This window comes from Paracoccus litorisediminis (genome assembly GCF_009711205.1).
GTDB lineage: Bacteria > Pseudomonadota > Alphaproteobacteria > Rhodobacterales > Rhodobacteraceae > Paracoccus > Paracoccus litorisediminis.
Map to the genome: position 1 here is coordinate 1 of NZ_WMIG01000008.1, position 115343 is coordinate 115343.

Below are 115343 nucleotides of genomic sequence, written 5' to 3' on the forward strand. Positions count from 1 at the left end.
ACCCCACAGCGCCATCGGATACAACGTCCCGAGCGCGCTGCACTTTCCCGGCGGCGTCACCAGCCCGCCGCCATGGCCAAGGCCGGAAACTCCGGCTTTAGATGGTCCAAAATTGGTAGGCAGGGCACAGAAAAGCTACCATCCGGAATCTGCGCTTGAATCATCAGCGGCAGGCGCACAACCCCAAACCAGTATGCTAGAATCCTCGCGTCTTAAATCAGGCCGCCTGTTCCAAATCATCCGACGACGGGCATTCGTGAATGCCTAGTGGGAAACCTGCAGCTCTTGTCGCGACCATAGCTACTCAATGTTCTCCATTTCCACACCCCCGACGGCCTCGTGAGTCAGCACCAGGACAGCGGCACATCCATATACCGGGGTGTGGTTGGGATGCTCTTCGTGCACCTGCTCGGCGCTGCTGTGAGTGCATCAACTAGATGGCATGAGAGGCAAATACCACACGCTAGGCGCCCCACCTAAACAGTTGCCAGAAGCTGCGATCGCGTGTCTCCGCGACCGCCGCGGATCATGGGTCCGTCTTCGAACATTCGCAACCCAGGGTCGATAACGTTTCCTGAACCTTCAGTTCGAAAGATTATAATCCGCAATGTACAAGTTATATGCGGATAAATAAGAATTTACTAGCGAGCATCCGAGTACGCCGGACATAAGTGCCAAAGGGTAACCCACGGGTTACCCTTCATAACCAGCGGCGGTAACCCGTGGGTTACTTGTCGTCCAGGACGGCTTGAAACGCTTCGATAGCGCGCTGCAGCTTACGTCGATCCACCGCCGAAAAATCCGCGTCTGACAAGATACGGCATTCCCCACGACGCGCAGTGACCTTTGCCGCGCCGACATGAAACTCGTACTTCACGCTTTTCGGGCGGGTCTTCTCCTCCGCCTTCTCGCTCGGCCGCTCGGCGGGTTCTTCGAGAAAGCGGCGAAGGATGTCGTTCTGCTCGTCTGCGGTCTCGATCGCGGAAAGCATCTTGATCAATCTCGCAGCAATGCCGGGGCTGGCCTGAAGTTTGCGCGCGACGTCGACACCCAGATTGCGAGACACCGATTTAGGGAAGCGCAGAGCGTCCCCCAATTCAGAAACCAGATGCACAAAACTTCGAATGTAGGATCTCTTCATCTTGTGCAAAGAGGCGTAGAGCCGGCCGACAAGTTCATCCGCGCCCTGCTCATCCAAGCCAATATCTTTCGCGGCCAGGATCGCAACCTGCGCCATCTCGGCAAAGCTCAGGTCCTCACGGATCACGTTTTCTTCGACCATATCGATGTACAGATCGATGCGGCTTTCCGGCCCGTCAGACACGCGCGCCACCACTTTGGCAAAGCGACCGTCTCCGGTTTCCTGGCGAAGTTGCTGAAGCGCGTTCAGCCTCCGCCAACCTTTTTTCAGCTGATACCCGCCTGGCGTCTGATAGACCTCAATGGGTTCTTTCTGGCCGCGCTCACGGATCGACGCCTTGAGCTCCTCCATCTCATCCGACGCCGCCACCGAGGTCAGATCCAGCCGATCACGCGGCAAATCATCCATCCGGACGTCATCCAGCGGGATCGAGACAAGCACCCTGCCCTCATCCTGCGCCTGTCGGAACGCCTTGGCGTCAGCAGCATTCTGGCGGCGCTGCTCGACGAGATTGTCGGTGCTTTCGTTCAAGCTGCTGGCAGCTTCGCGGACGGCTGCGCCCATCGGACCGACATCCCTGCGGCGCGGCGCTACATCAGATGCACTCAGCGGGCCAAAGCCGAACTTGTTCTTGCCACTCATGCCTCAACCTCTTCCTTGACGATGCTGCGCGCCTCCCAAGCGCGAAGCACGGTGTCCTTGAACTCGCCATAGGCCGCGTCGAAGCTTTGGCGCGCGCGCTTCCACGTCTCACGGGTCATCTGCCGATAGTCCTGCTCATAGACCGATTGCTGGAAGCGGCCTGATTGCTCGACAGCCCGGGTCATCTCGATGGCATTGTGGCAGACATCGGCACCAAAAACATTTCGGAACGCGTCCATCATCGCCAGATGCAGTGGGTTCGAAGTCTCGAACCGCGTCATCAACAGCCGGACATCATCGAAACGTTTCGGCAGTCGGATACCTGCATCCTCTGCAACCTTGCCAAACCCGTCCGAGATGTCCTCAAGTGCGTCCCCCAACTGGCCAAGGAAGCTGGTGGTCGAGTCGTACTCCCAATATCCGGGGCCCGAGGGGATGTAGAGGATATCCGCCGCAAAAGCCGCATTGAGCGACTGGTAACCAATAGCCGGCGGGCAGTCGAAGATGATCAGGTCATACTGATCCTCAGGCAGTTCTTCGAGATAGCGAGAGACACAGCCAAAGAAGCTCCAGGCCTTGTGCATGGAACGGTATTGGGCACTGGCGAACTCGACGAAGGCAGCATTGGCGCAGCTGGGAATGATGTCGATCGTCGACCAGGCGGTTTTCTGGATGAAGTCCTGCGCGCGTTGCGAGCCAATCGACTGGACATCGTCCGGCAACTCATCGGCAGCGGGGTAGGGGCAGTCAGCCGGATCGTCATAGGCGGCAACGATCCGGTCGGCCTCGCGGCACAGGTCGCGGCACATGATGCCCCAGACAGTATTCCACTCTTTGACCTCAACCAGACCCATCGAATGGGTCAGAGTTGCCTGTGGGTCGAAATCGATCACCAGCACACGGTAGCCGTCCAGTGCCGCGGCGTTGGCCAGATGCTGGGCCACGACGGTCTTGCCGACGCCACCCTTGAAGTTCGAGACAGCGACGCGCATCGCGCGACCTGCCGGGCGTTTCGGCAGCAGGTTCTTGCCCCGGAAACGCAGACGACGGCGCAGTTCGTTGATCTCGGCCAGTGAGAACCAGCGCTGCCTCCCGTCGTCCTGAACCACGCCCTGCGGGAGCGAGGGATCGTCAGCCAGCTTCTTGCGCAACGTGTCCGCGGGCACGTCGAACATGAACTGGCTAATCTCCCAGATCGAGAACGGACGAAGGATCTTTTTCTCGGCAGGCGAGAAGGTCGCCTTTCTGACCGCAGCCTGCTGGGCAAGGCTGCGTTCGTTCATGGACTGTAGGTCGGAGTGATCGCGCATGACACTGCTCGTCTTTTTTGCTAATTCCACTTCAATAGCGCGAATTTCCAAATGTGCAAAACAGGAGTTCGCGTAATTCGGGATTTTCGCGCCGTTTTCGGAATTACGCGATAATCCTGCCACAAGGCACCGAGTTCTGGTGACAGATCAGCAGGAATTCGGGACTTATGGTGACAAACCCCGGGCAATAAGGTGGCGGACTGGTGTCACCCATAACCAACTAAACCAATTTTTCCTGTATTTCACGGAATTTGGCACTGATCCCGTTCTTACGTTGCCATTGACAAATCACGGGATCAGCGATCACTCTCATGTGAAAGCGGGAATCGGTCGAAGAAGCCGAGAACCAGAGGAAGCAGGACAGATCAGGATGGACCTCAAAAGGTTTACCGGCCCACAGGCAGGGTCGCAGAAATACGACCTTCTGACCGCCATGGCGATTGCCGGGCTGAATGGGACACCCGGATTCCAGACCTCGATGCTGCGACTGATTGCCTTGGTCACGGCTCGCTACAATTGGAAGGCCGATGAGTTCACTGTCGGTCAGCGGGATCTGGGCAAAATGTGGTCCGTCGATGAACGTACCGTCAAGCGCGAGATCAAACGCCTGACCACTGCACAGATCCTGCTGCAGTTACGACCGGGTGTACGGGGCAGGGTGGCGGCCTATCGTCTCAATTATGCCGAGCTCTATAGGTTGAGTGCACCGCATTGGCATGAGGTCGGCCCGGACTTCTCGGCACGGATGGAGAGCAGCCATCCGCAGGCAGAGCCACAGGAACAGAAGATCGTCCGCGTCGATTTCCGCAGCCGGGCCGAACAGCCCGCAGATCTGCCGCAAGAGCCATGGGCCCGCACATTGCTGCGCCTGTCCGAGACCGAACCGGGGCTGCATCGCAACTGGTTCTCGGCCCTGGCATTCGTCAGCTATGACGCGGGCGTTCTTTGCTTGAGGGCCCCGTCATCGTTTGTCGGGCAATATGTCATGGTTCATCATCTGCGGCCCTTGCAGGACATGGCCCAGATCGAATTTCCAGGTCTGCGTCGCCTGATCATTTCGGATTGACCAGTGAACCGCGAAACATGACTGGAATGCGGATAAAAATCCCTGTCTAGATGGAATCCCGCGCATCCTTTGGGCGCATCCCGAACATCTCGCGGAAGGCCAAAGAAAAGCGCCCGGCATGCATGTAGCCATAGTCCAGCGCGATTTCCCCGATCGACTGCTTGTCGGGATTGGTCCTCAAAGTCCGATAGACATCATTCATCCGCCAGGCCGCAAGCAGATCGTCTAATCGGGTCTCGGTCAAAGCTAGGCAGGCTTTCCGCAATTCAGCCCGGCTCCGGTCCAGCCTTGCCGACAGGCCGGAAACGGTCAGATCTTCGGGCATCAGCCGTTCGCAAGCGGCGACGATCTCGTCGAAGATGGCGAAATCCCGCCGCGAGGAACCACGCTCTGAACCGTTAGCGGGCCCGAGCAGCGACAGGTGATCGCGAATCAGGTCGGGTAGAATCCTCATCAGATCGTCGCGGGCATAGCCCTCGCGGGCGATATCCAGAACGGTGCAGAGCCACGACGTAAAGGTTGCGTCCCGATACTCATGACCAATGCTGGCCGAGTGGATTTCGTGCTCGACCGGCAGCGACACGATCAGCAGGTCCATGCCCTCACGCAGATAGGCCCGGTTGTCGCGGCCTGCCGGGGGCATGATCGCACCACCGGGATGCAAGGACCCGAATGACCCCGTCCCATGGCTGTTCGGACCAACGGGCAGGGCCACGCACATGACGTTGTCAGGAAAGCGGAATTCGTTTTCCATCGCGCGGTTTGATCTTTCGCGTGACAGGCACAGGTCCCCGGCTATCAGGCTTTCGATGCGACCCGCAAAGGTTCCCTTGCTGATCTGTCGATAGCGCTGTTCGAACCCTTCCAGCCCGCGCTCCTGCACGGTGAAATCGCTGTAGCTGCGCGCGGTATAAGACCAATATCCGGTCTGGACATTGATCGGCGCATGATCGGCTGTGTCCGCAAGTTGCGGCATGGCTGTGTCTCCTCCCCCGTCCCTTGCGGGCGCTGCCGGGTCTCTTGCCCGATATTGTAGCAGAAAAAAACTGAAAACCTGTATAAAGACTGACCGAGCGGTCAGTTTATGTTTCCTGAAAAATTCCAACAGGAGACGGCTCCGTGAAACTGACCACTGCTTTGACCCTGACCCTGGCAGGGCTTGCCGGCATGGCCCATGCCGCCGACGAGATCCAGCCCGAGACCCTGACCATCGAAAAGACGATCGCCCCAGGGCCGAACGTGTTGGTGATGGATTTCGGTATGGTCGGTTCGTCACCCGTTTACGTCTTCGGCAGCGAAGAGCTGAAGCTCAAGGGTAATATCGGCACCGGCTCGTTCGGCCAGATGGTGCTGAGCAAGGACGGCAAGACGCTGTATACCGTCTCGGCCTATCTTGAGCGCTACGTCTATGGCGACATCGACGCTGTGGTCCACGAATGGGATCTGCAGACCATGACCGCCAAGCGCGAATTTGAGATCAACGATAAGTTCGGCCATGCCGAAAGCCAGCCGGGCCTGCTGACGCTGGCGGATGACGAAAAGTTCCTGCTGGTCCAGAACGCGACTCCCGCGACCTCGGTCACCGTTGTCGACCTTGCCAAGGGCGCGGACATCGCCGAAGTCCCGACGCCGGGCTGCTGGACCGCGATCCCCGCTGTGGAAGGCCGCCGTTTCACCTCGATCTGCGGCGACGGTACGCTGGCCAGCTATGGCTTTGAGGCGGACGGCACCTTCACCAAGCCGGTGAAATCCGCTCAGATATTTGACGCCGACAAGGATGCGCTGTTCGCCAATCCGCTGCGGGTCGGGTCGAAGCTGATCTATCTGTCCTTCGGCGGCAATTTCCTTGTCGTCGATGACAGCGCCGAGACCGCGACGCTTGAAAAGACCGTCTCGATCGAGGGCGGCGAATGGGCTCCGGGTGGCTCCGAGGTGATGACCTATCACGCGCCCTCGAACACCATCTTCGTGATGATGCACAAGGGTGCGTTCGACGGCTCGCACAAGAACCCGGCCGAAGAAATCTGGGCTGTCGATGCCGAGACCTTCAAGGTCAAGGGCCGTTCGGCCGCCAATGGCGAAACCGGCATTCTGGCGACCAAGGGTGACGCGCCCGAACTGTTCGGCGTGACCCATACCGGCACGCTGGTGAAATACAGCGTGGCCCTTGGCGATGAAGTCACCCTGACCAAGTCGGCCGAACGTGAAGGCGCCGCCATCTTCCCGGCACTGATGGTCTCGGACTTCTAAGATGGAGTCGGGTCTGTCGCTTGCCGCAAGCGGGCTCGCCTGGGTGCTGGCCTTGGTGCTGTGTCGGGCAAGCCTGCACAAGCTGACGGACTTCTACCGCACGGTCGGGGCGGCGCTGGACTACGGCGCCGCGCCCGAGGCCTGGGTTCCCCGTCTGGTCCGCCTGCTGGGCATTGTTGAGGCTGGCTGCGTGCTGGCCCTGATCGTGCCTGCCAGCCGTCCTTTCGCCGGAATGGTCGCGGCCATCCTGTTTGCGGTCTACGCGCTTTTGATGGCGCGGGTGCTGCGACAGGGCAGGGTGCAGATCGATTGCGGTTGCGGTGGTGCACCACAACCCATCTCGGGGCTCAGCCTGCTGCGCAATGGCGTGCTGACCGGGGCAGGGGTCGCGGTGGCCTTGCTGCCGGTCGCGGCGACCGGTCCGCTTGGCGCGATCCTCGGCCTGCTGTGCGGGCTGACGCTGTTCGCCAGCTACGCGCTTTTGGAAAAATTCGCCTCGCATTTGCCGCAGATCCGGCAGGTGCGGCACGATCTGTCGAGAGGATCCATGCAATGGAATACATGATCTTTGCGCTGGTCGCGCTTTGGGTGGTCGTCCTGATCCAGTTCGGGGTCATCTACGTGCTGGCCCGCCAGATCGGCGTGCTGTTCGAGCGCGTGGCCCCGGTCGGAGCGATGATCTCTCATGCCGGGCCAGAGATCGGCGCGCGTGCGCCGGACCTGATGCTGCCGAACCTGAATGGCCCCGGCCTTTCGCTGGGCGCGGTTCAGGACAAGGCGCGGCTGGTGTTCTTCCTGTCCACGACCTGCCCGATCTGCAAGGCGCTGCTGCCGGCGCTGAAATCCATCCGCGCCGATGAATCGCGTTGGCTGGATGTCGTGCTGGCCTCGGATGGGCGCGAGACCCTGCATCGCCACCTGATCGAGGCCGAGGATCTGGGCAGCTTCCCCTATACGCTCTCGTCCGAGCTGGGGATGGCCTTCAAGGTCTCGAAACTGCCCTTCGGTGTGCTGATCGGGGCGGATGGCGTGGTGATCGCCAAGGGCCTCGTGAACAACCGCGAACAACTGGAAAGCCTGCTGACGGCTTCCGAAACCGGCGTGGCCTCGCTGCAGGCCGCCCACAGCCTGAACGCTGCATAAACAATATCACAGGGAAGATGGAACAATGACGAAATTCCTGGACCGCCTGCTCTCCGGCCTTGACCGGATGACCGAAGCCAAAGCCCGCGGAGCGGCCCGCCGCCACGGCCGCCGCAGCTTCCTCGCCCGTGCGGGCGGGGCGATTGTCGGCGGTGTCGCGCTGGCCCCGATCCTGCCCTTCGACCGCCGCGCCAATGCGGCCGGCGCTGCCGCCGCCGGGGATGAATGCGGCTACTGGCGCCATTGCGCCATCGACGGCTTCCTGTGTCAGGACGCTGGCGGCACGCTGACTTCCTGCCCGCCCGGCTCCAGCGTCTCGGCAGTGTCCTGGGTCGGCACCTGCACCAATCCGGATGACAACAAGGATTATCTGGTCAGCTATAACGATTGCTGCGGCAAGCCGCTGATCCCGATGACCACCTTCTGCTACAATTCGAAGGGCGAGCGTCCGGGCTACCGCATGGGTCTGTATAACGACGTAAACTGGTGCATGGCCAACGAAGCCAAAGGCTACCATTGCACCGTGTCCGTCGTCGTCGGGCTGGCGGAGTAATCTGGAATGACGTCGTTCAAGATTGCCGCTTGTTTCACGGTTGCGACCCTCGCAGGGCTGGCCCCGTCCTTCGCGGCCGACCCCGAACCGGGCGAGGCGCTGTTTTCCGAAAACTGCGCCGCCTGTCATAACGAGGGCGGGATCGGGACGCCGGGCCTTGCGCCCCCTCTGAACCGTCCGGGCTTCTGGGCGGGTCTGGGCGATCAGGCTCCGGCCTATATCTCGGGCGTGACCCTGCACGGTCTGAATGGCACGATCACCGCGGCGGGCGAGAAGTATATCGGTCTTGCCATGCCGCCGATCGCCGATCTGGCCGATGAGGATCTTGCTGCGATCAACAGCTGGGTTCTGGGCACGCTTGGTGAAACCAAGCTGGCCGTGTCGGTCGAGGACATCGCCAAGGCCAAGGCCGAAAAGGTCAGCGCCGCCGATCTGCGGGCCATGCGCCCGAAGTCCGAGTGACGCCGGTGTCGCGCCGGGCCGCGACCGCGGCAGCACTGGCGCTGGTCCTTGCGACCGGCGCACAGGCGCAGGAGCGTTCGGCCCGCGCGAACTATGTCCTGCTCTGCTCGGGCTGTCACAATGTCTCGGGGCTGGGCAGCGAGGAAGGCGGCATCCCCGCCTTCCCCGGCTCGGTCGGCAAGATCGCGGCTTTCGACCGGGGTCGCACTTACATGATGCATGTGCCGGGCGTTGTCTCGAACTCGATGAGCAATGCCGAGATCGCGGCGGTGATGAACTACATCCTCGACACCTGGGCCCCCGAGGCCGGGGCTGCGCCCTTCACCGCCGAGGAAGTCACCGCGCGCCGCAAGCTGCCGATCCCGGATATCGTGGTCGAACGCCGCGAAGTCACCGAGGAACTGGCCGCCAAGGGCATCGACATCGCCACATACCCTTGGCCCTGAGCACGGCGCCTATGGCGTCATCGCAGAGCGCATCGTAAGGAAACACCGCGCGGGCCGCACTTTGGCCCGCGTCTTTGCATCTGCGGGGGGCAATGGCTGAAGACGGATTGATTGCCGGGATACTGGACGGGCTGTCCTTGCGCTCGGCTGCCTTCATCGTGACCATCTATGGTGATGTCGTCCTGCCGCGCGGCGGCGTCCTGTGGACCGGAACCCTGATCGAGATATGCGAGCGCGTCGGCATCAACGAATCCCTTGTCCGCACCGCCGTCTCGCGTCTGGTCGCCGCACGGCGTCTGAAGGGCGAAAGGGCAGGGCGGCGCAGCTATTACCGTCTGGACGCCTCGGCCCAGAAGGAATTCGCCGAGGCCGCGACCCTGCTCTACGCCCCCGACATTCCCGCACATGGCTGGCAGATCCTGCACGCCCCGGCCCTGTCCGAGGATGACGCCCACCGCCTGCGCATGGGTCATCTGGGCGGGCAAGTCTATATCCGCCCCGACCGTGGCCAGCCTGCGCCTCGTGGTGCTGTGCTGTTTCACGCCACCGACCCCGAAACCCTTCCGGCACTTGCCGGATATTGGGATCTGTCCGCATTGCAGACCCGCTATCTGGATATGCTCAGCCGTTTTGCCGGGCTGCGCAATGCGGGGCGCCTGCACGGGCTATCGGATGCCGATGCCCTGGTCGCGCGGCTGCTGCTGGTGCATGTCTATCGCAACGTCCTTCTGCGTGACCCGCGCCTGCCTGCGACGGTCCTGCCGCCCGATTGGAAAGGCGCCGAGGCACGGGATTTGTTCCGTGCGCTTTACCGCGACCTGACCCCCAAGGCAGAGCGTCATATCGCCGCCCGATTCGAGGGGACCGACGGTTTGCTGACCGAAACCACCCCAGAAAGCACCACCCGGCTGGCCGGGATCGCCTGAAAATACGCGAAAATTCATCCGGTTGTTCGCGCGGTAATAAACATCACAGAAGATTTGCGATTTCCTATTCCTCTGTGATGTTTTGTCGCGTATAAGCTGACCAAGCGGTCGGTGAATTGGAGGTTTGCCGAGCTTTTCCGGAATTCAAGGGAGTGAGGCATGATTGACGCCTTCATCTGCGACGCGGTTCGGACGCCCATCGGGCGTTACGGCGGGGCCTTGGCCTCGGTCCGGGCGGACGATCTGGCGGCGCTGCCGCTGAAAGCGCTGATGGAGCGCAATCCGGGCGTGGATTGGTCCGCCGTCGATGACCTGATCTTCGGCTGCGCCAACCAAGCTGGCGAGGACAACCGCAACGTCGGTCGCATGGCCGTGCTGCTGGCGGGGATGCCGATCGGCGTTCCGGGCACCACGATCAACCGCCTTTGCGGCTCGGGCATGGATGCGGTCGGCATGGCCGCCCGCGCGATCCGCTCCGGAGACTGCGATTTTGTGCTGGCTGGCGGGGTCGAGTCGATGTCGCGCGCCCCCTTCGTCATGCCCAAGGCGGAATCGGCCTTCTCGCGCAGCAACGCGGTCTATGACACCACCATCGGCTGGCGTTTCGTGAACCCGGCGATGAAGGCGCAATTCGGCGTCGACTCGATGCCGCAGACGGCTGACAACGTGGCGGGTGATTTTGGTATCTCGCGCGCCGATCAGGACGCCTTCGCTGCCCGCAGCCAATCCCGTTGGGCCGCAGCGCAAGCTGCAGGCATCTTCGGTGCCGAAATCGTCCCGGTCACCATCCCGCAGAAAAAAGGCGAGGCGCTCATCGTCGCGGCCGATGAGCATCCCCGTCCGGGCACCACGGCCGAGCAGCTGGCGAAGCTCAAGGGCGTGAACGGCCCCGATCTGACTGTGACCGCGGGCAATGCCTCGGGCGTGAACGATGGCGCGGCTGCGCTGGCGATCCTCTCGGGCGCTGCCGCCGAGCGTCAGGGTCTGGTGCCGAAAGCCCGCATCGTCGCCATGGCCGCTGCCGGCGTCGAGCCGCGCATCATGGGCATCGGCCCCGCTCCTGCCGCCCGCAAGGTGCTGGAGCGCGCCGGTCTGACCATCGACCAGATGGATGTGATCGAACTCAACGAGGCTTTCGCCAGCCAGGCACTTGCCACGCTGCGCGACCTTGGACTGCCTGATGACGCTCCCCATGTTAACCCGAACGGAGGGGCCATTGCGCTTGGCCATCCGCTGGGCATGTCGGGCGCCCGGCTTGTGACCACCGCGATGTATCAGCTTCACCGGACCGGGGGGCGCTACGCCCTTTGCACCATGTGCATCGGCGTGGGGCAGGGCATTGCCATGATCATCGAACGCGTCTGACAGGGAGGCCAGCCATGTATGCACAGCTCGTGAAATCCGAAGGGTCCAAGACCCGCGAAGAGATGACGCCGCAAGAAATCGCCTTCCAGGAGCGCATCGACCGCGGCGAGCGGATCGAGCCCAAGGAATGGATGCCGGAAGGCTATCGCAAGACGCTGATCCGCCAGATGGGCCAGCACGCGCATTCCGAAATCGTCGGCCAGCTTCCCGAGGGCAACTGGATCACCCGCGCCCCCACGCTGGACCGCAAGGCGATCCTGCTGGCCAAGGTGCAGGACGAGGCCGGTCACGGGCTGTATCTGTATTCCGCCGCAGAAACGCTGGGCATCTCGCGCGATGAGCTGCTGGAACAGCTTCACAACGGCAAGATGAAGTATTCCTCGATCTTCAACTATCCCACTCTGACCTGGGCCGATATCGGCGCGGTCGGCTGGCTGGTTGATGGCGCAGCGATCATGAACCAGGTGCCGCTGCAGCGCACGTCCTACGGGCCCTATGCCCGGGCGATGGTCCGCATCTGCAAGGAGGAATCCTTCCACCAGCGGCAGGGCTACGACATCATGATGAAGATGGCCTCGGGCACGGCTGAGCAAAAGGCCATGGCGCAGGATGCTCTGAACCGCTTCTGGTATCCGGCACTGATGATGTTTGGCCCCTCGGACAAGGACTCGGTCCATTCGGCCCAGTCGATGGCGTGGAAGATCAAGATCAACACCAATGACGAGCTGCGCCAGAAATTCGTCGACCAGACCGTGCCGCAGGCCAAGTATCTGGGCCTGACCGTCCCCGACGAGAACCTGAAATGGAACGAGGAAAAGGGCGGCCACGATTTCAGCGAGCCGGACTGGAACGAGTTCTTCGCGGTGATCGCCGGCAACGGTCCCTGCAACGAGGAGCGCCTTGGTGCCCGCGTCAAGGCTTGGGACGACGGCGCATGGTTCCGCGACGGGTTGATGGCTCATGCCGAGAAAGCGGCCACGCGCCGCCACGCGGCCGAGTGATCCGGGTCGCAGCATCATGGATGAAGTGAAATCCAACCAAGGCTATTCGACGGGAACCCCCGTCGAAAGCCGCGGCTCGGCAAGCGAATTGCTGGCCGCGATCCGCGAAGGTCAGACCTCTGCCGTCGCGGCGCTCGAGGCGACGCTGTCGCAGATCGCGGGCTGGAAAGACTTGAACGCGGTCGCGCATCTGAATGCCGATGCGGCGCTGCAAGCTGCTCGCGCTGTCGATGCGGGGCAGGTTTCCGGGCCTCTGGCCGGGGTGCCGATTGTGGTCAAGGACAATATCCAGGTGGCGGGCCTTCCCGCTGCTGCCGGAACGCCGGGCCTGCAGGATGCCATCGCGGTCGCCAATGCTCCGGTCCTGCAAAAGCTGGTCGAGGCAGGCGCGGTCGTCGTCGCCACCACCAATATGCACGAGCTGGCCTTTGGCATCTCGGGCTATAACCCGACCTACCAGACCGGCCCGGAAACGGGCGTGCGCAACCCCTATGACCTCAGCCGCTTCGCGGCAGGGTCTTCGAGTGGCACCGGCGCGCTGATCGGTTCCGGCGCGGTTCGCGCGGGGCTGGGCACCGATACCGGCGGCTCGGTTCGCCTTCCGGCGGCGATCAACGGCGTGGCCGGTCTGCGCCCGACGCTGAACCGCTACCCGACGGGCGGGATCGTCCCGATCTCGCGCACCCGGGACACCTCTGGCGTCATCGCCGCGAGCGTCGCGGATATCGAACTGTTGGACCGCGTCATTACTGACGACGCCCCAACTATCGCGCGTGACCTGGGCGGCGTGAAGCTGGGCCTTGCGGCGGATTTTACCGAAGGGCTGGACGCGGATGTCGCCGCTGTCTGGGCCGGGGTCGTCACCCGCCTGCGTGATGCCGGGGTCGAGTTCGTTCAGATCGATGCCAGCGAGATCGTCGCCCTGAACCACGCCGTCAGCTTCCCGGTCGTGATGACCGAGGCGAATGCCCATCTGCGCTATTATCTGGCCGAACACGCGCCACATCTGACGCTTGAGGATGTGGTGGCCCGGATCGCCAGCCCGGATGTGAAAGCCACCTACGAGACCTTCATCCTGCCCGGCAAGCTGCCGACGCCCAGCGGTGAGTTGGTAGATGGTGCCGAGATCTATCGCGCGGCAATCGAGATCCACCGCCCCGCGCTGATCGCAGCCTATGACGCGCTTTTCGCGGCAAGCGGCATCGACGCGCTGATCTTCCCGACCTCGCCTTGCGTTGCGGCGCTGGCAGGACCGGAATCGAGCGCCCCTGAGGTCTTCGGGACCTTTATCCGCAATGCCGATCCCGGCTCCAATGCTGGCATTCCGGGCCTGTCCATTGCCGCCGGGCGCGGCCCCGACACCGGCCTTCCGGTCGGGATCGAACTGGACGGCCCTGCTGGTTCCGACCGCGCGCTGATCGCGCTGGGGCTGGCAATCGAAACCCTTCTCGGGCGCACCCAACCGCCCGTTCGCAACTGAATGAACTCGCCTTATTGGCACTCGAGGGAGGACCCAACCATGTCCAAAAATGAATGGCCCCTGTGGGAGATCTTCATCCGTGGTCAGCATGGCCTGAACCACCGCCATGTCGGCAGCCTGCACGCGCCGGATGCCGAAATGGCGATCTGCAACGCCCGCGACGTCTATACCCGCCGCAATGAGGGTGTCTCGATTTGGGTGGTGCGCTCGAATGACATCACCGCCTCGTCGCCCTCGGAAAAGGGCCCGCTGTTCGAGCCGGCGAATTCCAAGGTCTATCGTCATCCGACCTTCTTCGACATCCCCGAAGAAGTGGGGCATATGTGATGGGTGCCGCGATCGAAGCGGTCGACCGCGCCGCATATGCCGATTGGCTGCAAAGGGTCGGGGACAATGCCCTGATCCTTGGCCACCGGGTCTCGGAATGGTGCGGGCATGGCCCCGCTCTGGAAGAGGACATCGCGCTTTCCAACGTGGCGCTGGACCTGATCGGGCAATGCCAGCTGTGGCTGGGTCTTGCCGCCGAGGTCGAGGGCAAAGGCCGCAGCGCCGATGATCTGGCCTTCCTGCGCGACGCGGGTGCCTTCCGCAATGTGTTGCTGGTCGAGCGTCCGAATGGCGATTTCGCCCAGACGCTGATGCGCCAGTTCCTGTTCGATGCCTTCCATATCGAACTGCTGCGCGCATTGGGCAAATCGACCGACCTGCGCGTTGCCGAGATTGCCGCCAAGGCCGAAAAAGAGGTGGCCTATCACCTTGAACGTTCGGCCGATCTGGTGATCCGGTTGGGTGACGGCAGTGCGGAAAGCCACGCGCGGATGGAAAAGGCGCTGAAGTCGCTTTGGGCCTATACCGGCGAGATGTTCCTTGACGACGCGACCGATCAGGCATTGGCCGAGGCAGGCATCGCACCCTTGCCGTCCAGTCTGAAATCGGCTTGGGACGAGACCGTCACTGCGGTTCTGGCTGAAGCCACGCTGGCCCATCCCGGCCAGAGCTGGCAGCACAAGGGCGGCAAGCAGGGCATCCATTCCGAGCATCTGGGCTTCCTTCTGGCCGAGATGCAGTTCCTGCAACGCGCCTATCCCGGCGCAAGCTGGTAAGCGCCATGGCCGCCGCGATCCAACCCGGCACGGATCAGGTCTGGGACTGGCTGTCACAGGTCCCCGACCCCGAGATCCCGGTGATCAGCCTGACCGATCTGGGCATCATCCGCGATGTCGCTTGGGCTGATGACACGCTGGTCGTCACCGTCACGCCCACCTATTCGGGCTGTCCGGCGACCGGCATCATCAACCTTGATATCGAGACCGCGCTTCGCGGACACGGGATCGACAAGCTGCGCCTTGAGCGCCAATTGTCGCCCGCATGGACGACGGATTGGATCACCGAGGGTGGCCGCGAAAAGCTGCGCGCTTACGGCATTTCACCCCCGATCGACGGCACTGCCGCCGACGGGCGGTTGGCCGGGCGCATCGCGCGGCTGGCGGAGTCATCGAACCTGACCATCGCCTGCCCGCGCTGCAACTCGACCCAGACCGAAAAACTCAGCCAGTTCGGCTCGACGCCTTGCAAGGCCAGCTATCGCTGCAAGGACTGCCTCGAACCATTCGACTATTTCAAATGCATCTGAGGATGCATCCCGCTACTCAGGAAGGGACACCCCTATGGCACGCTTCCACCCGCTGAAGGTCACCGATGTGCGCCGCGAGACCCGCGATGCCGTGGTTCTGACCCTTGCGCCGCGCGACGAGGATCGCGCCCTGTTCGACTTCACCCAAGGCCAGTATCTGACCTTCCGCCGCGATTTCGACGGCGAGGAACTGCGCCGCAGCTATTCGATCTGCGCCGGTCTCGATGAGGGTTGCCTCAAGGTCGGCATCAAGCGCGTCGATGGCGGCACCTTCTCGACCTGGGCGAATGAAAACCTTGCCCCAGGCGATGAAATCGACGCCATGCCGCCGATGGGCAAGTTCTACACCGCGATCGAGGCAGGTTCGGAAAAGCAGTATCTGGGCTTTGCCGGCGGCTCGGGCATCACGCCGGTCCTGTCGATCATCAAGACCGTTCTGGCACGCGAGCCTCATGCGCAATTCACGCTGGTCTATGCCAACCGCCAGATCAACACGATCATGTTCCGAGAGGAACTTGAGGATCTGAAGAACCTGTATCTGGGCCGCTTCTCGGTCATCCATGTGCTGGAGCAGGAAGGTCAGGAAATCGACCTGTTCACCGGCCGGATCGACGCCGCGAAGATGACCGCGTTATTCCAGCACTGGATCGACCCGAAGTCCATCGACACCGCCTTCATCTGCGGTCCCGAGCCGATGATGCTGGCGATTGCCGGTTCGCTCAAGGAACACGGGCTGGAAGACGGGCAGATCAAGTTCGAACTGTTCGCCAGCAGCCAACATGGCCGCGCCAAGGCCCGCGCCGTCTCGCGCGAGGCGATTGCGCCGGGCGCCGGGACCGAGGCCACCGTCACTTTGGACGGCGCCACCCGCAGCTTCACCATGGCGCGGCAGGGCGAGACGATCCTTGAAGCTGCCATCGCCAACAACATGGACGCGCCCTATTCCTGCAAGGCGGGCGTCTGCTCGACCTGCCGCTGCAAGGTGGTCGAGGGCGAGGTCGAGATGGCGGTGAACCACGCTCTTGAGGATTACGAGGTCCGCGCGGGCTATGTCCTAAGCTGCCAAGCCTATCCGCTGAGTGAGCGCGTCGTCGTCACCTACGACGAATGAAACAGGGGGCCGACATGTCCGAGACGATGAATATCGAGGAATATCTGGCGCAAGGCGGCGTGCTGACCGCGCCGGAAAACGTGCCGGCTCGCTATCGCGGTGAACTTCTGCGCCTGATGTCGAGCTTTGTCGACAGCGAACTGGCCGCCTCCGCCGGGTTCGCGGCTTCGATCAACTTCGCGCCCGGCATCAAGGCGCGCATCGCGGCCAGCCGGATCACGCTGGAAAAGGCCGATCATGCCGAGCGTGTGCTGGGTGTAATGGCGGAGTTCGGCACCGATACCGCTCGCTATGAAACCCAGCATGACTGGGCCGCGCGGGTCGGTCGCGATGAGGATCTGGGCGCGACGCGTCTTGGTGGCGACATGCGGCTGTCGGTCCTGCATTACCCGATCAACGGTTGGGTCGATGCGGTGGTGCTGAACGTGCTGCAGGGCCTCGCCACCGGCGTGCAGATGACCGAGTTGACCCGCGTCTCCTATGCGCCCTTGGCCGAGGTCTTTCGCGAGATCGCCCCGCGCGAGGCGCGCCATGCGGAACTGGGCCTTGAGGGTCTGGAACGCATTGTCGCCACCGATGCGGGCCGCGAGGCCGCCCGCGCCTCGATCGCCTATTGGCAGGATCGGGTCGCGGCGGGCTTTGGCAGCCTTGCCTCGTCACGCTACCAGACGCTGGCCAAATTCGGCCTGCGCCACACCCCGAATGAAACGCTGCTTGCCCGCTGGCAGGCGCTTGTGACCCAACGTCTGGCCGCTTTCGGCCTTTGACAGGGGGCGCTGCCCCCGCAGAATTGATCGAGGATAAGACCCATGACCACTCCGCGCCGGCTTGAAAGCTATGTCTGCGGCCGCTGGACCCCCGGCGCGAAGGACGGACAGACGCTTCTGGATGCAGCGACGGGCGATGCCGTCGCGCTGATCGACTCGACCGGGCTCGATTTCGCGGGTTCGCTGACCTATGGCCGCGAGGTTGCGGGGCCGAAGCTGCGCGCCATGTCCTTCCATGACCGCGCCGCCATGCTCAAGGCGCTGGGTCAGGCCCTGATGGGCATGAAGGAAGAATTCTATACCGAAAGCCTGAAAACCGGCGCGACCCGCACCGATGGTTGGATCGATATCGAGGGCGGCATCGGCACGATGCTGACCTTCGCATCGAAGGGCCGCCGCGAGCTTCCCAATACCCGCGTGCTGACCGATGGCGATGTCGAGGTCCTGTCCAAGGATTCGACCTTCAGCGCCCAGCATATCCTGACGCCGCTGCAAGGCGTCGCGGTGCATATCAACGCCTATAACTTCCCGATCTGGGGGATGCTGGAAAAGATCGCGCCGACACTGCTGGCGGGCGTGCCTTGCCTTGTCAAACCCGCCTCGCAGACCGCCTATCTGACCGAGCTGATGGTGCGCCGCATCGTGGAAACCGGCATCCTGCCCGATGGCGCGCTGCAGCTGATCTGCGGCTCGGTCGGGGATCTGCTGGACCATGTGACGGGTCAGGACGCGGTCACCTTCACCGGTTCCGCTTGGACCGGGCGCAAGTTGAAATCGCATCCCGCGATTGTCGCGAATTCGGTGCGCTTCACCATGGAGGCCGACAGCCTGAACGCCTCGATCCTTGGCCCCGATGCCGTCGCGGGCACGCCCGAGTTCGATCTGTTCGTCAAGGAAGTCGCGCGCGAGATGACGGTGAAGGCCGGGCAGAAATGCACCGCGATCCGCCGCGTCATCGCGCCGCGCGATCAGGTGCAGGCGCTGGTCGCGGCCCTTCGCGAGCGTCTGGAAAAGACCCCGCTGGGTCTGCCCGGCGCGGAAGGCACCCGCATGGGTCCGCTCGCCAGCTTCGATCAGCGCGTCGAGGTCCGCGAGCGTATCCGCGAATTGCAAGCTGATGCCGAGATCGTCGCGGGCAATCCCGATGAGGTCCGTCTGGCCTCGGGTGATGCCGAGCGCGGGGCCTTCCTGAACCCGGTCCTGCTTTACGCCGACAAGCCCTTTGCGGCGACGAAGATCCATGAGGTCGAGGCCTTTGGCCCGGTCTCGACCGTCATGCCCTATGACAATCTGGATGAGGCGGTCAGTCTTGCGCAGATGGGCAAGGGGTCGCTGGTCTCGTCGGTCTTCACCAATGACGCCAAGGTTGCCGAGGAAGTCGTGATCGGCGCGGCCCCCTTCCATGGCCGCATCCTGATCGGCAACCGCGCTTCGGCCAAGACCTCGACCGGGCATGGCTCTCCCTTGGCGGCGCTGGTCCATGGCGGTCCGGGCCGTGCTGGTGGCGGCGAGGAAATGGGCGGCATCCGCGGCGTCAAGCATTACATGCAGCGCACCGCGGTCCAAGGCGCGCCGCGTCTGCTGTCGGCAGTCACCGGTCGCTGGATCGAGGGTGCCGAGGCGCAGCAGGGCGTCCATCCCTTCCGCAAGTCGCTGGCCGAACTGAACATCGGCGACCAACTGGTCACCGCGACCCGCACCATCACCCTTGAGGATGTCGAGCATTTCGCCAATTTCACCGGCGACACCTTCTACGCCCATATGGATGCGGTCGCGGCCAAGGCGAACCCGTTCTTCGACGACCGCGTGGCGCATGGCTACCTGATCGCCTCCTTCGCGGCAGGTCTGTTTGTCGAGCCGAACCCCGGCCCGGTTCTGGCCAATTACGGCGTCGACAATATGCGCTTCCTGACGCCGGTCTATTTCGGCGACACCCTGCAGGTCCGCCTGACCTGCAAAGAGATCAATCCCCGCGCCAATGCCGAACATGGCGAGGTCCGCTGGGATTGTCAGGTCAGCAACCAGCATGGGGCGGTTGTCGCGCAATATGACGTGCTGACCATGGTCGCCAAGACTTGGCCCGCCATCGCTCAGGCGGCTGAATGAGCCGTATCTACGCCTGGGACGGCATCGTCCCGGTGATCGATCCCACCGCCTTCGTTCATCCCGAGGCGGTGGTGATCGGTGACGTGATCATCGGCCCGACAGTCTATGTCGGGCCGGGGGCCGTTCTGCGCGGCGATTTCGGGCGGATCATCCTGCAGGCGGGCTGCAATGTGCAGGAAACCTGCGTGATCCATGCCTTTCCCGGCAAGGATGTCGTCGTCGAGGAATTGGGCCATATCGGCCATGGCGCGGTGCTGCACGGCTGCCATGTGGGTCGCAATGCCATGGTCGGCATGAATGCAGTTGTCATGGACGAAGCCGTGATCGGCGAAAACACCATCATCGCTGCCATGGCCTTCGTGAAGGCCGGGGCGCAGGTTCCAAGAAACAGCCTTGCCGTCGGTTCACCCGCCAAGGTGATCCGCGAGTTGTCGGCGGAAGAAATCGAATGGAAGCGTCGCGGCACCGGCGTCTATCAGCAACTTGCGCTGGAAGCGCGTGACAAGCTGGTCCCGGCGACGCCTTTGACCGCGCCCGAGCCGGATCGCCGTCGGGCCGAGGCCCCGCGCTACGATCCCTTGGTGCTCGAACGTCGGGGCTTCAGCGAACGGCCTTGATTCCTTCAAGGATCAGGGTTGTCGCCACATCGGCATAATCCTCGCGCGAGATGCGGCCACCATCGCGGAACCACATATAGACCCAGTTCATCATGCCAAACAGCGACATGGTGACGGGGGTCAGCAGGGGGCGCTCGGGATTGTCCAGATCGGGATTGATCTGGCGCAGAACGACGGCGAAATGCCGCACGATCTGCTTTTCGATCGCGAGGATCTCGGCCTTCTGCTCATCGGTCAGGGCCGAGGTCGCGTTCAACTGCACCTTGTGCTGATTGTCCGCGCCCTTATAGGCGTCCAGCACCGTGCCGACCAGTTTGCGCAGCTGGGCTTGCGGGTCGAGCGGCTCGACCGAGGCTGCCTCGATCGCCTCGAGGACTTCCTCCAGATGGGTGATGATGATCTCGAAGATCAGCTCGCCCTTGCTGGGATAGTAGTGATAAAGCAATGCCTTGGACACTTGCCCATGCGCCGCGATCTGCGCCATCGAGGCCTTTTCCATGCCCTGTTCGGCAAAGACGGCGGCCGCGCTGTCCAGTAGACCGCGCCGCTTTTCATCGAAATCGACTGCCCGTGTCCGAGCCATGAAATCCCTTTCGACCGCCTCATTCAGCGTCCGGAAATTGGACGGGGGTAAAATCCCCCGTCCTTCTAGCTTTATCGTCGCGGCATGTCATGTCCATGCCACGATGCGGCGTCACGCCTTGGGACGGTTGTCCACGAAGCGCTTGGCCTTGCCTTCCGAGCGGGCGACCCCGTTCGGATCGGCGACATTCACCTTGGTCGAGATGCCGACCACGCTTTTGATGTGATGCGCGAGTTCTTTGGCCGAATGGGCGCGGGCACTTTCGTCACACATGTCCGGCGTGCATTCGACATGGACGGTCATATTGTCCATGCGGCCCGCGCGTGAAAGCTCGATCTGGAAATGCGGGGCGAGGCCCTTGCATTTCAGGATCTGCTCTTCGATCTGGGTCGGGAAGACGTTGACGCCACGCAGGATGATCATGTCGTCGCTGCGGCCGGTGATCTTTTCGATCCGGCGCATCGAACGCGCGGTGCCCGGCAGCAGGCGGGTCAGGTCGCGGGTGCGGTAGCGCACCATCGGCAGACCTTCCTTGGTCAGCGTGGTGAAGACGAGTTCACCCAGCTGGCCATCGGGCAGGACTTCACCGGTCACCGGGTCGATGATTTCGGGGTAGAAGTGGTCTTCCCAGACATGCAGCCCGTCCTTGGTCTCGACGCATTCCTGCGCGACGCCGGGGCCCATGATTTCCGACAGGCCGTAGATGTCCACGGCGTGCATGTTGAAGGCTTCCTCGATTTCCTGACGCATCGCGTTGGTCCAGGGCTCGGCCCCGAAGATGCCGATCTCGAGCGAGCTTTCGCGCGGGTCCAGTCCCTGACGGCGGAATTCGTCAAGGATCGACAGCATGTAGCTGGGCGTCACCATGATGATGCGCGGCTTGAAGTCGTTGATCAGCGTGACCTGACGCTCGGTCATGCCGCCCGACATCGGGACCACAGTGCAGCCCAGACGCTCGGCGCCGTAATGCGCGCCAAGACCGCCGGTGAACAGCCCGTAGCCATACGAGTTGTGCAGCATGTCGCCCGGACGCCCACCCGCCGCGCGGATCGAGCGGGCGATCAGGTTTGCCCAGGTGTCGATGTCGCGCTGGGTATAGCCCACCACCGTCGGCTTGCCAGTCGTGCCGGACGAGCCGTGGATGCGCACCAGCTTTTCGCGCGGCGTGGCGAACATCCCAAAGGGATAAGTCTCGCGCAGGTCCTGCTTGTAGGTGAAGGGGAACTTCGCAATATCCGCGAGGGTTTTCAGATCCTCGGGATGGGCGCCATTCTCGTCGAAGCGTTTGCGATAGAAGGGCGAATTGTCATAGGCATGCTTCAGCGACCATTGCATGCGGTGAAACTGAAGCTCGGCGATTTCATCGCGCGAAGCGGTTTCGATCGGCTCAAGGCCGGGTGCCATCGGGGACAGGTCTTGCATGGTTTCCTCCCTGCAAACAAGCGGTCCGGTCAGTGTCAGACCGGAAGGTGGGTTCCCTTGACGGTGCGCGAATGGCCGCGGAATTCGGCCACATGTTCACCGTTCTGGTTGGTGATGCGAATGTCATAGATCCCCGAGCGGCCCCGGCGCGACACTTCGCGCGCGTGGGCCGTCAGCCGGTCTCCGATCCGGCCGGGGACAAGATAGGTGATCGAGCAATGCTGCGCCACGGTCAGCTGATTGTAGCTGTTGCAGGCGAATGCAAAGGCGCTGTCGGCCAGCGTGAACATGTATCCACCATGGCAATTGCCGTGGCCGTTCGACATGTCGGCGGTGATTGTCATGGTCAGGTCGGCCTCGCCGGGGGCGATATGGTCAAGGCTCATGTTCAGGCGCTGGCTGGCGGAATCGTCGTTCCACATCGCCTTGGCCGAGGCTTCGGCCAGTTCCTGCGGGGTCATGTCCGAGACGGGCTTCATTGGCCGGTGAACTCCGGCTTGCGCTTTTCAAGGAAGGCAGTGACGCCCTCGGCAGAATCCTTGCTGCGCCCGGCTTGACGCTGAAGGTCGCGCTCAAGGTCAAGCTGCTGGTCAAGGCTGTTGGTGGCCGCATCCTGAATCAGCCGCTTGGTCAGGCCCAGACCCAGCGTCGGTCCAGCAGCCAGCGAAGTCGCCAGCGCGACGGCTTCGCTCATCAGCGCCTCGTCATCGACGGCCTTCCAGATCATGCCCCATTCGGCGGCCTTTTCGGCCATCAGCGGCTCGGCGGTCAGGGCCAGAGCTTTGGCGCGCGGCTCACCCAAGATGCGGGCAAGGCTCCAGCTGCCGCCGGCATCCGGGATTAGGCCGATTTTCGAAAAGGCCTGAATGAATTTCGCGGATTTCGCCGCCAGCACGATGTCGCAGGCCAGCGCAATATTCGCGCCCGCACCTGCCGCCACGCCGTTCACCGCGCAGATCACCGGCTTTTCCAGCTTGCGGATCAGCCGCAGCGTCGGATTGTAGAACGTGTCCAGCGTCTGGCCCAGATCGGGTGCGGGGCCACCCTTGCGCGGATCGCGGTCGCCCAGATCCTGTCCGGCACAGAAACCGCGTCCCGAGCCGGTCAGCAGCACCGCGCGCACTTCCGGATCGGCATGGGCGCGCTCGATCCCCGCACGCAGGGCCAGATGCATGTCCTCGTTAAAGGAATTGAGCTTTTCCGGACGGTTGAGCGTCAGCGTCAGTACACCGTCGACCAGCGTGGTCAGGACCGTTTCTGTCATTTGGAACTCCCCAGCCCCACTCTCCCCGAGGCTATTGAAGATTTTTGTTGCATAAACCGACCGGTCGGTCAATGATAATGTTCAGTCTTGGGAGGGATGTCATGTCAGAGTTCTTCGACCGCCATCGGCCGATGCTTGACGCTGCGGTGGAAGCACTGCGCGCGCGTGAATTCTGGACGCCATTCCCCGAAGTTCCCAGCGGCAAGATTTATGGCGAAACCGCCAAGGAGGACGGCGCGGCGGCTTTCGCGGCGCTTTGCGGTCAGCCCTTCTCGATCCCCGGCCATCCCGAGGAAAGCCGCTTGGGTCGCGAAGAATCGCCCTTTGGTCTGCAATTGGGAATCACCTACCCGGCAGCATCGGCCCCGGCGCTGATCGCGGCCTCGCAGGGTGCTGCCGATGCCTTGGCCGCTGCCAGAATCGAAGACCGTGTAGGCGTCTGTCTTGAGGCGCTGGTCCGCCTGAACCGCATCAGTTTCCTGATCGGCAATGCGACCATGCACACGACCGGACAGGCTTTCGCCATGGCCTTTCAGGCGGGCGGGCCACATGCGCAGGATCGAGGACTTGAGGCCGTGGCCTTGGCTTACGCCGAGATGACCCGTTTCGCGGGAACCGCGCGCTGGGAAAAGCCGCAGGGTAAGGCCCAGCCGATCGTGCTGGAAAAGCACTGGTCGGTCATTCCGGTGGGAATTTCGCTGGCGATCGGCTGCAACACCTTCCCGACGTGGAATTCCTATTCCGGCCTGTTTGCCAGCCTGGCTGCTGGCAACCCCGTCATCGTCAAACCGCATCCCGCCGCCATCCTGCCCTTGGCGCTGACCGTGCGCGTGCTGCGCGAGGTCCTGGCCGAGGCTGGCCTGCCCGCAAATGCCGTGCTGCTGGCCGTGGACCAGCCGGGTGCCGAGATCACCAAGACCTTGGCAACCGATCCCGCCATTCGGCTGATCGATTATACCGGCTCAGGCGCGTTCGGGGACTGGCTGCGCAGCAATGCCATGGCGTTGCTTTTCAGCGAGGAAGCCGGGGTCAATACCGTCACCCTCGCCGCGACGGATGATTTCGACGGCATGTGCGCCAATCTGGCCTTCTCGCTGGCGCTCTATTCCGGGCAGATGTGCACCGCGCCGCAGAACATCTACATCCCGAAGGGCGGGATTCCGACCGATCAGGGCCACAAGACATTCGATCAGGTGGCACAAGCATTGGCCGGGGCGATTGACGCGCTGCTGTCTGATCCGGCCCGCGCGGCGGGCATTTGCGGTGCCATCGCCAATCCCGCGACGCTGGAGCGGGTGGCTGCCGCCCGCGCCTCGGGACGGATCATCCGCGATTCTGCGCCCTTGGGCGAAGGGCGCACTGCGACGCCGCTGCTTCTGGCGCTTAACGATGGCGATGCCGCCTGCCAGCAGGAATGCTTTGGCCCCATCGCCTATCTGATCGCGGTTGAGGATGCCGATACCGGCATCGCCCGCGCCTCTGATCTGGCCCGCCAGAAGGGCGCAATCACCGCCGCGCTTTACGATACCGACGAAGCCCGCATTTCCCGCGCCGTCGCGGCTTTCGCGCGGGCAGGGGTGAACCTGTCGATCAACCTGACCGGCAATATCTTCGTCAACCAGTCGGCTGCCTTCAGCGATTTCCACGTCACCGGGGCCAACCCGGCGGGAAATGCCAGCATGACCGATACCGCATTCGTCGCCAGCCGCTTCCGGCGGGCGATGTGGCGCCGCCCCGCGGCCGCTTGAACCGATAACTTTGGGAGGAGGAACCCATGATCAAGACCCTGACCACGACCGTTCCCGCCGCGCTGATCGCGCTTGGACTGGCATCGACCGCCCAAGCCGAGATCAAGATCGGTGCCTCGATCTCGGCTACCGGCCCGGCGGCATTTCTGGGCGACCCCGAGGCCAAGACGCTGGAGATGCTGGTCGAGGAACTGAACGCCAAGGGCGGCATCAATGGCGAGCAGGTCGAACTGGTGCTGTATGACGATGGCGGCGACGCCAACAAGGCGCGCACCTTTGCCACCCGCCTGATCGAGGACGATGAGGTGCAGGCGATCATCGGCGGCACCACCACCGGGGCCTCGATGTCGATCCTGGCCGTGGCCGAGGATGCGGAAGTGCCGTTCATCTCGCTGGCGGGTGCCATCGACATCATCCAGCCGGTGAAGCCCAACACCTTCAAGACCCCGCATACCGACCGCATGGCCTGCCAGAAGATCTTCGAGGACATGAAGAAGCAGAACATCACCAAGATCGGCCTGATCTCGGGGACGGATGGTTTCGGTGCGTCGATGCAGGCGCAATGCAAGGACGTGGTCGGTGAATACGGCATCGAGATCGTCGCTGACGAGACCTATGACCCGAAAGACGCCGACATGACGGCGCAGCTGACCAAGATCCGCAATGCGGCGGGCGTGCAGGCGGTGCTGAACCCGGGCTTCGGTCAGGGCCCCTCGATCGTGACGCGCAACTACAAGCAATTGGCGATCGACCTGCCGCTGTACCAGTCGCATGGCGTGGCCTCGGACGGGTTCATCGAACTTGCGGGCAAGGACGCGGCCGAAGGCGTGCGCCTGCCCGGCACGGCGCTGCTGGTCGCGGAACTTCTGGCGGATGGCGATGCGCAAAAGCCGGTCGTCTCGGCCTACAAGGCCGCTTATGAGGCGAAATACAAGACGCCGGTCAGCACCTTCGGCGGCTATGCCCATGACGGTTTCGCGTTGCTGGTCGACGCGATCACTCGTGCAGGCAGCAGCGAGCCCGCGGCGATCCGCGAAGCGCTGGAAGGGGTCAAGGGTTTGGCCGGAACGACGGGCATCTACACCATGACCGCCGAGGACCATCTGGGTCTCGACCTGACGGCCTTCCGAATGCTTGAGATCAAGGACGGCGACTGGACCATCGTCGAGTGAGCCCCGCGGCCCCTTAACGGGGGCCGCTCCGCCCGGAGCCCTTAGCCAAAGGACCCCAGCATGTCCGAATTCCTGCAATTCCTGTTCTCGGGACTGACCGTTGGTGCGGTCTATGCGCTTGTCGCGCTTGGCTTCACCATCATCTACAACGCCTCGGGCGTGGTGAACTTCGCGCAGGGCGAATTCGTCATGCTGGGCGGCATGATCACCGTTTTCGCCCATGCCGCCGGGCTGCCGCTGCCCTTGGCCGCGCTGATCGCGATTGCGGCCACCGCAGCCATCGGCGTAGCGCTGAACAAGCTCGCCATCGAGCCCGCGCGCGGCGCGCCGGTGGTCACGCTGATCATCATCACCATCGGGGCCTCGATCTTTATCCGGGGCGCGGCGCAGCTGATCTTTGGCAAGCAGATCCACACCTTCCCGGCATTCTCGGGCGATGACCCGATCCATGTCATGGGCGCGACGATCCTGACGCAAAGCCTGTGGGCGATCGGCGGCGCTGCGGCGGTTTTCGTGGCGCTGTGGCTGTTCTTCACCCGCACGATCCTTGGCCGCGCGGTGCTGGCCACCTCGAACAATCGCCTCGCGGCGCAACTGGTGGGCATCAATACCGATTTCATCATGACGCTGTCCTTCGCACTGTCGGCGGGGATCGGGGCCTTTGCAGGCGTGCTGATCACGCCGATTACCATGACCTCCTATGACGTGGGCTTGGGGCTGGCGCTCAAGGGCTTTGCGGGTGCGATGCTGGGCGGCATGGGCAATCCCAAGGGCGCCTTCGCGGGTGGGCTGCTGCTGGGCCTGTTCGAGGCGATGACCGCGGGCTACCTGTCCTCGCAATACAAAGAGGCCGCAGCCTTTGTCGTCATCCTTGCCGTGCTGTTCTTCATGCCGCAGGGGCTTTTCGGCCAGAAATCCACGGATCGGGTGTGACATGCGACTTTCCAGCAAACACCTGACCCTGATCGTCATGGCCGCCTTGATCGCGGCGGCCCCGTTCTTTTTCCCCTCGGGCTATTACTTCCGCGTTGGCGCGCTGATCTTTGTCAATGCGCTGGCGGTTACGGGCATCGTCATCCTGACCGGCTATGCCGGGCAGATCAGCCTTGGCCATGCCGGGTTCGCCGGGATCGGCGGCTATGCCTGCGCGCTGGCCCCGGTGCATCTGGGCCTGCATCCCGCGCTGGCCGTGGTGCTGGGGGCGGTGATCTCCGCCGTTCTGGCCTTTCTGGTCGGCAGGCCGATCCTGCGGCTCAAGGGCTATTACCTTGGCGTCGCCTCGCTGGGTTTTGGCATCCTTGTCGCGATGGTGCTGAACAACGAACGCGGGCTGACCAAGGGCCCCGACGGGATCGAGGTCCCGGATCTGGGCCTGCGCGCCGTGCTGAAGGGCTGGGGCTTGGACCTGTCGAATGGCGAGTTCTGGTATGCCTTCACCGGCATCTGTCTGGTCATCGGGGCATGGATCGCGCTCAACCTGTTCAACAGCCCGACGGGCCGGGCGCTGCGCGCGCTGCATGGGTCCGAGGTCGCTGCCGGAACCGTCGGCATCGACGTGGCGCGGGTCAAGTTGCAGGCATTCGTCATCTCGGCAGTCTATGCCTCGGTCGCGGGCTCGCTGACGGCGCTGCAAAACAAGTTCATCACCCCCGACATCGCCGGTTTCATGCACTCGGTTGAGATGGTCACGATGGCGGTGCTGGGCGGCGTCGGCTCGGTCCCCGGCGCGATCCTTGGCGCAGGCATCCTGACGCTGCTGCCGCAGGTGCTGACGGTCTTTGCTGAATACGAACAGCTGATCCTGGGTCTGGTGATGATGCTGGTGATGATCTTCCTGCGCGAGGGGTTGGTGCCGTCCATCCTGCGCAAATTCCGGGGGAGGGGCGAATGAGCCTGTTGCAGATCGAGCGTCTGGGCATTGCCTTTGGCGGCCTGCGCGCCGTCCATGATGTCAGCTTTTCCGTCGAGCCGGGCGAGATCGTCTCGGTCATCGGGCCGAATGGCGCGGGCAAGACGACCCTGTTCAACATGATCTCGGGCGTCTATCGCCCCGGTTCGGGCCGGGTGCGGCTGAAGGGCGAGGACGTGACCGGGATGGAGCCGTTCCGCTTGGCGGCGCGCGGCATGTCCCGCACCTTTCAGAACCTGCAGATCTTTCAGAACATGACCGTGCTGGAAAACGCCATGGCCGGGTTTCACTTGCAGGAACGCGGCCCGGTTCTGGCTGACCTTCTGAACCTGCCCTCGTCCCGCCGCCGCACCCGCATGGCCGAGGAGGGCGCACGCGAATTGCTGACCCGCGTTGGCCTTGAACGGGCCGCCGATCGCGAGGCGGGGAACCTGTCCTATGGCTCGCTCAAGCGGCTGGAAATTGCCCGCGCGCTGGCGATGAAGCCTGCCGTGCTGCTGCTGGACGAACCCGCCGCCGGCTGCAATGCCGTCGAGACCGAGGAAATCGACCACCTGATCGCCGAGGTCGCCGGTTCCGGCGTCGCGATCCTGCTGGTCGAGCATGACATGAAGATGGTGATGCGTATTTCCAACCATATCGTCGTGCTGGATCACGGCGAGAAGATCGCCGAAGGGCCGCCCGAGGCGGTCAGCCGCAATCCGGCGGTCATCGCCGCCTATCTGGGAACGGAGGCCGCCGATGCTGACAGTTGAGGGGCTGCGCTCGCGCTATGGCCGGATCGAGGTGCTGCACGGTCTCGACCTGCAAGTTGACAGCGGCGAAATCGTCACCGTGGTCGGTGCGAATGGCGCGGGCAAGACGACGCTCTTGCGCTGCCTGTCGGGCGTGCAGCCGGTCTCGGCGGGCAAGATCACCTTCCGTGGCGAGGCTTTGACCACCGTCCCGGCCTATAAGCGGCTGTCACGGGGTCTCGCGCAATCGCCCGAGGGTCGGCAGATCTTCACCAACCTCTCGGTTGAGGAAAACCTGCGTCTGGGGGCGTTTCTTTACAACGATGACCGCGTCCAGAAGGATATGGACGATGCCTTTGCCATGTTCCCGATCCTGCGCGAGAAGCGCAATCTGGCGGCGGGCGGCCTTTCGGGCGGCCAGCAGCAGATGCTGGCCATGGCCCGCGCGCTGATGGGGCGGCCCTCATGTCTGCTGCTGGATGAGCCCTCGATGGGTTTGGCGCCGATCATCGTGCAGCAGATCTTCGATGTGGTCAGCGGCCTCAAGGCGCTTGGCGTCACCGTGCTGCTGGTCGAACAAAACGCCTTCGGGGCGCTCAAGATTGCCGACCGTGGCTATGTCATGGAAACCGGCACCATCACCATGCAGGGGCCGGCGGCGGAACTGATCGCCGATCCTCGCATTCGCGAAGCCTATCTGGGAATTTGAACATGTCTGTCGTCACCATCGCCCGCCAAGGGGATATCGCCACCGTCACCGTGGACAACCCGCCCGTCAACGCGCTGGGTCTGGCGCTGCGCCAAGGGCTTTGGGATGCCGTGGCCGAACTGGATGCTGATCCGTCGGTGCGGGCGGTGGTGCTGATCTGCGCCGGACGCACCTTTATCGCCGGGGCGGATGTGACCGAATTCGGCAAACCGCCCGTTGAACCGCATCTGCCCGATCTGGTCGCCCGGATCGAAGCGGCGACGACCCCTTGGGTCGCGGCCATCCATGGTTCGGCCCTTGGCGGAGGCTTCGAGGTCGCGCTTGGCTGCCGTTTCCGCGTGGCGCTGCCCGATGCATTCGTTGGGTTGCCCGAGGTGACATTGGGCATCATTCCCGGCGCGGGCGGCACGGTCCGCACGCCGCGCCTGTGTGGCGTTGAAACGGCTGTCGAGATGGCGACCTCCGGTAAGCCCTTGCGTGCGCCAAAGGCGCTCGCAGCGGGTCTGATCGACGCGGTGATCGAAGGCGACCTGCTGGACGGTGCCGTGGCCTTTGCCGTCGAGGCGATCGAGAAACCCCTACCGCTGCCCGTTTCGGCCCGCGAGGTCACGGCCCCTGACGCGGCCTTCTGGACTGATGCCGAGAAAGCCGTGACCAAGGCCGCCAAGGGGGCCGCAGCACCGGCCCGCGCCCTCGCCGCGATCCGAAAGGCTGCCGAGGCCCCCTTCACGGAGGCCATGGATTTCGAGCGTGAGACCTTTATGGAACTGCGCGGCACGGAACAGGCCGCCGCCCTGCGCGCGGTCTTCTTCGCCGAACGTGCTGCCCCCCGTCCGGTGGCCTTGCGCGAGGTCGAACCCGCGCCCCTGCGCAAGGTGGCGGTGATTGGTGGCGGGACGATGGGCGCGGGGATCATCGCCGCACTTCGCGATGCCGGACTGCCTGTCACTCTGATCGAACAGGACGATGCTGCGGTCGAACGTGGTCTGGCCAATGTCGCCAAGGTTTTCGACGGCGGCGTCAAGCGCGGCAAGCTGTCCGAGGCACAGGCCCAAGCGCTGAAGGACGGCGTGACCGGCAGCACCGTTTACGCGGCGCTGGCCGATGCGGATATGGTCATTGAGGCGGTATTCGAAGAAATCAGCGTCAAGCGCGCGGTCTTTGCCCGTCTGGGCGAGGTTTGCCGCCCCGATGCGGTTCTGGCCACGAATACGTCCTATCTGGACCCGCGCGCCATTGCCGAAGACCTGCCGAACTCCGACCGCTTCATCGGGCTGCATTTTTTCAGCCCGGCCAATGTGATGAAACTGCTGGAAATCGTGCCGACGCCCGAAACCTCGGCCCGGACGCTGGCTACCGGTTTTGCCCTTGGGCGGATGTTGAAGAAAATCCCGGTGCAATCGGGCATCTGCGAGGGCTTCATCGGCAACCGCATCCTGAAACGCTATCGCGCTGCCGCCGAAGGGCTGGTGCGGCGTGGCGTGCCGATCGCCGATATTGACGCGGCGATGCGCGGCTATGGCCTGGCGATGGGGCCGTTCGAGGCGCAGGATCTGGGCGGGCTCGACATTGCCTATCTGCAACGCGAAGGCGCGCGCGCCTCGGGTCAGAGCGTGCCGGAAACGCTGGGCGATATCCTTGTCCGCGCCGGTCGTAAGGGGCAAAAGACCAGTGGCGGTTGGTATGACTATGTCGCGGGTGACCGCAAGCCGCAGGTCTCGACCGCCGTTGCCGAACTGCTGGCCGCGCAGATCCGCCCGGATGCCGCAATGACCGCCGCCGAAATCGCGCAGACGCTGGTCGCTGAAATGGCCGCCGAGGGGCAGGCAATCCTTGATGAGAGCATTGCCGCCAGCCCCGCCGATATCGATCTGGTCAAGATCCACGGCTACGGATTTCCGCGCTGGCGCGGCGGGCCGATGTTCGCAAACCGCGCACGCGGTTAGGCAATCAGCCGGGCGCGGAACGCCACGCCCGGCTTGCGACCCCACGGGGGGATCGGGTATTTCGCAGAAGCAGAGTTTCCGTTCGGGCGGACTGGCATCGGAAAAGGAGGAGTCCAATGCTGTATCAAACCGTCACGGCGGCGCAGACGCTTGGCATACCCGGCGACAGCGTCAGCAGCGTCGAGGAATATGCCAGCCGCATCCAGCAGGTCTGCGGTGCCTTTCGCGTCCATGCTCAGGCCGGACGCGCGGATCGGATCTGCGGTTTGGTCGAAAGCCGCAGACTGGCACGGTTCGAAGCGGCGGTGGTGTCGCTGGATGCCTCGCGCGTTGAGCGGGATCAGGCGATGATCCGCCGCGATCCGGGTGAGCATCTGTTCCTGCTGTTCCAGCATGCCGGGTCCAGCCGGATCATCCAGCGCGATTGCCAGACGGTGCTGCGGGCGGGCGATGTCTATATCGCGGATTCCGGGCTGCCCTCGGAATTCATCTATGAGGGTACGCAATCGCGCCAGATCTCGCTGCATCTGCCGCGGGACGAGGCCGTGCGCCGTCTGGGGTCGCTTTGCACCGGCGGCATGGCTGTCGACCGGACCGATCCTCTGGTCCCGGCGATGCAGGGGATCGTGACGCGGCTGATGCTTGACGATGCCGGCGGCGCGGCTCTGTCCGAAGCCCTGCTCAACATCCTCTCGGCCTATTGCCATTCCCGCGCGACCGGAGAGACCGACCGCGCCGCCCAATTGCATCGCCGCGCGACCGAGCGGATCGCGACCCGCGCCGGGGATGGCGGGCTTGATCTGGATACGCTGGCGGGCGATCTGGGTGTCTCGCGCCGGACGCTGCAGCGCGCCTTCACCCGGCAGGGCGAATCCGTCACGGGTGCGTTGCTGGCAGCCAGACTTGATCTGGCGCGCTCGCGTCTGGGCGGGGCCTGCAAAAGCGATCGCGGTGACATTGCTGCCATCGCGTTTGATTGCGGCTTCAATGACCTGTCCCATTTCTATCGCGCCTTCCGCATGCGTTTCGGCATGTCTCCGGGGCAGGCGCGGCACTGATACGTGGCGCGCTGCGCCAAGCGCAGTGGCGCATGTTGCCAAGACCCGGCGCGCCGAAACTGGCATTCTGGCGTGAAACGCTCTGCGACAGAGCGCACGGGAGGATGAAGCATGAGCGAACTTAACCTGACCATCGGCGGCAAGACCCACGCGGTCGCGGCCCGCTTTGACGTGATCAACCCCGCGACCGGCGAAGTCGCCGGGACCGCGCCCAATGCCACGCTGGCCGATCTGGATCTGGCGGTCGCGGCCGCCAAGGCGGCTTTTGTCGACTGGTCGCAGAAATCCGATGCCGAATTGCAGGCCGCCTGCGAGGCGGTGACCGCCAAGATTGGCGAACATGCCGAGGAACTGGCACGTCTGGTGACGCTGGAGCAGGGCAAGCCGCTGAACGGCCTTGGCTCGCGCTGGGAGATCGGCGGAGCACAGGCTTGGGCGGGCTACACTGCCGGTCTGTCGCTGCCGGTGAAGGTGCTGCAGGACGACAATGCCGGTCGGGTTGAACTGCACCGCAAGCCGCTGGGCGTCATCGGCTCGATCACGCCGTGGAACTTCCCGGTGATGATCGCGATCTGGCATATCATGCCCGCGCTGCGCACCGGTAATACGGTCGTGATCAAGCCCTCGCCCTATACCCCCCTTGCGACGCTGCGGCTGGTCGAGCTGATGAACGAGGTTCTGCCCGCAGGCGTCGTCAACATCGTCTCGGGCGAGGACCGCGAGGTCAATCTGGGTGCGGCGATGTCCAGCCATCCCGATATCCGCAAGATCGTCTTCACCGGCTCCAGCGCGACCGGCAAGCGGGTGATGCAATCGGCCTCGGCCACGATGAAGCGCCTGACGCTGGAACTGGGCGGCAATGACGCGGGCATCGTCCTGCCCGATGCCGATCCCAAGGCCATTGCCGAGGGCCTGTTCTGGGGTGCCTTCATCAATAACGGCCAGACCTGCGCCGCGATGAAGCGCCTGTATGTTCATGACAGCATCCATGACGAAGTCTGCAAGGAACTGGTCGCCTATGCCGCGCAGATCCCGGTCGGCAACGGGCTGGAGGAAGGCTCGGTCCTGGGTCCGATCCAGAACCGCATGCAGTTCGAGAAAGTCGCGGGTCTGGTCGAGGACGCCAAGACCCGCGGTCAGGTCCTGCTGGGCGGCAAGCCGGGCGAGGGACTGTTCTTCAACCCGACGATCATTGCCGGTCTGAAGAACGGCGATCCGCTGGTTGATGAGGAACAGTTCGGCCCGGTCCTGCCGGTCATCCGCTACACCGATCTGGACGAGGTCATTGCCGCGGCGAATGACAGCGAGAACGGTCTGGGCGGCTCGATCTGGACCAAGGACATCGAGGCCGGGCGCAAGCTGGCCGCGCGGATGGAATGCGGCTCGGTCTGGCTGAACAAGCACGGCATGATCCAGCCCAACGCGCCCTTCGGTGGGGTGAAATCCTCGGGTCTGGGCGTCGAATTCGGTGAAGAAGGCCTTGCCGAATACACCGACATTCAAGTCGTCTTCAGCTAAGCGATTGGCCGCCCTGCCGGGATATCCGGCGGGGCGGCACCCTTGCTGCGGGTTACGCTGTCGCCTGCCTTTGCCGCGACACGCTGACGCCAAGGAACAGCAGCACCACCAACCCCTGCAGGATCAGCGGCTCGGCCACCGGGAACAGCCCGAACCACAATTGCAGCCAGTCGCGGTCCGGGAACCAGTTGACCGGAGTCGCGCTGATCAGCGCGGCGGTCTGCAACCCGCGTACGCCTGCGCCGACCAGCACCACCGACAGCAGCGCCAGCAGCGCCGAAGTTGCGCGGAAGAACAGCCGGAGCGGCAGCTTCCGCCCCGAGGCAAGGATCATCCAGCCAGCCGCCAGTGCAGCACCCGCCCCGGCAACCAGTCCAAGCAGGACCGGAATGGGTGCGGCATCGACCAGCAGGGCCTCATAGAACAGGACCGTCTCGAACCCCTCGCGGAAGACCACGAGGAAGGCCAGAAACGCGACGGTGCGGACCGTTGCCGTTCCGGCCAGCTTGCGCCGCATCGCCGCTACATGCCCGCCCTTGGCGGTCAGTCCCAGCACCAGCCAGATCAGCACTGCGGCGGCCAGCAGCGCCGTGGCCCCCTCCAATGCTTCGCGCGAAAGGGTCGAGATGGAAAACAGCCAGCGCGTCGCCGCCCATAGCGCAAAGCTGCAGACCACCGCCAGACCGACACCCAGGGCGACCGGGCGGCGGAAGCGGGCGGGATCGGCCCCTTCGGCACGAAGTGCGGCCAGCAGTGCCGCAAGGATCAACACGCCCTCCAGCCCCTCGCGGAAGATGATGCCCGCCGATTGCAGCGCGGCGCCCGTAGCGGAAATCGGGGCTTCGATCCGCTCGCGCGCATCGGCCAGGTCCGCCTTGATCCCCTCAACCTCGGCGGCCAGGACGTCCTTGGGCACCTGAGCGGCGATGAGACGGGCCAGGCCAGGACGCTCGGTGTTACCCTCCCAGAAGCGCGCCTCCATCCGCAGCGCCATTGACGGTGCGCGGGGCTTCAGACGTTGTTCGATATCGGGATCGAACCAGGAATAGGCCTCCAGCCGCTTCAACTCGGCTTCGGTCCAGTCGCCATTCGCAGCGACCAGCACCATTTCGTCCAGCGCGGCGGGCAGCGCGTCGACGGCGGCGGCATAGCCACCCTGCGCGACCTCGGCCCCAAAGGTCGCGTCGATCAGTGATACAGCCTCGGTTATCAACGGTTCGACGCCATCCTTGCGCTGCAATATCAGCGTCTTGCTGTCGTCGAGCAACTGCATCAGCCGTTCGGCATCTGCAGGATTGGTCATCTGAGGGGTCAGATCACCAAGGATCAGTACCGCGCGGTCGCGGAACATCAGCGACTCGTTATATTCCAGATGCTGGGTGATCTGGCCGTCGCGGACGCCGTTGGCATATTCCTCCCAGACCATGACGGTGAAACGGCGCAGCAGACGGGCGCGGCGCAAGGTTTCCTCGGGCGAGAGCACGACCGGGGCATAGCCCGCAATGCGCTGGCTGATCGCCGCGATCGCCGAAGGATCCTGTTCGGCCCGGGCCAGATCCTGACGCAGCGCGGCCACGCTTTCCGCACCAAGCCGGGCATCCAGATTGTCGCCCAGATAGGCGACCAGCCCCTCGGCCCGGCCCAGATCGCCCGCATATTGCACCATGCGACCCGCGCCTGCATCCTCGGTCGCGCGGGACAAGGCCAGCCGCAATTCGGAAGCGGCGACGGTCAGCAGTTCGGATTGGACAATGTCATGGGCGGCCTGTGGTTCAAGCTGGTCCGCCGCCAGCGCCTTGACCGCCAGCGCGGCCCCGGTATCGCGGGAGGCGCGGGCATAGTCGCGGATATTCAGCCAGTCGCGCGCGTGATCGGGCTGTCCGGCAAGGATCGCTGCCAGCCCATGATCCCGCGCCGCAGCCATCACCGCGGTCCACAGCCGTTGGCGGTCGCGCGCCACCTGCGCCGGGTCGCCGCTGCCGACACTGGCCGCATAATCGGCCATCGCCGCATCGGCCCCGGCCGCGCCAAACTGGCCCTTGGTCGCGGACCATGCGGCCTGCATGTATTGCAGCCGCTGGGCGATGTCGGCATCGCGTTCGGGAGAGGCCGCGCGATACATCAGCCGCTCGATACGGCCTGCTTCGCTGCGCAGGGTTTCGGCGGCGCTCCAAGGAGTTTCCTCGGCATGGATCGGCAGCGCCATGGCAAGCAGCAGCGCAATTGCGGTCAGGAATTTCAAGGCTGGTTATCCGTCAGATCGGTCGAAAGCTCGGCCAGGGTGAAGGGGGGAACGGCCATTTCGCGCCGAAGATTGCGATACAGAAGGTCGGGCAGCGCGACCCGGTATTCCAGCCGCGCGGTCAGGTGCAGAGGGCCTTGCGCCGCGCCGTCCAGAGGAATGTCATAGGTCGCGACATCCTCGCCCTTGGCGGGGATCGGGCGGCGGACCCAATTGACCTCGGCGGTCGAGAAGGTCAGGTGATCGGTGATGCGGCGGCCCTTGCTGTCCTGGAAATGTTCGATCCAGGCCACGGTCTCGGCCTCATCCGGGCCGCCCGAGCGGTACAGGGTCCGGCCCTGCGCGTCGGTCAGGGTCAGTTCCAGCCACATGTGTTTCTGGTCATTGACGCCGGTCGGCAGGTTGTGCCCCGCGCCAAGGTTCTGCACCGCCACCGCCAGATGCAGGGTGTCGCCGCGCCGTTGCTGGTCGCGCAGTTCCAGCCCGGCGGCGGCGCGCAGCAGTGCTTCGGTCTGGCGGGCCTGCTCGGTCAGGGTGTCGCGGTTCAGGTCGCGGCTGACGCCCGGCAGCGCGCCGCCGCGCAGCACGTCCAGCGTGTCGCCCATACCGGTATCGGTCAGCAGGTGGTTCGCGCCGACGAAGCGATGCGAAAACCGCTTGGGCCCGGACAGGTCGCCGTTGCGGATGGCCATGACCTGCGCGGCGGGGTCGTCGGCCATGTGGCAGGCTTGGCAGGTCACGCCCTGCTGCCCGTACCAGCTGTCGCGCCATTCCAGAAAGGTCGATTGCGCCACCTGCGGGCTGCGCGCCTTGGACATGGAGTGGTCGTAGATCTCGACATGGCAGGCGCCGCACAGATCCGAGCTTTTCATCAGCGCGGTGGTATCGGGCGCGCCATAGGCGGCCAGATGGTCGCGCGGATTGGCCAGCAGCGCCGCATTGGTCAAGCCGTCCTGATCGTATTCGGCGCGGTTATAGGCCAGCGTGATCGCGCCATTGCCGGTCTCCGGCTGGGCATGGATGGCGGTGTGGCAGGTGATGCAGGTCACGCCCTCGGTCAGTGCATCGGCGGGCTGGACCGAGACAAAACGATTGACGCGGCCGGTCAACATTTCATTGGGGGCGTGGCAGCCCTCGCAGAAGCGGCCCTGTTCGGGGTTGCGGACGCTGTCGACATTGGCGTCCACCGTCGCCTCATAGATCAGGTCCCGGTCGGCAATCGCATGCAGCGACCCGGCCCATTCATGGAATTCCTGTTGGTGACACGAGGCGCAATCCGCTGCGGATGGCAGCCGTGTCGGATCACTGAACGCGCCCGAGGCCGAGCGGATGCGCGAGGGCCAGAACAGCCGCTCCTGTCCTGTGTCATCGGGACCAAAGGGCAGGCGGTAGAAGGGCACATCCGTCGCCGCAACGCCAACGGGCGCGGGCCGCGGGGCCAGCGCCGCATAGGCGGCAAGGGCCGTCACCGCGACCAGTAGCGCGGCCAGCAGAGGCCGGGCGTGGTAGCGCAGCTGGGTCTTGATCTTCATGACCGCACCCATCCCCAATGCCGCATCGCCAGATGCAGGATCAGCACCGGCAGGATCGGCCATGCGCCCCAGAAATGCAGCAGCGACAGGGTTTCGGTCAGTTCGCGTGCGGGCAGCCACAGCTTGCCCGCCAGCCATAGAAGACCCGGCAGGCTCATGGTCAGGCCGGTCAGGACGACCAGCACCATGTCGGCCAGCAAAGCCCATGACAGCACGGTGAACCCCGTCCGGCTGCTCATCCGCAGTCCGGTCGGGACATGCCGCAGCAGCCACGGCACCAGCGTCGCGACCAGCGCCAACCCAAGGCCGACATGCGTCCAAAGGACGATGGGGCTGGAGGGCGCCAGCCACAGGTAGATCCCCGAGGCGAACAGCCCGGCGATGATCGCACTGTGCAGACCCGAGCGCAGGCTTCCCCCGCGCCCGTATTCATGCCGGGCGGTGTGTGTCGTTGTGCCTTGACGGGCCTGGCTTGCGGCTTGTCCCATCTTTGCCTCGCAGATTTCAGCCCTTGATTTCGACCCCATGCTTGGCCGCGGCCTGCAGGACTTGCGCCACGATCCGTTCGGCGATGTCCTGTGCCTCGCTGCCAAGTGCGTCGGCCTCTTCGGCCGTGAACTTGTCGCCCTTTGCTTCGCGGTCGCGGGTCTCGGTGACCAGCGCGATCAGCTCATCGAAGCCTTTGGTGATCGAGCCGTCCAGCGCGGCGTCGTCGGTCGAAACCACCGGCGAGATCGCCTGATTGTACATCCGCTGGCAACCGCCCATGATCCCCAGAACGTCGATCAGACGGCTGCGCGCGATAAAGGCTTCGCCCTCGCCGCCAAGGAATTGCGATTCCTTCCATTCACCAAAATAGTCGCCGACGGTCGGCGTCATGGTGACAACGGCGGTAAAGGCGTCGTCGCGGTTGGGTTCCCACGCCGCCATGTCGGTTTCCAGCGCCTTGGACCATTCAACCATGCCCTGGGCCGCACCAAGCGCCAGATTGGCGTCGAACAGCAGCTCTCCCGGCCCGATCTGGCCGTCGCCATTCAGGTCGGCGTCCAGCTTGACATGTTCCTTGTCGGTTCCCCACAGCAGCGGCTCGGTGATCGAATGGAACAGGCTGCCCGGACGTTTCAGCACGGTGCCGTCGGGCAGGGTCAGGTCGTATTCGGCCACGTCCTCTTCCTCGGTCCCCGGATTGCCGGCATCAAGGATCAGGTCGTATTTCGCGGTCGAGGGAATGCCCGCGACAATGCCTTCGATGGTTTCGTATTCATTCGAGGCCGCCAGCCACTGGTCGCGCATCGCCGTCACGGCCTCGGCCAGTTTCGGGCCTTCGGCTTCCCATGCGGCCTTGTAGTCGCCGCCATGCGCGGCGATCAGCGCGGCATAGGCCTCGGCCGAGCCCTGCATCTTCTGCGCATTGGCGACCAGCGCCGCGTTATGTTCCAGCGTGAAGGCCTTGACCTGTGCCAACCCCTCGCTTTCGGTTGCGGCAAAGCCGGGCTGGGCTGCCAGCAAAAGGACGGGGGTCAGGCAAAGCAAGGTGCGGCGCATGGTCGAGGGCTCCTGTCTCGAACGTCTCCGCGGAGCATTGTCCGCGGAAAGGACTCACTGGGACTCTCTTATAACCCGACCATTTTTGTTGCAATTGGAATGCGCAGTCGCGGAATGCAGATCGGCCGGGCATCGCTGCCCGGCCGTTTTTTCGGTTCAGACCGAGAGGCACATGTACTTGATCTCAAGATAGTCATCGAGACCGTAATGGCTGCCTTCGCGGCCAAGGCCGGATTGCTTGACGCCGCCGAAAGGCGCGACCTCGGTCGAGATCAGGCCGGTATTGACGCCGACCATGCCGGTTTCCAAGGCCTCGGCCACGCGCCAGACGCGCGACAGGTCACGGGCGTAGAAATAGCCCGCAAGGCCGAACTCGCTGGCATTGGCCAGTGCGATCGCCTCGTCCTCGGTCTCGAAGCTGTAGATCGGGGCGACGGGACCGAAGGTCTCCTCGCGCGAGATCTTCATCTCGGGCTTCATGCCGGTCAGCACGGTCGGGTGGAAGAAGGTCCCGCCCAGCTCGTGACGCGCGCCGCCAGTCGCCACCGTCGCGCCATTGGCCACAGCGTCGGCGATGTGATCCTCGACCTTGGCCAAGGCCGCAGTGTTGATCAGGGGCCCGACCTGAACCGGATCGGTCAGGCCATTGCCGACCGCCATTGCCGCGACGCGGGCCGCCAGCTTTTCCGCGAAGGCATCGTAAACGCCCGACTGGACATAGATGCGGTTCGCGCAGACGCAGGTCTGGCCGTTATTGCGGAACTTGGCGATCATCGCGCCTTCGACCGCCGCGTCGATATCGGCGTCGTCGAACACGATGAAGGGGGCGTTGCCGCCCAGTTCCAGCGACAGTTTCTTGATCGTCTCGGCACCCTGACGCATCAGGATCTTGCCCACGCGGGTCGAGCCGGTGAACGAGATCTTGGCGACCTTCGGGTTGGCGCAAAGCTCGGCACCCATACCAGCCGCATCAAGACCCGGAACGATGTTCAAGACGCCCGCCGGGATACCCGCACGCTCGGCCAGAACGCCCAGAGCCAGCGCCGAAAGCGGCGTCAGTTCCGAGGGGCGCGCAACCATGGTGCAGCCCGCCGCCAGTGCCGGCGCGATCTTGCGCGCCAGCATGGCATTGGGGAAGTTCCACGGCGTGATTGCACCGACGACGCCCACCGGCTGTTTAAGCACGATGATGCGCTTGTCGGGCATGTGACCCGGAATGGTGTCGCCATAGACGCGCTTGGCCTCTTCAGCGAACCATTCGACATAGGCTGCGCCATAGGCGATCTCGCCCTTGGCCTCGGCCAGCGGCTTGCCCATCTCGGCGGTCAGGATCACGGCCAGATCCTCGACATTCGCGAGGATCAGGTCATGCCAGCGGCGCAGGACCCCTGCACGATCCTTGCCGGTGCGCGCGGCCCAGGGTTTCTGCGCGGCATGGGCCGCGTCGATGGCGGCCGAAAGCTCGGCCACCCCCATATCCGCGACCTGCGCCAGTTCCTCGCCCGTTGCCGGGTTCGTCACGGCAAAGACCTTGTCGCCCTTGAAGCGCGCGCCATTGATATAGGCGCTGCCGGTCAGAAGGCTCGGGTCCTTGAGGTTCAGCATGTGCTTGTTGTCCAGCATCATGCCGCCTTTGCCGCTGCGATGGATTCTTCGAGGATGTCCAGCGCCTCGGCGAAGTGGGCTTCGTCGATGGTCAGCGGTGCGAGGAAGCGGATGACGTTGCCGTTCACGCCGCAGGTCAGCAGGATCAGCTTGCGCGACAGCGCCTCGGTGCGGATGCGGTTGACCAGATCAGCATTCGGGGCCTTGCCGTCGGCAGTGGTGAACTCGGCTGCGACCATGAAGCCCGGACCGCGCACTTCGGCCAGTTCCGGCGTGGTGGCGCGGATCGATTCCAGACGCTGACGCAGGCGCGAGCCCAGCTCATTGGCGCGGTCGCACAGGTTTTCTTCCTCGATCACGTCCAGAACGGCGTGCGCTGCTGCGATGCCCAGCGGGTTGCCGCCATAGGTGCCGCCCAGACCGCCGGGGTTTGCTGCATCCATGATCTCGGCGCGACCGGTGACCGCTGCCAGCGGCAGGCCGCCTGCCAGACCTTTGGCCATGGTGACCAGATCGACATAGATGCCGTGCTGCTCCATTGCGAACAGGGTGCCGGTGCGGGCGAAACCGGTCTGGATTTCGTCGGCGATCATCACGATGCCGTGCTTGTCGCACAGTTCGCGGACGGCGCGGACAAACTCGGTCGGTGCCGGGTTGAAGCCGCCTTCGCCTTGGACCGGTTCAAAGATGATCGCGGCGACACGGGCCGGGTCGAGGTCGGCCTTGAACAGCTTTTCAATGCCGGCCATCGCGTCTTCGGTCGATTGGCCATACAGCGCGATCGGGAAGGGCACGTGGAAGACATCGGGCATCATCGCGCCGAAGCCGGCCTTGTAGGGCTGGACCTTGCCGGTCAGCGACATGCCCATGAAGGTGCGGCCGTGGAAGCCACCGCCAAAGGCGATGACGGCATTACGGCCGGTATGGGCGCGGGCGATCTTGATCGCGTTTTCAACGGCTTCGGCACCGGTGGTGACGAAGGTCGTGCGCTTGTCGAAGTCACCCGGAACCAGCGCGTTCAGGCGCTCGCCAAGGGCGATGTAGTTTTCGTAAGGCAGGACCTGGTGGCAGGTATGGGTGAAGGATTCGAGCTGGGTCTTGACCGCTTCCATGACCTTCGGGTGGCAATGGCCGGTGTTCACCACGGCGATGCCTGCGGCGAAGTCGATATAGCGGGTGCCTTCGACATCCCAGACCTCGGCGTTGCGGGCCTTGGCCGCATAGATTTGGGTCTGCATGCCAACGCCACGGGCGATGGTGGTCTGGCGGCGGGCGGCGATTTCGGCGTTAAGCATGTGATGCCTCCTGAAAGGTCCGGGGCACTGAATCTCGCCCGGTTGTCATCGCAGATGCCCTGTTCAAAATGGTTTTTACAGTCTAATTCTTTCTGAACGCAAAGCGTTGAAATCCATAGCGTCAATGTCAGACTGTTAACGATCATGAACGACCTAAACACCGAGCTGAGCGACCTGCGTCTGGGCGAGCGTTTGCGAATCCTGCGCGAACGCGCGGGCCTGTCGCAGCGCGCGCTGGCCAAGCGCGCCAATGTCACCAATGCGACGATCTCGCTGGTCGAGGCTGACAAGATGAACCCCTCGGTCGGCGCGCTGCGCCGCATCCTTGACGGCATCCCGGTCAGCCTGTCCGAGTTCTTTGCCTTTGAGCCGGAGCCCGAGCAGGTGATTTTCTATCAGGCCAGCGACCTCCCGGAAATCGGCAAAGGGAAACTGTCCCTGAAGCGCATCGGCAACAGCCAGTTTGGCCGCGCCATGACCATCCTGCATGAACGCTACGAGCCGGGCGCGGATACCGGTCGGGTGATGTATCGCCATGAGGGAGAAGAGGGCGGAATTGTGATCTCGGGCCGGATCGAGATCACCGTCGGCGAGGAGCGCCGCATTCTTGGTCCCGGCGACGGCTATTACTTCGACAGCCGCAAGCCGCATCGCTTCCGGCAGGTCGGGCCGGAACCCTGCGTTATCGTCAGCGCCTGCACGCCGCCCACCTTCTGAGAAAGACCTTCTGAAATGAAAAAGGCCGCCTCGCGGCGGCCATTTCATGGTCAGGACAGCGGGAAGCCCAGCTTGCCACACATGGCCAGCCACGGCTTGCGCCAGCCGCCCTTGGCGTCGGCCCCATCCAGCGCGACCATGGTGATCTTGGCGCCGATGGCGCGGAAGGGCTCGGGCGGGATCCAGTTCGGCTCGGTCGCGGCGAATTCCATCCGGGTTTCCGGCAGATCGAGACCCGCCAGTTTCGCCAGACCGACCCGCGCGCCGAAGCGGCTGGCCGAAACGCCAAAGCCGGAATAGCCGCCGGCATAGATCGCCTTGCCGCCGTAATAGCTTTGGAAATGCACCGCCATCCGGGTGGTCAGCGCGATCGGGCCGCTCCACGCATGCGAGAAGCGGATGCCTTCAAGCTGCGGGAAGGTAGTGAAGAAGGCCTCGGCCAGACGACCGTAAGGTGCGGGGGTGCGGTCCAGCCGCGGATCACGCGGGCTGTTCGCGAAATAGCCAAGACGGCCGCCGAACAGGATGCGGTCATCGGGCGTCAGGCGCATGTAGTTCAGCTGGGTGCGGGTGTCATAGACGCCCTGACGGTTGATCCAGCCAATGGCAGCCTTTTGTTCGGCATTCAGCGGCTCGGTCGTCAGGATGCGGTCGCGGACCATGGCGACGCGGGTCTTGATGCGCTTGTGACCTTCGGCGAATGCGTTGGTGCACAGCATCACGCGCGGGGCGCGGACCTCACCGTCACGGGTGCGCACGACCAGCGTGTTGCCCTGATCGTCGATGCCCAGCATCGGCGACAACTCGTGCAGACGGACACCCAGCGCGATGGCCGCGCGACGCAGCCCCCATGCCAGGCGCGCCGGATGCACGATGCCGCTGTTCTTGCGCGACCAGATCGCGCCCTCGAACAGCGGAGAGTTCAGCTGGGCGCGGGTTCCCGCCGCGTCCAGCAGTTCGACATCATGACCATGTTCGCGGTGCAGGTCGTATTCTTCCTGCACGATCGGTACGGCGTCTTTCGACACCGCCACGGTCATTTCGCCGGTCCATTCCAGATTGGCATCGATGCCGTGCTGATCGATGGTGCGGGTGAAGCCGGCCATGTTGTCATGGCCAAGCGCTTCCAGCGCATCCAGATCCTTGGGGAAGATGCGCTGCGCGTTGCCCAGACCATGCATCACCGAGGTCGAGACGATCCCGCCCGGCCGACCCGATGCGCCATGCGCGATGCGGTCGGACTCGATCAGGACCACGTCGCAGGACGGGTCGGTTTCCTTGGCCTGAATCGCGGCCCAAAGGCCGGTGAAGCCACCGCCTACGATCAGCAGATCGGCTTTGGTCGCGCCGATCAGCGGTGCCGCAGGTGCAGGCGCATCCGGGCGGTCCAGCCAGAACGGGAAGAAGGTCGTATCGGCCAGGGCCTTGTCAGCGCGGTTCTGCATCTGCGGGTCTCGGTGCTGTTCTGGGATGGGGCTTTGGATCAGTCCTCGATCAGGACGTAGATCTTGCGCAGGGTTTCCAGCACTTCGAAACGGCCTTCGAAGCCGCTTTTCAGCACGTAGTTGTCGCCGGGGCCGAATTCCTGAACGGTGCCGTCGGCATCGGTGATCGCAACGCGGCCCGACAGGACGGTCGTGTATTCGGTCATGTTCGGATAGGCGAGGATTTCAGCATAGGGGGTGCATTCCCAGGTGCCGATGGTCACTTTGCCTTCGGTCAGGTGCAGCGCGCCTTTTTCGATGGCTTCGCCGGACAGCACGGCTTCTGCCGGGACGACCGAGCAGGATTCCAGAGCTTCGTTCGAAACGCCTTCGCGGTTGATGCGGATAATGTGCGACATGTCTTCCTCTACGTCTTGAAAGTTGCGAGGCGGATAATGGCTAGACAAACGCAGACAAATCCCCGAGTGCCAATCGAAACATTTGACTGGGTGAATGCACCATGAAAATCTCGGGCTCGGACCTGCATCTGTTTCGCGTCTTTGACAGCGTCGTGCGCAACAACGGCCTGTCTGCGGCGCAGGTTGAGCTTTCATTGAGCCAGCCGACGATCTCGAACCACCTGACCGCGCTGGAGCAGCGGTTGGGCGTCAAGCTGTGCGAGCGTGGCAGGCGTGGATTTGCCCTGACCGACAAGGGGCGTGTGGTCCATGAAATCGGGCTGGAGGTGCTGGCCGGGCTGGAAATGCAGTCTCGCCGCCTTAGCCAGTTACGTGGCGCGCTGACCGGGATCGTGCGCATCGGCATTGTCGATTGCGTGGCCTCGGACCCGAACTGCCATTTGTCTGAGGTTCTGGCGCGCATTGCCCGCGATGCACCGATGATCGAGGTCGAGCTGGGCATCATGCGTCCCGGCGATATCAGCGCGGCTTTGGCCAAGAACGAACTGGATATCGGCATCGGCGGTTTCGATTCCCGGTTGGGCGTCCTCAGCTATGCCTCGCTCTATCAAGAGCAGCACCTACTGTATTGCGCCCAGGGTAATCCGCTGTTCAGCGTGCCGGATGCGACGATCGACCGCGACTTGTGCTATGCCCAGCCTTGGGTGCATCGGGGCTATTGGGGCGGGCGCAGGCAGCTGAGCTTCCAGCGTATCGACGCTGACCGCATCGTCTATGACATCGAGGCGCAGTTGATGATGATCCTGTCGGGGGCCTATGTCGGGCTTTTGCCGGTGCATCTGGCGGAAAGCATGCCCTATGCCGCCCGCCTGCGCCGCCTTCCGGTCGAGAATGACGATTACCTTGCCGCGATCGAGCTTGCGACGCGCGGCGGCAGGCTGGCGAAAAGCGTGTCCTATGTCCGCGATCTGTTGGTCGAGGCGCATGGCCAACATTTGCAGCAATCAATCTGAGCGTTGTCGCCAGAATATGTGACGGTCGTGTACCGTCGAATACAGTCCCTCAGCTTTAAGTCCAACAAATGGGGGAAATCATGTATCGGCTAAGCACGGGGATCTCAAACCCTGGCACGCGGAACCTTACGACCGCGCTGATCCATTGCAACCGACAGGTCCGACAGGGGCAATCATGATCGGACGGCTGGATTCAGTTTTCGGGCACGCGGCCCATGCCAATCAATCCGCGAAGAAGAATGGCCTTGGCGGGTTGAACCCCGACGGGTGGCTTGCCCAGACGATGGCCGGCTTCGTCGGCTCGATCGCCTTGTCGCCGCTGATGCTGCTGCCGGTGCTGGTCTATGCCTATGACGAGCATCTGGGCTTTGGCCCCGACATGGCGGGCCGGATCTCCTCGGCGGCGTTGATCGGTCTGGCGCTGGCGACGGTCCTTGTCTCGCTGCGCACCAAGCATTGGTCGATGACGCGGGTTTCGGTCGTGGGCATGATCATCATGCTGGTCTTCACCGCGCTGACGCTGGTGATGCATGACGCCAAGACCTTCTTTGTCCTGACGCTTCTGGCCGGTTTCGGTGGCGGTCTGACGCAGGCGGCCGTTGCCGCCGCGCTGTCGCGCACCAAGAATGCCGAACGTGCCTTTGCCATCTTCACCTGTTTCCAGTTCGTCTATCCGGGCCTTGGCGCCTATTTCTTCCCGCGGATTCTGGACAGCTCGGACATGGGCTTCAACCTGATGCAGTCGGGTCAGCTGGTGCTGATCGCCGCCGCACTGGTGCTGGCCCCGGTCATGGGCGCGTTCCGGCTGCGCTCGGATCTGCGCGATGCGGATGACGTGGGTGCCAACAAGGACCAGATGGAATGGGCTTTGCTGCTGCGCGGTCCCGCCATCCTGTCGATCATCGGCATCATGATCTACGGCGCCTCGAACGGCGCGATCTGGGCCTATTCCGAGGGCATCGGTCGCCTGTCCGGCCTTGATGTGCTGGCCATCGGCGACATCATTGCCTACGCCAATATCGTCGCGGGGCTTGCTGCGCTTGGCGTGGCGTGGCTGGGCAATCGGCTGGGCCATTTCATCCCGCTGATCGGCGGCATTTTGGGCCAGCTTCTGTCGATGTATGTCTACATGGCCTTCCCGACCGAGGCTGGATACATCGCGGGCACGCTGATCTTCTGCGTCTCCTGGGCGATTGTTTTCCCCTATTTCCTCAGCATCCAGTCGGATCTGGACCATTCCGGCACGGTTGTGGCCTTTGGCCAGTTCACCAATCTGGTCGGCACGGCCTTTGGCCCGGCGCTGGCCGCCGCCTATGTCGGGCAAGAGGGTGACTTCGCCGCCGCGATCTGGATTTCCGAAGTGATGACTGTGATGGCGTTGGTGCCGATGGTGCTGATCCCGATCCTGTATCGCAAGAAACTGGCCTTGCACTGAATCGATCGGGCCGCAGGAAGCTGCGGCCCTTTTTCCTATCGGCGTCGCCGTCCCGCGCGCCACAGTGCCAGCCCTGCGACCAGCGCCACGCCCCCAATCATCACGTGGCGCGAGGTCAACCCCAGCCGGGCCTGCGCGCTGCGCCTGTAGCGCGGGTCAAAGAACCGCGTATCGGCCAGCCAACCCCCGATCAGGCTTTCCCGCCGCAACGGCATCGGTCGCAGGCCTCGCCCCTCGGGCCGGTTCAGCCGCTCGATGGTCGCGATGACGCCACCACCTTCGCCAAGGGCTTGAGCGACCTGATCCGGGCTGCGGTTCAGATGTTCGGCCAGCAGGCGTTCGCGGATGGTGGTGATATGGTCGCGGGTCTTGGGATCATTTCCGATCAGCGCCACATCGCATTCCGTATCGAAACCCATCGAGCGGCGGTCGATATTGCTTGAACCCACGCGCAGCAGTTGATCGTCGATTATGCTGATCTTGGCATGGACATAGATCGGCTCTCCCGCGTCGTTCACCGGGTGGAACATGCGGAAGCGGCCATGAGGATCGTTCTGCCGCAGCAGCCGCACCATGCGTGAGCGGGTCACATGCATCGCCTGATCCTCAAGCATGTTTTGGGCCGCCAAGGGGTTGATGACGACGACTTCGGGTCCGTCAGGTTCGGCCAGACGCCGCAGCAGGGCACGGGTGATGCTGTCGGCGCAGAAATATTGCGACTCCAGATAGATGCAGTGCCGTGCGCGGGCAATGCTGTCCAGATAAAGCTGCTCAATCTCGGCGATGGCGGGGCGGTCGTGACCGGGCGGTTCGGTGCGGGCAAGGGCCAGATCGACATCCTGTAGCGCGGGAACGACGCTTTCAGGCCAAAGTGCATCGCCGGGGCGGAAATCTTCGGGCAGATCGCCGTCATTGGCGCGTGCCCAGCGGGCGCGGGCAAGCTCGCTCAGCGCCGCCGCAGCCGGACCGCTGAACACGGCTGACGCGTCGTGCCATGGTTGGCCGGGCTCGCCCGTCCGCAGCATCCGCCGGGGATCGTCGCTGCGATGTTCGGGCCGGTCCCAGCGGCCGTCGGTCATGTCGATGCCACCGCAAAAGGCCAGTGAATCGTCGATGACCACGATCTTCTGATGATGGCAGGCGCCGATCGGGTGGCGACCGTCAAAGGCCAGATGCACCTGCTTAGGCGCCAACAGCTTGATCTGCGCGGCCGGGATCACCCCTCCCGGAGCGATCAGCGCCCCGCCGCTCCATTTCAGCAGGTAGATGTCCAGATCCGGGCGCCGGTCGACAAGCGCCTCAAGAAAGGGACCGACACGGTTGGGAAATCCGTCGGGACCAAGGCCATCCGCATCGCTTTCGCCGGGCAGCATCTCGATCTCGAAATCGAAATCCCAGCCGACCATGATGGCGCAGCGCCGGGCCAGCAGCAGCGATTCCCGTAAGGCGCGGAAATAGTCCTGGCCATCGATGATGAAGGAAAACCGGCTGGCGCGTTCGACACGCCAGCAGTTGCGATCGGGCTCAAGACCCGGATATTCGGCAGTAGACATTCCGGGCATCGCGCGACCTTTCATGGCCTGACGAAACCCGGAACTAGCCGCTGCGGTTCCGGTCCGCGTGCCTCAGTTCGCGGTGGGCGCGGTGGCTTCGACCACGCCTGCATCCGGGCGAATGCGGTCGAATTGGGCCGGATGGACCTGACCCAGCCACGTCTCGGTCAGGGGTTGGCCGTCGCGCGCCAGATAGGCGCGGATATCGGCGGTATCGACCCCCTCGGCGGCGATGTCGAAGATCAGCCGCCAGCGCTTGGTGCCGACCACTGGCAGGGCATAGGATTGCACGATGGTCACACCCTCAGGGACCGAAACCATCGGCGAGACCCCATCCCGCTGGCCCAGTTCACCGATATTGCCGCCCTCGAAGTCGATCGCGACTTTCAGATGGCCCTTGGGACGGGGATGGCCGGGGATGCCCCCCGCGCCAATCCGGGTCGAGACGGTCCGGGCCAGCGGCTGGCTGACGGGCGCGTCCTCTTTCCAGGTCAGGTTGTAGTCGAAATCCATCTCCTGTCCGGCCTGCGGCTTTTCGGCCGGGTTCCAGAAGGTGACGACGTTATCGTAGATCTCATCATCGGTGGGGATCTCGACCAGCTGGACCTGACCCTTGCCCCAATCGCCCTTGGGCTCGATCCAGACCGAGGCGCGCTTGTCATAGAAGACGCCGTCATCCTCGTAATTCTCGAAGCGGCGGTCGCGCTGCAGCAGGCCAAAGCCCTTGGGGTTCTCGGTCATGAAACTTGAGGTGACGACGCGGGGCGGGTTCATCAGCGGCCGCCAGACCACTTCGCCATTGCCCATGACCATCATCAGCCCGTCGGCGTCATGCACCTCGGGGCGCCAGTCAAAGGCCAGAACGCGGTTGGTTTCCGAATACCAGAACATCGAGGTCAGCGGGCCGATCCCCAGCCGCTCGACGGCATTGCGGAAGAACAGCCGGGACGAGATCTCCATCTTCTGGCCTTCGCCCGGCGCGCCATTGGTGATGTCCATGCGATAGGCGCCCGCGACCGAGGGGCTGTCGAGCAATGCGTAGATGGTCACATCGGCGTCGCCGGATTTCGGCTTCTCAAGGTAGAATTCCTTGAAGATCGGGAACTCCTCGGGCTCGGACATGCCGGAATTGATCGCAAGGCCGCGCGCCGACATCCCGTACTGACCGCTTGGTCCCGAGGTGCGGAAATAGGACGCGCCAAGGAAGCTGATCCAGTCCGTCTGCATGTCACGGTTCATCAGACGGAAACCGGCAAAGCCGGTGCCTTGGGTCAGCGCCTTGGCCGGGCTGTCGGCGGGAATGTCGAAGAAGCGGGGATCATAGGTGATCTCGCGCGATTTGCCGTTCTCGACGATGCCGATCTTGACCGGATTGCGGAAATAGGTCCCCAGATGGAAGAACTGCAGCGGCACATCGCCGACCTTGACGGTGGTCTCGGGCCGGAAGCGGATCCTCCAATGGGCGTCATAGTCGATTTTTTCCAGCACGTCGGGCTGGGCGACCACTGGCGGCTGATAGGGGCTGGCAGCCATATCCTTGGCGCGCTGGGTCAGCGAGGCAAAATCGAAGGGCTGCGACTGGCCCAATTCGGCGCTGAATGAGGGTTCATCGGCCAGAACCGTTCCGCCCGCGACAGGAAGCAGGGGTTGGCACAGCAGCAGGCCAAGGGCCGCAGCGCAGGTCAGGGCGGGTCTGCGAATTCGCAAGGTCGAAACTCCGTTCAGCGTAACGCGGCGCATATTGCCGTGTCAGGGCTTCTCGCGCCATCTTTATGTTGAGTCATCGAAATCATTGATGGATTCGGGAAATCCACTAGGCTGGCCGCCATGAACGATCCGATTCCGACGCCCGCCTATTTTGTTGATTCCGACTCCGGCGATGGTCCCGCCGCCCCGATCCTGCGTCCCGAGGATTGGCTGGCCGCGCAGCGTGACCAGTCCGGCCTGTTGGCGCGCGCCGCCGCCGCGACCGGACGGCTGGACGCGATGCTGGCCGAGATGTCCCCCGACGCGTGCAAGGGCGCGATCCGCCGTCTGGCCCTGATCGAGGTCGAATCGATGCTATGGGCGCAGGGCACGCCCCTGCAGCGCGAGGAAATCGGGCGCGAGCTGATGGATGCCCGTGCCGGGACCGATCTGGACGCGATGCGTCTGGCGCGCTGGGGCCTGCGCCGCCTTGAGGGGCAGGGAGCGCTGCCGGACCTGCGCGGGTTTCTGGGGCTGCACCGGCAGGAAGGCTCGGCCCTGGCCGAGCCATTGGCCCAGCGTCCGGTCGGCACCGCATTCGACGAAGGCGCGGCGGAATATCTGGCGGGTCACGCGGCGATGGCCGAGGTCGAACCTGTTGCCCGCGCGCCGGGTCTGCGCGCGGCGTGGCGCATTGCCGAACTTTCCGCCCCCGAATGCCTGACCGAGCCCGCCTGCTGGACCGGGCGCGACATGGCCGAGGGTTGCGAGGTGCTGAAGTTCGTCCCACTCGGGCGCGGTGGTCGCCGGGTCTGGGTCGATGGCGGCCCCCCGGTCGAGCGGATGCGCCGCCATCTGGAAGCCGTCCTGCAAGGCACGACCGAGGCACGCCGCGAACTCAGGCGGATCCTTGACTGGGCCGTGCGCGCACGCGACGCCACCGCCCCGATCAAGGGCGACAACCCGGCGCGGGTGATCGATGTTCTTGCCGCCCATCCGCTGATGACGACGGCCATGGTCGAGACTTCGACCGGCATCAGCCGCGATACCGCCGAACGGCTGCTGGCGCGGATGCATGCCATGGGCCTTGTCCGAGAGATTACCGGCGCGCGGCGCTATCGCCTTTGGGCCGCAGGCGGCTAGGCCGCGTCGCGGATCACGTCCAGAAACAGTGAGCGGATGGTATAGTCGCGGCAATCCAGCGCGACCTCGGTGCGGCTGTCGCCCGCAGCGCGCAGGGTCTGGCCAAGCTGCTCGCCTTCGGTCACGCAGGCAAGAGCGGTGCGCTCGACCGTGAACCATTCGGGATGCAGGCAGGCGATCACGGCCATCGGGTCATGCAGTGCACAGCCCTCTTTGCCGACCGAGCGGTAGAAATCCAGATACAGACCCGCCATCCCGTCCAGCAGCCCGCCATCATGCGGCGCGGCCTCGGCCAGCGCGCGGAAATCCTTAGCCTCCAGCGTGACCTGCATGGTCACATCCAGCCCGATCATCAGGATCTCGGCCCCCGAGTTCAGCACGATCTCAAGCGCATGGGGGTCGTGGAAGGTGTTGGCCTCGGCATAGGGGGTGATATTGCCCGGCGTGTCCAATGCGCCGCCCATGACGACGATGCGGGCGATGTTGCGGGCGAAATCCGGGTCCAGCCGGATTGCCTCGGCGACGTTGGTGATCGGACCGATCGGGCAAAGTGTGATCTGACCGGGATTTTCACGCGCCAGCCGGGTCATGAACGCGGCGGCGGATTCCGTGACCGCCTGCAGGGTCGGGGCTGTGGGCGGCAGATGGCCAAAACCCTCGGCGCCGTGGATATGGGCGGGAAAGTCGAAGGGCGGCAGGACCAGCGGTTGCGCCGCGCCCTGCGCCACCGGGACGTTCAGATCGCAATGCTCGACCAGCGCCAGTGCATTGCGGGTTGCGGTTTCCACCGGGACATTGCCGAAAACCGTGGTCAGGCCGACCAGCTCGATCCCCGGATGGCGGGCGGCAAAGATGATCGCCATGGCGTCGTCGATGCCGGGGTCGGTGTCGATCAGAAGTTTCATCGGGTCATCCCTGCTGGTGAAGCGCCGGTTTAGCCCGTGGAGATTACGGGTTCAACGGATCTCGACGCGAGGCTGGCCGTCGGCGTCGCGGCTGACCGTGACCTCGCGCAGCGTGCCCGCGACCATGATCCGCGCACGATAGCCCGGCCAATGCGAGGGCAAGGCAGGGCTGGCCTGCAGCTCGGTTCCGCCACGGATACGCAGGCCAAGGATATGCTCGACCGCGACCCGGTGCAGCCAACCGGCCGAACCAGTATACCATGTCCAGCCCGCCCGCCCGGTCTTTTCATCCGCGCCATAGACATCAGCGGCGACGACATAGGGCTCGGCCCGGTAGAGGCGCAGGGTTTCGGCATCGCTGGCATGGCTGATCGGATTCAGCATGTGAAACACCCGCCACGCATCGTCGGCGCGGCCTGCGATGCACAGGGCTTGCACCATCCAGATCGCGGCATGGGTATATTGGCCGCCATTCTCGCGCACGCCGGGCGGATAGCCCTTGATATAGCCGGGGTCCTGCGGCGTATGGGCAAAGGGCGGGGTGAACAGCCGCAGCAGCATGCCTTCAGGGTCCAGAAGCTGCGCCAAGGCCGCGTCCACCGCGATCGGGCGGCGATCCTCGCGGCCGGCACCCGAAATCACCGACCAGCTTTGCGCGATGGAATCGATGCGGCATTCCTCGGACCGGGCCGAGCCCAGGGGCGTGCCATCGTCATAGATGCCGCGCAGATACCACCCACCGTCCCATGCGTTGCGGTCGAGCGAATGGGACAGCGCGGCGCGATGCGCCCGCCAGCCGCTGGCCCGTTCCCATTCGCCGCGTGCCTCGGCGATCGGGGCCATCATGTCCAGTGTCTGCGACAGGAACCAGCCCAGCCACACTGATTGGCCAAGACCGCCTTCGCCGACACGGTTCATGCCGTCGTTCCAGTCGCCGCCCAGAAACAGCGGTAGCCCCTGTTCGCCCGTGCGCTGTACCGCCAGATCCAGCGCCAGCGCCGCATGTTCGTAAAGCGAGGCGCTGCGATTGAGGGTCTCGGGCGTCAGGAAGGCGTCATGTTCACCGGGGGCAAGGACGCGGCCCTGAATGAAGGGCAGGTCCAGATCGAGGATGGATTCGTCGCCGGTCACCTCAAGGTAGCGGCTCAGGCAATGCCCTAACCAGACCACGTCATCGGCGATCATCGTGCGCACACCCGCGCCGCTGCCCGGCAGCCACCAATGCTGGACATCCCCTTCCGGGAACTGGCGCGAGGCCGCCTCGATCAGCTGCGCGCGGGCAAGGCCGGGATCATAGATCAGCATGGCCGAGGTATCCTGCAACTGGTCCCGGAACCCGTAGGCCCCGGATGCCTGATAAAACGCCGTCCGCGCCCTGATCCGGCAGGCGATGGCCTGATAGGGCAGCCAGCGGTTCACCATCAGATCGAACGCAGGATCGGGCGTTTCGACCTGAAGCTGGCCAAAGACCTTTTGCCAGTCCTGTGCCTGTGCGGCGACGGCTTCCGCGGCGCTGACCGGGGGCACGGTAGCGGGCGCATGATCGCCGATCTTGTCTGCGGCAAGGCGGAAGGTGATTTCCGTGCTGGCCCCCGGCTCGATCTCAAGCCGGGTTTCCAGCATCATCACCGGATCGCCGTCATGGCGGTGGACAAAACGATGCCCCAGCGTGGAATCGAACCATGCAGGCAGGCAGGTGTCGCGGTTGCGACCCTGCCAGATCAGGCGGGACAGGCACATGCCCGTAACCTCGCGGTCGACCGACAGCACCATGCGCTGTCCGGCATAGTCGATGGAGTAGGGGTTCACGCATTCGATGGCCTGCTCTTTGGGCAGATAGCGCGGTTGCAGATAGGGCGCGGCCTTGGCGCGCGATCCCCCCATCACCGGGTCAAGGAATTGCGCCACATCCAGCGTCAGGCGGCGTTCGGATCGGTTGATGAGGGTCAGCCCGATGACACGCAGGCACGCGTCGGGCAGCATGCTGTGGGTCGCCCGCAGTTCCAGTTCGCCCGACCAGGCGGTGAATTCGGAAAACCCCGCGCCGTGTCGGCACTGGTAAAGCGCCGCGCGCTGGCTGGACAGTGCCGCATAGGGCGTATGGACCGCCCCGGTACCGACATCGCGGATCAGCAGCCCTTCTCCGGTCGGATTGCTGACCGGATCGTTGGACCATGGCGTCAGCTGATGATCGCGGGAATTCACCGACCATGAAAAACCCGCCCCCTCGGCCGAGATGTGAAAGCCGAAATCGCTGCGCGCGATGACGTTGATCCACGGGTTCGGCGTGGCTTGGCCATGGCGCAGGCGGGTGACGTAATTGCCCGCGGCATCGAAACCGCCGGTGCCGTTCCAGAAACGCAGCTCCTCGGCCGGGAAATCATGGGTCTGGGTCGGACGCTGCAGGGGTCGGGGCGGAGGGCGCACGATGCCGCGCTGCAACTCTGCCGTGGGCACCCGCCCGATCTGTTCCGCCAGCGAGCCGTTCTGCGCATGGATGACCACGCGCGATACGGCCAGCAGGGTTTCCAGCGTTTCGGTCGGGATGGTATTGGCATCGACGGCAAAGACCGAGGGGCGCGAGTGCAGCAGATGCATGCTGTGGCACAGGTTGTTCAGCGCATCATTCATGCTGGCCGCATAGCTGGCGCGCTGTTCGTTCAGGATCACCAGATCGCAATCCAGACCCCGCATGCGCAGGTATTCCTGCATGCGGATCGCCTGATGCGCGACCCGCATCAGATCGGGATCATTGATGCGCAGCACCATGATCGGATTGTCGCCCGATACCGACATCGGCCACAGCGCCGATTGCCGCCCCATGGCGTGGCGGATCTGGTGGGGGTTCAGCATCTGGTTGGGATAGACCAGCAGGGCCGCATAGCGCCGGAACAAAGCGGCCTCTTCGGGGGTGATGTCGGCATGATGCAGTTGCACCTGACTGCGCGTCCACGCCATCTGATGTTCGTTGTCGAATGCGGTTTCGTCCGACAGCAGGTTGTGCGCGTCCTCAAGCATCTCGCGCGAGGTGGCGAATACGGTCCAGAAGGTGGCGACGGCCTCTTTGCCCGGTGCCAGCGTCAGCTGTCTTGTCAGGGAAAACACCGGGTCCAGCGTATAGCTTTCCCCCACAGGCGCGGCGGCCAGTTGCGAGGGATCGACCAGCCCGACCGGTTCGCGGATGGTGTGCCCGCGGCCGACGAAGCTGCGCCGGTCGGTGGCCGCCCCGACCACGATCCCCGCGCCTCCGGTCAGATGCAGCAGGTGGCGGTCGGGGTCATGCGGGTTGCGCTTGTTCCTGCGGGCAAAGATACGGGCGCGGTCGGGCTGGGCCTCGGTCGCGACGAACATGCGCGAGAAAGCGGTATGGGCGCGGTCGGCAGCATTGTCGTCCAGAACGATCTCGCCAAAGCTGGTCAGCTCGATCTGGCGCGGATGGTCCGAGAAGTTGCGCAGCTTGACGCGGGTGCCGCGCGCGTCAAGATCGTCGGACAGGATGATCTCGGTCTCGCAGAAGATGCCGTTTCCGGTGGCGGTGAAATTGGCCTTGTAGTCGAAAAGCCGCGCCGAATAGCTGATCTGGGGATCAAAGCCGGGGGCTGCCGTGGCCGACCACCAGCGCCCGCTGGCGGTGTCGCGCAGGAACAGGAACTCGCCCCAATGGTCCGATGCCGGGTCGGGCCGCCAGCGCGTTACCGCTGTCGCACCCAGCCGTGACCGCCCCGCACCGCTGGCATCCAGCAGAAGCGATTGCCGCCCGTTCGACATGATCGCCACGGTATGGGGCGCGGCGCGGGCATCCTTGACCTCGACAATCTCGGTATGGCCCTCGTCGCTGGTCTGGCCGGCCTTGCGCGTGGGCTGGATGCGCAGCAGCGGCGAAACCTCGCGCGGGGCCTTTTGCTGCAGCAGGGTCGAGACACTTTCGATCACCGGATCGGCATGGAAGCGGTCGCGGTGGATGCCGTCCATCAGGCAATTGGCGATCGAAAGCAGGCTCATGCCCTGATGATGCGCCATGATATTGCAGACCACGACCGATCTGCGCCCCTCGGGCAGACGCGAGGGGGTGAAATCCACTGCGTCGTAGAACCCGAACTCGCCGCGTGCGCCCAGCTTTGCCAGACGTTGCAGGTTCTTCAGGGCGCTGCTGGGGCGCAGGCCCGCGGCGATGAAGCTGGCATAGGGGGCCACGACCTGATCATCACGCAGCCAGCGGCGCAGCGCCAGTTCCGGCACGCCAAAGGCGTAATACTGGTAGTTCATCATGCCGTCGCGGGCGCTATAGGCGCTTTCCGATACGCCCCAAGGCCGTCCGTTCCGCGCGCCGTCGCGGATCTGCGCCTCGACAGCAACTTCGCATGAGGAAAAAAGGATCGAGCCCGGCGGCTCATCCATGACCAGAGGCGCCATCATGTATTCGAACATCGAACCGGACCAGCTGACCAAGGTGCTGCCATAGGGCATGACGGTCATCGGACGGCCCAGCCGGTTCCAGTGTTCGGTCGGCAGGTCGCCCTTGGCGATCCCGAACAATGAGGCCAGCCGCGCCTCGGATGCCATCAGGTCGTAATAGGCATGGTCCAGCGTGCCTTCGTTGCAATTGTAGCCGATCGACAGCAGGTGGCGTTCGGAGTCGTAGAGAAAGCTGAAATCCATCTCAAAGGCGATCGCGCGGGCACGTTCGGCCAAGGCCTGCATCCGCAGCGACGACACCTGCACCAACGAGGGCTCGATCCGGCCAAGGGCCTCCATCTCGTCGCAGGTGGTGACCAGCCGGTTCGCCCACCAGTCCAGCTCGCGCAGCTGTGCCGTGGGAATTTCGGCCAGAAGGCCCTGAATCAGCATCTGCAGATCGGAACTGGCGCGGGCATAGGTCTGGACATGCAGCGGGGCCAGATGCGGCAGGATGCCGCTGGACATGCTGCGCCACAGCCCTTCGATACGCTCCTCGATCCGGCTGCGCAGCGGGTTCAGGCCGCGGCGTTCACTGGGGATCGCGGCATGCAGGCGGCGCATGATGGTCAGGATGTCCACCGCGCCCGACAGGTCGGGCAGCAGGTAAAGCGAGGGGTTGCGCGCCCATTCGCGCAGCGTCGATGACAGCGTGATCAGGTGCCCGGCAAGGTTGCCGCTATCCACGGCCGAGATGTAGCGCACCCCGATCGGTTGCAGCGTGTCGGTCGCGTACCAGTTGAACAGATGGCCGCGTTCGCGTTCCATCGCCTCGATACTGGTCAGCGTGGCCTCGATCCGGGTCAGGGTTTCGTTCAGCGTGATCCAGTTGAACTCGCGCGCGGTGACGGTCGACAGCAGATACAGGCCGATATTGGTCGGAGAGGTGCGCTCGGCCAGTTTCGGGGCGGGGTCGATCTGGTAATTGTCGGGCGGCAGGTGGTGGGTGCGTTCGTCGACAAAGGTTTCGAAAAAGCGCCAGATCAGCCGCGCCTCGGCCCGCCATGCCAGAATGTCCTGCGGATGCAGGGGCTGCGCGCCCTCATTCTTGATCGGGCGGGCGCTGACCCATGCGATCAGCGGTGCCCCCAGCCAGAGCAGGGTAAAGAACAGCGTGGGGCCGATGTTTTCGGGCCGCAGCATCGCGACCAGCAGCGTAAAGCCAAGCGCCAGCACGACGCCGCCCTGCATGAGCTGCAGATAGCCCAGAGGCGTTTCCGGCCCCTTGGTGGCCACGGCCTCGGTGGTTGTCCATTCCAGCAATTGCTGCCGCGACACGCGCAGGCGATAGATGGTGCGAAGGGCCGCGTCGGCCATGCTCCATGCCATCTGAGGCAACAGCGTCAACCGCATCATGAAGGCCATCAGCTGGTCGGTCAGCTCGCTTCCGATCACCATCAGGTGGCGCAGCGGCGCGACGCCCGACTGGCGCGGCATCAAGCCCATCAACCAGCCCAGCAGCTGGGCCAGACACATCGAGATCCCCAGCAGCGCCAGCCAGATCACCGCGTCATGGCGTGGCAACCCGACCAGCGCCAGCAATCCGGCCAGCATCAGGCAGATCGGCAGCAGGCTGCGGCGCAGGTTGTCGACCATGCGGAACCGCGCCAGCGCATCCAGCCCATTTCGCAGGTCCAGCAGATAGGGCAGCAATTGCCAGTCGCCACGTGCCCAGCGATGCTGGCGTGACAGGTCGACGTCAAAGCGGCGGGGATATTCCTCGATGAAATGCACATCCGTCGCCAGGGCCGCGCGCAGCCATGCGCCTTCGATCAGGTCATGGCTAAGGACGCTGTTGGCGCGGACCCCGTCCTGCGCCGCAGCGGCAAAGGCATCGACGTCATAGATGCCCTTGCCGGTATAGGTCCCCTGATCGAACAGGTCCTGATAAAGGTCCGAGACGGTGAAGACATAGGGGTCCAGCCCGCCATCCTGCGACAGGATGCGTTGAAACGGCGAGGTCTGCCGCCCATGCGCCAGCAGCGCCGTGACCCGCGGCTGGATCAGCCCGTGGCCGCGGGTGATCCGGCGCAAGCTGGGATCGTAATAGGGACGATTGACCGGATGGGCCATCATGCCGACCAGCGTCCGCACCGTTTCGCGCGGCATGCGGGTATCGGCGTCCAGCGTCACGACATAGCGGATATGGTTTCGGGGGCGTGAACCGGTATCGACGAAACTGGTGTCATTGCTGCCGCGCAGCAGCGCGTTCAGCTCGACCAGCTTGCCGCGTTTCCGCTCCCATCCCATCCATTTGCCTTCCAGGGCATTCCACTGGCGGCGACGGTGCAGCAGATAGAAGCGGTGGCCGGTATGGGCATATTTGCCCGACAGCGCCTCGATCCCGTTCCGGGCATAGGCCAGAAGCTCGGCGTCGCGTTCGGTCGTCTCATCCGGGGCGTCGGTGAAGTCGGTCAGCAGGGCAAAGCTGATCGCCGGATCGGTATTGGCAAGGTAATGGACCTCAAGATTGTTCACCACATCGTCGATCGTATCCAGCCCGGTCAGCAGGCAGGGGATGACGACCAGCGTCGCGTCTTCGGCGGGAATGCCGTCCTCATAGCCATAGGCGGGAAGCTGGGCTGGCGGGATCAGGCGACTTGCGACAAAGCGCAGCAGCGCCAATGAGGCCTCGACGAAGGCGGGCAGCGACAGCAGCAACAGGCAGGTTGCCAGCAGCCAACCGGTACGTTCGGGGACATAGGCAAGGCTGCTGATCAGCGCCAGCCCGACAAGCACCGTCAAGGGGACAATCAGACTGACAATGCCATGCCGACGCAGGAACTGGGTCAGCTTTTCGCGCCAGATCGGGCGATAGCCGCATTCGGCCTCAAAGCCTTGGGCCTCGTCGCTGAGCATGATGGTCGAAACGGGCACATTGCGATGCCCCGCGGCCGCCAGGGCGCGTTCGGCCACCTCGGGTTCGGACAGCCGGGAATGGCGGGCGATCATCTCGACCCGGTTGCGGATCAGGTTGCGGGTGCGGGGAGCAAGGCGCAGATGGTCGGGGTCTTCGCGCAGGATCGCCTCGGTCCGGCTGGTTGCCTCGAACCATTCGCGCCAGTTGATTTCCTCCAGACGTTTCAGCGCGCGAATGACATGGCCCGCGGTCACGTTGTTTGCGGTCTGGCGCGTCTGTTCGGCGATCAGGGCTTGCTCGACCGTGGTGCTGTGCAATTCCAGCCGCGCTGACAGATGTTCGGTCAGCCTATGGCTGCGCTCCAGCCGGGCATGCAGGCGGTAGATGACCTGCGCGACAAAGGCCGGGTTCTGCAGCGCCTCTCTCGATACGGATTGATCGAAATCCTCAAGGCCGGGCTCGTTTTTCGCCATCAGCCGGTCGATGGCGGCATTGGCCTCGCGCCGACCCTGACGGGCAGTTTCGGTTTCCTCGCTCAGCCGCAGCATCCGCAGCAGCAGGACATAGCGCAGCATCGAGGGCAGCGACCACAATTCCCCGATGGTCAGCCAGTCGACCTGCTGCGCACCCGAGATGAAGTCGGAAAAGCTGCGCTCGCGCAGGTCGCCATCGGTCAGCGCGACGTAATCCCATGCCAAGGCAAGGACGCGCGGGATGGTCTCGGCCCCCGCATAGCGTCCGCGCGGCAGGGAACGCAGGAAGCCGGGGCTGAGATCGCGATGCAGGTGACGGAAGGTCTCGGCAATGGTGTGGTAATTGTCCAGAAGCCAGCGCGTCGCGGTGGTGATGTGTTCGCTTTCCGCGTCGGCCTTCAGCGCGGCCTGATAGAACTGGCGCTGTTCGCGTTCGGTCTGCGAGATCTCGAACCGCGCCGCGCGCGGATCAAAGCCCGAGGTCTGGATCTGGCCATGCTCAAGGACCGATCTCCCGGCGGCCTCGAAACCCGAGGACGCGGCGGAAAAGGGGACGCCGTCATCCTCGGGGATGAAATCGCTTCCCTCAGCATTCATCACGCCGCCCTCCGCAATCCGCTCCCACAGTCAGAAGGCAGGTTTGCGGTCGGGGGTTCCCCGAAATCACGGTAAGTTGGAGCTGTTCCTTCGGCCTTTCGGCGCGATTGCCGTTTTCCGTGGCAGATCAGGCGGCGCTGGTTGCAGGAAGTTCGTGCAAAAGCGCGCCTGCCGCGCGGTCGGCAATCAGCGTGCAGGACGGATGCAGCCGCAGGTACGAGGCCGGGCAATCCGCGCTGACCGGCCCGTCCAGCGCTGCGGCCAATGCCTCGGCCTTGGCCCCACCGGTCGCCAATGCCACCACCTGCCGCGCCGAGAGGATGGCCGCTGTTCCCATCGTCACCGCATGAGAAGGGACGCTTTCCCCCGTGGCAAAGAAGCGCGCATTGGCGCTGATCGTATCGGCCAGCAGTTCGACCACGCGGGTGGGGGCATCAAGCGGGGTGCCCGGTTCATTGAAGCCGATATGACCGTTGGCACCGATCCCCAGCAATTGCAGGTCCACCGGCCCCAGCCGATCCAGCAGCGCCGAATATTCCGCCGCCGCGCACTGGGGGTCGATCTCTCCGCGCGGGATGAAGATGTTCTCGGGGGCGACATCGACATGGTCAAAGAAGTGACGGGCCATGTAGCTGTGATAGGAATTCGGATGGCGCGGATCGAGGCCGACATATTCGTCCAGATTGACCGTCCTGACCCGCGCGAAGCTGAACCCGTCGCGATGGGCGGCGACCAGACGGGCGTAAAGCGGCTCCATCGTGCCGCCTGTCGCCAGTCCCAGCACGGCGTCGGGCTGAGCGGCCACCAGATCGACGATCACCTGCGCTGCCGCGTCAATCGCGTCCTCGGTCTGGGGCAGCAGTTTCAGTTTCAGCATGCGCAACCTCATGGCAGTTCAGGCCGTGCGCGCGGTCGGGATGCGGTCCAGATCGACCGGCACATGGCGACGGGGCAGGGCGCGCCCGTTTTCGATGAACAGATGCGCGGCCTTGGGATCGAAGCCCAGACCGATCGCCTCACCGGGCGTGGCACGGGTGCTGCCATCGGTGACCATGCAGATCTGGCCGCCGCCGGGGGCCACGCAATACAGTACCGTGCTGTTGCCCAGCCTTTCGACGACATCTACCCGGCATGGCAGGCCATCGGGATCGGGGCGCAGATCGTCGGGACGGATACCAAGGTTGAGCGCTGCACCATTGGCGACGTTGCCCTCGACCGGGATCGTGACCCGAGGCCCGTTCTGGATCTGCAACGCGACGCCTTCGGGCGTGGTCCCAAGCCCGGTAGCGGGCAGAAAGTTCATGTTCGGATTGCCGATGAAACCAGCGACAAAGCGGTTGACCGGGCGGTGGAACAACTCCAACGGGCTGCCGACCTGTTCGACCCGGCCCGCGTTCAGGACAACGATGCGGTCGGCCATGGTCATGGCCTCGATCTGGTCATGGGTGACGTAGATCATCGTATTCGCCAGCTTTGCGTGAAGACGCGAAAGTTCCACCCGCATTTCGCCCCGCAAAGCCGCATCAAGGTTGGAAAGCGGTTCGTCGAACAGGAACACCGAAGGCTCGCGCACGATGGCGCGGCCGATGGCGACGCGCTGGCGCTGGCCGCCGGATAGCTCTCCGGGCTTGTGTTGCAAGCGTTCGGTCAGCTTCAGCACCTCGGCGGCGGCGCCGACCTTCTGGCGGACCTCGGCCTCGGGGCGGCGATCGACGCGCAAGGGAAAGGCAATATTTTCAAAGACATTGAGATGCGGGTATAGCGCGTAGCTTTGGAAGACCATGGCAATGCCGCGCTTGGATGGCGGCAGGTCATTGACCTTTTTGCCGTCGATTTCCAGCGTGCCCGAGGTGATGTCCTCCAGCCCCGCGATCATGCGCAGCATGGTAGATTTGCCGCAGCCCGAGGGTCCGACGAAAACGGTGAACTCACCGTCGCGGATCTGCAGGTCGGTCGGGTGGATGACGCGTGCGGTCCCGAAATCCTTGGTCACGCCGGTCAGTTTCAGATCGCCCATCGGCTGCTCCTGCAAGGGAAAGGGGGGCGGGTGCGCCGCCCCCGGTAGGTTAATCAGTTCAGCGCGGACAGGCCGTCATTGATCGATTTCGCGGCTTCCTCGGGGGTTTCCTCATCCGAGATCAGCGCCTGAATGCCCTCGATCGCGGCGTCCTGCATGGCGATATAGTCCTGCATCAGCGGCTCGGGGCCACCGGTCGGGACGGCGTCGATGAAGGGCTTCCAGTTCGGGTCCTTGGCGACCAGCGCATCGGCACCCGCACCGGCGCGGATCGGGGTCCAGCCGCCAGCCTCGTCAAAGGCCGACTGACGCTCGGGCGCGGTCAGGAACTTGATCAGGTTCTGGGTCGCTTCCTCGACCTTGGTGCCCTTGAAGACGACAAGGCTGTCGGTGATCAGCAGCGTCGAATGCTTGCCCGAGGGACCGGCCGGGATCAGCGCCACGCCGAAATTCACGCCCTCGGCCTTGCCACGACCCCAGGCGCCCGAGGTATACATCGCGACCTGACCTTCCTTGAACAGCGGCTCGATCTTGCCGCGATCATAGGCGACGGGGCCTTCCTGCGAATATTTCGCCAGTTCCTGGTAGAATTTCAGCGTCTCGACGTTGTTCTTGCTGTCGAAGGCGACCTTGCCATCCGCATCCACGACCTGACCGCCGTTGGAATACAGGAAGTTCAGGAATTCGTGGAAGGTGTTGTCCATGTCGGCGGCGGGCATGCCGAAACCAGCGGCCTTGGTCTTTTCCTTGATCGCCTTGGCGGCGGTCAGCATCTCGTCGAAGGTCGTCGGGCCGTTCGGCATGTCCAGACCCGCTTCCTTGAACAGGTCCTTGTTCCAATACAGCGCCTTGGTCGAGAAGGCGCGCGGAAGACCCCAGACCTGACCGTCGAACTGCACGGTCGAGATCACCGAGGGTTCATAGGTCTTCAGCTCGTCCTCGGTCAGGGTGATCGGCAGGATCTGATCGGCGGCGGAAAGCTGTTTCAGCACGCGCGAGCCCATATAGGCGGCGGCGGGCGGGGTGCCTGCGGCGGCCAGCGTCAGGGTTTTTTCCTGACATTGCTCCCAGGGCAGGAACTCGACGCGGACGGTGTAATCGGGGTTGGCCTTGACCCATTCGTCGATATGGGTCTGCTGGACCGGAGCCTGCGGTTCGTTATCGGCGCCGCAGTTGATCAGGTAAAGCTCGGTCGCGGCATTGGCGGCGCTCGACAGGGCGAAAACCGCCGTGCTGGCCAGAATGATGGAACGGATATTCAATTTTTGACTCCCTGTTTATATGCGACCGTAGCCGTCATTCCTTCACCGCGCCGGCGGTCAGCCCGGCGACGATGTATCGTTGCAGGAAGACGTAGAGCACCAGCACCGGCAGCACGCCGACGATGCTGGCGGCCATCAGTTCGTTCCAGCGAACTTCCTGATGGCCAAAGAACTGGTAAAGCCCGACCGGCAGCGGGTTCAGGTGGTTCTTCGAGTTGAAGGTCAACGCGAACAGGAACTGCTGGGCATAGGCGGTGATGAAGGTGGTGATGGCGACGACGACCATGCCCGGCGCGGCAATCGGCAGGATCACCCGACGCATGGTGTAAAGGCGGCTTGCCCCGTCCACATAGGCCGCTTCCTCAAGCTCGGCCGGGATGCGCATGAAATAGCTGCGCATCAGGAAGATGCCGGTCGGCACGGTGAAGGCCGCGCCCGGAATGATCATCGCGGCGTAGGTGTTCAAAAGCCCCAGCGCCAGCATCAGCTTGTAAAGCGGGATGATCAGCACCGCCGCACCGACCATGGACACGGCAAGGAATAGCGACAGCAGCCCGTCGCGCAGCTTGAACTTGAAGCGGGCAAAGGCATAGGCGGCGGGGATCGAACACATCATCGACAGGATCGTGACCGCCACCGCGATGCCGAAGCTGTTGATGATCCAGCGCCCCAGCATCGGCTGCGAGATCCATATCTGGCGGTAATTGGCGAAACTCATCCCTTCGGCGAAGAAGCGATAGGGGATGCGAAACACCTCGGCCAAGGGGCGCAGCGAGACCATGAAGGCCTCGACAAAGGGGGCCAGCATGAAGGTCAGGAACAGCGCCATACCGGCATAGATCAGGACGAGTTCCCACCAGCGATAGCGGTTGATCATTTTGCGCGCCCTTTCCGGGTCAGGCGGTTCAGAAGCGCCAGATAAATGGCCGACAGCACCATCAGGCAGATCAGGATCATCACCGCGCGGGCCGCGCCCTCGCCATAGCGGAAGCGGGAAATCGCGGTTTTGTAGGTGTCGATGATCATGGTCGTGGTCGAGCCGCGCGGCCCACCCTCGGTCAGGATCCAGATGATCTCGAAGCTGTTGAAGGTCCAGATCGTGGACAGCAGCGCCATGGTGGTGATCGAAGGCATCAGAAGCGGCAGCGTCACCCGGCGGAAGCGGTAGAAGCGCCCCGCGCCGTCGGTCCAAGCGGCCTCATACAGGTCCTTGGGGATCGTCTGCATTGCGGCCAGCAGGTAAAGCGAGACCAGCGGCGTGCCGATCCAGACATCGGTGACGACCGTCGCGATAAACGCTGCCTGCTTGTAGGCAAGGAACTCGAACGGTCCGGAAAACACCCCGAAACGCTGGCCCAGCCCTGAGATCATCCCGAACTGGCCGTTATACATCCATGCCCACATGAAGCAGCCGACCGCGACCGGCACCACCCATGGCGGCATGATCAGGATGCGAAACAGCGCCCTTCCCGGCACGGCGGCGTTCAGCAGCACCGCGCCCAGCAGGCCCATGACCAGCTTCAGGCTGACCGACAGCGTGGTCCAGACCAGCGTGCGGCCAAGGATCGGCCAGAAGTCACGCTGGAAGAATTTCAGGTAATTCTCGAAGCCGACATAGCTTTGCGTCTGCTTCATCGAGGCGTCGGTGAAGGACAGCCGGAACGTCTCGACCAAGGGCCATGCGGCGATGACACCGACCAGCAGAAGTGCCGGGATCAGCAGCAGATAGGGAAAGGCGTCGGTCCGCTTCATGCGACCGCCTTGGCCGAAAGGGCCGCGTCGAACTGCGCCCAGAAGGGGGCCAGATCTACCACGCGCCCCTCGCGCCGGGCTTGGTCCAGTGCTAGGGCGGTCACGCCTGCCTCCAGCGCATCGGTCACGGTCAGCGGCAATTCGGTCAGCTCGCCGCGCCAATGGGCGGCAAGATCGCGGCACATCGCCTCATCCGCGCCGTAATGATGGGTCATGTCGCCGGCCTTGCCGATGTTCGGGTCATCGATCAGCACGGCGCTGTCATGGGCGCGGGTCAGCTTGAAGTAATTGCGGATGAAATCGCCCTCGGCCATCGCGTCGGTTCCGATCACGGCAAAGCGGCGGAACTCGTCGGGCGTGTTCATATTGGTATGAAAGGCCATGCTCGCGCCGTTCTGGTATTCGATCAGCGCGGTCTGGTAATCGATCAGGTCGCCCTGACCGGAATAAGCGTCGCGGGTCCCGCCCCAGCGCGGCGACATGACGTTCAGGTAGTCGGGGGCGTCCGAGGGGCGATGCGCGGGCAGGTACTTCTTGCGGCCACCAAAGCTCGCGACCCGAGCTGCCCGCGCCCCGACCGCGCCTTGGTAAAGGTCCAGATCGTGGCAGCATTTCTCCAGCATGAAGCCGCCCGACAGTGCTGAATCGCGCCGCCAGTCGCGCATGAAGAAGCTGCCGTGATAGGGGGCGATATGTTCCGAAGCCTCGATCGACATGACCTCACCGATCTGCGGCGCGGCGGCGCGCAGCGCGCGATACAGCGCCGAATAGCGCAGGACCATGCCGACAGCGACGCGGTTCACGCCATCATGCGCGGCCAGCAGGCGTGCGAGTTCCAGCGTCTCGTCCAGCGAGATCACCACCGGCTTTTCGGCAAAGATATGGGGCGTGTCGCTGGCCAAAGCCTGCCGCAGGTGGTCCAGATGCAGGTGGTTGGGCGAGCCGATCAACAGCAGGTCGAAACGGTGGTGTCCCAGCATCTCGGCGGGGTCTGCATAGGTATGGGCGGGCGCTGCATCACGCAGACGCTCCTCATGCGCGGGGCCGGGATCGGCGACGGCGACAAGATCCAGATCCGGGCAGCTTTCGCGCAGAAAGGGCAGGATCGCGGCAATGCGGTTGCCGAGGCCGATGATGCCGGTCTTCATCCCGTTTTTCATTGCGTCTGCTCCGTCGCCAGTTCCATCGCGTCGCGCAGGGCGCGGACATTTTTGGCCAGCGCCTGGGGGCGGCTGGCGGCGATATTGATGCGGGTCGCGGGATAGGGGTCCTCGACCATGCTGGTGCAAGAGGCGTGCAACTCATGCACCCCCGCCGCCAGCAAGCGCCCGGCATTTTCCGGCAACACGCCTCCGCCAGCCAGAATGGTGATGCGGTCCCCGGCTTGTGCTGCAAGGCGGGACAGCGTTTCGATGCCTTCAGGCGCGGCGCGGGTACCGCCTGCGGTCAGGATGCGGCAGACGCCCAGTTCAATGGCCTGTTCCAGCGATTCCTCAAGGTCCGGGCCAAGGTCAAAGGCGCGGTGGATGACCAGTTCAAGCCCGTCCGCCGCATCGCGCAGGCGGGCCAGCGTGTCCAGATCCAGCCGCCCGTCCGGTAGGGTCGCGCCGGTCACGATGCCCGCAAGCCCCGCCGCCTTGACCGCCTTGATGTCATGGAAGGCCGCGTCGAGTTCCTCGGGCGAATAGATGAAGCCGCCGGGCCGGGGCCGGATCATCGCGCAGACCGGGATGGGCGATTCCGCTGCTTGAGCGATCAGACCGGGCGCGGGGGTCAGCCCGCTGACGGCCAGCGCCGCGCAAAGTTCGATCCGATCCGCGCCCCCCGCGATGGCCGCGGCAAGCCCCGCAGGGTCGTCCACACAGACTTCAAGAAGCGGGCGAGTAGGGCGGGCAGGCATCGGACCTCCGGGTCAGGTGATGAAACGAAGGCAACAACAAAACAAAACTTCTGTAAACATATTTTTCAGCACAGCTAACACATCGCTATCTGGATTTTAGTTTGACAAACATTTCGTGCTGGAAAACATTGTGCAAAACACAGTTAGCCAATGGGACGCGGGATGCAGCAGGCGCCTGACGACAAGCCGCTTCACGGCGCAGCCCTATGGGCAGCGGTGCTTTCGGCCCGCGATTCCTTGCCCGCCAAGCTGCGTGCGATCGCGGCCTTCGTGGCCGAAGATCCGTCGGAATTCATCCGCATGACCTCGCGCGAGATCTGCGCCCGGCTGGGTACCTCCGAGCCGACGCTGATTCGCTTCTGCCGCAGTCTGGGCTTTGCGGGCTTGGCCGAATTCCGCATCGAACTGGCCTTGGCGCTGGCGGCGCAAAGCACAGGCGCGGCGGTTCATCCGCAGGCCGCCGACCGCCGGCTGGCCAATCCCGAGGCCAAACGCCGCATCGCCGCTGCCGCGATGGAGCTGCTGGCGGATGACCGGGCGGTGTTGATCGACAATGGCTCAACCGTCGAGCTGGTCGCCGAATCGCTGGGCCAAAGCGACGATCATCCGGCCATGACCATCATGACCTCGGGGCTGATGGTGGCGCAGCACGCGATGCGGAACGGCCGCCATCGGGTGATGCTGACCGGGGGCGTCATCCGTCCCTCGACCGGTTCACTGACCGGCAGGTTGGCGGAATCAAGCCTTGCGGGCATGAATTTCGACACCTTCGTCATGGGTGCGGACAGCATCGATCCGGAAGGGGGACTGTCCACCTATTCCGAGGATGAGGCCCATGTCACCCGCGCCATGGTCGATGCATCGTCCCGCGTGATCGTGCTGGCCGACCACACCAAATTCCGCGCCTCGCGCCTGCATCGCATCTGCGGGCTGTCGCGCGTGGCGATTCTGATCACCGACCGCGATCCCACCCCCGAGATCCGCGCCGCGCTGGATGCGGCGACGGTCCGGCTGATCGTCGCGAAAGCCGCCGGAATCGAACCGAAGGACAAGGCATGACCACTTTCACCGCCGAGGAAATCAACGCGCAGCCCGCGATCTGGCGCGACTGGGCCGGGCCACTGGCCGAACAGGCCGCAATCATCCGCGACTGGATCGCGGCGCGTGCGCCGTCTGAAATCTGGCTGTCGGGTGCTGGAACTTCGGCCTATATCGGCGAGGTTCTGGCCCGCCAAATGGGCGGCAATCTGCGGCCATGGCCGACGACGGACCTGGTCTCGGTGCCGGGGTTGGCCTTTGGCGCAAAGGGTCCGGTCCTGTCGATCCAGTTCGGGCGCAGCGGCGACAGTTCGGAATCCGTGGGGCTGATGGACCTGCTGGACGCGCATCGTCCCGATATCGACCGCTTGCAGATCACCTGTAACGCGGCAAGCGCGATGGGCACGCGTCAGGGTCCGGGGCCGGGCGAAACCCGCGCCCTGATCCTGCCCGCCGCCACGCATGATCGCGGCTTTGCCATGACTTCCAGCTTCACCACGATGTATCTGAGCGCGCTGGCCTGCCTTGATCCCAGTTTCGATGCGCCCGAGGTGCTGCCTCGCCTTGCCGATGCGGCGCAGGCGCTGTTGCCGCAGCTATGGAGCATCGAACGCGCCGTCCCACAGCGCGCGATCTTCCTTGGTTCCGGCGCGCTGACCGGGATCGCGCGGGAATCGGCGCTGAAGGTTCTGGAACTGACGGGCGGTCGAACAATCACGCAATGGGACAGCACGCTGGGCTTCCGTCACGGTCCCAAGGCGGCAGTAGATGTCATCGGCACCATGGTCTTTGTCATGATTTCGCCCGATCCGCAGGTGGCACGCTATGATCTGGATCTGGCGGCCGAAGTGCGTCGTCAGTTCGGGGCGAAAGCTGTCATGACCATTGGCAAGGGTTGCGACATCGACCTGACGCCGACCGGAACCCCCGCCGATCCGGCTCTTTACGTCCTGCCCGCGCAAATTCTGGCGCATCGCTGGTCCGAGGCTTTGTGCAAGAATGTCGATGATCCCTTCCATGGGATGAACCTGACCCGCGTGGTCTCGGGCGTGAAGCTTTACGGGTGGCAGCCTTGATCAGCGGCGCCATCGACCTCGGCGGGACCAAGATCGAGGCCCGGCTTTTCGACCATGCCGCTAATACGCAGGACATGCGCCGCGTGCCGACCCCGCGCGACAATTTCGACAGCTTCCTTGCCGCGCTGGTCGGCCAGATCCGCTGGCTCGAACAGGTGGCGGGTGATCCGTCGCTGCCGGTGGCGATTTCCATCGCAGGGCTGATCGACCCGAGGACAGGTATCGCCACGGCCTCGAATATCCCGGTCTCGGGACGCAATCTAAGCCGGGAACTGGGCGAGGCGCTGGGGCGTGACCTGCCGCTGATCAATGACTGCATGGCCTTCGCCTATTCCGAGGCGCATGGCGGCGCGGGCGAGGGGGCGGCCACGGTTCTGGGCCTGATCCTTGGCACCGGGGTTGGCGCGGGCTTCGTGATCCGGGGCGATTTGCCGCCGCGCCATGCGGGCCTTGCCGTGGAAATCGGCCATCTGGGGATGCCCGCCCGCGCGCTGGCCCGGCACGGCTTGCCGATCTGGCCCTGCGGCTGTGGGCGGGATGCCTGCAATGAAAACTACACCTCGGGTACAGGCCTGCGGCGCATCGCGGAATGGGCGGGGCTTTCGGATCCCGACCCGGTCCATGTGGCGGGCCGGGCGGCGACCGACCCGGAAGCCGCGCGGGTGATGGAGATCTGGGCCGACCTGACCGGAGAGATGCTTTACTCCGCGCAATTGATGCTGGACCCGCAGGTGATTGTCGTAGGCGGGGGACTGTCCAATATCCCCGGCCTGCCCGAGCGCCTGACCGGGGCGTTGAAGCGGCTGCGGCTGGGGCAGGTCAGCCTGCCCGACATTCGCATCGCCGCACATGGCGACAGTTCGGGCGCGCGTGGCGCAGCCCTGATGGCAAAGGCGGGCAAGGCATGAGCGACCTTCTGACTCCGATCATCCGGGCCATGCGCAAGGGGATCGGTCCGGCCATCCCCTCGGTCTGCTCGGCCCATCCGGATGTGATTGCGGCGGGACTGCGGCAGGCACGTGAGCACAACATGCCCGCGCTGATCGAGGCGACCTCGAACCAGGTCAACCAGTTCGGCGGCTATACCGGCATGACGCCCGCCGACTTCATCACCTTTGTCCGCGACATCGCCACGTCGCATGGTCTGGGCGATGTGCCCGTGATCCTTGGCGGCGACCACCTTGGCCCGCAGGCATGGCGCAACCTTTCGTCCGATGCGGCGATGTCCCACGCCGAGGTGATGATTGCGGCCTATGTCCGTGCGGGCTTTACCAAGATCCATCTGGACTGCTCCGAAGGCTGTCAGGGCGAACCCGCGCAGGTCGGTGACGCCCTCGCCGCTGCCCGCGCGGCACGTCTTGCCGCTGTCGCCGAAGCTGCCGCCCCGGACCCCGAGGCACTGACCTATATCGTCGGGACCGAGGTTCCCCCGCCCGGTGGTGCGCGCCACGATGATGAGGGCATCCTGCCGACCCCTCCCGGAAATGCGCGCGCAACCCTTGCCGCGCATGAAGAGGCCTTTGCCGCCGCCGGTGCGTCTGCGGCATGGGCGCGCGTGCGGGGGCTGGTCGTCCAGCCGGGGCTGGAATTCGCCCCTGCATCCATCCACCGCTTTGACCTGTCGCAAGCCGATGCCCTCAGCCCGGTGCTGGGCGCGAATGACGTTCTGTGCTTCGAGGCGCATTCGACCGATTACCAATCCCCCGAGGTCTATGCCGATCTGACAAGGCGCAATTTCGGCATCCTCAAGGTCGGCCCGGCGCTGACCTTTGCCTGGCGCGAGGCTTTATACGCGCTGTCCCATGTCCGCGCTTGGATCGACGGCAGCCCGCATATCAGCGAGCGGATGGAGACGCTGATGCTGGAGCAGCCGAAATACTGGCAAGGCCATTATCACGGCGAGGGCGACAGCCTGCGGCTGATGCGGCATTTCGGCTATGCCGACCGTATCCGCTACTATTGGCCGCGTGCCGAGGCTGAGGTGCAGGGGCTATGTGCCGCGTTGGACGGGCCTCTGCCCGCGCCGCTGCTGCTGCAATACCTGCCGACCGCAACACTGGAGCGCGCGTCCCGGCTGGACCTGCCACCGGCCCGAGCCATCCTTCAGGCCCATGTCGAACAGACCCTTGCCGCCTATTACCCGGAGGAAACATGCTGATCGCCGCCGAACGGCTGTGGACCGAGGGCCGCTTGGCCGAGGGGCTGGCGGTCGAAGCCGATGCAGGCCGGATCGTGGCGCTGCGCCCTTTGGGCCCCGACACGCCCGACCTGACGGTGCCGCTGCTGATGCCCGGCTGCACGGATTTGCAGGTGAATGGCGGTGGCGGCGTGCTGTTCAACGCCGACCCCACGCCCGAGGGCATTGCCGCGATCGCCGCCGCGCATCACCGTCTGGGCACGGCGCAGATCCTGCCCACGGTCATCACCGATGCCCCCGAGGTCATGGAAGCCGCCGCCGAGGCCGTGATTGCCGCGATGGGGCAGTCCGGTGTCGCGGGCATCCATATCGAGGGGCCGCATATCTCGCCGCCGCGTCGGGGCACGCATGACCCGCGCTTCATCCGTCCGCTGGACGAGCGCACGATGGCGGTCCTGCGCCGCTTGCGCAGCGCGCAGGTGCCGGTCCTGCTGACCCTTGCCCCGGAACTGGCCGATCCCGCGCTGCTGCGCGAGGCGGCGGGTTTGGGGGTGGTGCTTTCGGCGGGCCATACGATGGCCACGGCTGACCAGACACGTGCGGCAATGGCGGATGGTGTGGCGATGTTCACCCATCTTTTCAATGCCATGCCGCAGATGACCTCGCGCGCGCCGGGGGTGATTGCCGCCGCGATCCTGTCCGAAGGCTGGTGCGGGCTGATCGCGGATGGCATCCATGTCTCGGCCGAAATGCTTTCCGTGGCGCTGGCCGCCCGGCCGCGCCCGGATCTCTGCTTCCTTGTCTCGGATGCCATGCCGACGGTGGGGGGGCCGGATCGCTTCTCGCTTTACGGGATGGAAATTCATGTCGAGAACGGTGCCTTGGTGAATGCGCAAGGCTCGCTGGCCGGGGCGCATATCGACATGCTGGAATCGCTGCGCAGGTTGATCGCGATGACCGGAATGCCGCAGGAACGCGCCATTGCCATGGCGACCGACCTGCCCCGGCAGGCCATGGGCCTGCCCGCGCTGAGCGTCGCGCCGGGGGTGCCGATGCGCGACCTGATCGCGCTGGACGGTGATCTGCATTTGCAGGACTTGCCCCGATGACCCTGTGGCTTCAGCAATGCTGGTCGCCCGAGGGTGCGCCTGACAGCAAGGGCGGGATGTTCCGCCTGTCCATCCACAATCGCGGTGATGCGCCGGTCGCACCTGTGGCCCTGTGCATGTCGTCGATGACCCGCATCGCGGGGCCGGCCCAGATCGAGGGTGCGGCGCTGGACCGGCGCTTTGGCAATTACCACCGCCTGATCGCGCCCGAGGGGTTACTGATCCCTCCGGGCGAGGCATGGCTGATCCGCATTTTGTCCCTGACCCATCCGCCAAAGAACCGCAGCCAAGGGGTCATGTCGGCATGGATCGAGGCGGATGGCGGGGAAATACCGCTGCTTCTGGGCGATCTTGAGCCACCGCCCGGCACGCCGCGAGGGCCGCTTGCACCGCTGCCCGAAGGGCGGCTGGACCTGCCCTTGGGCCTGCTGCCTTGGCCGCAGCACGTCGACATTGCGGAATGGGACGAGCCGGTCGGGCTGCTTCCCTCAGCTGAACTGACCGAGGTCGCGGCGCTGCATCAGCGGCTTTTCCCCTTTGCGCGCGGGATTTTGTCGCGCGACGGTCGCCCGGTTAGGTTCCAGCCCGCCGATATGCCTGCCGAGGGCTACCGGCTGGATTTCACCCCCGATGCCATCACCCTGTCCCATGCCGATCCGGATGGGCGGCGGCACGGGCTGGTTGCGTTGGCCCAGATCAGCCACGCGGCGCTAAGCGATCCGCGCTTCCGCGAGCCCCTTCGTGGCCATATCGAGGATCACCCGCGCTTTGCATGGCGCGGGATGCATATGGACGTGGCGCGCAATTTCCGCACCATCGAAGAGGTTCGCCGCGCCGGCGATATCCTGGCATGGCACAGGATGAACCGTCTGCACTGGCACCTGACCGATGACGAGGGCTGGCGGCTGGAGATCCCCTCGCTGCCGGACCTGACCCGGATCGCGGCGCGGCGCGGCGCGGGCCTGCCGCTTTTGCCGCAATATGCCGATTTGCATTGGGGCCAAGCGGGCCATTACAGCGTGGCCGAGGCTCGGGATCTGGTCGCGAATGCAGCAAGTCTTGGAATCGAAGTTCTGCCCGAGATCGACAGCCCCGGGCATTTGACCTCGCTTCTGGCGGCAATCCCCGGCCTGACCGACACGGCTGAGGTTCCCGACAGCTATCGCTCGATTCAGGGCTATCCGAACAATGCGGTGAACCCGGCTGTGCCGGCGGTCTATGAGGTCTTGGGCAAGGTTCTGGACGCGGTATGCGAGATTTTCCCCTCGCATCTGATCCATCTGGGCGGTGACGAGGTCGATCCCCGCTCATGGCAGCAAAGCCCCGCCGCAATGGCCTTGGCCGAGGCCGAAGGCATCGCGGGCGAGGGCGTGACCCACCGCCTTCAGGCGCTGTTCATGCGCCGGATGCAGCAGATGTTGGCTGATCGCGGGCGGTCGCTGGCCGGTTGGGACGAATGCGCCGATGGCGGCGGGGTCAGCCCGCAGGACACGCTGCTTTTCGCATGGCGCTCGGTCGAGAAGACCGCCGAGCTGATGCAGGCGGGCTACGACGTGATCGCGACGCCGGGGCAGGCCTATTACCTCGACATGACGCAATCGGCGGATTGGGACGCGATCGGCCTGAGTTGGGGCGGCGCGGTCCCGCCCGAAAAGACCTATCATTTCGAGCCGACCGAGGGGTTGCCCACGGATGCCGCTGGCCGCATGATCGGCATACAGGCCGGGGTCTGGTCCGAAATGCTGTCCACCCGCCAGCGCTGGAACGCGATGGTGTTTCCGCGCCTGTCGGCGGTCGCGGAATCCGCTTGGACCCGTTCCGAAGCCAAGGATTGGCCGCGATTCTGCGCACTCTCCCGTCTCATGCCACAACTGTAAGGAAGCTCATGCGCGTCGCCATCGGGGGCATTCATACCGAATGCTCGACTTATTCGCCGTTGATGCAGGTTGCGGCTGATTTCACCCGCACCGAGGGACAGGCGCTGCTGGATATGGCCGGGGTCGGCCCGGATTGGCACGGGGTCGAAGCGGTGCCGATCTTTCATGACCGATCGATCCCCGGCGGGCCGGTTTCTCCCGATCTGTTCGCCGCGCAATGCGATGAGTTCTGCGACAGGCTGCGGGCGGCGCTACCCTTGGACGGGGTGCTGCTGATCATGCACGGCGCCTATTTCGTGCCGGGCTTCGACGATCCCGAAGGGCATTTCGTTCAGCGCGTGCGCGAGGTTGTGGGCGCACGCGCGGTGATTTCCTCGGCCTGGGATCTGCATGGCCAGATCACCGAAACGATTGTGAATACGGTTGATGCCTTCGCCGCCTTTCGCACCGCGCCTCATGTCGACCAGCCGCAGACGCGGGCGCGGGCGGCGCGAATGCTGCTGGATGCGCTGCGCGGTGGTCCGCGGCCCTGGGTGGTGCGGCGGGCCGTGCCGCTGCTGGTCTCGGGCGAGATGTCATCCACCTTTGTCGAACCCTGTCAGGCGCTTTACGCGGCGTTGCCGGACTATGACGCCAAGCCGGGTGTCTGCGACGCGAACCTGATGATCGGCTATGTCTGGGCCGACAGCCCGCGCGCGACAGCGGCGGCCGTAGTCACCTGCACCGATCGTGCGGCCGGTCAGGCGGCAGCGGACGCGATCGCCCGCGCCTATTGGGATGTGCGCGAACAGCTTCTGCCTGACATGCATTCCGCGCCGCTGGAGTCGCTTCTGGATGGGCTGACCGGGCCAACGGTCCTGGCCGATAGCGGCGACAACCCGACGGCGGGCGCGGTGGGGGATCGTGCGGACGTGCTGGCGGCATTGATCGCGCGCGGCTGGGGGGCGGATGCCTCACGCCGGGCGTTGATCGTGGGCATTGCCGCACCGGGGGCGGTGGCGGCCCTGCGCCGCGGTGATCCACAAATCCGCGTCGGCGGCGAGTTGGGCGGGAGCGGCCCACAGCTCGAACTGATCCCCGATGCGATCCGCCTGACCGAAGGCGGGGCCGTTGTCACTTGTGGCGGCATTGCCTGTGTTCTGACCGAAAGACGCAGACCCTTTCACGATCTGGCCGACTTTGCCGCATTGGGACTGGACCCGATGCGTGCCGATCTGGTGGTGGTGAAATCCGGCTACCTGTCGCCCGACCTGCGTGAGCTGCCACTGGCTCAGGTCATGGCCCTGACCGATGGCGCGGTGTCGCAGGACGTGCTGGCGCTGCCCAACAATCACCGGCCGCGCCCGATATGGCCTTTCCAGCGCGACGGGTTTGCCCATTTCATCTGACTTTTGCGGCCAGAAGCCCGCGTAAAACTGTCCAAATGGTTTTGTTGACGGGTAATAAATCATACTTTATCCCTGATTCTTGAAGGTTGGAGGACCTTTGCAGGGAGAGTAAAAATCATGAAACGCAAGCTTCTGGCGGCCAGTTCGGTCGCCTGTCTGATGCTGTCCGGCGCCGCCTTTGCGGCTGATCTGACCGTCGGTTTTTCGCAGATCGGCTCGGAATCGGGCTGGCGCGCTGCGGAAACCACCGTGACCCAGCAGCAGGCCAAGGAACGTGGGATCGACCTGAAATTCGCCGATGCCCAGCAAAAGCAGGAAAACCAGATCAAGGCCGTCCGCGGCTTCATCGCGCAGGGCGTCGATGCGATCCTGATCGCTCCGGTCGTCGCCACCGGCTGGGATGAGGTTCTGGGCGAGGCCAAGGAAGCCGAGATCCCGGTCATCCTGCTGGATCGCCAGATCGACGCGCCCGATGACCTGTATCTGACCGCCGTCACCTCGGATCAGGTCTTTGAAGGCAAGGTCGCCGGCGAATGGCTGGTCAAGGATGTGGGCGACAAGGCCTGCAAGGTGGTCGAGCTGCAAGGCACCACCGGCTCGTCGCCCGCGATCAACCGCAAGAAGGGCTTCGAGGAAGCCATTGCCGGCAAGTCGAACATCACCATCGCCCGCAGCCAGACCGGGGACTTTACCCGGACCAAGGGCAAGGAAGTGATGGAGAGCTTCATCAAGGCCGAGAATGGCGGCAAGGACATCTGCGCCGTCTATGCCCATAACGACGACATGGCTGTCGGCGCGATCCAGGCCATCAAGGAAGCGGGTCTGAAGCCCGGCACCGACATCAAGGTTGTCTCGATCGATGCCGTGCCGGACATCTTCTTGGCGATGCAGGCAGGTGAGGCCAATGCCACGGTCGAGCTGACCCCGAATATGGCAGGCCCGGCCTTTGACGTGCTGGAGAAATTCAAGGCGGATGGCACGCTTCCGCCGAAATGGATCCAGACGGAATCGAAGCTGTTCACTCAGGCGGATGACCCCAAAGGCGTCTACGAGTCCAAGAAAGACCTTGGCTACTGAGTGCTTGAGGGCGGGGGCCATAACCCCGCCCGACCTCCCTTTCGGGGAAAGACCGATGACACATGATGCGCTGCTTTCGGCGCAGGGAATCGACAAGTCGTTCTTTGGCGTGAAAGTGCTGGACGGCGTCGACTTCTCCCTGCGTGGCGGAGAGATTCATGCCCTGCTGGGCGAAAATGGGGCGGGCAAGTCCACGCTGGTCAAGATCTTGACCGGGGCCTATCGGCGCGATGCCGGGGCGATGTGGCTGGACGGGCAGGAAGTCGAGCCGCGCTCGGTCGCCGAGGCGCAGGCTTTGGGCATCGGCACGGTCTACCAAGAGGTCAACCTGCTGGACAATCTGACCGTGGCCGAGAACCTGTATCTGGGCCGCCAGCCGCGCCGGATGGGAATGATCGATCGCCGCCGGATGCGCGGGGATGCGGCCACGCTTCTGGCGCGCTATGGTGTCGGGGCCGACCCCGACGAAACCTTGGCCCATTACCCGGTCGCCGTGCGTCAGATCATCGCCATTGCCCGCGCCGTGGACCTGTCCGGCAAGGTGCTGTTTCTGGACGAGCCGACCGCCAGCCTTGACGCGCGCGAGGTGCAGGCCTTGTTCACCGTGCTGCGCCAATTGCGCGCGCAGGGTCTGGGCATCGTCATCATCACCCATTTTCTGGATCAGGTTTACCAGATCGCCGACCGCGTGACGGTCCTGCGCAATGGCCGCATGGTCGGCAGCCGCGCGATTGCCGAATTGCCGCGCCGCGATCTGGTCGCGATGATGCTGGGCCGCGAACTGGCCGAGGCCACCGCCCATCGCGGGTCCGGCGCGACCCAGCCCGACACGCCTGCGGCCTTCCTGTTCGAAGGCTATGGCAAGCGCGGCTCGATCGCGCCCTTCGATCTGGATATCCGCCCGGGTGAGGTCGTGGGCATTGCCGGGCTGCTTGGCTCGGGCCGGACGGAAACTGCGCGGCTGATGTTCGGCATTGACCGCCCGGATAGCGGGCAGGCCGCGGTGGATGGTCAGCCGGTCACGCTGCATTCGCCGCAGGACGCCATCGGGCATGGCTTCGGCATGTGCCCCGAGGAACGCAAGACCGACGGCATCGTCGGCGATCTGTCGGTGCGCCAGAACATCGTGCTGGCCCTGCAGGCCAGCCGCGGCTGGGCACGTCCCATTCCCCGGCGCGAGGCTGATGCCTTGGCCGAACGCTACATCAAGGCGTTGGACATCCGCCCGCCGGACCCGAACCGCCCGATCAAGTTCCTATCCGGCGGCAACCAGCAAAAGGCGATCCTTGCCCGCTGGCTGGCCACCGATCCGCGCCTGCTGATCCTCGACGAGCCGACCCGCGGCATCGACATCGGCGCGCATGCCGAAATCATCAACCTGATCGAGAAACTGCGCGAGGACGGCATGGCGCTGGTGGTGATTTCCTCGGAAATCGAAGAGCTTGTGGCCTTCTCCACCCGCGTCATCGTCCTGTCCGACCGACATCACGTCCGCGAGCTGCGCGGTGCCGAGATTACCGCCGAAGCCATTGTCGAAGCCATGGCCGTGCCCGGAGACGCCGCATGACCAAGCTGAAACAACTTCGCCCGCAGCTTCTGGCGCTGGCCGTGGTGCTGGTGTTGATCGGACTGATTTCACCGGGATTTTTCTCGGTTACGGTGCAGAACGGGCGACTTTACGGCAGCCTGATCGATGTCGGCGTACGGGTCGCACCGGTGGCGCTGCTGGCGATCGGCATGACGCTGGTCATCGCGACCAAGGGGATAGACCTGTCGGTCGGCGCGGTCATGGCAATCACCGGGGCGGTCGCCGCAACGCTGGTGGCTGACGGCCATTCGGTGCCGGTGGTGCTGGCGGTGTCCCTGGCGCTGGGATTGGTCTGCGGCATCTGGAACGGCGTGCTGGTGGCGTTTCTGGATATCCAGCCGATCATCGCCACGCTGATCCTGATGGTGGCCGGACGCGGCATCGCGCAGTTGATCACCGGAGGCGTGATCCTGACCTTCAACGATCCGGCATTCTCCTTCATCGGCTCGGGTGCGGTGCTTGGCATTCCGATGCCGATCCTGATCTGGCTGGCGATGGGGCTGGCGGTCGGATTGCTGGTGCGGCGCTCGGCACTTGGTCTGCTGATCGAGGCCGTGGGAATCAACCGCCGCGCCTCGATGCTGGTGGGGGTCCGGGCGCGCTTCCTGATCCTCGCGACCTACGCGATCTCGGGCCTTTGCGCGGCCATGGCGGGGATGATCGTCACCGCCGATATCCATGGCGCGGATGCGAACAATGCCGGGCTGTGGCTGGAGCTGGATGCCATTCTGGCCGTGGTCATTGGCGGCACCTCGCTGGCGGGCGGACGCTTTTCGATCACTGCCTCGCTGATCGGGGCGCTGATCATTCAGGCCCTGAACACCGGCATCCTGATGTCGGGCTGGCCGCCGGAATTCAACCTGATTGTCAAGGCCGTCGTCATCGTGGCCATCCTGACGCTGCAATCTCCTGCCGTGGCTGACGAACTGTCGGTCCTGCGGGGCATGCTGCGCCGGAAAGGAGCCAAGTCATGATCCGCGCCCGCTATCTGCCTTTTGTCGCTACGGTGCTGATCTTTGTCGTGGCCTATGCGCTTTGCGCGCTGCAGTTCCCGAACATGCTGTCCTTCCGGGTGCTGGGGAACCTGCTGACCGACAATGCCTTTCTGGGGATTGCAGCGGTGGGCATGACATTCGTCATCCTGTCGGGCGGGATCGACCTGTCTATGGGGTCGGTCATCGCCTTCACCTCGGTCTTTGTCGCGGTGCTGGTGCGGGCTGGGGTGCATCCGGCGCTGGCCTTTGCCTTGGCGCTGGCGGTGTCGACCAGCTTCGGCGCGCTGATGGGGTTGACCATCCATGCGCTGAAGATGCCGGCATTCGTCGTCACGTTGGCCGGGATGTTTCTTGCGCGCGGCGCGGCCTTTCTGATCTCGACCGATTCCGTGCCGATCAGCCATGATTTCCTGAAACAACTCAAGGGCATCTACATCCAGCTTCCGGATAAGGGGAAGCTCAGTTTTCTGGCCATCCTGATGCTGCTGGCTTTTGCCGTCGGCGTAATCCTGGCGCATCGCACCCGCTTTGGCGCGAATGTCTATGCGCTTGGCGGGTCCGAGCAATCGGCCGAGTTGATGGGTGTGCCCCTGCGCAAGACCATGATCCAGCTCTACGCGTTCTCGGGCTTCATGGCGGGGCTCGCGGGGTTGGCCTATACGCTTTACACCTCGGCGGGCTATTCGCTGGCGACGGTGGGGGTGGAACTGGACGCCATCGCGGCCGTGGTCGTCGGCGGCACGCTGCTGACCGGCGGCTCGGGGCTGGTTCTGGGCACGCTGTTCGGGGTGCTGATCCAAGGTTTGATCCAGACCTATATCGTCTTTGACGGCACGCTGTCCTCATGGTGGACCAAGATCGTCATTGGGATGCTGCTGTTTGCCTTCATCGTGCTGCAACGCCTGATCCTGCTGGTGTCCGAGCGCCGCGCCGCGATCCGCGCATCCAGCGGGGGTTGATCATGGGTGTCCTGCGTCAGCGCATGTTCGGCAGTCAGCCGCGCTCCAGTCACGCCCGTGTGGTGGAGGAACTGGGTTCGGCCATCGTCACCGGCGAATTCCCGCAAGGCTCGACCCTGCCCGGCGATCCGCAACTGCTGGAGCGTTTCGGCGTGTCGCGCAGCGTGCTGCGCGAGGCGATGAAGACCTTGGCCGCCAAGGGGTTGGTTCGCGCGAAATCTCGGGTCGGGACCAAGGTCAATCCCAGCGAGGGTTGGAATTTCGTCGATTCCGACGTGATCATATGGAAGATGCGGGCGGGCATGGACCCGGAATTCGTCGACCATCTGCGCGACATGCGGCTGGCATTCGAACCCGCCGCCGCCCGTCTGGCAGCGATGAACGCCACCGCCGAGGAAATCGTCAACCTGTTCAGCATCGCCGCGCGCATCGACAATCCCGAGCACAGCCGGGAATCCGTCGCGCAAGAGGATCTGAACTTTCACCTCGCCGTGGCGACCATGTCGCGCAATCCTTTCATGCGGTCGGTCACGACCTTGATCGAGGCGGCTCTGGCCGTGTCCTTCCAGATCTCGTCGCCCGCGCTTAGCCCCGAGGGGATTTCGCGCTGTGCATCGCAGCATCTGCGCATCGCCAGCGCCATTGCCGCCCGCGATCCCGAGGCGGCGGCTGCCGCGATGCGCGAGGTCGTGCTGGAAGGCGCCGATCGTGCGCGCGAGGCGCTGGGGCCGGACGACACGCATTAGGGCTTTCGACCTGCATCGTGCCGCGCTAGGATTCCTGAAAACAATCGGGGGCAGCGATGGGCATTTCACTGAAGAATACGGTCGGATTCGTGGCGCTGGCACTGGTGCTGGCGTCCTGCGGGGGTGGCAGCTATGGCCCCGGCGGGCGGGGTGTCACCCAGCAAAGCCAGGAAATCAAATGGGGCCGCAACCAGAACCCGCCAGCAGCCAAGGTCGCGGGCCTCAACAACTGGATCGAGGGTTTCAAGGGCCGCGCCCGCGCGCAAGGGATCAGCGATGCGACGCTGAACTACGCGTTCCGCGATGTGACCTATAACCCCGAGGTGGTGCGCCGCAGCCAGAACCAGGCCGAATTCAAGAAATCGCTGTGGGAATATCTGGAGAACGCGGTTTCCGAAAAGCGCCAGACCAATGGCCGGGCGGCCTTGGCACAGTATAACGGCGTCCTCAGCCGGGTCGAGGCGACCTATGGCGTCGACAAGGAAGTCGTCACCGCCGTCTGGGGCATGGAGTCGACCTATGGCGAGCGGCGCGGCGACCTGCCGCTGATCGAGTCGCTGGCGACCCTCAGCTATGAGGGCTATCGCGGCGGCTTCTTCCAGAGCCAGCTGATGGCGGCCCTGCGCATCCTGCAGGCTGGCGATATCGATCCGGGCCACATGACCGGAAGCTGGGCGGGCGCGATGGGGCATACCCAGTTCATCCCGACCACCTATCTGTCCTATGCCGCCGATATCACCGGCGATGGGCGGCGCGACATCTGGTCGAACGACCCCAGCGATTCACTGGCGTCGACCGCGAACTATCTGGCGAAATCCGGCTGGCAGCGCGGGTTGCCCGCAGCGGTCGAGGTGACGCTGCCCGCAGGTTTCAACACGGGCCTTGCCGGCAAGGGCAAGCGCCGCTCGGTCGCGGAATGGCAGTCGATGGGCATCCGTCAGGCAACATCGCGCCCGCTGCCCCCGGCCGGAACCTCGACCGAATTGCTGATCCCTGGCGGGCCGTCCGGCGCGGCCTTCCTGATCACCCGCAACTTCCATGCGATCCTGCGCTACAACAATGCCGATAGCTATGCGCTGGCCGTCGCGCTTTTGGCCGACCGGCTCAAGGGCTATCCGGGGCTGGCCAATCCCTGGCCCGCGAACCATCCCGGCATGCGGCTTGAGCAGCGCAAGGAAATGCAGCGTCTGCTGACCGCGCGCGGTTTCGACACGCAGGGGGTCGACGGCAATGTCGGCTCGAACACCACCAACGCGATCCGCGCCTATCAGCAATCGCGCGGTCTGCCGGTCACTGGCGAACCCAGTGCGGCGCTGCTGGACCAGTTGCGGCGCGGCTGAATCTGACCCTTGACGGGCGGGGCAATCCCCGCCCGTTCGCAGGAAATATCTTCTCTGACCGGCACGTTGCCAGCAAAGGCCTCCTCTTTAAGCAGGGGCATTTGGAATGGCTAAAGCCCTTGCTCGCGCGGGATACTTAACCCGTATGGCCGGAACAGCCGGCCCGAGCGAGGGACGAGGGAATTGCTCAATCCAGACCTGATCAGCGCGACAGCGCCGGACGCCGACCTGCCATCCGTCGCGGATGTGGTGGTCTGCTCGTTTCACACGCCCGATGACTATTATGCGAGCGCCGCCACAAGGCTGCGCCAGTCTTTGGATGCACTGGGGATCGCCCATCATATCGTCGAGGTCGATAAGCAGCCGGATGAGGAGTGGCTGGAGATTTGCCGCAAGAAGGTTCCCTTCCTGCAATCCGTCTGCGAGGCCAACCCCGATTCCAAGGTCTTCTGGATCGACGTCGATTGCGACGTCGATTATTTGCCTGATTTCGTAAGGAATTTCTCGGCAGACATCATCGGATTCCAGCGTGGCTTCGGCCATCCGCTGCGCATTGGCTATGCCAATAACTCGCGCTTCTGGGAGCCTTGCTTCTGGGGCATCAACACCACCGCTGCCGCCCGCGGCTTCATCGCCGATGCCAGTGCCGCCAGCGCCACCATGACCATCCGCGCCACGGATGACTATTTCTTTGAGGAAGCCTGGCGCAAGAATGCCGACCGGCTGTCTTTCCAGGTGATCCCGTCGAACATGCTGGTAGGGCGCGCCGACGGGGCTGTCGCCGAGGCGAGGCCGTTTTTCTATTTCGGCTCCAGCGGGAATGTCGCGACCTATAAGGGGATCGCGCAGCAGCACAGCCGCAACAAAACGGGACAGACCGCGTCTGGCGCCCCGCAGGTCCGCTCACTGACCCTGCGGGCCGCGCGCCGCGTGCAAAGCGCCCTGCCACCGCGCCTTGCCGTGCCGCTGCGGCGGTTGTCGGACCGGGCAGGGCTGACCGATTTCCTGTCACCTACGCCGCCCGCCGCCCGCCAGCTTTCCGCGAACAGCATCTATCGCATCATCCATGACGCCCGCGAAGGCGATGCGGATGCCGTGCGCACGCGCATTGCCGATGTCACCAGCCGCCGCCTGATGCGCGGCGCTGACAAGGCGGTGGTGAATGTGGCCGAGGCGTTTCTGGACTATGCCGCCCCGGTTGAGGGCGCGCAGGGGGATGCCCTGCGGCTTTTGTGGTGGGACAAGCCCTATCCGGGGAATTATGGCGACTGGCTGTCGCCGTTGATCATTTCGTCGGTGTCGCGCCGACCGATCATGTTCCAGCGCCATGACGAAATCGCGGCTCCGCCGCATCTGATGTCGCTGGGCTCGATCGGGCGATTTGCGCAGGCCTCGTCCATTCTGGTCGGCACCGGCATCAGCCGTAGCGACGCCGGGATCGATCCGGGCGCGCGTTTCATGTCGCTGCGCGGTCCCTATACTGCCGCGGCGTTGCGCGAGGCGGGCGGTCCATCGGTGGAGCGCTTCGGCGATCCTGCGATCCTGCTGCCGCGTCTGTTCCCGACGCTGCGCCCGGCCTCGACCAATGGCCGCATCGCGCTGGTGCGCCATTTTGCCCATCGCAATGTGGCGCTGCGACTGCCCGAGGGGGTGGACGAATTTTCGGTCCTGCGTTCGGGGCGCGAGGATATCCTGTCGCTGATCCGGGAGCTGCATGGCTATGACGCGGTGCTGACCAGTGCGATGCATGTCCATATCACCTGTCAGGCCTACGGCCTGCCGGTGGGTCTGGTGACATTCGAGGGTTTCGAGGATTCCGTCCATGGCGACGGCATCAAGTATCGTGACTATGCCGCCGGTGTCGACCTGCCTGAACGCATGCCGGTCAGCCTTGGTCATGACCTGCGCCGCCGTGATCTGTCGAATCTGATCGAGCAGGATCGGGTCGGACAGGCGGCGATGGATTCCGTGCACTCAGCGCTGATTGACGCGATCGAGGCACATGATCTTGCGCTGGCCGAACCCCGTCGACGTTTCGCGGTGGCGCGATGAAAGATCTCGACAAGATTCTCGAACTGCCGCGTCAGGTCAAATCGGCCAATCCGCGGATTCCGCCGACCGTCGGGCGTGCGGGTTGGGCAAAACGGCACACGGTTGTCGTGGCCAGCTTCCTGCTGGGGTTTCTGCTGCCCGCCGTCGTGGTGACCGGCTACATGTTCGGGGTGGCCCGCGACCAATACGTGTCCGAAGTGTCCTTCGTCGTGCGCGATGATGAAACCGCGCAGATGGGGCTGCTGGCGGGCTTCGGCCTGACATCGGCCGGGAACGCGACGACCGACGCCAAGATGCTGTACGAATACCTGCGCAGTCCGAATTTCGTGGCGGATGTGGATCGCGATATCGACTTGCGTGCAATGTTCCTGCGCGCCAGCGGCGATCCGATCTTTGCGCTGAAAAGTGATGCCACGCAGGAGGATCTGATCGCCTATTGGCGCAAGATGGTGACGATCAGCGTCGATTCCGCCACCGGCATGATCGGGATCGAGGCACGTGCCTTTGACCCGCGCGATGCGCAGACAATTACCCTTGCGATCCATGACGCCGCAGGGCGGCTGGTCAACAACGTCTCGGATTCGGCACGCGACAATACCGTGCGCTATGCCGAACGCGACCTTGCCAAGACCGTGACCCGTCTGCATGACGCTCGCGTGGCGATGGCGCGGTTTCGCGATAGCAACCGGCTGATGGACCCGCAGGCGGCGGTGAACATCAACTCGACCGTCATTGCCGGACTGTCGCAGGAATTGACCGAGGCGATGGTCGCGCTGGAAACCCTGCGCGCGCATGGCACGGCAGATGTGAAGCTGATTCAGGCTCAGACCCGTGTTGACGTGCTGAACCGCCGGATCGAGGAAGAGCAGCAGCGCTATGTCGGTCAGGACCGCGATGGGGTCAGTTTCAGTACGGTCATTGACGAATACACCAAGCTGGCGCTGGATCTGGAGCTTGCGGAAAAGGCCTATAGCCTTGCCTTGGCCGGGGTCGAGGCGGCGCGTTCGAAGGCCGAGCAGGACACCCGCTATCTGGCCACTTTCGTCGAACCGACACTGCCCCAGACCGCGACGCGCCCGCGCCGCATGATGATTTCGGCTCTGGCAGTGATCTTCATCTTTATCGGCTGGCTCAGCTTTGTGCTGATCGGGTCGAGCAATCGCGACCGCTTCTGATGATCCATCTGGAAAACCTGTCGAAACGCTTCACCGTGAACGGACGCACCACGGTGGTTGCGCGCGACATCAACGTCACCTTCCCCAGCCACGAGGCCATCGGCCTGCTGGGCCATAACGGGGCGGGCAAATCGACGCTGCTGCGAATGATCGCGGGCGTCGTCCGGCCCGATCGCGGCGGCGTGCATACCACCGGCACGGTGTCCTGGCCGGTGGGTTTTTCGGGCAGCTTTCACCCTGACCTGACCGGCGCGCAGAACACGCGCTTCATTGCGCGGGTCTATGACGCGGATGCGGATGGCTTGCTGCGCTTTGTCGAGGGCTTCGCCGATCTGGGCCATCACTTTCATCTGCCGTTTCGCAACTATTCGTCTGGGATGCGGTCGCGGCTGGCCTTTGGTGTCTCGATGGGCATCCATTTCGACACCTATCTGGTCGATGAGGTGACCTCGGTCGGAGACGGCTATTTCCGGGAAAAGAGCAAGGCCTATTTCCGCAACCGACTGCTGAACAGCGGCGCGATCCTCGTGTCGCATTCGATGAGCATGATCCGGTCGATTTGCAGTTCGGCCGCCGTCCTGCACGCTGGGAACCTGACCTATTATACCGATGTCGAGGAAGCGATCCGCGTCCATCAGGACAATATGGGCGGCGCAGTCGATGAGGATGACGATGGCTGAACCCATCCGCTTCCGCCGACACCCGCTTGGTCGCTGGCCGGGACTGCGCACCCTGCGTGCGCTGATCCTGCGCGAGATGGCGACATCTTACGGGCGCTCTCCGGGCGGGTTCCTGTGGACGGTGCTTGAGCCGGTGGGTGGGATTGCGCTGCTGACGGTGATCTTTTCGCTGGCGGTGCGGGTGCCGCCGATGGGGACCAGTTTCGCCCTGTTCTATGCGACCGGCCTGCTGCCCTTCCTGATGTTTCTGGACGTGAGCCGCAAGATCGCGCAGTCGCTGTCCTTTTCCAAACAGCTGCTGTTCTATCCCGGCGTGACCTTTACCGACGCGATCTTTGCCCGTCTGGTACTGGCTTGCGTGGTGCATGCGTTGGTCTTCACCATCGTGTTGTTCGGGATCGTGATTTACGATCAGGTCGATGTCATCCTTGACCTGCCCGCTGTGGTCACGGCCTTTGCGCTGGCCGCCACGCTGGGGTTGGGGACGGGCTGCATGAACTGCTTTCTGATGCGGCGCTTTCCGGTCTGGGCGAATGTCTGGTCGATCGCGACGCGGCCGCTGTTTCTGTTGTCCTGCATCTTCATGCCCTTCGACAGCGTGCCGACCGGCTTTCGCGACGTGCTGTGGTACAATCCGATCATCCATATTGTCGGCATGAACCGTTCGGCTTTCTATCCGACCTATCGGGCCGACTATGTCGATCCGGTCTATGTCCTGCTGATCGCGGCGATCCTGTTCGCCTTGGGGCTGAGCCTGCTGTTCAAATGGCACCGCGATCTGGTGCTGAGATAGCCGATCTCTGCACCCGGTTCGCCGTGGAAAATCAATGCCAAATTGGGGTGAATTTAACACGATAATATCTATCGTGTTTTAAAGGGGCCAGGAATAGACTTGCTGCAAGGCCCGGGAGGACGGGCAAAATAGCGGGGCAAGCAGCATGTCGATCTCACGGATATCGCAGATCTATGAGCATGAGGGCATTCTGGGCTTCTATTCACGGCTGCGCTTCCCAAAGGCGCGTCGCGAAGGGGCGCTGGTCGGGCCGATCACGCAAGAGGTCCAGATTCTGTCCCCGGATGGTCAGCGCGCGGATGTGCTGGCGCAGCTGCTTGATCTGGCCTCGCGCGATGTGGTGCCTGCGGATCAATCGGGCCTGCACACGCGCTTTCATCTGGATCCCGACATCTATTCCGGCCATCGCTACGCACCCAACGATGTCCTGATCCTGACCGACCGGACCAGCTATCACGCCGGGCAGTTGAAAGTCGTGGCCGAGCAATGCCATGCGATCATCGAGACGTCCGAGGCGCGTTTCCGCACGATTTCCGAAATGCAGGTGGCGGGCGGGCGGCTGTTTCTGGCACGGGCCGATGATGAAGGCTTCCGGCAGGGGATCTATCGCTTCCTGCTGTCAAGCGGCGCGATCGATTGGGACACGGCGGATTGGCGGCAGTTGCTGTCCGACACGCGGTCGGATGAGGTGCAGAAATTCTGCCTGAGCCTGCCCGAGACGCTCAGCCGCCGGCAGTCTTTTCTGGCACAGGGCCTGTCCGACTTCCGCATCCTTGACGGCATCAGACTGGAACAGGGTTGGATCGGTGCGGCGCTTGGCTATCGCGCGCTGGCCGAGGCCTGCCTTGCCCGCGGCGTCCAGCAAGCCATTGTCTGCGAGGATGATGTCAGCGTTGCACCGGGTTTCCGTCAACGCCTCGATACGGTCAGGGAATATCTGGGTCGGGTCGAATGGGATGTGTTTTCCGGCCTGTCCAGTCATGTTGGGCCGGACTACCGCGTCACCCGCGTCGAGCACTACAAGGGCGAGACCTTCGTGCATCTGGATCGGACGACCGGCATGGTCTTCAACATCTACAACCGCCGGGCCTTGGCGCATCTGGCGGGCTGGCGGGTGGCTGAACATGGCGCGCAGGGCATTACCATCGACCGCCATCTGGAAGCGATGCCGAACATGCGGGTGGTGACGACGCTGCCCTTCCTTGTCGATCACAGCGACCATCTGGCATCCGCCGCATGGAGTTTTGACAACCGTCGCTACCGCTCGCTGATCTCGGCGAGCCAGCACCGGTTGACCCAGATGCTGGCCGAATTCGACGCAGGACCCTCGCTGGCCGGGTCGGGGCTTACGCCCCCGGCGCCAGCGGGTACGAGATGATCAGCACCAGTCCCTCGGCTCCGATCTGACGGATGCCGACGGTCTCGCCAGTGTAAAGATAGGCGGCCTGACCGGGGCCAAGGCGGCGGGTCTGGCCATCGGCAAAGACCTCGCCCTGACCGCTGAGGACGTAATAGACCTCATCATGCTCGATCGGATGGGCGCCAATCTCGGCTCCGGGATGCAGGATGCGCTTGCGGAACTCCATGCTGCGGTTCGGAACCTGATCGGCAATGCGATAGGCGGTACAGGTACCGATCTTGCCATGCGGGGTCGGCTCCTCGCGCATGACGTCGCGTTCATCGATGATGACCATCGAACTCCTCCTTTAACCTGCTGACGTGATTGGTCGAGCCGGGCGCGAAAGGCAAGCGGATCAGTGCAGACCCGCCATGCGCAGCCCCTCGACATACAGATCCAGATCCTCGGTATGCTTCAGGGGCGGGACCTTGCGCCAATGCTCGATGGTGAAATTGGGATGGACGCGCATCACTTCCTGCGCATGGCTGCGGGCCTGATCCATCTGGCCCAGCATGGCATGGCTGGCGGCCAGCAGGCGATGAGCCTCGCTTTGATCGCGCATCTTCATCAGCGTCTCGACCGTGCGCTGGTAATCGCCCTTGTGGAAATAGGCGTCGCCAAGGAACCAAAGATAGCTGTCGGGGTGATAGGGGTTCAGCCGAATGGCACGTTCCAGCAGATTGACCGCGCGTTCCCCCTGCCGGACATAGGCCAGACAATCGCCCATATAGGCCAGCAGATCCGCGTCATTGGGATTGAGCGACAGCGCATGTTCATAGGCGGCCAGCGCCTCATCATGCTGTTTCTTGTAAAGATGGGCGAGCCCCATTTCCGAGAAACCACGCGAATCCAGCCGGTCGCATTCGACCGCACGTTTGGCCAGTGTCAGCGCCTGATTGAGCGCGCCTTCCGGGTCCTTGGTCCAGTTGTAGCGCCATTCGACGTTGAAGGTGCGCGACATGGCGGCGTAGCTGCGCCCGTAACCGGGGTCCAGCTCGCGGGCCTGCTCGAACAGGCGGCGGGCATGCAGGTTCGAATCCGGCATGAAACGGAAGCCCATATCCTGCCCGCGCAGCACCAGCCCATAGGCGTAAAGCGCTGGATGGGCCTGCTCGGTCAGGCGGCGGCGTTCAACCGCGTCGATATGGATCGCCACGCGCGAGGCGGTCATCGCCGCGACGTCATCCTGAAAATCGAAGATGTCGGCCATGACCCCGTCATAGCGCTCGGACCAGATGGTATTTTCGCTGGCGGCTTCGATCAGGTCGACGGTAATGCGGATACGGTTGTCAGCCCGCCGGAAGCTCGCCGAGAGCAGATAGCGCACGCCCAGCCGCTGGGCGATCTCGCGCAGCGAACCGGCATTGGCGGCGGCCACAAAGGCCGAATGCCGGGCAATCACCATCAGATTGCGGAAGCGGCACAGGCTGGTGATCAGATCGGCGACGATGCCCTGACACAGATACAGATCGTCGGGCGCGCCCGAGATATTCTCCATCGGCAGGACCGCCAGCGAGGCATCGGGCAGGCTGTCGGCCGCAGCGAATTGATGCATGGGCAGGGCGATTTCGGCGGGGCGGGGCATGGGCTGCGGCTGATCGACGGAAAAGATCTCGATCGGGGCCGAGACATTCTTTAGCCGTTTCGTGCCCAGAGACCGCAGCTGCAATTCGGAATTGCCGCGCAGGATCTGATAGACCGCATCGGTGACGCAGATGCCACCCGGCTCGGCAAAGGTTTGGATGCGGGCGGCAAGGTTCACGCTATGGCCGTAAACCCCGTCCCGCCCGGCAAAGATATCCCCGACCGAGATCCCGACCCGGAACTGGATCGGTGCCAGACCTTCGGACCACATCGCCTCTCGCGACAGTTCGCGCTGCATCTCAAGCCCGAAATGCAGTGCCTTCTGGACGCTTTCAAAAACCGCGACCAGCCCGTCGCCGGCGGTGTTCACCACCTCTCCGCCGTAATCGCTGACAAGGTTGCGGATCAGCGTCAGCGAACGGGTCAGCCGGGCGACAGTCCCGGCCTCGTCCAGTTCCAGCAGGCGGGTGTAGCCGTGGACGTCGGCATAAAGCACCGTGAGAAGCCGGGGACCGGCCAACTCAATATGCGGGCTTGTGGTAATGACGTCGTCCTCTCGTAGGGGCGGGGCCGGTTCTCCGGTCTCGTCACCGCCCGGTTGCACCCGGTAGCGCAGCCGTAGCTAAACGCCGCGGGTTGCGATTCTGTCAAGGCCACAGCCTTGCAGTTGTTCAGTTTCATCATGATTTCGTGAGAAAAAATGGGCAATCCCGAAAAGCATAGTGAGCAACGGTGACAGAAGCATATTTGCCCATATACTGCCGGCATGAAGCAATGCCCCCCATTCGTTCTGCGACCCGCATTACCCCAGGAATTTGCATTTGCCGAAGAGATTTACATCAATGCCATGAGACCGCTCATGCTGCAGCTGGACAACTGGGACGAGCCGATGCGCCGTGCCGCGATCCGGCGTTCTTTCAAAGCCGCCGACTCGCGTATCATCGTGCTGGAGGGCCGAGATATCGGCTGGACGCAGGTGACCGAGCGGGACGCCGATTACAACCTGGCCCAGATCCAGATTCTGGATGAATTTTGCGGGCTTGGCATCGGTTCTGCGATCATCCGCGACCTGCTGCGCCACGCCGCGCATGAGGGCAAGACCGTTTCGCTTTCGGCGGTCCGCACCAATCGCGCGATCGAGCTTTACAAGCGTTTGGGCTTTGTCGTGATCGACCCGGACGCCACGCCGATCATCGACATGGTCTGGACGCCGCCGTCCCGGCAATCCTGACTTCCCACGCGCGGGCCGCGCCCCTAACATCGTGCCAATTGGCACGGTGGGGGACGGATGAGCTTGGACGAGTTGGGCAGCGGCTTGGGTCGCGGGGCCAAGGGACATCTGCGTGGCACCCATCGCGGGATCAGCCCGGCTGAAACCGTGGCCCGCGTCACGCCATTGATGGCGCAGATGGGCATTACCCGGATCGCGAATGTCACCGGGCTTGATCGGATCGGCGTGCCGGTGGTCATGGTCTGCCGACCCAATGCCCGCTCGCTGGCGGTGTCGCAGGGCAAGGGCTGTGATCTGGACGCGGCGACCGCCTCGGGGTTGATGGAGGCCGCCGAGCTGTACCACGCCGAGCATATCGAACTACCGCTGAAGCTGGGCAGCATGGCCGAGCTGGCCCATTCCCATGCCTTTGTCGATGTTTCCCGACTGCCACGGATTTCGAACCGGTTTCACCGCGATCTGGTGATGCTCTGGGTCGAGGGGCAGGACTTGATCTCGGGTCAGGGGCGCTGGTTGCCCTTTGAAAGCGTGCGGACGAATTTCACCCTGCCGCCGCCGCCCGGAAGCGGCTGTTTCGATTGCAGCAGCAACGGGCTGGCTTCGGGCAACAGTCAGATCGAGGCGACCTGTCATGCGATCTGCGAGATCGTCGAACGCGACGCGACCTCGCTTTGGCATGCGAAGAGCGAACAGGCGCGGGGTGAAGCCGGGCTGGATCTGACCAGCATTGATGACCCTGCCTGTCGCGAGGTGCTGGCCCAGCTGGAGGCTGCGGATTTCGACGTGCATGTCTGGGAAACCACCACCGATGCCGGGATCGCGTGCTTCTATTGCCTGATCTCGGATCGGCGCGATCCAATGCAGCATCATGGCATCGGCGCGGGCTGCCATCCCACCCGCGCCATCGCGTTGTTGCGCGCCCTGACCGAGGCGGTTCAGGTTCGCACCACCTATATCTCGGGCGCCCGAGACGACCTGATGCCCGAGGAATATTCGGCCCGGGAACGCGCCAATAAAGCCCGGATTGCGGCCCGGATGCGTGCCATGCACCGCCCCTTGCGCCGCTTCGCGGATGCACCCGATCAAGCCACGCCAAGTTTCGATCAGGATCTGAACTGGTTGCTGGCGCGGTTGCAGGCCATCGGCATTACCGAGGCGATTGCCGTCGATCTGGCCAAGCCCGCTTTGGGGCTGGGGGTTGTGCGGGTGGTGATTCCGGGGCTTGAGGGACCGCATGATCACCCGGCCTATCTGCCCGGCCCGCGCGCCCGCCAGATCGCAGGGGTGGCGGGATGAGCGTGATCGTCTTTGCGGGACCCTCGATCAGTGCAGCCGATCGGGCTGCATTTCCCGAATTCCGCTTTCTTCCCCCTGTCCGACAGGGTGAACTTTACGCCGCCGCCCGCAGCGCTCCCAAGGCCATTGGCATTATCGATGGCTATTTCGACGGCGTTCCGGCGGTCTGGCACAAGGAGGTGCTTTGGGCGCTGTCGGAAGGCATCGCGGTCTTTGGCGCGGCCAGTATGGGGGCACTGCGGGCGGCCGAACTGCATCCTTTCGGAATGACCGGGATCGGTCGCATCTTTGAGGATTTCCGGGACGGACGGCTGACCGATGACGACGAGGTCGCCTTGCAGCACGGACCCGCCGAGGCAGGCTATCTGGCCCTGAGTGAGCCGATGGTGAATGTCCGCGCCACACTAACGCGTGCCGTGACAGATGGCGTGCTGGATGCTGACAGCGCCGAAAATCTGGCTCGGATAGCCAAGTCGCAATTCTATCAGCAACGCAACTGGCCCGGCATTCTGGCCAAGGCGGATCTGCCGCCACCACAGGGTGACGCGTTCAGGGCTTGGCTGCGTCAGGGCAAGGTCGATCAGAAGCGCGAAGATGCACGGGCGCTGTTGCAGGCAATGACCGATCACCTGCAACAGGGCGCGCCACGAGCCATCGCGAATTTCGCCTTTGAGCGGACCGAGGCCTGGCTGAACGCGCCTTGGCACGCGCAGCACGGGGGAACTGCCGATCCGGACGACGCCCTGATCCTTGACGAATTGCGGCTTGACGGAGACGCCTATCTGCGGACCCGCCGCGCCGCGTTGCTGCAATCGCTGGCCAGCCAGACCGCGCAGGTCATGGGGCTGGAGCCGCAACCCGACGAGATTGCCGCCTCGGTAGCGTCCTTCAGGCGAGGCCGGGGGCTGTTTCGGCAGCAACAGGTCGAAAACTGGGCCACCGAGAATGGTCTGGAGGGGAGCGAGGTCCGACGGCTGGCAACCGGACATGCAGCCTCGGGGAAACTGGCACGGCATCAGGACGAGGCCCTGCAGGGTGCAATCCTTGACGTGCTGCGTTTGGATGGTCGTTATCCCGTCCTGCGCGACCGGGCACGGGTAAGGGCGGGACTGACCAAGTCCGGCACGCCGCCATTGCCGCTGCTGGTCGCATGGTATTTCGAATCCCGGCTGGGCAGACCGGTTCCCGAGGATATTGACGCCTATGCCCGCGAGTTGGGTTTTTCCGGACAGGCGCGGCTGCTGGACCTTCTTACGGGCGAATTCGCACTGGCGGCGCGCACGGATTAAGGCAATTTGACTGATATTTCGCTGTCCACACAACGAGTTGTCGACAGCCTGATTCCGGTAAGCTAGCCTCTGGCACGGAATGCTCCCGGTGGGTCAGGACATGGCCCGCCGCGTTGTTTGACGGTTTTTCCTATTTTCTGGAGGTTCAAGAATGTCCGAGTCCTTGCTCAATCCCTCCGTTGTCCAGCTTTTCGGTCGTGTGATCGGGGATATTCAGATCAAATCCCCGGAACCGGAAGGGGCGGTTGCCGGCTATCTGGATCAGCAGTTGCACGCTCCGGATGCGAGTTTCGCGCGGATCTACGGTTTCGGCTATGAAGGGCATTATTACATCCTGCCCGGAACCGCGCTTTATCTGGTGCATGGTCCGGGCCAGCCTGCTGCCGAGGCACTGGGAAAATTGCATCTGCACACGGATGATCCGGGCGCGGCAACTGGAACGTCCGCACTGAGTCTGCCGAAAGACCTGGTGCTGTGGACCTATGACAAGGCAGATTTCACCATCCGTCTGGACATGCTGTCGGGCCAGTTCGACCAGCTTCTGGTTTGCCCCTCGGGCCCGGTGGTCGGCATGAGCTTCCACGGCATGAGTGTGCCCGGCATGAGCGCACAAGGGATGAGCGTCGGCGGCATGAGTGTGCCGGGGATGAGCGCGCAGGGCATGAGTGTCGGTGGCATGAGCGTGCCGGGCATGAATGCCCAAGGCATGAGCGTTGGCGGGATGAGCGTGCAGGCCGTCAGCCTGTCGGGGATGAGCGCCCCCGGCATGAGTGCGCGGGGTATGAGCGCACAAGCACGGGGCGACAAGAAGGAAGACGAGGTCTGAATCGGAAGGGGCCGCCCGGTTAGGGCGGCCCCCTTGGGTCAGGCCCGGAGGGAGGAGGAAAGGCCCGGCCGCTTGCGCGGCGGCGTCCGAAGTTGGACCGAGGGATCGGGGCCGCCTTGGCTCAGCGACAGCGGTTCGCGAAGGGCCTGCATGGCCGCCCGCCAATCCCGTGCATCGCTGGCAATCCGGTTCAACGCTTGCTGTCTGCCGGTCGGGCGTGCCGACTTGCGGGCCAGTTTGCGGTATTCGCTTGCCATCACGCTGAACTGGCCGTCCAGCTCACGGAAGACATCCTCAAGCCGGCTGGTCATCACCGATTGCGCGCTGGCTTCGGTGGCAATCAACATGGCCTTGTCGAGTTCGGGCGACATCGCCCCAAGCGAACGGCGCTCATCCGTGAGATTCTCGATGATGCCGCGAATTTCGCCCATGCCATTGCAGAGGAAGTTGATCAGATCGACCCGCTCGGCATCCGAAATCTTTTTGCTGCCATCTTCCGAGGTGACGCGGATCAGGATGTCGCAAAGACGATTGCGGGTCTGCAGGGGCAGGTCACTCGTCCCCTCCATCAGCGCATCCAGCGCCACGGCCAATTCGAATGCCAGCGACTCGATGCGGGCGCAACCGCGCATCATCGGGCCTTCGGTTCCCTCGATGCGGTGCAGCTCGGCTGCCAGCACGCCCCACAGGCGCTGCTCGCTCATCCGGATCATGCCGGTGACGCGCAGCGAGGAACGGGCATGACCGCGCAGGATGATGCCGCAACGGTCAAGCTCGGCTGCGATCGCGCCCAACTCGGCCGACAGATCGGGTTCCGGATCGGCCGCCAGAGCGTCGATGGCCTCGGCGACCGTTTCCGCCTGAATCATCAGGCTGTGAATGCGCGGCACAAGCTGCTGCATGCAGTAGCGCGACATGGCGACCAAATTGCTGTGCAGGTCATTGCCTGCCCGCGCAATCGCGCCTTGCTGCTGAACAGCGGGGCCTTCCTGCGGCGCATGCATTTTCGCACGCGCTTGCAGGTGCAGTGAGGTGATGCCGACCCGGTGCAGGGCCTCTCCGACAGGAGAGAGAGAGGTCGTCGCAGCAGGGACACAAACCAATGAACTCGTCATTTTTCGGGCTCTTCCGGTTATGGAGGTCACGAGGAATTCACAGCCATATACTTGCCTATTGGGGCAGGTCTGGTCTGTGTCCGAGCGCACAAAGCTATTAACATTTCCGTCCGTCTGGCCCAGAAATGTTTTGATATCTAAGGACGTGCAGGAAAACGAAGCATGATCGGCCTCAAGGACCTGGTATGGTTCACCGGACTTTCGCCCTCAGAAGTGGAACGTATCGAATCGCTCGCGACGCGGCGGCTGTACGAGCAAGGCCAGCGCATCATCGAGCGCGGCGATCCGGGCGACACGGTGCTGTTCGTGCTGTCGGGTCAGGTTCTGGCGGTACAATGGACCGAGACCGGGCGTGAAATCGTCTATAGCGATATCGGCCCCGGCAGCGCCTTTGGCGAATTGTCGGTGATTTCGGGCAGCCCGCGGTCGCTGTCGCTTTATGCCCGCACCAACTGCACCTTGCTGGAGATGCCGGGCGGGTTGCTGCTGGACCTGATCGACACCCATCCGCAGGTTCGGCGCGCGATCATGCGCGGGCTGGTCCGCCGTGTTCACGACCTGACCGAGCGGGTGCATGACCTGACTTCGCTGGGGGTTGAGGACCGGCTGCGAGCCTATTTGCTGCGGCTCGCGATCGAGCAGGGCGGGCTGGAGCCGGGGCGGACGCTGACCAATCTGCCGACCCACGCCGAGATCGCCAATATCGTCGGCGCCAATCGCGAGGCGGTCAGCCGCAACTTCGCCACGCTGAACCGCAAGGGGATCATCGAATCCAGCCGCAAGTTCCTGCGCATCCTGCAGCCCGACGCGCTGATGCCCGACGCCCCGCAGTAACGAGGCAGAAACCAAACCGGGGCCAGCACATGGCAGGCCCCGGTGGCAAGCGGTTTACGGGATCAGGCGCGCGATGATCAGGTCGGCAGCCTGTTCCGGGGTGATCTCGGTCGTGTCGATGCGGATTTCCGGCGCTTCCGGCGCTTCATAGGGCGAATCGATCCCGGTGAAGTTCTTCAGCTGGCCAGCGCGCGCCTTGGCATAAAGCCCCTTCACGTCGCGCCCTTCGGCCACCGAAAGCGGCGTGTCGACAAAGACTTCGACGAATTCGCCCGGCTGCATCATGCCGCGCACCATGTCGCGTTCGGACCGGAACGGAGAGATGAAGGCGGTGATTACGATCAGCCCCGCATCGGTCATCAGCTTGGCGACCTCGCCGACGCGGCGGATGTTTTCGATCCGGTCGGCCTCGGTAAAGCCCAGATCCTTGTTCAGCCCGTGACGCACGTTGTCGCCGTCCAGCAGGAAGGTGTGGCGGTTCATCCGCGCCAGCTTCTTCTCGACGATATTGGCGATGGTCGATTTGCCCGAGCCGGACAGACCGGTCAGCCACAGCACGGCGGGCTTCTGGTGTTTCATGCCCGCGTGATGCTCGCGCCCGATATCGGTCGCCTGCCAGTGGATGTTCTGGGCGCGGCGCAGGGCGAAATGGATCATCCCGGCGGCAACGGTATGGTTCGTGATCTTGTCGATCAGAATGAAGCCGCCCAGATCGCGGTTGTCGTCATAGGGCGCGAAGGGGATTTCGCGGTCGGTGGTGATGTTGGCGACGCCGATCGCGTTCAGATCCAGCGTCTTGGTCGCCAGATGTTCCTGCGTGTTGACGTTCACCTCGTATTTCGGGGCGTGGACCGTGGCCGAGACGGTCTGCGTGCCGATCTTCAGCCAATAGGCGCGGCCGGGGACCAACTCGTGCTCATCCATCCAGACAAGGGTGGATTCGAACTGGTCGGCCACTTCCAGCGGCGATTGCGCGGCGACGATGACCTGACCGCGCGAGCAGTCGATCTCATCGGCAAAGGTCAGCGTGACCGATTCACCGGCCACGGCCAGATCGCGGTCGCCGTCAAGGCTGACAACACGCGCGATGGTCGAGGTCTTGCCCGAGGGCAGCACGCGGATCGCATCGCCGGGACGAACGGTGCCGCTGGCGACCAGACCGGCAAAGCCGCGGAAGTCCAGGTTCGGACGGTTCACCCATTGCACCGGCATGCGGAAAGGCTTGGCCTGATCCGCAGTCGTGTCCAGTTCCACCGTTTCCAGATGCGGCAGCAGCGCCGTGCCGTGATACCACGGGGTGTTTTCGCTGGGACCGGTGATATTGTCGCCCTTGAAGCCCGAAATCGGGATCGCGGTGAAAGCATCGATACCGATGCTGCGGGCGAATTCGCCGTATTCCTCGACGATCTTGTCGAAGATCGCCTGATCATAGCCGACCAGATCCATCTTGTTCACCGCCAGCACGACATGGCGGATGCCCAGCAGGTTCACCAGATAGCTGTGGCGGCGGGTCTGGGTCAGCACGCCCTTGCGTGCGTCGATCAGGATCACCGCCACATCGGCGGTCGAGGCGCCGGTGACCATGTTGCGGGTATATTGTTCGTGGCCGGGGGTGTCGGCGACGATGAATTTGCGCTTTTCGGTGGCGAAGAAACGATAGGCGACATCGATGGTGATGCCCTGTTCGCGCTCGGCGGCAAGGCCGTCGACCAGCAGGGCAAAGTCGATTTCCTGCCCTTGGGTACCGACGCGCTTGCTGTCGGCTTCCAGTGCGGCCAATTGGTCTTCGAAGATCATCTTGCTGTCGTAAAGCAGCCGCCCGATCAGGGTGGATTTGCCATCATCGACCGAGCCGCAGGTGATGAAGCGCAGCATGGTCTTGTGCTGGTGCGCCTCAAGATAGGCGTCGATGTTTTCGGCGATCAGGGCGTCGGTCTTGTAGATCGGATCTTGGGTCGTCATGGGGTCACCTGTTTCGGTGGAATGGGCTGGGAGAGGCGGCAAAAGGGCTTAGAAATAGCCTTCCTGCTTCTTCTTCTCCATCGAGGCGGCCTGGTCATGGTCGATCGCGCGGCCCTGACGTTCCGAGGTCGTGGTCAGCAACATTTCCTGAATGACCTCGGGCAGGGTGCGGGCCTCGGACTCAACAGCGCCGGTCAGCGGGTAGCAGCCCAGCGTCCGGAAGCGGACCGAACGCATCTGCGGGGTCTCGCCATCGCGCAGCGGGAAGCGCTCATCATCGACCATCAGGATCAGCCCGTCGCGCTGAACCGTCGGACGCGGGGCCGAGAAATACAGCGGCACGATCTCGATGCCTTCAAGATGGATGTATTGCCAGATGTCCAGCTCGGTCCAGTTCGAGATCGGGAAGACCCGGACGCTTTCGCCCTTGGCCTTGCGGGCATTATACAGCCGCCACAATTCGGGGCGCTGGCTTTTCGGGTCCCAGCGATGATTGGCCGAGCGGAACGAGAAGACCCGTTCCTTGGCGCGGGATTTTTCCTCGTCGCGGCGGGCGCCGCCGAAGGCCACGTCAAAGCCGTATTTGTCCAGCGCCTGTTTCAGGCCCTCGGTCTTCCACATGTCGGTATGCAGCGACCCGTGATCGAAGGGGTTGATGCCGCGGGCGACGGCCTCGGGGTTTTGATAGACCAGCAGCTCCATGCCCGCATCCTTGGCGGCCTTGTCGCGCAGCGCGTACATGTCGCGGAACTTCCACGTCGTGTCGACATGCAGCAGCGGGAAGGGCGGCGGGGCCGGGTAGAAGGCCTTTTTCGCCAAGTGCAGCATCACGGCGCTGTCCTTGCCGACGCTATACAGCATCACCGGGTTTTCGGCCTCGGCGACGACTTCGCGCATGATGTGGATGCTTTCAGCTTCAAGGCGCTGAAGATGGGTCAGGGATTTCTGGTTCATGCGAATTACTCTGTGAAAACCACGTTGACCCGGATGTAGCAAGGCGATTAGCTGAGTTAACCCCCCATATGGGGGTAATGTGCAATTTGGGGGAAATCCGTCATTCCGGCCGAGACCGAAATTCTGCGCGCGCTGGTCGCGACCGCCACCGGTGCGGGTGAGCTGTGGCCGGATTTTCTTGCGCTGCTATCCGGTCGGCTGCGGGCCGATGCCGCGCATTTGCATCTGCAACTGGATGGCGGGCGCAGCCATGTCTGGCAGCACGGCCAGATCGTTCCCCCCGATGCCGCGCTGATGCCACAAATGCGTTTCGACAGGGTCTATTCCCAAAGCGACCTGCCGGGGCTGGAAAACCGCAGGTTGCCGCTAAGGGCGCTGAAATGTGACGCGGGACCAGCGGGTTACGCGGTGCTGGCCGTGCAGCGTGCCGGAAAGGAATTTCGCGCCGTCGACGGATTGCAACTGTCCGATCTGTCCCCGCATCTGGGGCAGGCTCTGTCCGTCTGGCGGGACCTGATGCGGGAACGCGCGCAAGCGACGCTGGATCGTCAGATCGCCTCGGATCTGGGCGGAGGCTGGGTGATCCTTGGACTTGCCGGCAATGTGCAGGACATGGCCCCGCAGGTCGCCATATTGCTGGCGGAATTGCCCGGCGTGACGCTGGGTCCGAATGGCTGGATTGAATTCGCCGACCCCGGCATTGCGCTGGATTTTCGACATGCGGTGACAATGGCACAAGAAGGTCGGGAGCCGCCCGTTCCGGTGACGCTGTCACGCGATCCTTCGGCCGAGATGATCCTGTCCTCGCGCATTTTGGCGGAAGAACAGGTGCTTGTCGGGCTGATCCGCCATCTGCGGCAGGGGCGCAGCCTGTCGGTCGAGCGTGTGGCCGCGCATTTCGACATCAGCCGCAGCGAGGCGCGGCTGGCAATCCTGCTTTGCGACGGTTTGTCGCTGCAGGATGCCGCCGCCGAACTGGGCTGGACGATTGAGACCGCGCGCAGCGGCTCAAAACGGATCTTCGCGCGCATGGGGATCAGCGGCCAACCCGCGATCCTGCGCCGCGTGCTGACCAGCGCGGTCTGGCTGGGCTAAGGCTACTCGAAATTGACGCTGACCACGGGATCGCCGGGCAGGCCCAGATAGCTGACCTTGGCGCTTTGCCCCGGCTGCGGCACCAGCAGCGGTCCGAACGATCCGACGCTGACCCAGTCACCGGCCTTGAAGCTGACGCCGTTGTCGCGCAGCCACAGCACTGAATTCAGCGGATTTCCCAGAACCGCTGCCCCCGGCGCATGCGCCAATTCCTTGCCGCTGGCATCAGTGACCACCACCTGCATCGCGGCAAGCGCAGCCAGGAATTCCTCATCCCGCCGGACAGGGATCGCCTTGCCCAACACGCCCTGCCGCGCGCCGACATTGATCGCGGTAATTGTGGCGGGGGTCAGGGTCTTGGGATCGGCGACCACCAGATCGGGCAGCTCGATAAAGGGGTGGATCGCGGACAGATGCGCCAGAACCTCGGCGGGCGTCTTGGCCTGATTGATCGCGGCATCGGCGACGACAAGGATCAGGTCGGCCTCGAACCGGGGCAGGGCGGCGAATTTCGCGGGCAGGCTGGCCCCGTTGGACAGCATCATGTCCTTGTAAAGCACACCGCGCACCGGCCCGCTGGCCTTGAAGGCCTCCTGCGCGGGTTTGCTGGTCAGGCCGGCCTTATATCCGGCGGGCGCCCCCCATTCCTTGCCCAGCAGCGCCACCAGCTTGTCCTGCGCGCACAGTGCATCCGTCATGTCGATGACCGCAGGCGGGGCCGCCGGCGTCCGGGACAGGATGTCAGCGGCCAATGCGGCCATGGCGGCGTCGGAGGGACATTCGGCGGCGTCGGCCTGCGCGGCAAAGGTCAGGATCAGGGTTGCAATCAGGGCGGTGTCCGGCTTGCGCATCATGTTGCTTCCCTCACTGGGTGATGATGATCGGGACGTTCTCAAGCAGCCGGTCGAAGGCCGGAGTCCGGCCGCGTTCCAACCCGCCCGAACGGTTCAGGCCAAGGCCGATCATCCGCACGACCTCGGGCGAGCCGGCGAACTTGGAATGGCTTCCGGAACTGGAATCGTTGATCGTGGAGAGGTCGATCACCGTCACGCCCATCCCCTCCAACTCGGCCGTATTTGCCGCACCGACGCGCGGCACCCCGCCCGCAAGCCGGCGCGATGCCAGCAGGGCCCGATCATCGCGGGATACCAGCAGGAAGATCTTCGAGCGGATCTCGGGCGGCAATTGCCGGATCTGGGTGCGAAACAGGTCGATGTCGATATCGGGCGAGGCGAGGACGATGTTGTTGATGGCGGTCCGATGGCCCAGCGTCCCGGCCTTCTGGGCATCGACCAGCCCTTCCATGGTCAGGAGCGTTCCCATCGAATGAGCGAAGATGTCCACGCTGTCGACATCCGTCCTGTGCAGGAGCGACGAGATTTCCTTCAGCTTGCCGCGCGCGATCAGGGCGCTGTTCAGGTCATAGACATAGCGCACCGGATTGGCGGCCGAGGCCCATGTCATCAGCATCGGCACGCCCGGATAATTGGTGTCCTCGACGAATTGCGCCAGCCGCAGCGCGGCCTCGCTGAAATTGTTGTTGTAGCCATGCACGAATAGCATCATCCGGCGCGATCCGGCCGGTTGCCTGTCCAGTTCGCTGTCGATCGCCGAGATGAAGGATTGCTCGGAGCGATAGACCGTCGGCTCGATGACGGTGAACTCTGTGCGCGGGTCCGGGGGCAGCTTTTCCGGGCGCTCAAGCTCTCCGACCTTGTGGTTCGGCGGGACCGTCGCCACGACCGAGGCAAGCCCAAGCTCGGCCGCGCGCCCCGAGGAAAACAGCACCCCGGCCTCACCCGAATGGGTGCGGGTGGCGGCGACGAACATCTTGTGCTTGCGCAGCTCGGGCACCGCTGCGGTCGGGACGGCGGGGTTCACGACGCCGACGATCTCGGGTGCGCGGCCACAGGCGACGATCAGGAAAGCGGTGACAAAAGTGGCGATTCTCAAGGGCGTAATGCGCGAAGGGCTCATTCCGGGCTCTGCCTGCATGACTGCGTCAGGCAGAGCATGGCAATGCCGCACCGCTCCCGCAAGGGACTTGTTGCGGCTTGCAAATTCGGCGCGAGGCGTTGTGGTGTCGCGGTGACAATCGGGGCGTCGCGGGACAATTTGCCACGGTGGCTGAGGCAGCTTTGCCTTTGCCTGCGGTCACGCATCGCGCGTAACCTTGCGCCATAGAAATGCAGCACGAGGCGATCATGGCAGGCACGGCCGAGCGGATGAGAGACTATCGCGGCCCCGCAATCTTCAGCCACGGATTCCGATCTTTCTTTCTGCTTTCCGCAATCTGGGCGGCGGGGGCGATGATCCTGTGGATCTTGATGCTGACCGGGACCGAGCCTCTGGCCAGCGCCTTTGATCCCTTCAGCTGGCACGCGCATGAGTTCCTGTTCGGATATCTGGCGGCGGTCATCGGCGGCTTTGTCCTGACCGCCGTTCCGAACTGGACCGGTCGGCTGCCGGTCATGGGTTGGCCCTTGGTCGGGTTGGTCGGACTGTGGCTGGCCGGGCGGCTGGCCGTGGCCTGTTCATCCCATCTGCCGTGGCAGATGACCGCGCTGATCGACCTGTCGCTATACGTGGCGCTGGTGGGCTTCCTCTCGCGTGAGATCATCCGGGGCAAGAACTGGCGCAACCTGCCGGTGGTTGGGCTGATCGCGCTTTATGGCGTGGCCAACCTCATCTTCCATATCGAGGCTGCACGAGACGGCACCGCCTTCGAGGGGCTGGGCATGCGCCTTGGGCTGGGCACGACGTTGATGCTGATCGCGCTGATCGGCGGGCGAATCATTCCCAGCTTTACCCGCAACTGGCTGGCCTCCCGTGGCAGCGCCCAGCTGCCGCAACCTTTTGGCCGCGCGGATGCCATAGTCCTTGGCCTGACCGCACTGGTGCTGCTGGGCTTTGTCGGCTTTCCCGATGCCGCGGTGACGCGCTGGCTGATGCTGGTCGCGGGCGCGGCGCATCTGTGGCGGATGTCGCGCTGGTGCAGCGGTCAGATCCGGTCCGAGCCGCTGCTGTGGGTGCTGCATCTGGCCTATGCGCTTCTGGCGCTGGGTTTCGTGGCCGAAGGTGCGGCGGGCTTTGACCTGTTGCCGCTGCCCGCTGCGCGCCATGTCTGGCTGGCCGGAGCTATCGGGCTGATGACTTTGGGGGTGATGACCCGCGCCACTTTGGGCCATACCGGACGAGTGCTGCATGCGGGGCCTGCAACTGTCGCAATCTATCTGGCGCTGTTCGGATCGGTGGTGATGCGGCTGCTGGCAGGGATATTCGGCAACCCGACCGGGCTTTTGCACCTGTCGGGCGGGCTGTGGATTATGGCTTTTGCCGGATATGCGCTGGTCTATGGCCCGATGCTGCTGCAGCCGAGGCTGGCCAAGAAGCCCGTCTCGGGCGCCAAGACCTGATCGCGTCGCGCAATCAGGCGGCGGCGCGGGTGCAATGGGTCAGGCACCAGCCAAGAACGGCATCTTCCTCGGCGGGCAGGGCGGCAGCAAGGCCGCCCGCGAATTCCTCGAACGAGGGCAGGTTCAGGCCGTTGACGCCCAGCAGCACGGGTATGCCGCGTTCCAGCGCATCGGCGATGATCGGGGCAAGACCCCGGCCCTCGGCTTCTTGCTTGCCGTATTTGTTGACGATCAACAGGTCGGCACCGGGCAATGAGCGGGTGACGCCCAGCACGGCAGCCTCGAGTGCGCCGGCGTCAAGACGACAGCCGCGCGCCAGATCGCCGCGATCCTCGCTGATGCGCAGGATCGGGCCATCGGGCAGGACAAGGATGTCCATGTCGCAGCGCGCCCGGTCGGCGCGCTCGACATTGCTTTGCACCGTGCCGGACAGCCTGACCCCCTTGGACTGAAGGCGTTCGGCGATCACGGCCAGAAAACGGTCATTCGCGCCGCGACCGGGCAGGCTGACATAGGCAAGGTGCATGGCATTCCTCCTCAGGATTTCAGGTCGATCCCGTCGATCTCGGCCTTGCCGACCAGCCCGTCGACATAGGCGCGGCTTGCCCGCAACCATGCGGCCTTTTCATGGGCCTCGACAAGCTGGGGCATGACGGCCTCGAAGGGCAGGACCGCACCATCGGCGCGCGCATCAAGGCGGATCACATGGATGCCGTAGCGCGATTTGCAGATCGCGAACTCGCCCTCTTTCATCGAGGCCATCATGGCTTCGAATTCGGGGACGGTATCGCCCGAGGTCAACTGCCCCAGCACGCCTCCATTGGCTTTCGACGAGCAGGCGCTGTTCTGGACGGCAAGCTCGGCAAAGCGCCGGGGTTCGGCTTGCACGGTCTGGAGCAGCCCTTCGGCCGCCTGAAGCGCCATGGCACGGGCCACGGGGTCTTCGGGCGCGGCGGCCAGAAGGATATGGGCGGCCTCGAACAGGGACGGGGCGCGGAAGCGTTCGGGATGCGTGTCATAGATGGTGCGCAGCCGGGCTTCGTCGGCGGGTTCGGGCACGACCTCCTGATCCAGCACTTGCCGGATCAGGGCCTCTTCCTCGGTTTCCCATTGGCCGGGGGCGGTTTCGGTCGGGTCTGCCGCGATCCCGACCGTTTTCCCCCGCTGCAGAAGCAGTTCGCGGATGGCCAGGGCGCGGGCGGCAGATTTCCATGCGTGACCCGGCTTGCCCTTGGGGGCGGGGTGGTTCTGGGCCTCGTCCGCAATGCGGCCGGGGTCCAGGGTTACGCCATTCACCGTGACCGGAGGCAGGAGCGGTTTGACTTCCATTATGCTTTACTCCGCCGGGTTCCGTTTGGTGCGCACGATCTGGTAGCCGGGACGCCACAGGTAGCGCACCGGGGCCGAGATCATGTGGACCAGACGGGTGAAGGGGAACAGCAGGAAGATCGTCAGCCCAAGGAAGATGTGCAGCTTGAACAGGATGTTCACATCGGCCATGTGCTCGGCCGCGCCAGCTTTCAGATAGACGATGCTTTGCGCCCAGTTCATCAGCTTGGTCATTTCATGCCCGTCCAGATGCTGCATCGAGACGATGATGGTCAGCAGCCCAAGCACCAGTTGGACCAGCAGCAGGATCAGGATGCCGGTATCGGCGACGGTCGAATTGGCGCGGATGCGCGGATCGGTCAGCCGGCGATGCAGCAGGATCGCACCGCCCGCCAGCGCCATCAGACCGGCGATGCCGCCTGCGGTCATGGCCAGCACCTGTTTCGCCGAGTGGCTGACGCCAAGCGCGTCAAAGACCGCGATCGGGGTCAGAAGGCCGACGAAATGGCCCATCAGGATGAAAAGCACGCCGACATGGAACAGGACCGAGCCGATGACGAACTGTTTCTTACGCAGGATCTGGCTGGATTTCGACTTCCAGGTAAAGGGATCGCGCTCGTATCGGGCAATGGACCCCAGGATCATCACGGTGATGGCAATATAGGGGTAGATGCCGAAAAGCAGATTGTTCATCTGAACCTCCTGTTCATTCTGCCGGATGGGCCGCGCCGGCGCGCGGATCCATCTTGGCAAGGATGTCGCGGCTGACGGGGCAGCCGGCATTGGGATCGGGGCCGAAGGTCACCTGGGATTCCTCCCAGACGGCATCAAGCGCCGCCAGATCCTCGGGGTCCTCGTCGGGAACGTCGGCCAGCTCGGCAGGGATATCGCCATCGACCTCGGCCAGATGCACCAGCGTCGACATGACTGCCGCATAGGACGAGCCGCGTTTCATCAGCCGGTCGGCCAGTGCCGCGATGATATGCCCGGCATCGGCCAGCATGCTGCGCGCCTCATCCAGCGGCAGGGTCGAGACATATTCCAGAACCACCGGCAGATGGTCGGGAAGCTCGCTTCCAGCCAGATCGAAGCCGCCCGCGCGGTAGGTTTCCAGCAGGTCGACCATGGCGCCGCCACGGTCGCGGCTCTCGCCATGGACATGCTCGAACAGGTTCAGCGACAAGGTGCGCGAGCGGTCGAACAGCAGGACATAGCGTTCCTGCAGGTCGTAAAGGTCGCCCGTTTCCAGTTCATGCAGCAAGGGTGCCAGATCGCGGTGACGCTGGGGGCCAAGCAGGCCCTCATCGTGCAGGAGCTGCTTGATGTCGGGGATCGCGGCGATCAGCTCGGCCGAAGGATAGCTGAGCAGCGCGGAAAGTGCCTTGAAGGTTTTCATGGTTGAATGAACTCCTGCGGGCTGCGGAACTTCTTGCCACCGAACAGCGAGCCCTTGTTGCTACCCGACGAGCAGCCGTTGCCGTCGGTGAAGCCGCAGCCGCCGCGCAGGTCATAGGCATCCTCGACCAGCTCGCGATGCGTCGTCGGGATGACGAAGCGATCCTCGTAATTGGCGATGGCCAGCAGCTGATACATCTCGTCGATTTGCAGCGGCGTCATGCCGACGCGCTTGGCAACGCCCAGATTGACCACGCCGTCGATGGATTTCGACCGCATGTAGCTGCGCATGGCCAGCATCCGTTCCAGCGCCAGCGCCACCGGGGCCTCGTCGCCCGCGGTCAGCATATTGGCAAGGTAACGCAGCGGGATGCGCAGGCTTTTCACATCCGGCATGTCGTCCTGAGCCGAGATCTTGCCAGCTTCGGCGGCGTTCTGGATCGGCGACAGCGGCGGCACATACCAGACCATCGGCAGGGTGCGATATTCCGGGTGCAGCGGGAAGGCGATCTTCCATTCCATCGCCAGCTTCCAGATCGGCGAGTTCTGCGCGCCGCGGATCCAGTCCTCGGGGACGCCCTCGGCACGAGCGGCCGCGATCACCTCGGGGTCGTTCGGGTCAAGGAAGACGCCCAGTTGCGCGTCGTACAGATCCTGCTCGCTTTCGGTCGCTGCCGCTTCCGAGATCTTGTCGGCGTCATACAGCATCACGCCCAGATAGCGGATGCGGCCGACGCAGGTTTCCGAGCAGACCGTGGGCTGGCCGGATTCCAGACGCGGATAGCAGAACACGCATTTCTCGGATTTGCCGGTCGACCAGTTGTAATAGATCTTCTTGTAGGGGCAGCCCGAGACGCACATCCGCCAGCCGCGGCACTTCTCTTGGTCGATCAGGACGACGCCGTCATCCTCGCGCTTGTAGATCGCGCCCGAGGGGCAGGATGCGACACAGGCCGGGTTAAGGCAGTGTTCGCACAGGCGCGGCAGATACATCATGAAGGTGTTTTCGTATTCACCGTAGATTTCTTTCTGCACGCCCTCGAAGTTGTAGTCCTTGGAGCGCTTCTCGAATTCGCCGCCCAGGATTTCCTCCCAGTTCGGACCCCATTCGATCTTTTCCATCCGCTCGCCCGAGATCAGCGAACGCGGACGCGCGGTCGGGAAGGCCTGCGATTCCGGCGCGGATTTCAGATGGTCGTAGTCGAAGGTGAACGGCTCATAAAAGTCGTCGATCTCGGGCAGATCCGGGTTGGCAAAGATATTCGCCAGGATCCGCCACTTGCCGCCCTGTTTGGGGCGCAGGTGGCCAGCCTTGGTCCGGGTCCAGCCGCCATTCCAGCGCTTCTGGTTTTCCCAGTCCTTGGGATAACCGATGCCGGGCTTGGTTTCGACGTTGTTGAACCATGCATATTCAACGCCCTCGCGCGAGGTCCAGACGTTCTTGCAGGTGACCGAGCAAGTGTGACACCCGATACATTTATCGAGGTTCAGCACCATGCCGATTTGCGCACGTACTTTCATTCCGCTGCCTCCGGAGCTTGGGTTGCGGTCTCGTTCAGCGGACCTTCCAGCCAGTCCACCTTGTTCATCTTGCGCACGATGACGAATTCGTCGCGGTTCGAACCAACCGTGCCGTAGTAGTTGAAGCCGTAGGACAGCTGCGCATAGCCGCCGATCATGTGAGTTGGCTTCAGCACGACCCGGGTGACCGAGTTGTGGATGCCGCCGCGCAGATTGGTGATCTGGCTGCCGGGCGTGTTCACGATTTTTTCCTGAGCGTGATACATGAAGGCCGTGCCTTCCTTCATCCGCTGGCTGACCACCGCGCGGGCGGTGATGACGCCGTTGGTATTGAAGACCTCGATCCAGTCATTGTCGACCAGCCCGGCTTTCCGCGCGTCCACTTCCGAAATCCACACCACCGGGCCGCCACGGTTCAGCGTCAGCATGTGCAGGTTGTCGGAATAGGTCGAGTGGATGCCCCATTTCTGGTGCGGGGTGATGAAGTTCAGCGTCACGTGCTTTTCGCTGGAACCCAGCGATTTGCGCGCCTGCGCCCCCACGGTCTTCAGGTCCACCGGCGGACGCCATGTCACGAAGCCCTCGCCAAAGGCGCGCATCCATTCATGGTCCTGATAGATCGACTGACGGCCGGTCAGGGTGCGCCACGGGATCAGCTCATGGACGTTGGTCCAGCCGGCGTTGTAGCAGACCTCCTCGCTTTCGATGCCCGACCAGGTCGGGCTGGAGATGATCTTGCGCGGCTGGGCGGCGATGTCGCGGAAGCGGATCTTTTCGTCTTCCTTGACCTCGGCCAGATGCTTGTGGCTGATGCCGGTGAAGTTGCTTAGCGCGTCCCAAGCCTTGACGGCGACTTCGCCGTTGGTTTCCGGGGCCAGCATCAGCACGACCTCGGCGGCGTCGATCGCAGTCTCGATCTTGGCCATGCCTTTGGTCACGCCTTCGTCGGTGACGGTGCCGTTCAGCGCCTTCAGGTGATGCACCTCGGTCTTGGTGTCCCAGCTGATGCCCTTGCCGCCATTGCCGATCTTTTCAAGCAGCGGACCGACAGCGGTGAAGCGCTTGTAAAGGTTCGGATAATCGCGCGTCACCTCGATATAGTCGGGCGCGGTTTCGCCGGGGATCAGGTCACAGCCATCCTGTTTCCAATCGCGCACGAAGGGCTGGGCGATCTCGCTGGCCGTATCGTGTTGCAGCGGATGCTGGATGATGTCGGTTTCCTCGCCCAGCACCTCGGGGGCCACTTCCGAGAATTTCTTGGCGATCGACTTGAAGATTTCCCAATCCGACTTCGACTCATACGCCGGGTCAACCGCCGCCTGCAGCGGGTGGATGAACGGGTGCATGTCCGAAGTGTTCATGTCGTCCTTTTCGTACCAGGACGCGGTCGGCAGAACGATGTCGGAATAGACGGCAGTGGTCGACATCCGGAAGTCCAGCGTGACCAGCAGGTCCAGCTTTCCTTCGGGGGCGTCGTCATGCCATGCGGCCTCGATCGGTTTCTGACGGCCTTCCTCACCCAGATCCTTGCCCAGCACGCCGTGATCGGTGCCCAGCAGGTGCTTGAGGAAGTATTCATGCCCCTTGCCCGAGGAACCCAGCAGGTTTGAACGCCAGACGAACAGGTTGCGCGGCCAGTTTTCCGGCGCGTCCGGATCTTCGCAGGACATCTGCAATTCGCCCGATTTCAGGCGTTCCGCGACATAGTCCTTGACCGGGATGCCAGCCTTTTTCGCGGCGCGACCAACCTCCAGCGGGTTCTGTTTCAGCTGCGGGGCCGAAGGCAGCCAGCCCATCCGCTCGGCGCGGATGTTGTAGTCGATCAGGCTGAGCTTGTCCCAATCGCCTTTCGGCGCGGTGGGCGAGAGCAGTTCGGTCGAGCTGACGGTTTCATAGCGCCATTGGTCGGTATGGGCATACCATGCGCTGGTCGCGTTCATGTGGCGCGGCGGGCGCTGCCAGTCCAAGGCAAAGGCCAAAGCCGTCCAGCCGGTCTGCGGGCGCAGTTTTTCCTGACCCACATAGTGCGACCAGCCGCCGCCGGACTGACCGATGCAGCCGCACATGATCAGCATATTGATCGCGGCGCGATAGTTCATGTCCATGTGGAACCAATGGTTCATTGCCGCGCCGATGATGATCATCGAACGGCCATTGGTCTTTTCGGCATTGTTGGCGAATTCGCGGGCGACCTGAATGATCTTGTCGCGACGCACGCCGGTGATGCGCTCGGCCCAAGCGGGGGTGAAGGGCACATCGGCGTCATAGTCATTGGCGACATGCTCGCCGCCCAGACCGCGATCAAGGCTGTAATTGGCGCACATCAGGTCGAAGACCGTGGCGACCAGCGCCTCGGAGCCATCGGCCAAGGTCAGTTTCTTGACCGGTACATTGCGGGTCAGCACATCGCCGCGGCTATCGACCTCGAACCCGTTCGAGGCCATGGCCCCGAAGAAGGGAAAATCGACGGCGGCGACATCGTCATGATCCTCGTCAAGAACCAGGCTCATCTTCAGGCGGACATCGGCATCGCCCGCCTTTTCCTCAAGGTTCCAACTGCCCTTTTCATCAGCCCAGCGGAAGCCGACCGAGCCGTTTGGCACGACCAGTTCATCGGCATTCTCGTCGATGGCGACCGTTTTCCATTCGGCATTGGCCTTTTGGCCCAGCCCGTCCGCCAGATCCGAGGCGCGCAGCTGCCGACCCGGAACCAGACGACCTTCCTGCTGATCAAGACGGACCAGCATGGGCATGTCGCTGTAGCGGCGGCAGTAGTCCTCGAAATAGGGCACCTGACGGTTCAGGTGGAACTCGCGCAGGATGACGTGGCCAAAGGCCATGCCAAGCGCCGCGTCGGTGCCTTGCTTCACGTTCAGCCAGATGTCGCCGAATTTCGCGGCCTCGGAATAGTCCGGGCAGATGACGGCGGATTTGGTGCCCTTGTAGCGGGCCTCGGTGTAGAAGTGCGCGTCGGGCGTCCGGGTCTGCGGCACGTTCGAGCCCCACAGCATCAGGTAGCCCGCATTGTACCAGTCGGCCGATTCCGGCACGTCGGTCTGTTCGCCCCAGACCTGCGGCGAGGCCGGCGGAAGGTCGCAATACCAGTCATAGAAGGACATGCAGGTGCCGCCCAGCAGCGACAGGTAGCGCGTGCCCGCGGCATAGGAAATCATCGACATGGCCGGGATCGGCGAGAAGCCAAAGACCCGGTCGGGGCCGTATTTCTTGGCGGTATAGGCATTGGCGGCAGCGACCATCTCGGTCACTTCGTCCCAGTTGGCACGCACGAAGCCGCCCTTGCCGCGGATGCGGGTGTAGCTTTCGCGGGCGGCGGGATCGGTCTGGATCGCCTCCCATGCGGCGACCGGGGTCAGGGTGGCGCGTTTCTCGCGCCATAGTTTCATCAGGCGTCCGCGGATCAGCGGGTTCTTCACGCGGTTGGCGCTATACAGGTACCAGCTGTAGCTGGCGCCACGGGCGCAGCCGCGCGGCTCGTGGTTGGGCAGGTCGGGCCGGGTGCGGGGATAGTCGGTCTGCTGGGTTTCCCAGGTCACGATCCCCGATTTCACATAGATCTTCCACGAACAGGACCCGGTGCAGTTCACACCATGGGTCGAGCGGACGATCTTGTCGTGCCGCCAGCGCGAACGATAGGTATCCTCCCAATCGCGGTTTTCAGTCGTGGTCTGCCCATGGCCTTCCGAAAAAGTGTCCTTGCGGTTGCTTTTCAGGAAGTTCAGGCGGTCCAGAAGATGGCTCATGTCGCTTTCTCCTTTGAATTTCAGGCGGTTTTCGGCGCGGAAAGCGGCGCACGACCGCGTTCGATGTCATGCAGCAGACCACCGGGGCGGGTGTAGAACACCCAGGTGACGATCAGGCACAGCACGTAGAAGCCCATAAAGGCCCACAGCGCGCCGACGGCGGAACCCGTCATGCTGATCGAGCTGCCATAGGCTTTCGGGATGAAGAACCCGCCATAGGCCCCGATCGCGCTGGTAAAGGCGATGATGGCGGCGGATTCGCGGTCGGACTGGCGACGGCGCTCATCCGCGTCCAGACCGGGTTCGAGGCGGGGGATTTCCTTGCCCATGATCACGGGGATCATCTGGTTGGTCGAGGCATTGCCGACGCCGGTGAAGAAGAACAGCAGCATGAAGCCCGCAAAGAAGCCCCAGAAGGACAGCCCTTTCAGCGAGAAGATCACCACAAGGACACTAAGGATCATGCCGATAAACACCCAGAAGGTGACGCGCCCGCCGCCGACACGGTCGGACAGCCAGCCCGTGCCCGCGCGGCTCAGCGCACCGACCAGCGGGCCAAGGAACACGAATTGCAGCGCGTTGACCTCGGGGAAGGACAGTTTCGACAGCAGCGGAAAGCCCGCCGAGAAGCCGATGAAGCTGCCGAAGGTGCCGACATAAAGCACGCACATCAGCCAGTTGTGCTTGCGGGTAAAGATCACCGCCTGCTCGCGGAAGCTGGATTTGGCGTCGGCGATGTCATTCATGCCAAGCCATGCGGCGATGGTCGCCATGACGATGAAGGGAACCCAGACAAAGCCCGCATTCTGCATCCACAGCTTGCCGCCGTCCGTCAGTTCCTGCGGAGCGCCACCCAGCGCGCCAAAGACGCCTGCGGTGATGACCATCGGCACCAGGAACTGCATGACCGAGACGCCAAGGTTGCCTAGGCCAGCATTCAGCGCCAGCGCATTGCCCTTTTCCGCCTTGGGAAAGAAGAAGCTGATATTGGCCATGGACGAAGCGAAGTTGCCGCCGCCCAGCCCGCACAGCAGCGCCAGCACCACAAAGATGATGTAGGGGGTTTGCGGGTTCTGCACCGCATAGCCGATGCCCATGGCCGGGATCAGCAGCGAGGCGGTCGACAGCGTGGTCCACAGGCGACCACCAAAGATCGGCACCATGAAGCTGTAGAAGATGCGCAATGTCGCGCCCGACAGGGCGGGCAGTGCCGCCAGCCAGAACAGCTGGTCCTGACTGAAGTTGAAGCCGATCGAGGGCAGGCGCGCGATCACCACCGACCAGACCATCCAGATCGCAAAGGCCAGCAGCAAAGCCGGGATCGAGATCCACAGGTTGCGGCGGGCGACCTTGCGGCCCTTTTCGGCCCAGAAGGTCGGGTCTTCGGGATGCCAGTCGTCCAGCAGGCGCGGCATGACGGTTTGGTCGGGGTCGTGGACCTCGGCCAGTTCGGGGAAGCTTGGCAGACGGCCAAGGGCGGTGCCCTGCGCCTGCTGCTCCATCCGGCGGATCGACATGTGCATCCATGCGGCCGAAACGATCACGACCAGAAGCAGCAGCGCGAAGCACGAGGTATAGATGCCGGTCAGGTCCAGCAGCAAGCCAAAGACGATGGGCAGGATGAAGCCGCCAAGACCGCCGATCATGCCCACAAGCCCGCCGACAGCGCCGACATGGTTGGGGTAATAGACCGGGATATGTTTGAAGACGGCCGCCTTGCCGAGGCTCATGAAGAAGCCAAGCGCGAACAGCGTGGCCACGAAGGGCACCAGATCCATATCGGTCGAGAACGCGATCGGGCCGTTCTTGCCCTGAATGACGTAATCGGTCGGCGGATAGGCCAGCATGAACAGCAGGATCGCCGAAAATCCGAACACCCAATACATCACCGAACGCGCGCCGAAACGGTCCGACAGCATGCCACCATAGGCGCGGAAGACGCTGGCCGACAGGCTGAAGGCCGCGGCGCAAAGGCCGGCGACGCGCAGGTCGACGCCATAGACCTCGGTCAGGTAATGTGGCAGCCAAAGGGCCAGCGCGACAAAACCGCCGAAGACAAAGAAGTAATACAGGGCGAAGCGCCAGACCTGCAGTTTTTTCAGGGGCGCGAATTGCTCGGCCAGCGTGGGGGATTTGATGCCCTGCTGCTTGCGAGCGATGAAATCGGGATCGTCACGCGCGATCAGGAAAAAGGCCACGCCCATGATGATCATGGCGGCGGCCCAGATATGGGCGACGGCCTCCCAGCCCCAGGCGACCATGACGAAGGGTGCAAGGAACTTGGTCACCGCGGCGCCGACATTGCCCATGCCGAAGAAGCCAAGCGCAGTCCCCTGACGCGAGGCCGGGAACCATTTCGACACATAGGCCACGCCGATGATGAACGATCCACCG

General features: G+C 63.9%; 96 protein-coding genes (1 of these 96 running past the window's edge). 56 read left to right on the forward strand and 40 right to left on the reverse strand.

Features of this window, described 5'->3' with window-relative positions; genetic code table 11:
- Window positions 1–727: 727 nt before the first annotated feature.
- Together GL300_RS14525 and GL300_RS14530 are read right to left on the reverse strand one after the other, a co-directional pair.
- Entirely contained in the window at window positions 728–1783 is a 1056-nt protein-coding gene (locus tag GL300_RS14525; protein WP_155040376.1) for a ParB/RepB/Spo0J family partition protein, read from the reverse strand.
- The gene (locus GL300_RS14530) at window positions 1780–3093 is read right to left on the reverse strand and encodes an AAA family ATPase (RefSeq protein ID WP_155040377.1); all 1314 of its coding nucleotides are present in this window, start codon (window positions 3091–3093) and stop codon (window positions 1780–1782) included. The genes GL300_RS14525 and GL300_RS14530 overlap by 4 nt, the downstream gene beginning before the upstream one ends.
- A 370-nt stretch (window positions 3094–3463) precedes the next feature.
- On the opposite strand from GL300_RS14530, the gene GL300_RS14535 reads away from it, so the two are divergent.
- Window positions 3464–4159, forward strand: a complete 696-nt coding sequence (locus GL300_RS14535; protein WP_155040378.1) for a hypothetical protein — start codon at window positions 3464–3466, stop codon at window positions 4157–4159.
- A gap of 46 nt (window positions 4160–4205) precedes the next feature.
- Here the strand turns inward: GL300_RS14535 and GL300_RS14540 are convergent, their stop codons facing one another.
- Window positions 4206–5135 (reverse strand): helix-turn-helix transcriptional regulator, encoded by a 930-nt coding sequence (locus GL300_RS14540; RefSeq protein ID WP_155040379.1) that lies wholly within the window; start codon window positions 5133–5135, stop codon window positions 4206–4208.
- 143 nt (window positions 5136–5278) lie between these two features.
- On the opposite strand from GL300_RS14540, the gene GL300_RS14545 reads away from it, so the two are divergent.
- From GL300_RS14545 to GL300_RS14625, 17 genes are all read left to right on the forward strand, one after another.
- Window positions 5279–6409 carry an amine dehydrogenase large subunit gene (locus tag GL300_RS14545; RefSeq protein WP_155040380.1) on the forward strand — a complete coding sequence of 377 codons (1131 nt, stop codon included), beginning with the start codon at window positions 5279–5281 and terminating at the stop codon, window positions 6407–6409.
- A 1-nt stretch (window position 6410) separates the two neighbouring features.
- Complete coding sequence (locus tag GL300_RS14550; protein WP_155040381.1) at window positions 6411–6974, forward strand: MauE/DoxX family redox-associated membrane protein; 564 nt, start codon at window positions 6411–6413, stop codon at window positions 6972–6974.
- On the forward strand, window positions 6962–7552 hold the full coding sequence (locus GL300_RS14555) for a redoxin domain-containing protein (protein WP_155040382.1): 591 nt from the start codon (window positions 6962–6964) through the stop codon (window positions 7550–7552). The genes GL300_RS14550 and GL300_RS14555 overlap by 13 nt, the downstream gene beginning before the upstream one ends.
- A gap of 25 nt (window positions 7553–7577) precedes the next feature.
- The gene (locus GL300_RS14560; protein ID WP_155040383.1) at window positions 7578–8105 is read left to right on the forward strand and encodes a methylamine dehydrogenase light chain; all 528 of its coding nucleotides are present in this window, start codon (window positions 7578–7580) and stop codon (window positions 8103–8105) included.
- A 6-nt stretch (window positions 8106–8111) separates the two neighbouring features.
- The gene (locus tag GL300_RS14565) at window positions 8112–8567 is read left to right on the forward strand and encodes a c-type cytochrome (RefSeq protein ID WP_155040384.1); all 456 of its coding nucleotides are present in this window, start codon (window positions 8112–8114) and stop codon (window positions 8565–8567) included.
- Window positions 8564–9013, forward strand: coding sequence for a c-type cytochrome (locus GL300_RS14570; RefSeq protein WP_155040385.1), 450 nt, complete (start codon window positions 8564–8566; stop codon window positions 9011–9013). Before GL300_RS14565 ends, GL300_RS14570 begins: the two co-directional genes overlap by 4 nt.
- 92 nt (window positions 9014–9105) lie before the next feature.
- The gene (locus GL300_RS14575; protein WP_155040386.1) at window positions 9106–9939 is read left to right on the forward strand and encodes a PaaX family transcriptional regulator; all 834 of its coding nucleotides are present in this window, start codon (window positions 9106–9108) and stop codon (window positions 9937–9939) included.
- Window positions 9940–10101: 162 nt separating this feature from the next.
- Window positions 10102–11304 (forward strand): 3-oxoadipyl-CoA thiolase, encoded by a 1203-nt coding sequence (gene pcaF, locus GL300_RS14580; RefSeq protein ID WP_343043062.1) that lies wholly within the window; start codon window positions 10102–10104, stop codon window positions 11302–11304.
- Window positions 11305–11318: 14 nt separating this feature from the next.
- A complete protein-coding gene (gene paaA / locus GL300_RS14585) occupies window positions 11319–12305 on the forward strand; it encodes a 1,2-phenylacetyl-CoA epoxidase subunit PaaA (RefSeq protein WP_155040388.1) in 987 nt (328 codons plus the stop codon).
- A 25-nt stretch (window positions 12306–12330) separates the two neighbouring features.
- Window positions 12331–13785: an amidase family protein gene (locus GL300_RS14590; protein WP_211595106.1), complete on the forward strand. Its 1455-nt coding sequence runs from the start codon at window positions 12331–12333 to the stop codon at window positions 13783–13785.
- 39 nt (window positions 13786–13824) lie between these two features.
- On the forward strand, window positions 13825–14112 hold the full coding sequence (gene paaB, locus GL300_RS14595) for a 1,2-phenylacetyl-CoA epoxidase subunit PaaB (protein ID WP_155040390.1): 288 nt from the start codon (window positions 13825–13827) through the stop codon (window positions 14110–14112).
- Entirely contained in the window at window positions 14112–14888 is a 777-nt protein-coding gene (paaC, locus tag GL300_RS14600; protein ID WP_155040391.1) for a 1,2-phenylacetyl-CoA epoxidase subunit PaaC, read from the forward strand. Before paaB ends, paaC begins: the two co-directional genes overlap by 1 nt.
- A gap of 5 nt (window positions 14889–14893) precedes the next feature.
- Complete coding sequence (gene paaD / locus GL300_RS14605; protein ID WP_155040392.1) at window positions 14894–15418, forward strand: 1,2-phenylacetyl-CoA epoxidase subunit PaaD; 525 nt, start codon at window positions 14894–14896, stop codon at window positions 15416–15418.
- A gap of 34 nt (window positions 15419–15452) precedes the next feature.
- Window positions 15453–16529, forward strand: a complete 1077-nt coding sequence (gene paaE / locus GL300_RS14610; RefSeq protein WP_155040393.1) for a 1,2-phenylacetyl-CoA epoxidase subunit PaaE — start codon at window positions 15453–15455, stop codon at window positions 16527–16529.
- 14 nt (window positions 16530–16543) lie between these two features.
- Window positions 16544–17296, forward strand: coding sequence for a Phenylacetic acid catabolic protein (locus GL300_RS14615; protein WP_155040394.1), 753 nt, complete (start codon window positions 16544–16546; stop codon window positions 17294–17296).
- A gap of 42 nt (window positions 17297–17338) precedes the next feature.
- Window positions 17339–19402, forward strand: coding sequence for a phenylacetic acid degradation bifunctional protein PaaZ (gene paaZ, locus GL300_RS14620; protein WP_155040395.1), 2064 nt, complete (start codon window positions 17339–17341; stop codon window positions 19400–19402).
- Entirely contained in the window at window positions 19399–20019 is a 621-nt protein-coding gene (locus tag GL300_RS14625; protein WP_155040396.1) for an acyltransferase, read from the forward strand. Before paaZ ends, GL300_RS14625 begins: the two co-directional genes overlap by 4 nt.
- Here the strand turns inward: GL300_RS14625 and GL300_RS14630 are convergent.
- The 4 genes from GL300_RS14630 to paaG form a co-directional block, all read right to left on the reverse strand.
- Window positions 20003–20602 (reverse strand): TetR/AcrR family transcriptional regulator, encoded by a 600-nt coding sequence (locus GL300_RS14630; protein WP_155040397.1) that lies wholly within the window; start codon window positions 20600–20602, stop codon window positions 20003–20005. The genes GL300_RS14625 and GL300_RS14630 overlap by 17 nt on opposite strands.
- A gap of 111 nt (window positions 20603–20713) precedes the next feature.
- Window positions 20714–22024, reverse strand: a complete 1311-nt coding sequence (paaK, locus tag GL300_RS14635; protein ID WP_155040398.1) for a phenylacetate--CoA ligase PaaK — start codon at window positions 22022–22024, stop codon at window positions 20714–20716.
- Window positions 22025–22059: 35 nt separating this feature from the next.
- Window positions 22060–22485, reverse strand: a complete 426-nt coding sequence (paaI, locus tag GL300_RS14640; RefSeq protein WP_211595110.1) for a hydroxyphenylacetyl-CoA thioesterase PaaI — start codon at window positions 22483–22485, stop codon at window positions 22060–22062.
- Window positions 22486–22499: 14 nt separating this feature from the next.
- The gene (gene paaG, locus GL300_RS14645) at window positions 22500–23288 is read right to left on the reverse strand and encodes a 2-(1,2-epoxy-1,2-dihydrophenyl)acetyl-CoA isomerase PaaG (RefSeq protein WP_155040400.1); all 789 of its coding nucleotides are present in this window, start codon (window positions 23286–23288) and stop codon (window positions 22500–22502) included.
- 101 nt (window positions 23289–23389) lie between these two features.
- Between paaG and paaN the strand changes: the two genes are divergently transcribed.
- The 9 genes from paaN to GL300_RS14690 all read left to right on the forward strand — a co-directional run bounded on the left by paaN (window position 23390) and on the right by GL300_RS14690 (window position 34082).
- Window positions 23390–25036, forward strand: a complete 1647-nt coding sequence (paaN, locus tag GL300_RS14650) for a phenylacetic acid degradation protein PaaN (protein WP_155040401.1) — start codon at window positions 23390–23392, stop codon at window positions 25034–25036.
- 26 nt (window positions 25037–25062) lie between these two features.
- Window positions 25063–26208: an ABC transporter substrate-binding protein gene (locus GL300_RS14655; protein ID WP_155040402.1), complete on the forward strand. Its 1146-nt coding sequence runs from the start codon at window positions 25063–25065 to the stop codon at window positions 26206–26208.
- A gap of 60 nt (window positions 26209–26268) precedes the next feature.
- Entirely contained in the window at window positions 26269–27141 is an 873-nt protein-coding gene (locus GL300_RS14660) for a branched-chain amino acid ABC transporter permease (RefSeq protein ID WP_155040403.1), read from the forward strand.
- A 1-nt stretch (window position 27142) separates the two neighbouring features.
- Complete coding sequence (locus GL300_RS14665) at window positions 27143–28099, forward strand: branched-chain amino acid ABC transporter permease (protein WP_155040404.1); 957 nt, start codon at window positions 27143–27145, stop codon at window positions 28097–28099.
- On the forward strand, window positions 28096–28872 hold the full coding sequence (locus tag GL300_RS14670; protein WP_155040405.1) for an ABC transporter ATP-binding protein: 777 nt from the start codon (window positions 28096–28098) through the stop codon (window positions 28870–28872). Before GL300_RS14665 ends, GL300_RS14670 begins: the two co-directional genes overlap by 4 nt.
- The gene (locus GL300_RS14675; protein WP_155040406.1) at window positions 28859–29560 is read left to right on the forward strand and encodes an ABC transporter ATP-binding protein; all 702 of its coding nucleotides are present in this window, start codon (window positions 28859–28861) and stop codon (window positions 29558–29560) included. Before GL300_RS14670 ends, GL300_RS14675 begins: the two co-directional genes overlap by 14 nt.
- Window positions 29561–29562: 2 nt before the next feature.
- A complete protein-coding gene (locus GL300_RS14680; protein WP_155040407.1) occupies window positions 29563–31506 on the forward strand; it encodes a 3-hydroxyacyl-CoA dehydrogenase NAD-binding domain-containing protein in 1944 nt (647 codons plus the stop codon).
- Between the two features lie 116 nt (window positions 31507–31622).
- Window positions 31623–32564 (forward strand): helix-turn-helix domain-containing protein, encoded by a 942-nt coding sequence (locus GL300_RS26705; RefSeq protein WP_155040408.1) that lies wholly within the window; start codon window positions 31623–31625, stop codon window positions 32562–32564.
- A gap of 111 nt (window positions 32565–32675) precedes the next feature.
- Window positions 32676–34082 (forward strand): aldehyde dehydrogenase family protein, encoded by a 1407-nt coding sequence (locus GL300_RS14690; RefSeq protein WP_155040409.1) that lies wholly within the window; start codon window positions 32676–32678, stop codon window positions 34080–34082.
- 52 nt (window positions 34083–34134) lie between these two features.
- On the opposite strand, the gene GL300_RS14695 is transcribed toward GL300_RS14690, so the two are convergent.
- The 6 genes from GL300_RS14695 to GL300_RS14715 all read right to left on the reverse strand — a co-directional run bounded on the left by GL300_RS14695 (window position 34135) and on the right by GL300_RS14715 (window position 42301).
- Window positions 34135–36324, reverse strand: coding sequence for an FTR1 family protein (locus GL300_RS14695; RefSeq protein WP_155040410.1), 2190 nt, complete (start codon window positions 36322–36324; stop codon window positions 34135–34137).
- Entirely contained in the window at window positions 36321–37856 is a 1536-nt protein-coding gene (locus tag GL300_RS14700) for a multiheme c-type cytochrome (RefSeq protein ID WP_170297678.1), read from the reverse strand. Before GL300_RS14700 ends, GL300_RS14695 begins: the two co-directional genes overlap by 4 nt.
- Window positions 37853–38344 carry a hypothetical protein gene (locus GL300_RS26185; protein ID WP_170297679.1) on the reverse strand — a complete coding sequence of 164 codons (492 nt, stop codon included), beginning with the start codon at window positions 38342–38344 and terminating at the stop codon, window positions 37853–37855. The genes GL300_RS14700 and GL300_RS26185 overlap by 4 nt, the downstream gene beginning before the upstream one ends.
- A 16-nt stretch (window positions 38345–38360) precedes the next feature.
- Window positions 38361–39401 carry an imelysin family protein gene (locus GL300_RS14705; RefSeq protein ID WP_155040412.1) on the reverse strand — a complete coding sequence of 347 codons (1041 nt, stop codon included), beginning with the start codon at window positions 39399–39401 and terminating at the stop codon, window positions 38361–38363.
- 156 nt (window positions 39402–39557) lie between these two features.
- Window positions 39558–41024, reverse strand: coding sequence for an NAD-dependent succinate-semialdehyde dehydrogenase (locus GL300_RS14710; protein ID WP_246195194.1), 1467 nt, complete (start codon window positions 41022–41024; stop codon window positions 39558–39560).
- Entirely contained in the window at window positions 41024–42301 is a 1278-nt protein-coding gene (locus GL300_RS14715; protein WP_155040413.1) for a 4-aminobutyrate--2-oxoglutarate transaminase, read from the reverse strand. The genes GL300_RS14710 and GL300_RS14715 overlap by 1 nt, the downstream gene beginning before the upstream one ends.
- 144 nt (window positions 42302–42445) lie before the next feature.
- On the opposite strand from GL300_RS14715, the gene GL300_RS14720 reads away from it, so the two are divergent.
- Window positions 42446–43018, forward strand: coding sequence for a cupin domain-containing protein (locus GL300_RS14720; RefSeq protein ID WP_155040414.1), 573 nt, complete (start codon window positions 42446–42448; stop codon window positions 43016–43018).
- A 50-nt stretch (window positions 43019–43068) separates the two neighbouring features.
- On the opposite strand, the gene GL300_RS14725 is transcribed toward GL300_RS14720, so the two are convergent.
- Both GL300_RS14725 and GL300_RS26190 read right to left on the reverse strand, forming a co-directional pair.
- Window positions 43069–44463, reverse strand: a complete 1395-nt coding sequence (locus GL300_RS14725) for an NAD(P)/FAD-dependent oxidoreductase (protein ID WP_155040415.1) — start codon at window positions 44461–44463, stop codon at window positions 43069–43071.
- A 38-nt stretch (window positions 44464–44501) separates the two neighbouring features.
- Window positions 44502–44861, reverse strand: coding sequence for a cupin domain-containing protein (locus GL300_RS26190; RefSeq protein ID WP_170297680.1), 360 nt, complete (start codon window positions 44859–44861; stop codon window positions 44502–44504).
- 101 nt (window positions 44862–44962) lie between these two features.
- Between GL300_RS26190 and GL300_RS14735 the strand changes: the two genes are divergently transcribed.
- Window positions 44963–45874: a LysR family transcriptional regulator gene (locus GL300_RS14735; protein WP_155040417.1), complete on the forward strand. Its 912-nt coding sequence runs from the start codon at window positions 44963–44965 to the stop codon at window positions 45872–45874.
- Between the two features lie 175 nt (window positions 45875–46049).
- The gene (locus GL300_RS14740) at window positions 46050–47309 is read left to right on the forward strand and encodes an MFS transporter (RefSeq protein WP_155040418.1); all 1260 of its coding nucleotides are present in this window, start codon (window positions 46050–46052) and stop codon (window positions 47307–47309) included.
- Between the two features lie 35 nt (window positions 47310–47344).
- Here the strand turns inward: GL300_RS14740 and GL300_RS14745 are convergent, their stop codons facing one another.
- Together GL300_RS14745 and GL300_RS14750 are read right to left on the reverse strand one after the other, a co-directional pair.
- The gene (locus GL300_RS14745) at window positions 47345–48871 is read right to left on the reverse strand and encodes a phospholipase D-like domain-containing protein (protein ID WP_246195195.1); all 1527 of its coding nucleotides are present in this window, start codon (window positions 48869–48871) and stop codon (window positions 47345–47347) included.
- A gap of 63 nt (window positions 48872–48934) precedes the next feature.
- Window positions 48935–50569: an OpgD/OpgG family glucan biosynthesis protein gene (locus tag GL300_RS14750; protein ID WP_246195196.1), complete on the reverse strand. Its 1635-nt coding sequence runs from the start codon at window positions 50567–50569 to the stop codon at window positions 48935–48937.
- 120 nt (window positions 50570–50689) lie between these two features.
- Between GL300_RS14750 and GL300_RS14755 the strand changes: the two genes are divergently transcribed.
- Entirely contained in the window at window positions 50690–51691 is a 1002-nt protein-coding gene (locus GL300_RS14755) for a MarR family transcriptional regulator (protein WP_155040421.1), read from the forward strand.
- On the opposite strand, the gene GL300_RS14760 is transcribed toward GL300_RS14755, so the two are convergent.
- From GL300_RS14760 to GL300_RS14800, 9 genes are all read right to left on the reverse strand, one after another.
- Complete coding sequence (locus GL300_RS14760; protein WP_155040422.1) at window positions 51688–52596, reverse strand: nucleoside hydrolase; 909 nt, start codon at window positions 52594–52596, stop codon at window positions 51688–51690. The genes GL300_RS14755 and GL300_RS14760 overlap by 4 nt on opposite strands.
- A gap of 51 nt (window positions 52597–52647) precedes the next feature.
- Window positions 52648–60981 carry a glycoside hydrolase family 94 protein gene (locus tag GL300_RS14765; RefSeq protein WP_155040423.1) on the reverse strand — a complete coding sequence of 2778 codons (8334 nt, stop codon included), beginning with the start codon at window positions 60979–60981 and terminating at the stop codon, window positions 52648–52650.
- A gap of 127 nt (window positions 60982–61108) precedes the next feature.
- A complete protein-coding gene (nagB, locus tag GL300_RS14770) occupies window positions 61109–61858 on the reverse strand; it encodes a glucosamine-6-phosphate deaminase (RefSeq protein ID WP_155040424.1) in 750 nt (249 codons plus the stop codon).
- Between the two features lie 18 nt (window positions 61859–61876).
- Window positions 61877–62998, reverse strand: coding sequence for an ABC transporter ATP-binding protein (locus GL300_RS14775; protein ID WP_155040425.1), 1122 nt, complete (start codon window positions 62996–62998; stop codon window positions 61877–61879).
- Window positions 62999–63051: 53 nt separating this feature from the next.
- On the reverse strand, window positions 63052–64260 hold the full coding sequence (locus GL300_RS14780) for an extracellular solute-binding protein (RefSeq protein ID WP_155040426.1): 1209 nt from the start codon (window positions 64258–64260) through the stop codon (window positions 63052–63054).
- Window positions 64261–64294: 34 nt separating this feature from the next.
- The gene (locus GL300_RS14785) at window positions 64295–65137 is read right to left on the reverse strand and encodes a carbohydrate ABC transporter permease (RefSeq protein ID WP_155040427.1); all 843 of its coding nucleotides are present in this window, start codon (window positions 65135–65137) and stop codon (window positions 64295–64297) included.
- Window positions 65134–66012 (reverse strand): carbohydrate ABC transporter permease, encoded by an 879-nt coding sequence (locus tag GL300_RS14790; protein ID WP_155040428.1) that lies wholly within the window; start codon window positions 66010–66012, stop codon window positions 65134–65136. The genes GL300_RS14785 and GL300_RS14790 overlap by 4 nt, the downstream gene beginning before the upstream one ends.
- Window positions 66009–67172 (reverse strand): Gfo/Idh/MocA family protein, encoded by a 1164-nt coding sequence (locus tag GL300_RS14795; RefSeq protein WP_246195197.1) that lies wholly within the window; start codon window positions 67170–67172, stop codon window positions 66009–66011. The genes GL300_RS14790 and GL300_RS14795 overlap by 4 nt, the downstream gene beginning before the upstream one ends.
- Window positions 67169–67912 (reverse strand): copper homeostasis protein CutC, encoded by a 744-nt coding sequence (locus GL300_RS14800; protein ID WP_155040429.1) that lies wholly within the window; start codon window positions 67910–67912, stop codon window positions 67169–67171. Before GL300_RS14800 ends, GL300_RS14795 begins: the two co-directional genes overlap by 4 nt.
- Before the next feature lie 162 nt (window positions 67913–68074).
- Here GL300_RS14800 and GL300_RS14805 point away from each other — a divergent pair, with 162 nt between their 5' ends.
- From GL300_RS14805 to GL300_RS14890, 18 genes are all read left to right on the forward strand, one after another.
- The gene (locus tag GL300_RS14805; RefSeq protein ID WP_155040430.1) at window positions 68075–68971 is read left to right on the forward strand and encodes a DeoR/GlpR family DNA-binding transcription regulator; all 897 of its coding nucleotides are present in this window, start codon (window positions 68075–68077) and stop codon (window positions 68969–68971) included.
- Window positions 68968–70026, forward strand: a complete 1059-nt coding sequence (locus GL300_RS14810) for an AgaS family sugar isomerase (protein ID WP_155040431.1) — start codon at window positions 68968–68970, stop codon at window positions 70024–70026. The genes GL300_RS14805 and GL300_RS14810 overlap by 4 nt, the downstream gene beginning before the upstream one ends.
- Window positions 70014–70934: an ROK family protein gene (locus GL300_RS14815; protein ID WP_343043057.1), complete on the forward strand. Its 921-nt coding sequence runs from the start codon at window positions 70014–70016 to the stop codon at window positions 70932–70934. The genes GL300_RS14810 and GL300_RS14815 overlap by 13 nt, the downstream gene beginning before the upstream one ends.
- Complete coding sequence (locus GL300_RS14820) at window positions 70931–72184, forward strand: class II D-tagatose-bisphosphate aldolase non-catalytic subunit (RefSeq protein WP_155040433.1); 1254 nt, start codon at window positions 70931–70933, stop codon at window positions 72182–72184. Before GL300_RS14815 ends, GL300_RS14820 begins: the two co-directional genes overlap by 4 nt.
- Entirely contained in the window at window positions 72178–73272 is a 1095-nt protein-coding gene (locus GL300_RS14825) for an N-acetylglucosamine-6-phosphate deacetylase (protein WP_155040434.1), read from the forward strand. The genes GL300_RS14820 and GL300_RS14825 overlap by 7 nt, the downstream gene beginning before the upstream one ends.
- Window positions 73269–75149 carry a beta-N-acetylhexosaminidase gene (locus tag GL300_RS14830; protein ID WP_155040435.1) on the forward strand — a complete coding sequence of 627 codons (1881 nt, stop codon included), beginning with the start codon at window positions 73269–73271 and terminating at the stop codon, window positions 75147–75149. The genes GL300_RS14825 and GL300_RS14830 overlap by 4 nt, the downstream gene beginning before the upstream one ends.
- Before the next feature lie 8 nt (window positions 75150–75157).
- Window positions 75158–76537 carry a M81 family metallopeptidase gene (locus GL300_RS14835; RefSeq protein ID WP_155040436.1) on the forward strand — a complete coding sequence of 460 codons (1380 nt, stop codon included), beginning with the start codon at window positions 75158–75160 and terminating at the stop codon, window positions 76535–76537.
- Window positions 76538–76654: 117 nt separating this feature from the next.
- Window positions 76655–77614 carry a galactofuranose ABC transporter, galactofuranose-binding protein YtfQ gene (gene ytfQ / locus GL300_RS14840; RefSeq protein ID WP_155040437.1) on the forward strand — a complete coding sequence of 320 codons (960 nt, stop codon included), beginning with the start codon at window positions 76655–76657 and terminating at the stop codon, window positions 77612–77614.
- 55 nt (window positions 77615–77669) lie between these two features.
- On the forward strand, window positions 77670–79181 hold the full coding sequence (locus GL300_RS14845; protein ID WP_155040438.1) for a sugar ABC transporter ATP-binding protein: 1512 nt from the start codon (window positions 77670–77672) through the stop codon (window positions 79179–79181).
- Window positions 79178–80176, forward strand: a complete 999-nt coding sequence (locus tag GL300_RS14850; protein WP_155040439.1) for an ABC transporter permease — start codon at window positions 79178–79180, stop codon at window positions 80174–80176. Before GL300_RS14845 ends, GL300_RS14850 begins: the two co-directional genes overlap by 4 nt.
- On the forward strand, window positions 80173–81156 hold the full coding sequence (yjfF, locus tag GL300_RS14855) for a galactofuranose ABC transporter, permease protein YjfF (RefSeq protein WP_155040440.1): 984 nt from the start codon (window positions 80173–80175) through the stop codon (window positions 81154–81156). Before GL300_RS14850 ends, yjfF begins: the two co-directional genes overlap by 4 nt.
- Window positions 81157–81158: 2 nt before the next feature.
- Window positions 81159–81902 carry a FadR/GntR family transcriptional regulator gene (locus GL300_RS14860; protein WP_155040441.1) on the forward strand — a complete coding sequence of 248 codons (744 nt, stop codon included), beginning with the start codon at window positions 81159–81161 and terminating at the stop codon, window positions 81900–81902.
- Window positions 81903–81958: 56 nt separating this feature from the next.
- Window positions 81959–83242, forward strand: coding sequence for a lytic murein transglycosylase (locus GL300_RS14865; RefSeq protein ID WP_155040442.1), 1284 nt, complete (start codon window positions 81959–81961; stop codon window positions 83240–83242).
- Between the two features lie 183 nt (window positions 83243–83425).
- On the forward strand, window positions 83426–85294 hold the full coding sequence (locus GL300_RS14870; RefSeq protein WP_155040443.1) for a glycosyltransferase family protein: 1869 nt from the start codon (window positions 83426–83428) through the stop codon (window positions 85292–85294).
- On the forward strand, window positions 85291–86469 hold the full coding sequence (locus tag GL300_RS14875; RefSeq protein WP_155040444.1) for a KpsE/RkpR family capsule polysaccharide export protein: 1179 nt from the start codon (window positions 85291–85293) through the stop codon (window positions 86467–86469). The genes GL300_RS14870 and GL300_RS14875 overlap by 4 nt, the downstream gene beginning before the upstream one ends.
- Window positions 86469–87149 (forward strand): ABC transporter ATP-binding protein, encoded by a 681-nt coding sequence (locus GL300_RS14880; RefSeq protein WP_155040445.1) that lies wholly within the window; start codon window positions 86469–86471, stop codon window positions 87147–87149. Before GL300_RS14875 ends, GL300_RS14880 begins: the two co-directional genes overlap by 1 nt.
- Window positions 87142–87942 carry an ABC transporter permease gene (locus GL300_RS14885; RefSeq protein ID WP_155040446.1) on the forward strand — a complete coding sequence of 267 codons (801 nt, stop codon included), beginning with the start codon at window positions 87142–87144 and terminating at the stop codon, window positions 87940–87942. The genes GL300_RS14880 and GL300_RS14885 overlap by 8 nt, the downstream gene beginning before the upstream one ends.
- Before the next feature lie 145 nt (window positions 87943–88087).
- Complete coding sequence (locus tag GL300_RS14890; RefSeq protein ID WP_155040447.1) at window positions 88088–89320, forward strand: glycosyltransferase family 25 protein; 1233 nt, start codon at window positions 88088–88090, stop codon at window positions 89318–89320.
- Here the strand turns inward: GL300_RS14890 and GL300_RS14895 are convergent.
- Together GL300_RS14895 and GL300_RS14900 are read right to left on the reverse strand one after the other, a co-directional pair.
- Entirely contained in the window at window positions 89289–89636 is a 348-nt protein-coding gene (locus GL300_RS14895; protein ID WP_155040448.1) for a cupin domain-containing protein, read from the reverse strand. The two genes, GL300_RS14890 and GL300_RS14895, sit on opposite strands and share 32 nt — an antisense overlap.
- A gap of 60 nt (window positions 89637–89696) precedes the next feature.
- On the reverse strand, window positions 89697–91421 hold the full coding sequence (locus GL300_RS14900) for a tetratricopeptide repeat protein (protein WP_343043058.1): 1725 nt from the start codon (window positions 91419–91421) through the stop codon (window positions 89697–89699).
- 363 nt (window positions 91422–91784) lie between these two features.
- Here GL300_RS14900 and GL300_RS14905 point away from each other — a divergent pair, with 363 nt between their 5' ends.
- From GL300_RS14905 to GL300_RS14920, 4 genes are all read left to right on the forward strand, one after another.
- Window positions 91785–92156 (forward strand): GNAT family N-acetyltransferase, encoded by a 372-nt coding sequence (locus GL300_RS14905; protein ID WP_170297681.1) that lies wholly within the window; start codon window positions 91785–91787, stop codon window positions 92154–92156.
- A 57-nt stretch (window positions 92157–92213) separates the two neighbouring features.
- Window positions 92214–93452 (forward strand): YcaO-like family protein, encoded by a 1239-nt coding sequence (locus tag GL300_RS14910; RefSeq protein ID WP_155040451.1) that lies wholly within the window; start codon window positions 92214–92216, stop codon window positions 93450–93452.
- Window positions 93449–94741, forward strand: coding sequence for a TfuA-like protein (locus GL300_RS14915; RefSeq protein ID WP_155040452.1), 1293 nt, complete (start codon window positions 93449–93451; stop codon window positions 94739–94741). The genes GL300_RS14910 and GL300_RS14915 overlap by 4 nt, the downstream gene beginning before the upstream one ends.
- Window positions 94742–94892: 151 nt before the next feature.
- Window positions 94893–95567 (forward strand): hypothetical protein, encoded by a 675-nt coding sequence (locus GL300_RS14920; protein WP_211595108.1) that lies wholly within the window; start codon window positions 94893–94895, stop codon window positions 95565–95567.
- A 38-nt stretch (window positions 95568–95605) separates the two neighbouring features.
- On the opposite strand, the gene GL300_RS14930 is transcribed toward GL300_RS14920, so the two are convergent.
- Complete coding sequence (locus GL300_RS14930; protein ID WP_155040453.1) at window positions 95606–96682, reverse strand: hypothetical protein; 1077 nt, start codon at window positions 96680–96682, stop codon at window positions 95606–95608.
- Window positions 96683–96844: 162 nt separating this feature from the next.
- On the opposite strand from GL300_RS14930, the gene GL300_RS14935 reads away from it, so the two are divergent.
- Window positions 96845–97516, forward strand: a complete 672-nt coding sequence (locus GL300_RS14935; RefSeq protein WP_155040454.1) for a Crp/Fnr family transcriptional regulator — start codon at window positions 96845–96847, stop codon at window positions 97514–97516.
- A 54-nt stretch (window positions 97517–97570) separates the two neighbouring features.
- Here the strand turns inward: GL300_RS14935 and cysN are convergent, their stop codons facing one another.
- On the reverse strand, window positions 97571–99478 hold the full coding sequence (cysN, locus tag GL300_RS14940; protein ID WP_155040455.1) for a sulfate adenylyltransferase subunit CysN: 1908 nt from the start codon (window positions 99476–99478) through the stop codon (window positions 97571–97573).
- Window positions 99479–99526: 48 nt separating this feature from the next.
- Window positions 99527–100432: a sulfate adenylyltransferase subunit CysD gene (gene cysD, locus GL300_RS14945; protein ID WP_155040456.1), complete on the reverse strand. Its 906-nt coding sequence runs from the start codon at window positions 100430–100432 to the stop codon at window positions 99527–99529.
- A gap of 219 nt (window positions 100433–100651) precedes the next feature.
- Here cysD and GL300_RS14950 point away from each other — a divergent pair, with 219 nt between their 5' ends.
- On the forward strand, window positions 100652–101527 hold the full coding sequence (locus GL300_RS14950) for a helix-turn-helix transcriptional regulator (protein ID WP_155040457.1): 876 nt from the start codon (window positions 100652–100654) through the stop codon (window positions 101525–101527).
- A gap of 2 nt (window positions 101528–101529) precedes the next feature.
- Here the strand turns inward: GL300_RS14950 and GL300_RS14955 are convergent, their stop codons facing one another.
- Window positions 101530–102381, reverse strand: coding sequence for a 2-keto-4-pentenoate hydratase (locus tag GL300_RS14955; RefSeq protein WP_155040458.1), 852 nt, complete (start codon window positions 102379–102381; stop codon window positions 101530–101532).
- Window positions 102382–102391: 10 nt separating this feature from the next.
- Window positions 102392–103504 (reverse strand): alpha/beta hydrolase, encoded by a 1113-nt coding sequence (locus GL300_RS14960; protein WP_155040459.1) that lies wholly within the window; start codon window positions 103502–103504, stop codon window positions 102392–102394.
- Window positions 103505–103731: 227 nt separating this feature from the next.
- Here GL300_RS14960 and GL300_RS14965 point away from each other — a divergent pair, with 227 nt between their 5' ends.
- The gene (locus GL300_RS14965) at window positions 103732–104943 is read left to right on the forward strand and encodes an NnrS family protein (protein ID WP_155040460.1); all 1212 of its coding nucleotides are present in this window, start codon (window positions 103732–103734) and stop codon (window positions 104941–104943) included.
- A gap of 13 nt (window positions 104944–104956) precedes the next feature.
- On the opposite strand, the gene GL300_RS14970 is transcribed toward GL300_RS14965, so the two are convergent.
- The 7 genes in view from GL300_RS14970 to GL300_RS15000 are tightly spaced (at most 20 nt apart) and all read right to left on the reverse strand, a layout consistent with a single transcriptional unit that may run on beyond the window.
- On the reverse strand, window positions 104957–105469 hold the full coding sequence (locus tag GL300_RS14970; RefSeq protein WP_155040461.1) for a DUF2478 domain-containing protein: 513 nt from the start codon (window positions 105467–105469) through the stop codon (window positions 104957–104959).
- Between the two features lie 11 nt (window positions 105470–105480).
- Entirely contained in the window at window positions 105481–106272 is a 792-nt protein-coding gene (locus tag GL300_RS14975; protein WP_155040462.1) for a peptidylprolyl isomerase, read from the reverse strand.
- A 6-nt stretch (window positions 106273–106278) separates the two neighbouring features.
- Window positions 106279–106965, reverse strand: coding sequence for a respiratory nitrate reductase subunit gamma (gene narI, locus GL300_RS14980; RefSeq protein WP_155040463.1), 687 nt, complete (start codon window positions 106963–106965; stop codon window positions 106279–106281).
- Between the two features lie 13 nt (window positions 106966–106978).
- Window positions 106979–107668: a nitrate reductase molybdenum cofactor assembly chaperone gene (gene narJ / locus GL300_RS14985; RefSeq protein ID WP_155040464.1), complete on the reverse strand. Its 690-nt coding sequence runs from the start codon at window positions 107666–107668 to the stop codon at window positions 106979–106981.
- The gene (gene narH / locus GL300_RS14990) at window positions 107665–109188 is read right to left on the reverse strand and encodes a nitrate reductase subunit beta (RefSeq protein ID WP_155040465.1); all 1524 of its coding nucleotides are present in this window, start codon (window positions 109186–109188) and stop codon (window positions 107665–107667) included. The genes narJ and narH overlap by 4 nt, the downstream gene beginning before the upstream one ends.
- A complete protein-coding gene (locus GL300_RS14995) occupies window positions 109185–112949 on the reverse strand; it encodes a nitrate reductase subunit alpha (protein WP_155040466.1) in 3765 nt (1254 codons plus the stop codon). The genes narH and GL300_RS14995 overlap by 4 nt, the downstream gene beginning before the upstream one ends.
- Before the next feature lie 20 nt (window positions 112950–112969).
- Window positions 112970–115343, reverse strand: the 3' portion of a protein-coding gene (locus tag GL300_RS15000; RefSeq protein WP_343043059.1) for a nitrate/nitrite transporter. The gene runs 344 nt beyond the window's last position; the window shows 2374 of its 2718 coding nt (coding positions 345–2718); its start codon lies beyond the right edge, outside the window; the stop codon is at window positions 112970–112972.

Coding starts and splice junctions, on each gene's coding strand:
- GL300_RS14525 (WP_155040376.1), bottom strand. CDS start 1,783: ATGAGTGGCAAGAACAAGTTCGGCTTTGGCCCGCTGAGTGCATCTGAT.
- GL300_RS14530 (WP_155040377.1), bottom strand. CDS start 3,093: ATGCGCGATCACTCCGACCTACAGTCCATGAACGAACGCAGCCTTGCC.
- GL300_RS14535 (WP_155040378.1), top strand. CDS start 3,464: ATGGACCTCAAAAGGTTTACCGGCCCACAGGCAGGGTCGCAGAAATAC.
- GL300_RS14540 (WP_155040379.1), bottom strand. CDS start 5,135: ATGCCGCAACTTGCGGACACAGCCGATCATGCGCCGATCAATGTCCAG.
- GL300_RS14550 (WP_155040381.1), top strand. CDS start 6,411: ATGGAGTCGGGTCTGTCGCTTGCCGCAAGCGGGCTCGCCTGGGTGCTG.
- GL300_RS14555 (WP_155040382.1), top strand. CDS start 6,962: ATGGAATACATGATCTTTGCGCTGGTCGCGCTTTGGGTGGTCGTCCTG.
- GL300_RS14560 (WP_155040383.1), top strand. CDS start 7,578: ATGACGAAATTCCTGGACCGCCTGCTCTCCGGCCTTGACCGGATGACC.
- GL300_RS14565 (WP_155040384.1), top strand. CDS start 8,112: ATGACGTCGTTCAAGATTGCCGCTTGTTTCACGGTTGCGACCCTCGCA.
- GL300_RS14575 (WP_155040386.1), top strand. CDS start 9,106: ATGGCTGAAGACGGATTGATTGCCGGGATACTGGACGGGCTGTCCTTG.
- paaA (WP_155040388.1), top strand. CDS start 11,319: ATGTATGCACAGCTCGTGAAATCCGAAGGGTCCAAGACCCGCGAAGAG.
- paaB (WP_155040390.1), top strand. CDS start 13,825: ATGTCCAAAAATGAATGGCCCCTGTGGGAGATCTTCATCCGTGGTCAG.
- paaC (WP_155040391.1), top strand. CDS start 14,112: ATGGGTGCCGCGATCGAAGCGGTCGACCGCGCCGCATATGCCGATTGG.
- paaD (WP_155040392.1), top strand. CDS start 14,894: ATGGCCGCCGCGATCCAACCCGGCACGGATCAGGTCTGGGACTGGCTG.
- paaE (WP_155040393.1), top strand. CDS start 15,453: ATGGCACGCTTCCACCCGCTGAAGGTCACCGATGTGCGCCGCGAGACC.
- GL300_RS14615 (WP_155040394.1), top strand. CDS start 16,544: ATGTCCGAGACGATGAATATCGAGGAATATCTGGCGCAAGGCGGCGTG.
- paaZ (WP_155040395.1), top strand. CDS start 17,339: ATGACCACTCCGCGCCGGCTTGAAAGCTATGTCTGCGGCCGCTGGACC.
- GL300_RS14625 (WP_155040396.1), top strand. CDS start 19,399: ATGAGCCGTATCTACGCCTGGGACGGCATCGTCCCGGTGATCGATCCC.
- GL300_RS14630 (WP_155040397.1), bottom strand. CDS start 20,602: ATGGCTCGGACACGGGCAGTCGATTTCGATGAAAAGCGGCGCGGTCTA.
- paaK (WP_155040398.1), bottom strand. CDS start 22,024: ATGCAAGACCTGTCCCCGATGGCACCCGGCCTTGAGCCGATCGAAACC.
- paaI (WP_211595110.1), bottom strand. CDS start 22,485: ATGACCCCGCAGGAACTGGCCGAAGCCTCGGCCAAGGCGATGTGGAAC.
- paaG (WP_155040400.1), bottom strand. CDS start 23,288: ATGACAGAAACGGTCCTGACCACGCTGGTCGACGGTGTACTGACGCTG.
- paaN (WP_155040401.1), top strand. CDS start 23,390: ATGTCAGAGTTCTTCGACCGCCATCGGCCGATGCTTGACGCTGCGGTG.
- GL300_RS14655 (WP_155040402.1), top strand. CDS start 25,063: ATGATCAAGACCCTGACCACGACCGTTCCCGCCGCGCTGATCGCGCTT.
- GL300_RS14660 (WP_155040403.1), top strand. CDS start 26,269: ATGTCCGAATTCCTGCAATTCCTGTTCTCGGGACTGACCGTTGGTGCG.
- GL300_RS14665 (WP_155040404.1), top strand. CDS start 27,143: ATGCGACTTTCCAGCAAACACCTGACCCTGATCGTCATGGCCGCCTTG.
- GL300_RS14670 (WP_155040405.1), top strand. CDS start 28,096: ATGAGCCTGTTGCAGATCGAGCGTCTGGGCATTGCCTTTGGCGGCCTG.
- GL300_RS14675 (WP_155040406.1), top strand. CDS start 28,859: ATGCTGACAGTTGAGGGGCTGCGCTCGCGCTATGGCCGGATCGAGGTG.
- GL300_RS14680 (WP_155040407.1), top strand. CDS start 29,563: ATGTCTGTCGTCACCATCGCCCGCCAAGGGGATATCGCCACCGTCACC.
- GL300_RS26705 (WP_155040408.1), top strand. CDS start 31,623: ATGCTGTATCAAACCGTCACGGCGGCGCAGACGCTTGGCATACCCGGC.
- GL300_RS14690 (WP_155040409.1), top strand. CDS start 32,676: ATGAGCGAACTTAACCTGACCATCGGCGGCAAGACCCACGCGGTCGCG.
- GL300_RS14700 (WP_170297678.1), bottom strand. CDS start 37,856: ATGAAGATCAAGACCCAGCTGCGCTACCACGCCCGGCCTCTGCTGGCC.
- GL300_RS26185 (WP_170297679.1), bottom strand. CDS start 38,344: ATGGGACAAGCCGCAAGCCAGGCCCGTCAAGGCACAACGACACACACC.
- GL300_RS14705 (WP_155040412.1), bottom strand. CDS start 39,401: ATGCGCCGCACCTTGCTTTGCCTGACCCCCGTCCTTTTGCTGGCAGCC.
- GL300_RS14710 (WP_246195194.1), bottom strand. CDS start 41,024: ATGCTGGACAACAAGCACATGCTGAACCTCAAGGACCCGAGCCTTCTG.
- GL300_RS14715 (WP_155040413.1), bottom strand. CDS start 42,301: ATGCTTAACGCCGAAATCGCCGCCCGCCGCCAGACCACCATCGCCCGT.
- GL300_RS14720 (WP_155040414.1), top strand. CDS start 42,446: ATGAACGACCTAAACACCGAGCTGAGCGACCTGCGTCTGGGCGAGCGT.
- GL300_RS14725 (WP_155040415.1), bottom strand. CDS start 44,463: ATGCAGAACCGCGCTGACAAGGCCCTGGCCGATACGACCTTCTTCCCG.
- GL300_RS26190 (WP_170297680.1), bottom strand. CDS start 44,861: ATGTCGCACATTATCCGCATCAACCGCGAAGGCGTTTCGAACGAAGCT.
- GL300_RS14735 (WP_155040417.1), top strand. CDS start 44,963: ATGAAAATCTCGGGCTCGGACCTGCATCTGTTTCGCGTCTTTGACAGC.
- GL300_RS14740 (WP_155040418.1), top strand. CDS start 46,050: ATGATCGGACGGCTGGATTCAGTTTTCGGGCACGCGGCCCATGCCAAT.
- GL300_RS14745 (WP_246195195.1), bottom strand. CDS start 48,871: ATGCCCGGAATGTCTACTGCCGAATATCCGGGTCTTGAGCCCGATCGC.
- GL300_RS14755 (WP_155040421.1), top strand. CDS start 50,690: ATGAACGATCCGATTCCGACGCCCGCCTATTTTGTTGATTCCGACTCC.
- GL300_RS14760 (WP_155040422.1), bottom strand. CDS start 52,596: ATGAAACTTCTGATCGACACCGACCCCGGCATCGACGACGCCATGGCG.
- GL300_RS14765 (WP_155040423.1), bottom strand. CDS start 60,981: ATGAATGCTGAGGGAAGCGATTTCATCCCCGAGGATGACGGCGTCCCC.
- nagB (WP_155040424.1), bottom strand. CDS start 61,858: ATGCTGAAACTGAAACTGCTGCCCCAGACCGAGGACGCGATTGACGCG.
- GL300_RS14775 (WP_155040425.1), bottom strand. CDS start 62,998: ATGGGCGATCTGAAACTGACCGGCGTGACCAAGGATTTCGGGACCGCA.
- GL300_RS14785 (WP_155040427.1), bottom strand. CDS start 65,137: ATGATCAACCGCTATCGCTGGTGGGAACTCGTCCTGATCTATGCCGGT.
- GL300_RS14790 (WP_155040428.1), bottom strand. CDS start 66,012: ATGAAGCGGACCGACGCCTTTCCCTATCTGCTGCTGATCCCGGCACTT.
- GL300_RS14795 (WP_246195197.1), bottom strand. CDS start 67,172: ATGAAAAACGGGATGAAGACCGGCATCATCGGCCTCGGCAACCGCATT.
- GL300_RS14800 (WP_155040429.1), bottom strand. CDS start 67,912: ATGCCTGCCCGCCCTACTCGCCCGCTTCTTGAAGTCTGTGTGGACGAC.
- GL300_RS14805 (WP_155040430.1), top strand. CDS start 68,075: ATGCAGCAGGCGCCTGACGACAAGCCGCTTCACGGCGCAGCCCTATGG.
- GL300_RS14810 (WP_155040431.1), top strand. CDS start 68,968: ATGACCACTTTCACCGCCGAGGAAATCAACGCGCAGCCCGCGATCTGG.
- GL300_RS14820 (WP_155040433.1), top strand. CDS start 70,931: ATGAGCGACCTTCTGACTCCGATCATCCGGGCCATGCGCAAGGGGATC.
- GL300_RS14825 (WP_155040434.1), top strand. CDS start 72,178: ATGCTGATCGCCGCCGAACGGCTGTGGACCGAGGGCCGCTTGGCCGAG.
- GL300_RS14830 (WP_155040435.1), top strand. CDS start 73,269: ATGACCCTGTGGCTTCAGCAATGCTGGTCGCCCGAGGGTGCGCCTGAC.
- GL300_RS14835 (WP_155040436.1), top strand. CDS start 75,158: ATGCGCGTCGCCATCGGGGGCATTCATACCGAATGCTCGACTTATTCG.
- ytfQ (WP_155040437.1), top strand. CDS start 76,655: ATGAAACGCAAGCTTCTGGCGGCCAGTTCGGTCGCCTGTCTGATGCTG.
- GL300_RS14845 (WP_155040438.1), top strand. CDS start 77,670: ATGACACATGATGCGCTGCTTTCGGCGCAGGGAATCGACAAGTCGTTC.
- GL300_RS14850 (WP_155040439.1), top strand. CDS start 79,178: ATGACCAAGCTGAAACAACTTCGCCCGCAGCTTCTGGCGCTGGCCGTG.
- yjfF (WP_155040440.1), top strand. CDS start 80,173: ATGATCCGCGCCCGCTATCTGCCTTTTGTCGCTACGGTGCTGATCTTT.
- GL300_RS14860 (WP_155040441.1), top strand. CDS start 81,159: ATGGGTGTCCTGCGTCAGCGCATGTTCGGCAGTCAGCCGCGCTCCAGT.
- GL300_RS14865 (WP_155040442.1), top strand. CDS start 81,959: ATGGGCATTTCACTGAAGAATACGGTCGGATTCGTGGCGCTGGCACTG.
- GL300_RS14875 (WP_155040444.1), top strand. CDS start 85,291: ATGAAAGATCTCGACAAGATTCTCGAACTGCCGCGTCAGGTCAAATCG.
- GL300_RS14880 (WP_155040445.1), top strand. CDS start 86,469: ATGATCCATCTGGAAAACCTGTCGAAACGCTTCACCGTGAACGGACGC.
- GL300_RS14885 (WP_155040446.1), top strand. CDS start 87,142: ATGGCTGAACCCATCCGCTTCCGCCGACACCCGCTTGGTCGCTGGCCG.
- GL300_RS14890 (WP_155040447.1), top strand. CDS start 88,088: ATGTCGATCTCACGGATATCGCAGATCTATGAGCATGAGGGCATTCTG.
- GL300_RS14895 (WP_155040448.1), bottom strand. CDS start 89,636: ATGGTCATCATCGATGAACGCGACGTCATGCGCGAGGAGCCGACCCCG.
- GL300_RS14905 (WP_170297681.1), top strand. CDS start 91,785: ATGCTGCAGCTGGACAACTGGGACGAGCCGATGCGCCGTGCCGCGATC.
- GL300_RS14910 (WP_155040451.1), top strand. CDS start 92,214: ATGAGCTTGGACGAGTTGGGCAGCGGCTTGGGTCGCGGGGCCAAGGGA.
- GL300_RS14915 (WP_155040452.1), top strand. CDS start 93,449: ATGAGCGTGATCGTCTTTGCGGGACCCTCGATCAGTGCAGCCGATCGG.
- GL300_RS14920 (WP_211595108.1), top strand. CDS start 94,893: ATGTCCGAGTCCTTGCTCAATCCCTCCGTTGTCCAGCTTTTCGGTCGT.
- GL300_RS14930 (WP_155040453.1), bottom strand. CDS start 96,682: ATGACGAGTTCATTGGTTTGTGTCCCTGCTGCGACGACCTCTCTCTCT.
- GL300_RS14935 (WP_155040454.1), top strand. CDS start 96,845: ATGATCGGCCTCAAGGACCTGGTATGGTTCACCGGACTTTCGCCCTCA.
- cysN (WP_155040455.1), bottom strand. CDS start 99,478: ATGACGACCCAAGATCCGATCTACAAGACCGACGCCCTGATCGCCGAA.
- cysD (WP_155040456.1), bottom strand. CDS start 100,432: ATGAACCAGAAATCCCTGACCCATCTTCAGCGCCTTGAAGCTGAAAGC.
- GL300_RS14955 (WP_155040458.1), bottom strand. CDS start 102,381: ATGATGCGCAAGCCGGACACCGCCCTGATTGCAACCCTGATCCTGACC.
- GL300_RS14960 (WP_155040459.1), bottom strand. CDS start 103,504: ATGAGCCCTTCGCGCATTACGCCCTTGAGAATCGCCACTTTTGTCACC.
- GL300_RS14965 (WP_155040460.1), top strand. CDS start 103,732: ATGGCAGGCACGGCCGAGCGGATGAGAGACTATCGCGGCCCCGCAATC.
- GL300_RS14970 (WP_155040461.1), bottom strand. CDS start 105,469: ATGCACCTTGCCTATGTCAGCCTGCCCGGTCGCGGCGCGAATGACCGT.
- GL300_RS14975 (WP_155040462.1), bottom strand. CDS start 106,272: ATGGAAGTCAAACCGCTCCTGCCTCCGGTCACGGTGAATGGCGTAACC.
- narI (WP_155040463.1), bottom strand. CDS start 106,965: ATGAACAATCTGCTTTTCGGCATCTACCCCTATATTGCCATCACCGTG.
- narJ (WP_155040464.1), bottom strand. CDS start 107,668: ATGAAAACCTTCAAGGCACTTTCCGCGCTGCTCAGCTATCCTTCGGCC.
- narH (WP_155040465.1), bottom strand. CDS start 109,188: ATGAAAGTACGTGCGCAAATCGGCATGGTGCTGAACCTCGATAAATGT.
- GL300_RS14995 (WP_155040466.1), bottom strand. CDS start 112,949: ATGAGCCATCTTCTGGACCGCCTGAACTTCCTGAAAAGCAACCGCAAG.